This is a genomic window from Paenibacillus sp. PL2-23, from assembly GCF_040834005.1.
Taxonomy (GTDB): Bacteria; Bacillota; Bacilli; order Paenibacillales; family Paenibacillaceae; genus Pristimantibacillus.
On sequence record NZ_CP162129.1, the window covers coordinates 3,596,390 to 3,711,732 of the forward strand.

General features: G+C 52.5%; 94 protein-coding genes (2 of these 94 running past the window's edge). 20 read left to right on the forward strand and 74 right to left on the reverse strand.

Annotated features, from left to right (window positions below):
• Nucleotides 1–139: the 3' portion of a DUF5348 domain-containing protein gene (locus AB1S56_RS15805; RefSeq protein ID WP_367903463.1), read on the forward strand. The gene continues 68 nt to the left of window position 1, outside the view; the window shows 139 of its 207 coding nt (coding positions 69–207); its start codon lies beyond the left edge, outside the window; it ends in the stop codon at nucleotides 137–139.
• Between the two features lie 37 nt (nucleotides 140–176).
• Here the strand turns inward: AB1S56_RS15805 and AB1S56_RS15810 are convergent, their stop codons facing one another.
• From AB1S56_RS15810 to AB1S56_RS15835, 6 genes are all read right to left on the reverse strand, one after another.
• On the reverse strand, nucleotides 177–557 hold the full coding sequence (locus AB1S56_RS15810; protein WP_340872245.1) for a hypothetical protein: 381 nt from the start codon (nucleotides 555–557) through the stop codon (nucleotides 177–179).
• A gap of 56 nt (nucleotides 558–613) precedes the next feature.
• On the reverse strand, nucleotides 614–1,516 hold the full coding sequence (locus AB1S56_RS15815; RefSeq protein WP_340872244.1) for an ABC transporter permease subunit: 903 nt from the start codon (nucleotides 1,514–1,516) through the stop codon (nucleotides 614–616).
• A gap of 83 nt (nucleotides 1,517–1,599) precedes the next feature.
• The gene (locus tag AB1S56_RS15820; protein ID WP_340872243.1) at nucleotides 1,600–3,216 is read right to left on the reverse strand and encodes an extracellular solute-binding protein; all 1,617 of its coding nucleotides are present in this window, start codon (nucleotides 3,214–3,216) and stop codon (nucleotides 1,600–1,602) included.
• A 328-nt stretch (nucleotides 3,217–3,544) separates the two neighbouring features.
• Nucleotides 3,545–5,806 (reverse strand): helix-turn-helix domain-containing protein, encoded by a 2,262-nt coding sequence (locus AB1S56_RS15825; protein WP_340872242.1) that lies wholly within the window; start codon nucleotides 5,804–5,806, stop codon nucleotides 3,545–3,547.
• Nucleotides 5,807–6,031: 225 nt separating this feature from the next.
• Nucleotides 6,032–6,916, reverse strand: a complete 885-nt coding sequence (locus AB1S56_RS15830) for a nicotianamine synthase family protein (protein WP_340872241.1) — start codon at nucleotides 6,914–6,916, stop codon at nucleotides 6,032–6,034.
• 105 nt (nucleotides 6,917–7,021) lie between these two features.
• Nucleotides 7,022–7,627, reverse strand: a complete 606-nt coding sequence (locus tag AB1S56_RS15835) for a hypothetical protein (protein ID WP_340872239.1) — start codon at nucleotides 7,625–7,627, stop codon at nucleotides 7,022–7,024.
• 231 nt (nucleotides 7,628–7,858) lie between these two features.
• Here AB1S56_RS15835 and AB1S56_RS15840 point away from each other — a divergent pair, with 231 nt between their 5' ends.
• From AB1S56_RS15840 to AB1S56_RS15860, 5 genes are all read left to right on the forward strand, one after another.
• Nucleotides 7,859–8,656 carry a hypothetical protein gene (locus AB1S56_RS15840; RefSeq protein WP_340872238.1) on the forward strand — a complete coding sequence of 266 codons (798 nt, stop codon included), beginning with the start codon at nucleotides 7,859–7,861 and terminating at the stop codon, nucleotides 8,654–8,656.
• Nucleotides 8,657–8,660: 4 nt separating this feature from the next.
• Complete coding sequence (locus AB1S56_RS15845; RefSeq protein ID WP_340872237.1) at nucleotides 8,661–10,859, forward strand: ATP-binding protein; 2,199 nt, start codon at nucleotides 8,661–8,663, stop codon at nucleotides 10,857–10,859.
• Nucleotides 10,856–11,491 carry a response regulator transcription factor gene (locus tag AB1S56_RS15850; RefSeq protein ID WP_340872236.1) on the forward strand — a complete coding sequence of 212 codons (636 nt, stop codon included), beginning with the start codon at nucleotides 10,856–10,858 and terminating at the stop codon, nucleotides 11,489–11,491. The genes AB1S56_RS15845 and AB1S56_RS15850 overlap by 4 nt, the downstream gene beginning before the upstream one ends.
• A 90-nt stretch (nucleotides 11,492–11,581) precedes the next feature.
• Entirely contained in the window at nucleotides 11,582–11,938 is a 357-nt protein-coding gene (locus AB1S56_RS15855) for a hypothetical protein (RefSeq protein WP_340872234.1), read from the forward strand.
• 116 nt (nucleotides 11,939–12,054) lie between these two features.
• Nucleotides 12,055–13,197, forward strand: a complete 1,143-nt coding sequence (locus AB1S56_RS15860) for a glycosyl hydrolase family 8 (protein WP_340872233.1) — start codon at nucleotides 12,055–12,057, stop codon at nucleotides 13,195–13,197.
• Between the two features lies 1 nt (nucleotide 13,198).
• On the opposite strand, the gene AB1S56_RS15865 is transcribed toward AB1S56_RS15860, so the two are convergent.
• Nucleotides 13,199–13,873: a hypothetical protein gene (locus AB1S56_RS15865; protein ID WP_340872232.1), complete on the reverse strand. Its 675-nt coding sequence runs from the start codon at nucleotides 13,871–13,873 to the stop codon at nucleotides 13,199–13,201.
• 147 nt (nucleotides 13,874–14,020) lie between these two features.
• On the opposite strand from AB1S56_RS15865, the gene AB1S56_RS15870 reads away from it, so the two are divergent.
• A complete protein-coding gene (locus AB1S56_RS15870) occupies nucleotides 14,021–14,458 on the forward strand; it encodes a hypothetical protein (protein WP_340872231.1) in 438 nt (145 codons plus the stop codon).
• Nucleotides 14,459–14,517: 59 nt separating this feature from the next.
• Here AB1S56_RS15870 and AB1S56_RS15875 read toward each other — a convergent pair whose 3' ends face one another.
• The 7 genes from AB1S56_RS15875 to AB1S56_RS15905 all read right to left on the reverse strand — a co-directional run bounded on the left by AB1S56_RS15875 (nucleotide 14,518) and on the right by AB1S56_RS15905 (nucleotide 22,082).
• Nucleotides 14,518–15,543: a cytochrome d ubiquinol oxidase subunit II gene (locus tag AB1S56_RS15875; protein WP_340872253.1), complete on the reverse strand. Its 1,026-nt coding sequence runs from the start codon at nucleotides 15,541–15,543 to the stop codon at nucleotides 14,518–14,520.
• A gap of 12 nt (nucleotides 15,544–15,555) precedes the next feature.
• The gene (locus tag AB1S56_RS15880; RefSeq protein ID WP_340872230.1) at nucleotides 15,556–16,887 is read right to left on the reverse strand and encodes a cytochrome ubiquinol oxidase subunit I; all 1,332 of its coding nucleotides are present in this window, start codon (nucleotides 16,885–16,887) and stop codon (nucleotides 15,556–15,558) included.
• Between the two features lie 249 nt (nucleotides 16,888–17,136).
• Nucleotides 17,137–17,973, reverse strand: a complete 837-nt coding sequence (locus AB1S56_RS15885; protein ID WP_340872229.1) for a LacI family DNA-binding transcriptional regulator — start codon at nucleotides 17,971–17,973, stop codon at nucleotides 17,137–17,139.
• Between the two features lie 92 nt (nucleotides 17,974–18,065).
• Complete coding sequence (locus AB1S56_RS15890; RefSeq protein WP_340872227.1) at nucleotides 18,066–19,061, reverse strand: carbohydrate ABC transporter permease; 996 nt, start codon at nucleotides 19,059–19,061, stop codon at nucleotides 18,066–18,068.
• Nucleotides 19,048–19,689 (reverse strand): S-layer homology domain-containing protein, encoded by a 642-nt coding sequence (locus AB1S56_RS15895; RefSeq protein WP_340872251.1) that lies wholly within the window; start codon nucleotides 19,687–19,689, stop codon nucleotides 19,048–19,050. Before AB1S56_RS15895 ends, AB1S56_RS15890 begins: the two co-directional genes overlap by 14 nt.
• 203 nt (nucleotides 19,690–19,892) lie before the next feature.
• Entirely contained in the window at nucleotides 19,893–20,885 is a 993-nt protein-coding gene (locus AB1S56_RS15900; protein WP_340872225.1) for a pectinesterase family protein, read from the reverse strand.
• Between the two features lie 69 nt (nucleotides 20,886–20,954).
• The gene (locus AB1S56_RS15905) at nucleotides 20,955–22,082 is read right to left on the reverse strand and encodes a HEAT repeat domain-containing protein (protein ID WP_340872224.1); all 1,128 of its coding nucleotides are present in this window, start codon (nucleotides 22,080–22,082) and stop codon (nucleotides 20,955–20,957) included.
• A 944-nt stretch (nucleotides 22,083–23,026) separates the two neighbouring features.
• On the opposite strand from AB1S56_RS15905, the gene AB1S56_RS15910 reads away from it, so the two are divergent.
• Nucleotides 23,027–26,659 carry a glycoside hydrolase family 9 protein gene (locus AB1S56_RS15910; protein ID WP_340872223.1) on the forward strand — a complete coding sequence of 1,211 codons (3,633 nt, stop codon included), beginning with the start codon at nucleotides 23,027–23,029 and terminating at the stop codon, nucleotides 26,657–26,659.
• A 199-nt stretch (nucleotides 26,660–26,858) separates the two neighbouring features.
• Here AB1S56_RS15910 and AB1S56_RS15915 read toward each other — a convergent pair whose 3' ends face one another.
• From AB1S56_RS15915 to AB1S56_RS15925, 3 genes are all read right to left on the reverse strand, one after another.
• Entirely contained in the window at nucleotides 26,859–28,106 is a 1,248-nt protein-coding gene (locus tag AB1S56_RS15915; RefSeq protein WP_340872221.1) for a sugar phosphate nucleotidyltransferase, read from the reverse strand.
• 153 nt (nucleotides 28,107–28,259) lie between these two features.
• Nucleotides 28,260–30,008 carry an alpha-glycosidase gene (locus AB1S56_RS15920; protein ID WP_340872220.1) on the reverse strand — a complete coding sequence of 583 codons (1,749 nt, stop codon included), beginning with the start codon at nucleotides 30,006–30,008 and terminating at the stop codon, nucleotides 28,260–28,262.
• A 37-nt stretch (nucleotides 30,009–30,045) separates the two neighbouring features.
• A complete protein-coding gene (locus AB1S56_RS15925) occupies nucleotides 30,046–30,849 on the reverse strand; it encodes an SDR family NAD(P)-dependent oxidoreductase (RefSeq protein WP_340872219.1) in 804 nt (267 codons plus the stop codon).
• Between the two features lie 143 nt (nucleotides 30,850–30,992).
• On the opposite strand from AB1S56_RS15925, the gene AB1S56_RS15930 reads away from it, so the two are divergent.
• The gene (locus AB1S56_RS15930; RefSeq protein WP_340872218.1) at nucleotides 30,993–32,177 is read left to right on the forward strand and encodes a patatin-like phospholipase family protein; all 1,185 of its coding nucleotides are present in this window, start codon (nucleotides 30,993–30,995) and stop codon (nucleotides 32,175–32,177) included.
• 60 nt (nucleotides 32,178–32,237) lie between these two features.
• Here the strand turns inward: AB1S56_RS15930 and AB1S56_RS15935 are convergent, their stop codons facing one another.
• Entirely contained in the window at nucleotides 32,238–33,386 is a 1,149-nt protein-coding gene (locus AB1S56_RS15935; RefSeq protein ID WP_340872249.1) for a glycoside hydrolase family 88 protein, read from the reverse strand.
• A 25-nt stretch (nucleotides 33,387–33,411) separates the two neighbouring features.
• Nucleotides 33,412–35,910: a glycoside hydrolase family 2 TIM barrel-domain containing protein gene (locus AB1S56_RS15940; protein ID WP_340872217.1), complete on the reverse strand. Its 2,499-nt coding sequence runs from the start codon at nucleotides 35,908–35,910 to the stop codon at nucleotides 33,412–33,414.
• 171 nt (nucleotides 35,911–36,081) lie between these two features.
• Between AB1S56_RS15940 and AB1S56_RS15945 the strand changes: the two genes are divergently transcribed.
• Nucleotides 36,082–36,978 (forward strand): AraC family transcriptional regulator, encoded by an 897-nt coding sequence (locus AB1S56_RS15945; protein ID WP_340872216.1) that lies wholly within the window; start codon nucleotides 36,082–36,084, stop codon nucleotides 36,976–36,978.
• Nucleotides 36,979–37,005: 27 nt separating this feature from the next.
• Here the strand turns inward: AB1S56_RS15945 and AB1S56_RS15950 are convergent, their stop codons facing one another.
• The 8 genes from AB1S56_RS15950 to AB1S56_RS15985 are packed head-to-tail and all read right to left on the reverse strand — an operon-like array spanning nucleotide 37,006 to nucleotide 44,261.
• A complete protein-coding gene (locus AB1S56_RS15950; RefSeq protein WP_340872215.1) occupies nucleotides 37,006–37,662 on the reverse strand; it encodes an urease accessory protein UreH in 657 nt (218 codons plus the stop codon).
• Entirely contained in the window at nucleotides 37,655–38,146 is a 492-nt protein-coding gene (larC, locus tag AB1S56_RS15955) for a nickel insertion protein (protein WP_340872214.1), read from the reverse strand. Before larC ends, AB1S56_RS15950 begins: the two co-directional genes overlap by 8 nt.
• Nucleotides 38,147–38,150: 4 nt before the next feature.
• Nucleotides 38,151–39,080 carry a LarC family nickel insertion protein gene (locus tag AB1S56_RS15960; protein ID WP_367903369.1) on the reverse strand — a complete coding sequence of 310 codons (930 nt, stop codon included), beginning with the start codon at nucleotides 39,078–39,080 and terminating at the stop codon, nucleotides 38,151–38,153.
• A gap of 1 nt (nucleotide 39,081) precedes the next feature.
• Nucleotides 39,082–39,834: a nickel pincer cofactor biosynthesis protein LarB gene (gene larB, locus AB1S56_RS15965; protein WP_340872212.1), complete on the reverse strand. Its 753-nt coding sequence runs from the start codon at nucleotides 39,832–39,834 to the stop codon at nucleotides 39,082–39,084.
• 36 nt (nucleotides 39,835–39,870) lie between these two features.
• Complete coding sequence (locus AB1S56_RS15970) at nucleotides 39,871–41,340, reverse strand: gluconokinase (protein ID WP_340872211.1); 1,470 nt, start codon at nucleotides 41,338–41,340, stop codon at nucleotides 39,871–39,873.
• A 42-nt stretch (nucleotides 41,341–41,382) separates the two neighbouring features.
• Nucleotides 41,383–42,186: an ATP-dependent sacrificial sulfur transferase LarE gene (gene larE, locus AB1S56_RS15975; RefSeq protein ID WP_340872210.1), complete on the reverse strand. Its 804-nt coding sequence runs from the start codon at nucleotides 42,184–42,186 to the stop codon at nucleotides 41,383–41,385.
• Nucleotides 42,187–42,200: 14 nt separating this feature from the next.
• Nucleotides 42,201–42,971: an SDR family oxidoreductase gene (locus AB1S56_RS15980; protein WP_340872209.1), complete on the reverse strand. Its 771-nt coding sequence runs from the start codon at nucleotides 42,969–42,971 to the stop codon at nucleotides 42,201–42,203.
• 21 nt (nucleotides 42,972–42,992) lie between these two features.
• Complete coding sequence (locus AB1S56_RS15985; protein WP_340872208.1) at nucleotides 42,993–44,261, reverse strand: lactate racemase domain-containing protein; 1,269 nt, start codon at nucleotides 44,259–44,261, stop codon at nucleotides 42,993–42,995.
• A 136-nt stretch (nucleotides 44,262–44,397) separates the two neighbouring features.
• Between AB1S56_RS15985 and AB1S56_RS15990 the strand changes: the two genes are divergently transcribed.
• Nucleotides 44,398–45,558, forward strand: a complete 1,161-nt coding sequence (locus AB1S56_RS15990; RefSeq protein ID WP_340872206.1) for an ROK family transcriptional regulator — start codon at nucleotides 44,398–44,400, stop codon at nucleotides 45,556–45,558.
• A 44-nt stretch (nucleotides 45,559–45,602) separates the two neighbouring features.
• Here the strand turns inward: AB1S56_RS15990 and AB1S56_RS15995 are convergent, their stop codons facing one another.
• The gene (locus tag AB1S56_RS15995; protein ID WP_340872205.1) at nucleotides 45,603–45,929 is read right to left on the reverse strand and encodes a helix-turn-helix domain-containing protein; all 327 of its coding nucleotides are present in this window, start codon (nucleotides 45,927–45,929) and stop codon (nucleotides 45,603–45,605) included.
• A gap of 104 nt (nucleotides 45,930–46,033) precedes the next feature.
• Here AB1S56_RS15995 and AB1S56_RS16000 point away from each other — a divergent pair, with 104 nt between their 5' ends.
• On the forward strand, nucleotides 46,034–47,416 hold the full coding sequence (locus AB1S56_RS16000; protein WP_340872203.1) for an MFS transporter: 1,383 nt from the start codon (nucleotides 46,034–46,036) through the stop codon (nucleotides 47,414–47,416).
• A 52-nt stretch (nucleotides 47,417–47,468) separates the two neighbouring features.
• On the opposite strand, the gene AB1S56_RS16005 is transcribed toward AB1S56_RS16000, so the two are convergent.
• The 3 genes from AB1S56_RS16005 to AB1S56_RS16015 all read right to left on the reverse strand — a co-directional run bounded on the left by AB1S56_RS16005 (nucleotide 47,469) and on the right by AB1S56_RS16015 (nucleotide 49,664).
• Nucleotides 47,469–48,317: a formylglycine-generating enzyme family protein gene (locus AB1S56_RS16005; protein ID WP_340872248.1), complete on the reverse strand. Its 849-nt coding sequence runs from the start codon at nucleotides 48,315–48,317 to the stop codon at nucleotides 47,469–47,471.
• Between the two features lie 171 nt (nucleotides 48,318–48,488).
• A complete protein-coding gene (locus tag AB1S56_RS16010; RefSeq protein WP_340872202.1) occupies nucleotides 48,489–49,037 on the reverse strand; it encodes a chromate transporter in 549 nt (182 codons plus the stop codon).
• A gap of 18 nt (nucleotides 49,038–49,055) precedes the next feature.
• Complete coding sequence (locus AB1S56_RS16015; RefSeq protein WP_340872200.1) at nucleotides 49,056–49,664, reverse strand: chromate transporter; 609 nt, start codon at nucleotides 49,662–49,664, stop codon at nucleotides 49,056–49,058.
• A 285-nt stretch (nucleotides 49,665–49,949) separates the two neighbouring features.
• Here AB1S56_RS16015 and AB1S56_RS16020 point away from each other — a divergent pair, with 285 nt between their 5' ends.
• Nucleotides 49,950–51,149 (forward strand): ROK family protein, encoded by a 1,200-nt coding sequence (locus tag AB1S56_RS16020; RefSeq protein WP_340872198.1) that lies wholly within the window; start codon nucleotides 49,950–49,952, stop codon nucleotides 51,147–51,149.
• A 130-nt stretch (nucleotides 51,150–51,279) separates the two neighbouring features.
• Here AB1S56_RS16020 and AB1S56_RS16025 read toward each other — a convergent pair whose 3' ends face one another.
• The 12 genes from AB1S56_RS16025 to AB1S56_RS16080 all read right to left on the reverse strand — a co-directional run bounded on the left by AB1S56_RS16025 (nucleotide 51,280) and on the right by AB1S56_RS16080 (nucleotide 64,013).
• The gene (locus tag AB1S56_RS16025) at nucleotides 51,280–51,984 is read right to left on the reverse strand and encodes a hypothetical protein (RefSeq protein WP_340872197.1); all 705 of its coding nucleotides are present in this window, start codon (nucleotides 51,982–51,984) and stop codon (nucleotides 51,280–51,282) included.
• Complete coding sequence (locus AB1S56_RS16030; protein WP_340872195.1) at nucleotides 51,981–52,790, reverse strand: ABC transporter ATP-binding protein; 810 nt, start codon at nucleotides 52,788–52,790, stop codon at nucleotides 51,981–51,983. Before AB1S56_RS16030 ends, AB1S56_RS16025 begins: the two co-directional genes overlap by 4 nt.
• Before the next feature lie 43 nt (nucleotides 52,791–52,833).
• A complete protein-coding gene (locus AB1S56_RS16035) occupies nucleotides 52,834–53,184 on the reverse strand; it encodes a hypothetical protein (protein WP_340872194.1) in 351 nt (116 codons plus the stop codon).
• Nucleotides 53,185–53,350: 166 nt separating this feature from the next.
• On the reverse strand, nucleotides 53,351–54,952 hold the full coding sequence (locus tag AB1S56_RS16040; RefSeq protein WP_340872192.1) for an extracellular solute-binding protein: 1,602 nt from the start codon (nucleotides 54,950–54,952) through the stop codon (nucleotides 53,351–53,353).
• Nucleotides 54,953–55,013: 61 nt separating this feature from the next.
• The gene (locus AB1S56_RS16045; RefSeq protein WP_340872247.1) at nucleotides 55,014–55,823 is read right to left on the reverse strand and encodes a carbohydrate ABC transporter permease; all 810 of its coding nucleotides are present in this window, start codon (nucleotides 55,821–55,823) and stop codon (nucleotides 55,014–55,016) included.
• 67 nt (nucleotides 55,824–55,890) lie between these two features.
• Nucleotides 55,891–56,748: an ABC transporter permease subunit gene (locus tag AB1S56_RS16050; RefSeq protein ID WP_340872246.1), complete on the reverse strand. Its 858-nt coding sequence runs from the start codon at nucleotides 56,746–56,748 to the stop codon at nucleotides 55,891–55,893.
• Between the two features lie 366 nt (nucleotides 56,749–57,114).
• Nucleotides 57,115–59,454: an AraC family transcriptional regulator gene (locus AB1S56_RS16055; RefSeq protein ID WP_340872191.1), complete on the reverse strand. Its 2,340-nt coding sequence runs from the start codon at nucleotides 59,452–59,454 to the stop codon at nucleotides 57,115–57,117.
• A 55-nt stretch (nucleotides 59,455–59,509) separates the two neighbouring features.
• A complete protein-coding gene (locus tag AB1S56_RS16060) occupies nucleotides 59,510–60,526 on the reverse strand; it encodes an NAD(P)/FAD-dependent oxidoreductase (RefSeq protein WP_340872190.1) in 1,017 nt (338 codons plus the stop codon).
• Between the two features lie 41 nt (nucleotides 60,527–60,567).
• Nucleotides 60,568–60,930 (reverse strand): Rieske 2Fe-2S domain-containing protein, encoded by a 363-nt coding sequence (locus AB1S56_RS16065; RefSeq protein WP_340872189.1) that lies wholly within the window; start codon nucleotides 60,928–60,930, stop codon nucleotides 60,568–60,570.
• Nucleotides 60,927–62,042 (reverse strand): amidohydrolase family protein, encoded by a 1,116-nt coding sequence (locus tag AB1S56_RS16070; protein WP_340872188.1) that lies wholly within the window; start codon nucleotides 62,040–62,042, stop codon nucleotides 60,927–60,929. Before AB1S56_RS16070 ends, AB1S56_RS16065 begins: the two co-directional genes overlap by 4 nt.
• Nucleotides 62,043–62,151: 109 nt before the next feature.
• Entirely contained in the window at nucleotides 62,152–62,982 is an 831-nt protein-coding gene (locus AB1S56_RS16075; protein WP_340872187.1) for an AraC family transcriptional regulator, read from the reverse strand.
• Nucleotides 62,983–63,239: 257 nt separating this feature from the next.
• Complete coding sequence (locus AB1S56_RS16080) at nucleotides 63,240–64,013, reverse strand: phytanoyl-CoA dioxygenase family protein (protein WP_340872184.1); 774 nt, start codon at nucleotides 64,011–64,013, stop codon at nucleotides 63,240–63,242.
• Nucleotides 64,014–64,139: 126 nt separating this feature from the next.
• Here AB1S56_RS16080 and AB1S56_RS16085 point away from each other — a divergent pair, with 126 nt between their 5' ends.
• Entirely contained in the window at nucleotides 64,140–65,009 is an 870-nt protein-coding gene (locus tag AB1S56_RS16085) for an AraC family transcriptional regulator (protein ID WP_340872181.1), read from the forward strand.
• 88 nt (nucleotides 65,010–65,097) lie between these two features.
• On the opposite strand, the gene AB1S56_RS16090 is transcribed toward AB1S56_RS16085, so the two are convergent.
• The 8 genes from AB1S56_RS16090 to AB1S56_RS16125 form a co-directional block, all read right to left on the reverse strand.
• Nucleotides 65,098–65,688 carry a DM13 domain-containing protein gene (locus AB1S56_RS16090; protein WP_340872178.1) on the reverse strand — a complete coding sequence of 197 codons (591 nt, stop codon included), beginning with the start codon at nucleotides 65,686–65,688 and terminating at the stop codon, nucleotides 65,098–65,100.
• 480 nt (nucleotides 65,689–66,168) lie between these two features.
• Nucleotides 66,169–67,380, reverse strand: a complete 1,212-nt coding sequence (gene spoIIP, locus AB1S56_RS16095) for a stage II sporulation protein P (protein WP_340872176.1) — start codon at nucleotides 67,378–67,380, stop codon at nucleotides 66,169–66,171.
• Nucleotides 67,381–68,043: 663 nt separating this feature from the next.
• Entirely contained in the window at nucleotides 68,044–69,162 is a 1,119-nt protein-coding gene (locus AB1S56_RS16100) for an RNA-guided endonuclease InsQ/TnpB family protein (protein ID WP_367903370.1), read from the reverse strand.
• A gap of 26 nt (nucleotides 69,163–69,188) precedes the next feature.
• Nucleotides 69,189–69,632 (reverse strand): hypothetical protein, encoded by a 444-nt coding sequence (locus AB1S56_RS16105; protein WP_340869582.1) that lies wholly within the window; start codon nucleotides 69,630–69,632, stop codon nucleotides 69,189–69,191.
• Nucleotides 69,633–69,649: 17 nt separating this feature from the next.
• Nucleotides 69,650–70,630, reverse strand: coding sequence for a tRNA-dihydrouridine synthase (locus tag AB1S56_RS16110; RefSeq protein ID WP_340869581.1), 981 nt, complete (start codon nucleotides 70,628–70,630; stop codon nucleotides 69,650–69,652).
• A 640-nt stretch (nucleotides 70,631–71,270) separates the two neighbouring features.
• Nucleotides 71,271–71,969 carry an RNA polymerase sporulation sigma factor SigK gene (sigK, locus tag AB1S56_RS16115; RefSeq protein ID WP_257449546.1) on the reverse strand — a complete coding sequence of 233 codons (699 nt, stop codon included), beginning with the start codon at nucleotides 71,967–71,969 and terminating at the stop codon, nucleotides 71,271–71,273.
• A gap of 178 nt (nucleotides 71,970–72,147) precedes the next feature.
• Nucleotides 72,148–73,053, reverse strand: a complete 906-nt coding sequence (locus AB1S56_RS16120; protein ID WP_340869593.1) for a DUF6155 family protein — start codon at nucleotides 73,051–73,053, stop codon at nucleotides 72,148–72,150.
• Nucleotides 73,054–73,056: 3 nt separating this feature from the next.
• Entirely contained in the window at nucleotides 73,057–73,614 is a 558-nt protein-coding gene (locus AB1S56_RS16125; protein WP_340869578.1) for a hypothetical protein, read from the reverse strand.
• Between the two features lie 355 nt (nucleotides 73,615–73,969).
• On the opposite strand from AB1S56_RS16125, the gene AB1S56_RS16130 reads away from it, so the two are divergent.
• The gene (locus AB1S56_RS16130) at nucleotides 73,970–79,552 is read left to right on the forward strand and encodes a glycerophosphodiester phosphodiesterase family protein (protein ID WP_340869576.1); all 5,583 of its coding nucleotides are present in this window, start codon (nucleotides 73,970–73,972) and stop codon (nucleotides 79,550–79,552) included.
• Between the two features lie 94 nt (nucleotides 79,553–79,646).
• Here the strand turns inward: AB1S56_RS16130 and AB1S56_RS16135 are convergent, their stop codons facing one another.
• The 5 genes from AB1S56_RS16135 to AB1S56_RS16155 form a co-directional block, all read right to left on the reverse strand.
• A complete protein-coding gene (locus tag AB1S56_RS16135; protein WP_340869574.1) occupies nucleotides 79,647–80,579 on the reverse strand; it encodes a VanW family protein in 933 nt (310 codons plus the stop codon).
• Between the two features lie 150 nt (nucleotides 80,580–80,729).
• Nucleotides 80,730–81,083, reverse strand: coding sequence for a hypothetical protein (locus AB1S56_RS16140; RefSeq protein ID WP_340869591.1), 354 nt, complete (start codon nucleotides 81,081–81,083; stop codon nucleotides 80,730–80,732).
• Nucleotides 81,084–81,142: 59 nt separating this feature from the next.
• Nucleotides 81,143–82,477, reverse strand: coding sequence for a DUF445 domain-containing protein (locus AB1S56_RS16145; RefSeq protein WP_340869572.1), 1,335 nt, complete (start codon nucleotides 82,475–82,477; stop codon nucleotides 81,143–81,145).
• Between the two features lie 11 nt (nucleotides 82,478–82,488).
• Entirely contained in the window at nucleotides 82,489–83,778 is a 1,290-nt protein-coding gene (locus tag AB1S56_RS16150; protein ID WP_340869570.1) for a DUF445 domain-containing protein, read from the reverse strand.
• A gap of 147 nt (nucleotides 83,779–83,925) precedes the next feature.
• Entirely contained in the window at nucleotides 83,926–84,765 is an 840-nt protein-coding gene (locus AB1S56_RS16155) for a peptidoglycan-binding domain-containing protein (protein ID WP_340869568.1), read from the reverse strand.
• A 200-nt stretch (nucleotides 84,766–84,965) separates the two neighbouring features.
• Here AB1S56_RS16155 and AB1S56_RS16160 point away from each other — a divergent pair, with 200 nt between their 5' ends.
• The gene (locus AB1S56_RS16160; RefSeq protein ID WP_340869566.1) at nucleotides 84,966–85,652 is read left to right on the forward strand and encodes a response regulator transcription factor; all 687 of its coding nucleotides are present in this window, start codon (nucleotides 84,966–84,968) and stop codon (nucleotides 85,650–85,652) included.
• Nucleotides 85,649–87,148, forward strand: coding sequence for an ATP-binding protein (locus AB1S56_RS16165; protein ID WP_340869564.1), 1,500 nt, complete (start codon nucleotides 85,649–85,651; stop codon nucleotides 87,146–87,148). Before AB1S56_RS16160 ends, AB1S56_RS16165 begins: the two co-directional genes overlap by 4 nt.
• A gap of 61 nt (nucleotides 87,149–87,209) precedes the next feature.
• Here AB1S56_RS16165 and AB1S56_RS16170 read toward each other — a convergent pair whose 3' ends face one another.
• From AB1S56_RS16170 to AB1S56_RS16180, 3 genes are all read right to left on the reverse strand, one after another.
• On the reverse strand, nucleotides 87,210–89,588 hold the full coding sequence (locus AB1S56_RS16170) for a glycoside hydrolase family 95 protein (protein WP_340869563.1): 2,379 nt from the start codon (nucleotides 89,586–89,588) through the stop codon (nucleotides 87,210–87,212).
• 104 nt (nucleotides 89,589–89,692) lie between these two features.
• The gene (locus AB1S56_RS16175; protein WP_340869561.1) at nucleotides 89,693–90,937 is read right to left on the reverse strand and encodes an MFS transporter; all 1,245 of its coding nucleotides are present in this window, start codon (nucleotides 90,935–90,937) and stop codon (nucleotides 89,693–89,695) included.
• 225 nt (nucleotides 90,938–91,162) lie between these two features.
• Nucleotides 91,163–93,337 carry a glycosyl hydrolase family 18 protein gene (locus AB1S56_RS16180; protein ID WP_340869560.1) on the reverse strand — a complete coding sequence of 725 codons (2,175 nt, stop codon included), beginning with the start codon at nucleotides 93,335–93,337 and terminating at the stop codon, nucleotides 91,163–91,165.
• A gap of 450 nt (nucleotides 93,338–93,787) precedes the next feature.
• On the opposite strand from AB1S56_RS16180, the gene AB1S56_RS16185 reads away from it, so the two are divergent.
• Nucleotides 93,788–94,417, forward strand: a complete 630-nt coding sequence (locus AB1S56_RS16185; protein WP_340869559.1) for a 3'-5' exonuclease — start codon at nucleotides 93,788–93,790, stop codon at nucleotides 94,415–94,417.
• On the opposite strand, the gene AB1S56_RS16190 is transcribed toward AB1S56_RS16185, so the two are convergent.
• The 6 genes from AB1S56_RS16190 to AB1S56_RS16215 form a co-directional block, all read right to left on the reverse strand.
• Nucleotides 94,414–95,928 carry an alpha-glucosidase/alpha-galactosidase gene (locus AB1S56_RS16190; protein WP_340869557.1) on the reverse strand — a complete coding sequence of 505 codons (1,515 nt, stop codon included), beginning with the start codon at nucleotides 95,926–95,928 and terminating at the stop codon, nucleotides 94,414–94,416. The genes AB1S56_RS16185 and AB1S56_RS16190 overlap by 4 nt on opposite strands.
• 112 nt (nucleotides 95,929–96,040) lie before the next feature.
• Nucleotides 96,041–96,940 (reverse strand): AraC family transcriptional regulator, encoded by a 900-nt coding sequence (locus AB1S56_RS16195; protein WP_340869555.1) that lies wholly within the window; start codon nucleotides 96,938–96,940, stop codon nucleotides 96,041–96,043.
• Between the two features lie 7 nt (nucleotides 96,941–96,947).
• Nucleotides 96,948–97,400, reverse strand: coding sequence for a MarR family transcriptional regulator (locus AB1S56_RS16200; protein WP_340869553.1), 453 nt, complete (start codon nucleotides 97,398–97,400; stop codon nucleotides 96,948–96,950).
• Nucleotides 97,401–97,540: 140 nt separating this feature from the next.
• Complete coding sequence (gene ureA / locus AB1S56_RS16205; protein WP_340869552.1) at nucleotides 97,541–97,846, reverse strand: urease subunit gamma; 306 nt, start codon at nucleotides 97,844–97,846, stop codon at nucleotides 97,541–97,543.
• A gap of 210 nt (nucleotides 97,847–98,056) precedes the next feature.
• Entirely contained in the window at nucleotides 98,057–99,181 is a 1,125-nt protein-coding gene (locus tag AB1S56_RS16210) for a HAMP domain-containing sensor histidine kinase (protein ID WP_340869549.1), read from the reverse strand.
• Nucleotides 99,159–99,869 carry a response regulator transcription factor gene (locus AB1S56_RS16215; protein WP_340869547.1) on the reverse strand — a complete coding sequence of 237 codons (711 nt, stop codon included), beginning with the start codon at nucleotides 99,867–99,869 and terminating at the stop codon, nucleotides 99,159–99,161. Before AB1S56_RS16215 ends, AB1S56_RS16210 begins: the two co-directional genes overlap by 23 nt.
• A gap of 254 nt (nucleotides 99,870–100,123) precedes the next feature.
• Between AB1S56_RS16215 and ilvD the strand changes: the two genes are divergently transcribed.
• On the forward strand, nucleotides 100,124–101,809 hold the full coding sequence (ilvD, locus tag AB1S56_RS16220) for a dihydroxy-acid dehydratase (RefSeq protein WP_340869546.1): 1,686 nt from the start codon (nucleotides 100,124–100,126) through the stop codon (nucleotides 101,807–101,809).
• A 119-nt stretch (nucleotides 101,810–101,928) separates the two neighbouring features.
• On the opposite strand, the gene AB1S56_RS16225 is transcribed toward ilvD, so the two are convergent.
• The gene (locus tag AB1S56_RS16225) at nucleotides 101,929–103,338 is read right to left on the reverse strand and encodes a polysaccharide deacetylase family protein (protein ID WP_340869545.1); all 1,410 of its coding nucleotides are present in this window, start codon (nucleotides 103,336–103,338) and stop codon (nucleotides 101,929–101,931) included.
• A 182-nt stretch (nucleotides 103,339–103,520) separates the two neighbouring features.
• Here AB1S56_RS16225 and ytvI point away from each other — a divergent pair, with 182 nt between their 5' ends.
• Nucleotides 103,521–104,651, forward strand: coding sequence for a sporulation integral membrane protein YtvI (gene ytvI / locus AB1S56_RS16230; RefSeq protein WP_340869543.1), 1,131 nt, complete (start codon nucleotides 103,521–103,523; stop codon nucleotides 104,649–104,651).
• A 32-nt stretch (nucleotides 104,652–104,683) separates the two neighbouring features.
• On the opposite strand, the gene AB1S56_RS16235 is transcribed toward ytvI, so the two are convergent.
• From AB1S56_RS16235 to AB1S56_RS16270, 8 genes are all read right to left on the reverse strand, one after another.
• On the reverse strand, nucleotides 104,684–106,525 hold the full coding sequence (locus tag AB1S56_RS16235; RefSeq protein ID WP_340869542.1) for a penicillin-binding transpeptidase domain-containing protein: 1,842 nt from the start codon (nucleotides 106,523–106,525) through the stop codon (nucleotides 104,684–104,686).
• A gap of 150 nt (nucleotides 106,526–106,675) precedes the next feature.
• Nucleotides 106,676–108,883 carry a methyl-accepting chemotaxis protein gene (locus AB1S56_RS16240; protein WP_340869541.1) on the reverse strand — a complete coding sequence of 736 codons (2,208 nt, stop codon included), beginning with the start codon at nucleotides 108,881–108,883 and terminating at the stop codon, nucleotides 106,676–106,678.
• Between the two features lie 175 nt (nucleotides 108,884–109,058).
• On the reverse strand, nucleotides 109,059–111,272 hold the full coding sequence (locus AB1S56_RS16245; protein ID WP_340869539.1) for a methyl-accepting chemotaxis protein: 2,214 nt from the start codon (nucleotides 111,270–111,272) through the stop codon (nucleotides 109,059–109,061).
• Nucleotides 111,273–111,489: 217 nt separating this feature from the next.
• The gene (locus tag AB1S56_RS16250) at nucleotides 111,490–112,746 is read right to left on the reverse strand and encodes a U32 family peptidase (RefSeq protein WP_340869538.1); all 1,257 of its coding nucleotides are present in this window, start codon (nucleotides 112,744–112,746) and stop codon (nucleotides 111,490–111,492) included.
• Between the two features lie 44 nt (nucleotides 112,747–112,790).
• Nucleotides 112,791–113,723 carry a peptidase U32 family protein gene (locus tag AB1S56_RS16255; protein WP_340869537.1) on the reverse strand — a complete coding sequence of 311 codons (933 nt, stop codon included), beginning with the start codon at nucleotides 113,721–113,723 and terminating at the stop codon, nucleotides 112,791–112,793.
• Nucleotides 113,724–113,744: 21 nt separating this feature from the next.
• Nucleotides 113,745–114,869: an endolytic transglycosylase MltG gene (gene mltG / locus AB1S56_RS16260; protein WP_340869535.1), complete on the reverse strand. Its 1,125-nt coding sequence runs from the start codon at nucleotides 114,867–114,869 to the stop codon at nucleotides 113,745–113,747.
• A 122-nt stretch (nucleotides 114,870–114,991) separates the two neighbouring features.
• A complete protein-coding gene (locus AB1S56_RS16265) occupies nucleotides 114,992–115,303 on the reverse strand; it encodes a DUF1292 domain-containing protein (RefSeq protein ID WP_340869533.1) in 312 nt (103 codons plus the stop codon).
• Nucleotides 115,303–115,343: the final stretch of a DUF1292 domain-containing protein gene (locus AB1S56_RS16270; protein ID WP_340869531.1), read on the reverse strand. It continues 256 nt past the right edge of the window; 41 of the gene's 297 nt are visible here — the last part of the coding sequence; its start codon lies off the right edge, out of view; it ends in the stop codon at nucleotides 115,303–115,305. The genes AB1S56_RS16265 and AB1S56_RS16270 overlap by 1 nt, the downstream gene beginning before the upstream one ends.

Consider the following 115,343-nt stretch of genomic DNA (forward strand, 5'->3'; position numbering starts at 1 on the left):
CGGTGAATGTTTTGAAATTCGCATTGGAGATCGTGGCATTCCCTGTCGACTCGAGCTTGACCGATATTGGTACGTGATCATGAGAGAAACGCGATTTAACTTGAGGAATAAAGAAGTTTACCATATTCGATTCGTTTAACAGAAATGGGAAAGCCGAAACTTCTTGGCTTTCCCATTCATTGAATCTCTATGGACATGATTACGATCAGACCTTGGATAACTAACGCGATCATTTTCTGGACAGTATGGATCAGCAGTAACACCAAGGGATAACCGATAGCTATAGTCATCAGCATGCACAGCAAGGTGAACAAGCCCGTCAGCAGCACGGTAAAGCCAAGCGAGCGAATCATGGAGACGTCAGTGAATACTTGAACGTAGGCCTCCAGATTCAGCTCTACGGGAAGCAAGCTGACCTTGCCTGACAATATGGGACCTGACGAGCTTAAGGAAATAGCAGCTATATGAAGAAATGGAGCCAGACAGATCAAGGTGCAGAATAACAGGATTACAAAGTTAGCCGTGTCGAACACGCGGTTCGCGGTTTGCTCTTTCATAAGCGTCCGCTCCTTTCAAATGATCGAATTCATGAAGGATATTGGCGCAGCTTCGCCTACATAATCCCTTCATCCGTCAACTTCTTGGAGGCGTAGTTGGCTCCAAGCACAAAGATGAGTCCTACGACAGCCTGGAACAGCCCGACTACCGTAGCAAGTGTATATTGTCCGGATTCGAGACCGATCCGATAGACGAATGTGCTCAGCACATCCGAATATTCGCGTACAGCCAAATTTCCGATTACATATGGACGTTCAAAGCCTATAGAAACCATATGACCTAAATTAATAATGAGCAGCACAACAATTGTCGGTTTGATTCCCGGAAGCGTAATATGCCAAATGCGCTTCAACCTACCCGCGCCGTCAATTCCTGCAGCCTCGAACAGCTCCTTGTTAATTCCCGTCAAGGCAGCCAGGTAAATAATCGTTCCCCAGCCTGCGCTCTGCCAAACGCCAACAAGCAGATAGGTCAACAGCCAATCATTTTTGTCGGTAAGAAACGGTATAGCCTCAAATCCCATAGAAGTCATTATATTGTTAATCATTCCGGATTGCGTGCCGAACACCTGATAGACGATGCCACCGATAATGACCCACGAAATAAAATGAGGAATATACAGAATCGTTTGCGACAGCTTCTTGAACCACACCGCCTTCATCTCATAGAGCATAATGGCGAGAACAAGCGGTGCTGGGAAGGATACAAGCAAATCCAAAAAATTAAGCATCAGCGTATTGCGAAGCGTAAGATAGAAATCCCGCATGCCGAACACTTCTCTAAACGCTTCAAGGCCAATCCATTCGCTTTTCAGCATCCCCTGAAAGAAGTTAAAGTCCTTAAAGGCAATCTGAATGCCGTACATCGGGCCATATTTGAACACGATAAAATAGGTCAGCGGCAGCACAAGCAGCGCATACAGCTGCCAATATCTGCGGAAATAGACATTCCAGCTCACAGCAGTCTCCTCCTTAACAATCGGCAGCGGTTGGAAGGGAGGAGCAGAGTCCTACCTTCCACCATGCTTGCCCGATCGGCGCTTTATTTCGCCTTCATTTCTTTGTATACGGCGGTGCGCTCATCCAGGATGGCTTGACCTCCGCTTGCCATGTAGTCCTTCATCATGGAGTCGAATACGCTTTCGAATTGGTCCGGCCTCGACATGGTTGTCTTGACGATCATTTCGTTAAACTTGTCTAGAAGCGTTGTACCATATTTCGTCTGCGCCTCGATCGGTCTGTCCATCAGGACGGGAGGAATCACATCGCTATTGGCAATCTTTTGAGCAGCTTCTACCTGATCCTTGAATGGCTTTGGCATTTGGAGCGCTCTTGCCTGGAGGTTCTTCTCCATGCTTCCAAGCTGCTTGCCATTGGAGATAATCGCCATATCGCCTTGGTTGTACAGACGATTAGCAGCCTCCTCAGTCAGGTTCTCTACAACAACTGGAATGCCATCCACCAATGTGTAGTTCTCGCCCTCAACTCCATTTTGCATATGGAACAGATTGTCCTCGGATGCCATCCACTCCAAATACTTGACAGCCTCAACTGCTCGCTCGCTTGATTTCGGTATCATGATGTACATACCATTCGGAGCGTACATCGGCTTGGCATGCTTGCCTTCCTCATTCGTATACACGTCTACGGAATGCAGCAAGGCGCCCGGTACGTTTTTCTGAAGCGTGGCATACGTGCCGTTCTCATAGAACGGGTTGATGTCATCCTCGCTGTAGAAGCCTACTTTGCCCGTCGCCACGTCTTCCCCTAGCTTTTTCTTATCCTTATCGAGACCAAAATCTTTGCTCATGAGGCCTTCATTGTACAGCTTGTTCATGAACTGAAGCGCATCCTTGAAGCCTGGCAGCAGAGTCGGATAATCGTTAGAGCCTAACTGCTGGGTTAGCGTGAATCGCTCCTCCTCTGTTGTCGGCTTAACGAAGGACCATAGAAGCGGCTCATATTGGGCAGAGGCAATAGTCATGCCTAATGGTATAACCTGTCCTCCCGTCTGCCCAGGATCCTTTTCTTTAAACGCTTTCAATGTTTCGTAGAGCTCTTCGGTCGTCTGAGGCACGGGCAGCCCCAGCTTATCCAGCCAATCCTGACGGATAAAGGAAGCATATTTGCCTACATTGGAGCGCTTGGCCGGAATAGCGAATTGGGTTCCTTCATATTGGCCATAACCTAGCACCTCTGGACTAAGGAAGGCCGTCAGGTTTGGCGCATGCTCTTCCAGCAGCGGACCAACATCTGTCAAGCCGCCTTGCTTGGCATACCGGTTGAAGGTATTGGGATCATACGTAAATACAATATCCGGTACATTGGTGCCGCTTGCCATAAGCACATTCAGCTTCTCGACCTCCTCGGAGCGAGGTACCGGCACGTATTCCACATCAATGTTATTAGGGTCGCCGAAATTTTTCTGAACGAATTGCGTTAAATAATTGTCTGTAATGGTGGAGCCTGCTGGTGAGTTGCCTCGATCGAACACCTCAACCTTGAGCGTTACGCGTTTCTCGGGAGCCGCAGTGCCGCCGTTGCTTTCCTTTACACCCTCATTCCCCTTGCTGCTGCAGGCACTGAACAACATGGTGCATGCAAGTGTGAGCACAAGCAGCATGACCGCTTTTCTTTTTCCTTTTGCAAACTTTTCCATCGAATTCCAACCCCTCTTTCGTTCGGATAAATGGCTTCCTGGGTACACTTCCGTGTTAAATTGACAGTGCGTGTATCGGGAAGTGGCCTCAGTATGGCACGATATTTGCAGTGGTGGCAATAAACTAGATTCGAGTGAGCAAACCGCTCACCAATCCCTTGCTGCGCCTGGAGTTTCAAGATTGCAATCAATCCTTTTCCCGAAATAAACCGTAAGTCAGCCGCCTGCAATAAAGCGGATTCCCATGATAAACGCTAATCGGCAGAGATAAAGCAGCGGCAGTCCGAATCGCTAAACCGCTTCGGACTGCCGCATTATGTGCTGAATGTTACTGACGATTATTATGATAGCCTAACGACAAAGCTGACGGCCGTATTCGCAGCTTGCGATATTCACCTGGTGTCACACCGGTAGTACGCTTGAACACACGGCCGAAGGTAATAGAATTGGCATAACCTACCCAGAGCGCAATTTGATGCACCGTCTCATCCGTCTCCGCAAGCAGACGCTCCGCCTCGCGCATACGGAGCTGAACCAAATAGTCAACAAATTTCATATCATATTCCAGCTTGAATAGATAGCTTGTGTATTTAGCCGATATTTGAAACCGGTCGCTAAGATGCTTAAGCGATAGGTCGGGGTCGGCAAAATTTTGTTGAATATAAGCTCTAATTTCCGCAATTAACGTTTTGTAGCTTTTGGTTTGACTAAGCTCCACATACTGATCATAAAGCGCGTCCAAGCTGTCCAGAAGTCTCTCTCGCAGCGCCCCGAGGGACGGTGCCTCCTTCAGCTCTTGCAGCAGCCGTGGCATCTGATCGCCGTCAATGCTCTCGTCCAGTGAATCCGTTAGCTGCTTCAGCTCACGGCCCAGCATCTGCAGCAGCAACTGAATTAAGGAGTAGATCTCCTCGTCCCTAAGCTTGTCCTGCTCCAGCTGCGAGAACAGCAGCTCTAAGGTATCGCGCCAGCTGTCGCTTGTCAGCCTGAATTCCTGTACCGAATCGGTGCATTGCTGCATATACAGGAATAAACCGCTTGGCTTATTGGGCGGAATATCGCCGCTGTAAGTGATTGCCTCTTGTCCAATCGTGAGCAGGTAAGCCAGACCGGATTCTGCATCGCGGAACGACTGCCGGATTCCGCCCCAGTCCCTCACAATAGAGCCGATGCCGATGGAAAGCGAAAATCGCAGATGCTTTTCGACCCATGGTCTTGCTATTAAGGCTGTTCTTCGCAGTCTCTCCAGCAGCTCTCCATCGCTTCCATCCGATGAAGCAAATACAAATATAATTTTATCCGGCGCACTCCATTCACCCCAACCGCGCAAGCCCTCGTTAAGACCAAGCTCCTGAAGCACATTGCCAAGCGCAAATTTAAGAACGTTCTGCTCATTCAGCGTATTCCGAGATTGAAAGCTCTCATACTGGTTCAGCCTTACAATCATAACAGCGTAGCTTCCCGCACAAGGGAGCAGGTCTAGCGTACGCATTCGCTCGCTGGTATGCTCTTGCCGCTGTCCGCTCAAAAGATCGTTGAACAGCTGTCTGCGTTGGAGCAGAACGCTTTCCTTCTGTTCCTTCTCGTAATCCATCGACTGCACAATTAGGTTTTCCAGTGCTCGGTCAATCATCGTCATGTCGTCCAGCTTAACCGCTTCTCCATCGCTGCCGCGAAGCTGAAGGGCTTGAATGCGATTCATCATCAGCCGAATTGGCTTATAATTACGACGTGTGACCCACACAATATAAATAATCGCTATGAAGAAGGTTACCATTGCCAATGCAACCCAAACGTAAGATACAACTGATACCCAGCCCAGCAGTTGCCCCGCGTAGATGCCGCTCTCGAATGTCCAGCCAAGCGAACGGGAATGAACCTTTGTCAGCACATCACCTTCTCCTGCAGCGGCAGAGCCTTGGCTGGGGGGATAAATGAGTTGATTAGAAGCATCGAAGATACGCATGAACGACAATGTGTGATTGGTCATACTGGCAATAAACTGATGAGTCGCGTACAAATCAACATTAATGACCAGAAGGCCTTCCTTGCCGAACGGCAGCGGCGTCTGCTTGTACATCGTAATGACCTTCACCGGATCCAATCGGTCATACTCTCTAAAATCCCTGCTCTCTGACCAGCCTTGGTAGGTGCGGTTCTGCTTCGCATGAGCAATGAAGCTGCGATCGCCGAATTCCAGCAGCGGGGTTTGTCCATTGGCTGTCAGCACAGTATCATCGGATTGTCTGTACAGATAGATCGACTCGATTAGATCGCTGTCCTCGACCAAGGCCCTCAAGCTGTGCGCAATATTGTACTTGTCACTTGTAATCGAGGACCCATTCAGATAGGCAGCGTAGCTCGCGTTGGCTGACACCTCATTCAATACCTTAAACTCGACGTCTCTGACAGCTCGTTCCACGCTGTCCACTACGTAACCGGTTGCAATACTGTCGGCCTTGGTCGTCTCGGATTTCGATACCTCGTTAACCGCGATGAACGACAGGAAAATGATCATCGATACGGTGAGCACCAAAATCGGAAAATACGAAACGAACAGCCGCAAATACCAGTTATTCAGCTTAATCATAACCAACCTCCAGCTTTGCTCCGATTCTATAATTTGAAAGCGCTATCATATTTGCTTCAAGCAATAAGTTAAGCGGTTTACCCGCCAATCAATTGTATCACGGCTTCTCCGATAACGGAACCCTGTTCATCAACAAGAAAATAACGGCTTCCCAAGGTCGGTGCTGAGCACAACCTAAGGAAGCCGTCTAACTAATGAAGCGGTATGTCATGGCATTTCATTACATTACATGTATTCAGGCGTCGTCTCCGGTTCAAGAAGCAAGGTCGAATTAATGACCAGGCGGCGGTCTGGCGAGGTTCGATCCAGAATTCGCCACCCCTGCTCTCGAATACGGGATTCATCCAGCGCCTCGTACATGATCTGCCTTAATCCTTCGGCGGTTCGAATCCCGACGAGTGCATACGGCGAAGTGCCCCGGATGCATGAAAGCACCGCCTCCTTATTCGGAACGAGGCTAGCAATAATCATTCCTTCATAAGGGCTGTAATCGAAATCCGCGCCATCACACAACACGATCTTTACCTTAGATTCCATACCCAGGCGCATCATTAACAATTGAGAAGCCTCATAAGCTCTATTGTCGATTTCCAGACAGACAACCGATTCCTCGCCAAGGAGGTTTAAAATAATTGGGCTAAGAGGCATGGGTCCGCTTCCGACAAATACGATCGGCGTTTTACCCGTTCTCTCCCTTCCGCCGGCAAAACGTCGAAGCGCCAGCAGTTCGTCCCTCACCAAAGCCATGTAGGCAGGCCAGCAAGAAAGCCCAGTTAATGTTGTAATGGAGAGTTGATCGCTCCCGCAAACACGAATAGAATCGCTTAACTCGGCCAGAAATTCAGCCTCCGATAATTTGGCCCGGAGCCCTAGTTGATGCAACCGAATATAATTACTGCTTAATACCTCCTGCATGTCCTCCGGAGAAAAGTGGGAACGAAGCTCTAGAGTCAAACGGGCAATGATGCTCACAACCCGCTGGTTGGCAGGGGATAGGTCCCCCTCCTTCTGAAGCAGCTCATTAGCTTCCTTAATTATGGAGAGTATATGTTCCACACGTTCTGGCCTGCTGACTTTAAGGTTAAGAGCTCCCATTGATTCCTCGTGCATTGGTTCAACTCCTCCATCGTCCATATCCGAAACGTTACTATGGAATATATTCAAAGGATTCAGGTTGTAGACGAGCGGAACGCAAGCCGATTATTCAAAGTCTTACTAGCTTCTATAGTTGTGTGCTTCATGCCCGATCCAATCCTCAACCATCGAAAGCTTGTCTGTAGTTAGCTCTCCCGTATTATCAAAATAAAGCACGGACGAATCCGGCAACGGCCATTTCGAGCTGCGTGCAGCAAGAGAACGGCTGAATACGGCCCAATTGTCCAGCTTCCAGGCGTCAAGAGCCGATCCCCGTTGAACAATGCGTTCCCTATAATGGCTGTCTTCCTGCAGGCTGACGAAAATCACCTTCACATCCACGGTGCTTAAATCTGCGCCAATCCGGGCAAGCTCGCCACCCAGCCACTCAGGTTCCTCTGTCTCGCGCGTAAACGGACCGATTACATACGCATCCGTACCCAAGGCGATATTCTCCAATGCGGCATCCATCGTAAGACGATAGCCTAAATCCCTGCACCTTGTCTTGTACAGCGGAGAGTCCCGGTCATTCGGATCCAGTCCAGAAAGTGTCATAATTGCTTCAGCGGCAGGGCGCAGGAGCGTGTCCATATCGAAGAGCGCGGCGTGGCTTCGCTTAGCCAACGCTTTGGCGAGAGTTGTTTTGCCCGCGCCGGCCCCCCCAAGGAAAAATACAAGCCTGCCCATTCCGTTCAGCCTCCATTCCCCAATAGCGATAAAGGATCTATTAGCAAACAATATCACGTCTATTCTATATCGCGGCCTTCAATGCGCGCAATCAGGTCAGCAGGATATTGTTCATCTCAAAGCGAATATAATTCCCGACATCTTTCCCGAACAATCGGGAAATCTCCTCTATTGGTTAGGGAAGCCGTTCCGATAAGCTAAACTCATAACCAATGAGGAGGATGTAACAAGATGGAAATGACTCAAAGCAGCCAGCCTAAGCGCTGGAAGAGAATCGGTTTTGTTGTTGTGGCGGCACTGTTTGCACTGTTTGGATTTTTTTTGCTGCAAGGAGCTACAGAGGCTTTGGAGCCTTGGCTGCCATCTGATTGCGGGGGCTGTGGAGGACCAACGTATTTGCCAGATTCCTATCGCTGGCTCGCAGCTTCACATGGAGCCTTGCTGGCCTTCCTATTTGGCGGAAGCTTGATCGCCTTGCTGCGCCGGCCTTTTGAGAAGCCGATATTATTGCACTTCTATATGGTTGGCCATCTCGTATTTCTGGCGGTATTCGCTATCACTGCCCCTAAGCTTGCCATAATGAAGCTATTTGTATTCGTTATGTTTCTGCTCACGCTGGGAATCCTGCTCGCCTTCTATCACAATCGGTCCTCTGCGGTGCGACTGGAACCGTCTACAGGCTATTCCCGTCCCCTGCTCGTGCTGACGGCAATTGCAGCGCTCATTCTGCTGCCTGTAGCTGTCCACTCGGGTATCCAGCAGTGGTCGGAGACGGCGGAGCAATTCCGCTGGGGCGAGCAAGCAGCGATGCTGATCGTGTTGTTATACGGCGGATGGCTGGCTGCCTCGCAGCGTGTCGGTGCTTACGTGCTGGGGATTATCGTAAGCATCACTTATGTGTACCTGGGAGCATCCGCTCTTGCGGTTCCGAACCATCCAGGAAGTTGGGGCATCGCGGGCGGTATAGCGTCTATTGTTTATGGCATCGTGTATGCCGCCGCCGTCGTATATAGCAAAAGAACGAGGTGATCATGTGATAACGGCTCAACAGAAGCCTGTACGACAAAGCGATATAAGCAAGCTCAGCCACCGCCAAACCCGGTGGCTTCTTGCGTTGTATGTCGGAATGATTTCGATCTGCCTGTTTCTCAGCCTGAGCTATCTGGCGTCGCTGCCTTCTTATTTCGACTATTTGATAAGCTCCTGCTTCAGCTCGGCAAGGGAGTGCTCCGATACGACAATCTCCCCTTTGCCCCCCCATTGGGGCAAGTCGCTTGGTATGACGGCCTCCGGGCTGGCCCTGCTCCATATCGGCATCGACTTGTTTTTTTTCGCGTGTTACGGGCTCGTCAGCGCACTGATCCTTCTGTTGAAGCCGAGGGACGCCATCGGGTCCATCACGGCTTTTGCTCTCCTATCCTTCGCGTTCAGTGATCTCGCTTTCAGACAGTGGGGAGGCACGGAGCTGCTGACACCTCTTGTGCAGAGCGCCGGAATGCCGGGCTACCTGCTGTTCGCCTTATTGTTCCCAAGCGGACGCGTGACTCGCAGATGGATAGGAGCTGTAGCTGTCTTCGCTTTCTTATTCCGGTATTTACCCGACTATCTTCCAATTGCCGACATTCAGACAGAACGATGGCCGTTATGGCTGTCATTATGCTGGGTCATCGTTTTTTTCGGGACGCTGGCTTATAGTCAGTACATGCAATACCGCGAAAATAAATCCGCAGAAGCACGAAATGCGATCCGCAAGGTCGCTTTCGGATTTATCGGTGCCTTCGCCGCACTAATCAGCGTCAATCTGCTGCTCTTAATTTGGCCTCAGCTTTACGGGAACAGCGTGTTCTGGCTGGATCTCCTGGTACGCCTTGCCATGCTGCCCATTCCGTTTGCGCTGGGAGCTGCTTTGCTGATGCACCGTTTGTGGGGCGTCCCGCCTATCGTTCGCAAGAGCGTTGTTTACGCGCTGCTCCTTCTGCTTGTGTTCGGCATCTATATGGCAACCGTATGGTATCTTACTCTTGTATTCCAATCGGAGAGGGGCTTATATTCTCTCATCGCGACAGGACTGGTCGCCGTCTTGTTCAGCCCGCTGAAGGATGTCCTGGATAAGCTGGTTAACAGGATTCTTTATGGCAAAAGGGACAATCCCTTATCCTTTCTGGTGGGACTGGGCGATCAGTTGAAGGCGCCTCATACACCTGAGCAAATCCTCCATTCCGTCGTGACGACCATTCAAGAGATGCTGCGTCTCTCCCACGCTTCCATTACAATTCTCGTAAATGGAACGGAACGAGAGGCAGCGATGGCAGGCTACCCTCGCCAGGAAGGGGCCCATCGATTCCCTCTGGTCATGGGCGGGGAGGAGCTTGGCAGCCTCTTTGTCGCACCTCGAGCGCCTGCCGAGCCGCTGAGTGCAGCGGATCACAAGCTTCTGCAGTTGCTAAGCAGGGAAGCCTCTCGTATCGTTCACGGCTTGAAGCAGTCACTGGATATTAACCGCCTTATGCAGGAGCTGCACACCTCTAGAGAGAAGCTTATCTTCGCACGCGAGGAGGAAAGACGCGCCATCCGAAACAACTTGCATGATGACCTCGCTCCCCGACTGGCCTCTCTTGCGTTATTCGCGTCGGCAGCGCACAAGCTGATTCGCAAGGACCCAAGCAGGGCGGAGGCTATTGCCGATGAGCTGGAGAACGACATTCGGGTTATGGTCAGCGACATTCGCGATTTTGTTCATAACCTGCGTCCTCCGGCACTGGATCAATACGGCCTTGTAGGCGCCATCACCCAGCAGGCGGATCGTCTGATGTATATTCAGCTGGCGGACGAGCGAACGAGCGGCGAAGAGGTTATTTTTGAAGTAGCCTCACCCGATCCTCTCCCTCCCTTGCCTGCTGCCGTTGAAGTCGCTGCCTATCGAATCGTGTCCGAAGCGCTTGCCAACGTCATTAAGCATGCCAAAGCCAGTAGATGCCAAGTCACTCTTGCCATGGGGATGGGTGAGAAGTGCGAGGAGCTCTATGTGGAGATAACGGATGACGGAGTGGGTATCCCCGCTTCAAAAGACCATGAAGCCGGATCCGGCGTTGGCGTCGGATTAACCTCCATACAGGAGCGAGCCGCGGAGCTTGGAGGAAGGAGCCGGATTGGAAATCGAGACGGCCGAGGTACTAAAGTTTCGACTTGGCTGCCTTTGCATATTCATACCGATTGGAGTGTCGATTCATGAAGATATGGAAAATAATGATTGCAGATGATCACCCCATGTACCGCAAAGGGCTAAAAACGATCCTGGAGACCGTAGACGACATGATAGTCACAGGAGAAGCTACGAACGGGGAGGAAGCTATCGCCCTCTGTGAGCGGGAATTGCCTGATGTCATCTTGATGGATATTCGGATGCCCGGCATGAACGGCGTAGATGCAGCGCGGCACATCAAAAAGCAGCATCCGGATGTGCAAATCTTGTTCCTGACGATGCACGAGGATGATACATCGGTTATAGCGGCAATGAAGACGGGGGCTAGAGGCTATTTCCTCAAAGACGCCGATAAGGACGAGATCATTCGCGCCATCCGCGCCATCACTGCCGGTGAAGCGATCTTCAGCGCAGAGGTGGCGGCGCGCATGATCGATTACGCTACCCGCCCCGTCTCTAACCTTGATCAATTCTCCCAGCTGACCGCCCGTGAGAAGGAGGTGCTCCATTACATAGCCGAAGGCTATTCCAACGCGAGAATCAGCGAGGTTATGGGTCTAACGGCCAAAACCGTATCCAATTACGTGACCCTCGTCCTGAACAAGCTCCATGCCGCGGACCGCGCCGAAGCAGCTAGAATGGTAAAAGAGCCATATAATTAAATTGTTTTTTTCTCCATTTTCCGATAAAATATACATACAAACAAACGTTCGCCAACACTGGTATCCATATCATGGGAAGGATGTGCTCTCTTGAAGGATGAATTACTTCAGCTAATCTTCGAGAAACTGAACGCCATCGAGCTTAGACTGGATCACACGGCTACCAAGGACGATATCGTCAACATGGCCACCAAGGACGATATCGCCAACATGGCTACCAAGGACGATATCGCCAACATGGCTACCAAGGACGATATCTCCGAGCTTCATGTGAAGTTTGACGGTATGGCAGCTGAATTGGGACGTATGAACGCCAAGCTTGACTCCACGTTCGAGCAGGTCGTGCGAAATTCAGAGATGATTTCCGCCTTTATGGAGACGGCCGCCACAGTTAATGAGCACACCATTGATATCAAGCTGCTTAAGAAAGCAGTAGCTAACTATTAAGTAATAACCCTTGGGAGACTGCGAACAACTATATTTTCTTATATATATTCTTAAATTTGTGAAATCCCTTGCATGATAAGATACAGATATTGAACCATGCAGCTAGGAGGGATTCTATGACAACGATCGCGCAAGGCGCCTATCATACAGGCGAATATCGCAATCTCTTTAAGGAACTAGGGTACGAAGAGAGCTTGATTCAAACGAAGCTTGAGCAGACATGGGCTGAGTTAATTGAGGGGGATGCGAACACTAGAATCTATTACCCGATGGGTGAAGATATGGGTTATTTCCTGGACACAGGGAATACGGATGTTCGGACAGAGGGTATGTCTTACGGCATGATGATGGCTGTTCAGATGAACGACAAGAACATATTCGACCGCCTGTGGACGTTCTCGAAGCGATTTATGCAGCATACCGAGGGTCGTTACCAGCATTATTTCGCATGGCATTGCACGACAGAGGGCACCCGCCTCTCGCAGGGTCCCGCCCCCGACGGAGAAGAGTTCTACGCGATGGCGCTATTGTTCGCCTCAAGCCGCTGGGGAGACGGTCCTGAGCCGTACAATTACTCCGTTCAGGCCAAGACCATTCTCCGCGCCTGCATTCATAAAGGCGAGGAAGGCGAAGGAGATCCCATGTGGGATCTGCCGACAAGGCTTATCAAGTTTGTTCCGGAATCGCCTTTCAGCGATCCGTCCTATCATCTGCCCCACTTCTACGAGCTGTTCGCGGAGCGAGCGGACGAGGAGGACAGGGTATTCTGGAGGGAAGCAGCGGCAGCCAGCCGAGCATACCTTCACACCGCCTGTCATCCGGAGACGGGCCTCTCTCCGGAATACGCCAACTATGACGGAACCCCTGCCCCGGTGCAGCGCCACGGCGATTTCCGTCATTTTTTCAGTGACGCGTATCGAGTAGCTGCCAATATCGGGCTCGACTGGGAATGGTTCCGCGCCGATCCGTGGCAGGTTGAACAGTCGAACCGCCTTCAACGCTTTTTCCGCGACATTGCTGTATCGGATTATCGCCGCTATACGATCGACGGCAAGCCCTTTGATGAGCCTTCTCTTCACCCCATTGGGCTGCTCGCGACCAACGCGATGGCGTCTCTAGCCGCAGATGGTCCGGATGCGGAGCATTTCGCCCGTCTGTTCTGGAACACGCCGCTTCGAGACGGTGCCCGCCGGTATTACGACAACTGCCTGTATATGTTCAGCCTGCTGGCGCTTTGCGGACGTTATCGCATTTACTAGACTACTCGATATCAGGATACACAAAGACCGTATCCACCGGTTTAAAATACAGATGTCCGTCCGGCCAGGGCTGGAAATGCAGGTCCATCCGCGCATCGCTCCAGTTGTCCGGCGTCCCCCGCGTCCGAAGCTTGCCCGGCAGTGCTGGCTCTTCAACCACGACAGGAAATTCCTGATAGCCGAACAGCATGTTTTCATGCATGCCGATGATCTCGTATTTGGGTCCGTGGAACGCCTGCTCCTCCTGCAGCTGGTAATGGTAATAGATATAGCTGGCCGCCATCTCCGGCTTCAAATGGGCGACTCTGCCGACGCGGCGCTCTACCACTGATTTCCGCTTCCAATGCTCCAAGCTGGCCGGCTCGTTGAAATGGAAGACGTCGATCATCTGAATCCACGCTCGCTTCTCCTCCTGTCCCGGCCACAGCTCCAGATAGGGGGACACGCTGGGCAGGAGCTCCTCCGCGTCCAGCCTCTCCCCCACGCATTCCGCGTACAGGAACAGATTGCGCTCCCATCGGAAACAGCCGAACGTCATCAGTTGTCCCCTTGCTATTCGCTGCTTGGCCGTAAGATCCTCCTTAGCCGCTGCCACAGCCTGCTCCTCGCAGCCCTTCCTCAGCTGAGCTCTCGCGAGCACTCTGTAAATTGGTTGATCAGATTCAGCAGCTACCATTCTTTTCTCCACTCCCTTCCTGTTGTCCGCAGCTCCCCTGAGAAATCGAATCCCTTCAACCGTTTAAGCTGGTCAATAAGAGAGACTGACTATACAATTATAATACTTGTATTTTACACGGAATTCAGCGAAGGAGGAATCACAATTATGCGGCAGAGCAAGCTGCTGACATCAATAATTGCGGGAATGGCATCCGGAATCGTGCTTGGCCTTTTCCTCAAGGCAATAGAGGAGCTGACCATGCTTCGGGTGTACACGCTGCTGTTGAATGTAGATTATATTCCCATTCTAAAGGAGCTGCAGCTCCATGAATCCGTCGAATTCCTGCTGCACCTCGTCATCTCTCTTATTCTGGGAAGCCTCGTTGGCTCATACGCCTCCGCCAAGCACTGGACAAGGCGGCAGATCCTGCTTGCCTCCTGCGCAATCAGCGTCGCAATTGCACTTCTGCTATATCCGACGACGCTCCTGTCCGATAGAACGCCGGAGCTGATGAACGGAGAAGCTTTCTTCTACTGGCTGGTCGGCCATCTCATCTATGGCGGGGCCTTGGGATGGTTTCTGCGGAAGCTGGCTCCAGCTTGAACCTATAATACCGCTTGTATACGAAAGGGGCAGCGATCTGCACGATCCTGCCCTTTCCTTCATTCCCGGATATACCGCTTGTCCTTGAGAAACAGCCTCCAGAACAGATAGAAGCCCGGCGCAAGCACCGCTACCCCGATACTGTATGACACAAGCAGAGAGCGGAAGCTGGCCCAGTTCGTAACGGCGTCCTCAATGCGCAGGTAGGGATAAATAAGATACGGAAGATGTGCGATCCCATACCCGACGCTTGCAAGGAAATATTGGCCGATAATGAAGGTGACCGCAAGCCGCGGCCGTCCCGGAGCCTCTGGCCTGTGCCTCGGCAGCATAAATCCGTACCCGATCGCGAAAAAAATAACGGAAGCCATAAACCAAGGCCACTGGCTTTCGATGCGGCCAACAATCCAGCCCGCTTCCGGCGCCATAGCGTAGGTTGCCAGCACGGCCGTCAGCAGCGTGAACGGACCGATCATCATCGCTGCCCTTCTATATATGCGATAAGTATGGAACTCCTCGGCCTCGTGCGCATAGTCGGCAAGGAATAAAGCTGCCAAAAATAATTCCGACGTAATGCCGAAGGCCAAATGCGCATATTCCGTAGGGGATTGAAGAAGCTTGCCGAATAGCAGCTCAGGCTGCGCGTCCGGAGACACCTTAACAAATCCGCCTAACGAGATTGGCAGTACACTGAGCAGCAGCCCCGGAATCAGCACCCCCGTCAAGCCCGATATCCATTTGAGCAGCCGGCTGAACTTCTCCGTCGAATAGCTGTAGACCATGAAGCTGCTTCGAATCGTCAGCAGAATCAGAACAAGACTGACAGGAACCAGCAGGATCGTGCCGAACCAGTATGCTCCCCTCGGGAAGAAGCCGACAAGCGCGACGGCGATCAGCACCAGGAAGACATTCGTAACCTCCCAGGATGGCGACAAATAACGATTCGCGATCTGTGCGGCCCGCGTTCCCGACCTGCGGTCGAACACAAGCGCCCAGAAGCCCGCCCCGAAATCCACGGAGCCCAGAATGGCATAGGCGAATATAAAAGCCCACAGAATGGCAATCGCAATATTCGCGTGATTCATATCCATGTTACGTCAGCTCCCTTCCACCGGCAGCAGCTCGCGGCCTACTGGTCTTCTGCGGAAATAAAACCGCATGACAAATATCGTGATGGTCATGAGCAGAGCATATAGTCCGAGGAACAAGACGAACAGGATGCCTATATCGTCGGAACGGGTGGCGGCATCCGCGGTAAGCTGCACGCCGCTGATGACCCATGGCTGCCGGCCCGTGCAGCTGAATACCCAGCCGCTCTCTATGCCGATCAGCGCAAGGGGGCCCGCCGACAACAGCACGACGAGCAGCCATCTCGGAAGCATTCGCTTGCGGATGAATAGGATGAACATCGCTAGTGCGGACAGTCCTAGAAGCGCCCCGCCGATCAGGACCATTACATTAAACAAGGTGTGCACATAGAGAGGCGGCCACAGCTCCTGCGGATAATCGTTAAGACCTCTTACGACACCGTCGAAGCGGTCCGTCGCCAGGAAGCTGAGCGCCCACGGAACTTCGATGCCGCCTACGACCCGCTGCTCCTCGATGCTCGTTCGCCCGAATATTTCCAGCGGCGCATAGGCTTGCGTCTCGAACAGCCCTTCCGCGGCAGCGAGTTTCAAGGGCAAGTAGTGGTGCAGCATTTGCGCCGTGTAATGCCCGTTGACGGCCGTCGCTAGCGAGCAGACCAACCCTACGCCCATCGCGAGCTGCAAGCTCTTGCGGTGATAGGCGCGTTCGCGCTCGGGACGGTCTCGCTTCAGCAGCTTGTAGGCGGCCACGGAGCCGATGCAGAACGCGCCCGTCATATAAGCGGAAGCCACGACATGAATGGCCGTCACCGCGAAGCTGGGATTGAAGATAGCAGCCAGCTGATTCACGTCCGTCACGGAGCCGTCTTCTATTCGGAAGCCCCTCGGAGTGTTCATCCAAGCATGCACGTTCGTAATCAGCACAGCCGACGCGGAGGCGCCAAGCGCGACCATGAGAACGCTGACGATTCGCAGATTGCGGGACAAACGGTCCGCCGCGTAGATATATATGGACATGAACAAGGCTTCCAGGAAAAATGCCCACAGCTCAACCTGGAAGGGAACGGCGATCACCTGTCCCACGATCTCCATAAATCCAGGCCATAGCAGCGACAGCATCACGCCGACGATCGTCCCGGAAGGAATAGCTACGCCAAGCAGGATAGCCTGCGCCTTCGTCCAGCGCTTTGCCATAATAGAATAATCCTTGTTTTTGGTTATGCCTGCCATCGCTTCGGCGAATACGATCATAAGCGGAACGCCGACGCCCAGAGTAGCGAATATAATATGGAACGCCATCGACGTTCCGAACAAAGCTCTTGCCAGCACAACATTATCCAACTTCCAGCACCTTCCTCATCTCTACTCGATATAGGTTGAAGCATTCATGTAGTATGAGGCGGAAAGCTGGTAATTATGTGCAATTGACCGTGCGGAAAATATGAAGAAGGCTTTCTCTTACAAAAAACGAAGACAGAATAATTAACTCTCAGAGGTTTTGTGTGATTGAAAAAACAGCATGCTTCCCTTCAGGGGAGGCATGCTGTCTTCTATCGGACGATTCTACGATGCGCCGTTCTATATTTATCGTCATTCTATCTCCGTTGCGGCAGCCGCTTGCCGATCCGCGCTCAGCCGCCGCGCGCTTTCCCTCACGACTAGCTCCGGCTCGATAATCGTCACCTTCTTCACCTTCTCCTTCACGACCAGCTTATGCAGCACTTCCAGTGCGGTCGCCCCGAGCTGATCCATCTGCTGCTTCACCGTCGTCAGCTCCGGGTAGATGGCGGACGCCAGCGGAATATCGTCAAAGCCAATGATGGAGATGTCGTCCGGCACCCGAACTCCGGCTTTCATGGCCGCCTTCACCGCGCCTACCGCCGTGAAGTCGTTCACGCAGAACACAGCCGTCGGTCTGCTCTCTTCGGATAAGAATCGCTTCATTAACCGCTCACCGGACGTCATCGAGAAATCACCGTACAGCACTCTGGTGTCGGGAACGGGTAATCCATTGCTCGCCATTACTTTCTTAAATGCTCTCACCTTCTGGGCCGTCGTCGTCATATTATCGTTGCCCGCGATGAAGGCGATGTCCCGGTGCCCGCAATCGATCAAATATTGCGTCGCGATTTCTGCTCCTTTGCTCTCGTTCGTCATGACGCGGTAGAGAGAGGTTCCCGGGAGATTGCCGTTCACCAGCACGAGCGGTATGCGGTTAGCCGTCTGTATGACCCCGATCGTTCCCGTCTCCTTCTTGGACAAGCCGCGAGCGAGAGCGTTCGGTTGAAATTGGTAATGATCAATCAGCCCCATGATCTTCAATCGCGTGCTATCCTTCACGGGCGCCGTATTGTTAAGCACCCGGGATACGGTCGCCACGGAGACATTGGCCTCTTTCGCTATATCGTAGATCGTTACTTGCTTCACGCGGCACACTCCCAGCCCTAGAGGTCGTTCAAAAAAAGATTAAATAATCACATTAAGTATATCAAACAAATCGACAATTGTAATTGACTCGCTTAGCCGACAATTCCGGACTGCTCCAGATTCTCGACGATCCGCTTCTGCGCGAAGAAATAGAGGATCAGGAGCGGCAGCAGGAAGATGAGGGCCGCCGCCTGCTTGACCGCGTCGAATGCGAACGTAGTGGCGCCCGGCGCGTCATACCAGGTACGTACGGCATACAGGATGTTGTTGACGTTCGCCGGCGCGAACGTCGTCATCAGCTTAAGGCTTAAATACGGACCGTCCGGATGGAAGTACCCGGTATAATACGTATCCCCGTAGTTCCATACGAACGCGAGAATGCCAACCGTCATAATCGCCGGCAGCGCGTTCGGCAGGCCGATCCTGAAGAATGTCTTGTAGAAGCCGCAGCCGTCGATATACGCCGCTTCCTCCAGCTCCTTCGGGAGCCCTTTGAAAAACTGGCGGAAGATGAACACGAACATGCTCTGCTTGACCCCAAACCCAAGTAATGCGATTACGTAAAGCGTATAGGGCTGATTAATCAGATCGATCGTGCCGCCTCCCAGGGCCGAGAACAGCCCGAAGACATCGAAGTGCTTAAAGCTTAAGTATTGCGAGATTAGCAGCGACTGTGGCGGCACCACGAACGTCACGATGACGAGAAACATGACGAGGCTTCTTCCCCAGAAATCGACTCTTCCAAGCGAATAACCCGCGACGGCGCACATGAAAATTTGAATCATCGCGATCACGGCCGCGTAAGCGACGGATTGCAGCATCGGGATGCCGTTGCCGAACACGAGCCTCGAGGCCGCGCGGAAGCTGTCCACGGACAGCTCGAGCGGTATCCAGATGACGTCGGGATTGCCGAGATCCTCGAGATGGTTGAACACGAACGGAACGAGCTTAATCAAGGGATACAAGATGGCGAACCCTAACCCGATGACGAGCGAATAGAAGAAATAGCCGAATACGAGCTTCCTCATCGTTTCTTTGGCGCGATAAGCGGTGATCGGCTTGTTAGGCCGCGCTTTACTTGGCTGCATGGCTGAGCTTCACCACCCGGTTCATGATAAACAGCAATAAGAGCAAATCGAGCAGCACGTTGACAAGGTACACGACCGATAGCGCGGAGCCTGCGCCGATATTGTTCTTATTTACTCTATCGCTTGCAGCAGCTTCAGAATGAGGACTGCCGCTTCTTGTCGCCGTTGCATTCGGCTCAAAACGATTCTTGCCGCGTCCGTCGATCAGACCCGCTTCATGCAGCGCGGCAATCGCCGGTTTGGCGTAAGCCGGAATGTCTGCGTCATCCGCAAAGCCCGTGCTCACTGTCTCGCCTAATACAACACCGCTTGCTCTTGCAATCATGACGGCCAGATCGGCACGCGTAATGTCGGCTTGCGGACGGAAGCTTCCATCCGGATAACCGTTGATGACAGCTGCCGCGACCGCGCGGTCAATCGCTAGGCGCGCCCATTCGCCGATCTGATTCCCGTCGGCGAACTCTGCATGCGCTTCCGCGTCTTCCCATTGCAAAGCGCCAGATAGCATAACGGCGAATTCCGCACGGGATACGCTGCCGTTCGGGTCAAAGGTTCCGTCTGGGTATCCCTGAACGAAGCCTATCTCGATGGCTTCCTTCACTTGACGCTCCGACCAGTGGCCGGCAATGTCCTTCGGCGACTGATACGCCGTGTCTCCGGTTGAGTTCTAAACCGGAATTCCCGTCTTCTTATCCACGACGAACGCCGCGAACTTCGTAAAGTGATCTACGCTTACGCTTGCTTTATTACCCGTTACCGTCGTGTCGCCAGCCTTCACCCAATGCTCCTTTTCTTCGTCATAGTAGACGATCGCGACGGACTCGCCATTCTTCAGTTGCGACGCATCGCATTCGAAGCCTTCTTGAACTGAACGGTATAGGTCCGGACAACACCATCTTGCGCGGTTACTTGAATCTCTGCCGTGCCGGGAACCGCTTCGGCTTGCTCGATCGACACTTCGCTCGTGTCGGAAGCGGCAATGGCGCTTATGGTTGGCAGACCGCTGGAATCACTCCGCTCGACTTCGTAGTCCAGCTTGCCCGGATTGAAGCCTGCCAGCGCATTGCCATCCAAGGTAATGCCGCTTAGCTCGTTACTGCCGTCGGCCAGCGATGCAGCTGAGGTCGGATTCCATCCGTCATTGCCAGCCAGCAGCCCTTCTGGCGCTAGCGCCTCCGCTTCCTCCAGCGTCAGCTGCTTCGTCCACTTATGACGCTGCTGCTGCAATGCGCCGGGACCATAGCTAGCGAACTCGCCGTAACGCGCCGTCTTCTCATTGTCCGGATTGCTCCAGTTATCCCAGCCCTCGGGCTTGATATGGTCATCCATGTAGGTGTTAATATACACGACATTGGAGTAAGGACGCCAAGGCCGCCCAAGCGATACCGCTCCGGTCAGCCCCGGCTCCGCCGTCAGTCGGCTGTTCACGAATATATATCCCGCGCTGCTGTCCGCCGTGGATGCAGCCGTCACGTAGCCGCCGCTCAAGCTGTGAATGATGCTGTTCTCAAATACCGCCGTTGCGCCTCCGAAGATGTAGTCAACGTCGCCTTCGATATAGCTGTCGACGTAATATTGTCTACCGCTATGAGCATACAGCGTATCCTGCCAGCCCTTCAGGCTGACGTCGCGGAACGTTAAGCGGTCTGCCGCAGCGTATACCACAACGGCCTGACCGGCGTCGTCACCGGCATCATTCTGAATGGTTAAATGCTCCGCCGTAAAGTCATTCGCCTGCTCGCGGCAGCTATAGCTGCCGGAGGTGCAACGGTATGTGTTCGCCAGACCCGATTCGGGGACTCTCGCTCTAGAGATGACGCCCATACTGGGATTAAAAAAATAGAAGGAAAGCCGGTGTTAACGAGGCTTTCCTTCTATTTTTTTAATCCTCTATTAGAATCCGGGTACCGCGCTCAGCAACCAATTGCGGTGCAATACCGCGGCGTCATCCTGTTCCAGCTCCCCGTATGACCAGTTCATCCCGTTGCCTTCCACATACTCCTTCATGATGATCAAGAAAGCATTGCTCCAAGAGCGGTACTCCCCGATGAAAGGCACCATAGGATAATACTCGTCGTAAGCGCTTCGGATTACCGTATGTACAACCTCTTGCAAATAGCTGGGCAGGTCGGCCGCCTTCACCTTCTCCGCCAGCGCTTGCGGCAGCTCCTTATCCTCCGTCGAGACAAAGCTCTCGTACGCTTCATTCGTCACAAAGCCTTGCTTTTGAGCAAGCCAGAGATTCATCCGATCCAAGGCCGGCTTGTATGCCGAAGGAACCGAGATCGAAAGCTCCGGATTCGGATTGCTAAGATCCACGACGAATGACTCTCCCAGCTTATGAAGACGCACCTTCTCGCGCACGCCACTCCATCTCAGCGCAAGCAGCGCGTGCGTTCTCATCTTTCCGGGAATCGACTCGTCGCGGCACGTTCGACGCAACAACCGCACGCTCCGCGGCCCGGGCAACAGGCTCAACATTCGTATGGCTGACAGCGCCGTAGCCTCGTCCTTCAGCCCTTCCTCCGCTTTCGTAACTAACGCGTCCGTTTGCCCCTGCATGATTAAATCCAGCTCGATTACACGGGCTGCCAATTGCTCAAGCGTCATCGCTTCGTGTTTCAACGCTTCTTCCCCGCGTTCCGCCGCGAGCTTGCCAAACTGTAAGTCGATATCCTCCGCCATTCCCTCAAAAGCCAGTCGCTCTTCCGCGGTCACATTAGAGCGGCCTGCCATCTTTCGTATCCACGCAGCCATCGCCTTCGGATGGTTCCTGTACATCATGTATGCGCTTGGAAACAGCTGCTTGTCGTAGGGAAGCTGCTCGCTGAGCGCGAATCTCGCTAAAACCGTCTGGGTGTCGGCTTCCCTGCGCATCAATCCTAATGAAAGCACCAGGCCGTTCCACGCGTTTCCGTTAGCAGGCTGCTGCTGGATCGCCCGAAAAAAACAAAAGGCAGCGATTCCATAGGAATCATTCTGCAGATGATATCGTCCCATTCCAGTAAAATCTTGGCTCATGTGCACCCCTCTTTCATAACGAAAAGTAGTTCTATTATAGCATTCTCAATCGTTATTAATCACGCGGGGCCGCCATATTCATCAATCACAAACAAAAAAATCAACCTTCTGGTGACTTACGAAATACCAATGACCTTGCAGGCGAAATGGCTTATCCCCAATTTAGCTTTTCAATCTTGCTCCAAGTATGAATGCTCATATAGAAAATGAACGCCCTTTTCGGTTAACCTTGCCGGTTTCAAAGAAAATTGATTCCCAGCTCTTGGCTGTGACGGACCGACCTACCGCCTCGACTTCTCCTGCGAGCTCGAAGCCTAATACCGTAACCCTCTTCGGTCGCTCACCCCCTGGAAATATAAAGAAAATATAGTGTCTCCATACGTTATTCGTTCGTTAGAGGGTTCATGTCGTCGGAAATTAGAACGGCAGTCTTGAGCTGTAACGGTCAAAATCAGCAGTTAGAGTTGATATTGGGGACGCCGAAAATTGTAACGGTCATTTCTTCCTCTTAGAACGCACAATTTGATCGATCCTCAATATAATCCGCGGCTAAAGATCCATTTTTGACCGTTACAGCCGAGAATGTGCAAAATCCAGCTTCTAAGGATTCATTTTGACCGTTATCGGACCCGGCTAGCTCGAGTCCGTCAGCGAGATTTGCATCTGTGCGTTTGCCGTCGAAAACTCGAGAATGAGTCAGCCGCGCTCGACACGCTCGAAATGATCACATGCATCCTTGTATATGACATGGATGAACGCTCGCCATTCTACTACAATAACTGGTGAAAGCGAATAGATAGTGTCATAAAAGGAGGAATGACCGTAAAATCGGCTAGTTGCGAGATTTGCTAGAGTTTCGTACGCTGCACCGTCAACCATTATGAAATGGAGGTATTATGATGACAATTAAGCCGCGTAGAACAGGAAAGGCCAGGAGGATTCTATTGCTAGGGCTAGGACTTATGGTTGGCATGCAAGCATTGGTGTTTACGCCAACTCCATCCCATGCCGCCGTTACGCCGCTGCCGGATCCCAACAATCCAGCGATCTTCGACGACTTTGACGGTAACGGCCAATTCAAGCAAGCCTGGCAGAACTGGTACAACCAATCGGGAGGGACGGGAGCCTTCTCGAAGGTGACAGTAGACTCGCTCGTCGTCGGCAAATTCGCGCAGACGCCAGCCTCAAGCGCCTCACAGGCCAAGTTCGAGCCTTGGCACCAGACCATCAACCTGACGGGATATCGTTACCTGAATTTCAAGATGAAAAATCCCGGTTATCCAAACGCCCGCATTCGTATTGTCATCAACGATGGAGAGAGAAATTTCGACCTGACCGGCGGCTTCGCAGCCGTGCCCACGACCTGGACCACTACGCAGATCGATCTGAACGCTCTATCGCCAGCCATAAACAAAAAGAAGATCCGCTTCGAGATTTGGTTGAAGCAAACGGCAACCGGCTACGGTGAAATTTTGATGGATGAGATCACGGCGACAACGGACAACACCGGCAATTCGCCTACGCTCGTTGCAGCTCCTCTTACTTCCAACTCGGGCACCATCAACAATCAGAATACGATGTATACCTTCAGAGCGACATACACCGACCAGGATAATAATAAGCCTCTCGCGATGCAGGTCGTCATCGACGACAAAGCATACGATATGCGCGAGGTCGATTACAGCGACACGGCTTACACGGACGGCAAGGAATATTTTTTCCTTCGCAAACTGCCTGTCGGCACCAGCACTTACTACTTCCGCGCCGCTGACGGTTCATCCCCTGCCGCTTCCACAACTCCCGCGACTGCTCCAACCGTTACGCAATCGTCTTCTATTATCGACGTTACCGTAAGCCAAGTCGGCTACAGCTCGACCGCTTACAAAAATGCAATCATTACATCCACTACTTATCTGGGCGACAACAGCTATCAAATCCTGAACGGCACCACTGTGGTGAAGTCGGGTCATATGCCTTACAGAGGAATGGTCTGGGGCAAATATGTGTACATGATTGAATTCCCGGAAATTACGACGCTCGGAGACAACTACACGATAAAGACAAACGGCATCTCATCGTACCCGTTCCCGATTAAAACGAACGTCTGGGACGGCTACAAGGACGAGATGACGGCATTCTATCGGATTCAGCGCGCCAGCGTGGCCACTTCCGATGTTTACCCGCCAGGGTACAGCACCATCCCGCCATCCGAAAAAGTGTTCCATCCCGCGGGACATCTGGACGATGCCATCAGCCTTGACGGCACGACTAGCTATGACCTGACAGGCGGTCATTACGACGCGGGCGACTACGGTAAATACGGCGCCAATCAATGGGTAGGCGCAGAGATCGTCTTGGCTTATCTCCGGAACTTAGACTCCCCTAGCGTCAAGTTCGATAATGACAATAACGATATTCCCGACCTTATCGATGAAGCGATGTTTGCCAGCGATTATTTGGTGAAGTTCGCCAACCTATTCAACGGCGCAATGTACAACATCTCCCATCATGGGGCCTTCGTACACCCTCACAAAGAAACCGATGGCATCCCGGGCAACTCGGACGACCGGAAGCTGCGTACCGATGTGCTCAGCGTAAAAGGCTCGGCCAAAGGCGCGGCAACGCTCGCCTCGACGGCGCGCGCGATTCGCACGGCAATAGCCGAAGGCGACGTTCCGACCTCTCTCTTCACGGATCTAAACGCAGCCGCCGACGAATACGAAGAAGCAGCGACTACGATGTACGACTTTATGGTCGCCAATCTGACCGCTCCTCAGCACGGGGACGTCAACAAATCAAGAATCTTCGCCGATGTCGAGATGTACCTGCTCACAAACGATGTGGCTTACAAAAACGCGGCAACGACTGCCGCCAATGCTCTCACGTTCGACGACCTGAGCTCGACCGCGTATTGGAGCATGCGGCCGATCGCGCTCGCCGAATTCTATCCGGTGGCCGATACGGCGACGCAAGCACACATTCAGGACTTGCTCGAGGAGCAGTTCCATTACGTGTTGACGCTCATGGACGATACGCCGTACGGCGTCATCAACCAGTTCAGCAACTTCGGCGTAAACGAGCCGCTTATGGCGTATATCGGGGATATGATGCGGTATTACGAGCTCTTCGGCGATCCCGATACGCTCCGCATCATTCAAAGAGCAATGTACTGGGTCTACGGGCAGAATCCATGGAATACTAGCTGGGTGTCCGGCATCGGTACCGACTATGTCGACTTCCTCCACACGCGGTTGGACGAAGAAGCGAACTCGTCTGCCAATCAAGGGGTCGTCATCCCTGGCGCGATGGTCAGCGGCGCGAATATCAAAAATCCGAAGGATCAATTCAGCGTCAGTCCATGGTACGAAGACCGGTACGCGGGCGCGGACAATATGAGTCAGTGGCGATACAATGAGTACAGCGTCAATATCCAAGCCGGCATGTTCTACACGGTTATGGGACTCAGCACGATTAATAATGAAGCATCTTCGGGGTCGAATCTGCCCGAGCTTCAAGTGTTTGGCCCGACCCTTGGCGAATATGTACGCGGCGATGTCACGGTATTCACCAGCACGAACGCCGGCACGCCGGCTGTAAGAACCGGCGGAACCTATGTGCCAATGACGCTGAATGGCCCTGCCTATGAGTATACGTTCGACACAAGCACAGTCACACCGCTATCCAATCTGTTCATGCGCGTGAGAGGCAACGACACCTCGGGCAACTACACGTACAGCCACATGCACTATACGGTTGCCCGGCCGCTTCCGGACCCTTCGCATCCGCTTCTCTTCGATGACTTTGACAAAAATGGAGTATGGGGCAAAGCGAACGGACAATGGGTGAACTGGTGGAATCAGAATGGCGGCACCAACGAAGGCACTTTCGCCAGGGTTGAAGATACTCCCGGGAATTTCGTCGGCAAGTTTGGGCAGAACCCGTCCAACGTCAACGCGGAAGCCAAATTCCAGCATTGGAACGAATCCTATAGCGTAGATGGCTATCGTTACGTCAACATGAAGGTGAAAAATCCGAGCCATCCAAACTTGCGCATGCGGGCAACCTTGTCCGATGGCAAAAACAGCATCAACTTGACGAACGGCTGGATCAGCATCCCGACCACTTGGACCGATATGCAGTTCGACACGAGCACAGCGCCGGCTGCCATGGACAGGACGAAAGCCGTGATTACGATTTGGCTGAAGCAGACCGTCAAGGGTTATGGAGAGATGTTTATGGATGATCTCCAATTTACCAACACGGCCAGCGGCAGCGCGCCAACGTTAACAGCCGGCAGCGTGAGTGCAACAACCGGCAATACTCTGTCGAACTTTACGTTTACCGTGACATATACCGATGTCGACAACGAAGCGCCGTATGCTGTAGAGCTTGTCACAGACGGCGTAGTCCGCAAGATGTACGAGGTGAACGTGAATGACACGGATTATACAAACGGCAAGACCTATAGACTCATTACAAGGCTGCCCAAAGGCAATCATAAGTACTACTTCACGACGACGGATAAGACGTCCGATGCGGTCAGCACGACCGTGGCGACCGGTCCATCCGTGAGCTAAAGCAAGCCGAACTGGAAAGGAGAGGACGCGGGTTACCCCCGTCCTCTCCTTTTGTCATATAAGCGGGACCGCACATGGCAAACAGCTCGTCTCCATGCCTGGAACCGCGTGGCGGACCGGCATGCCGCCTCGACTTCTCCTGTCTCCAGGATGCCTTCTATTCCGGCGCTATTGTACGACTACGAGAAGACCTAATGGTCTAATAGCCAAGCGCTTGGCTTTTGTGAAGCTTGCGATTACGGCGTCCCGCAGAGCCGGACAACAGGGCTGCGAGGTTGTCAGAGCTGACAGGCGCGGTTCTGCGCTCCGCCTTGACAGCTTCTCCTGGTGCTACAACCGAGATGTGCGCCGCATCTGGAGCACCAATTACAGCACCATCCTCAATAACGGCATTCTCGCCAATAATAGCTTTGTGGATGCGGACATGACGGCCAATTCGAGCGCCGGGCATAATAATGCTCTCTGAGAGCAGGCTGCCTCTGCCGATTACGGATCCTGTGCTAATAATGGAACGCTTGGCGCTGCCCTCCATCCGGCAATAGCTGTCTACAATACAATCCGGAGACACAATCCCGCTTCGACTATTAGTCATACCTAAGGGTGACACACAGCTGGAGTGGAGCGGCCAATGAGGCTCAGATAAGTTAAGCTTTCCGTCAATCAGCTCCATATGGGCTTCCCATAGGCTGTCGACTGTGCCTACATCGCGCCAGTAGCCTTCATATGGATAAGCGGATATTCGCTCGCCACCCAGGAGAAGCTTTGGAATGATATCCTTGCCGAAGTCATGGCTGGATTCGGGATTCCGGGCATCTTGCTCCAGCACCTCTATGAGCTTGTCCTTGCGGAACAGATAGATGCCCATTGAAGCTAGATTGCTCCTTGGACGGGATGGCTTCTCTTCAAACTCCACGACGCTGTAATCCTCAGTTGTATTCAAAATGCCAAAGCGGCTAGCTTCGTGCCAAGGCACTTCCTTCACTGCAATTGTGGCGGATGCGCCACTGCTAATATGCCTCTCCAGCATGGGACGATAATCCATTTGATAGATATGGTCGCCAGACAGGATCAGAACATGTTGTGGATCATGGTGATCGATGTAGGCTAAATTGCGATAAATGGCATCGGCTGTGCCACTGTAGCATCCGCTAGGAGAGTGCTCAGAAGCCGGCAGCATCACAATTTCACCCGCGTGCTTGGCCCCTATAGCGTTAAGCCACGCGCCGCCGTCGCCAATATGACGGTGTACCGTGTCGGAGCAATAATGAGTTAACACGCCTACATTGCGAATGCCTGAATTCAAGCAATTGCTAAGCGGAAAGTCTATCATACGGTAACGTTCGCCGAAAGGCACAACGGGTTTCGCCAAGGAAGAGGTAAGCGGAGCAAGCCGTTTGCCCTCACCGCCCGCAAGCAGCATAGCTGTACAAACCATTTGATTCACCATATATTCCTCCAAACTCTCTTAGTATGTTGGTACACCTCGAACCTTTATGTCGGTAATATTTGATACACTTAATGACAACATCTGAAACAGCCCGAATGCGCAAAAAAATGGCGCGCCGGTCAGCCGGCACGCCATTCTAATAGTATGGAGCGGCTATTGGATTCTCCGCCATATAATCCTATAACCGTTCGGCTCAAGCTGGATGGTCAGACGCCCCTCATGATTATCAATCTCCTCGTCCGTTAAGGCATCACGCCAGCCGCCCTCCACCATGGGATGAGTCAGCTCGGCGTGTTCGTCCGAACGATTGACCCAGACGGTGAAATGCTCTTCCCCATCCAGCCGTTCATAAATAAGCGAGCCGCCTTCCGCTTCTGCTGATAGAATGCGGAATCGACCGCTGCGCAGCGCCTTGTGCTCCTTCCTCAGTGCGATAAGCAGCTTATAGAAATCGAACAGGTCCTTGTTCTGGCTCTCCTCATCCCAGACCATGCACTTGCGGCAATCCGGATCGTCTCCGCCATCCATGCCGAACTCATCCCCATAATAAATGCAAGGCAAGCCCATCATGGTCATCATGAATACAACAGCTTGCTTGAGCCTTCCAATATCGCCATCACATCGTGTCAGGACTCGTGGTATATCATGACTGGACAGCAGGTTGAAGAGCGCCTCGTTCGTCTGCTGCGGATAACGCATGAGAAGCCCGTTCACGCGCTCTGCGAATTGGGCAGGCGAGATGGTTCGATCGGCAAAAAAGCCAAGACTCTGCTGCGTCAACGGATAATTCATGACGGAATCAAATTGATCGCCAAGCAGCCAATTCAAGGAGTCGCTCCACACTTCCCCTACAATAAAGGCATCCGGATTAGCCGTTTTGACCGCTTGGCGGAACTCCCGCCAAAATTGATGATCCACCTCATTGGCGACATCCAGTCTCCAGCCGTCAATCCCCGTTTCTTCCATCCAGTAGACCGAAGTTTCGATCAAATATTGCTTCACATCAGGATGCGCGGTATTCAGCTTAGGCATATGGCCAAAAAATCCAAACGTATCATAATTCGGCATACCATCGTGAACGCCAACCGGGAATTCCTTCAGGTGGAACCAGTCCTTGTACTTCGACTCCTCTCCCTTCTCCAGCACATCCTGGAACGGCTGGAACTGCTCGCTCGCATGATTGAATACCGCATCAAGAATAACGCGTATCCCGTTGTCATGACAGAGCTGTACAAACTTCTTAAGCAGCTCCTTGTCTCCAAAATGGGGATCAATCTCGCGATAATCCACCGTGTCATACTTGTGGTTCGAGGGCGAGCGGAAGATTGGCGTCAAATAGACGGCGTTCACTCCAAGCTCGTTCAAGTGGCCGATGCGGTTCAGCATTCCCTGGATATCTCCTCCGAAGAAGGAATCACCCTCCGGCTTTTCTCCCCAGGGCAAGGTTCCCTCTGGATCGTTGGAGGTATCGCCATTGTCGAAGCGGTCCGGGAGAATTTGATAGAATACAGCCTCCTTTACCCACTCCGGCGGGGCGAACAGATCCACTTCATGAATATAATGAGCCTCGAAATAACCGCCCGCCGGAGCCGGCTGCTCCGAAGAGAAGCCGTCCTCCGTAAGCCAGATCGTCTCATCGCCGCTGTGCAGACGAAATCCGTAGGTGAACCGTTTGAATTCCGGACGAATGACCGCCTCCCAATAATCATGCAGGCCATCTGCTGCGATGTGGTCCATCTCCACTTCATGGGAGTGATGGTCCCAGTCATATTTGTCTCCTGCAACAGCAACAACCCTCTCCACATCATTACGTTTTGTTTTCAGTCTGAGATGGAACGTCTCCGCATCATAAGCATATGACCATCTACGGCTGGGGGAATGATAGATACTCTCCAATAACATAGGGAACGCTCCTTTTTTTGATTAGATGATGTCCGCATTACCCGCGAAGCAGGGATTCCGCTCCATCGATATAGACGGAAGTTCCGGTAATATGGCTGGCCTCATCCGACGCCAGAAACAGTACGAGATTGGCAACCTGCTCAGGCTTGCCTGGTCCATTCTCAAGCGGCTGATCGCCTTCGGGGAATTCGACAGGAATACGGATCTCCTCCAGCTCCGGCTTAGGCTTGGTTGACTCGTCAATATTGGTTGAAATCGCGCCAGGACATATCGCGTTCACGCGTATGCCGAATTCCGCCAGCTCCAGAGCCGCCATGCGCGCAAAGGCGGACACCCCTGCCTTGGAGCTGCTATAGGCGCTGAAGCCGAAATTGGAGAATACCCGATTGCCATTGATGGAGCTGTTAATTATGACGCTGCCGCCCTTCTCCTTCAGGTGAGGAATGGCTTGCTTGACCGTCAGGAACGTTCCAGTCAGGTTGATGTTAATGGTGGTCTCCCATTCCTCCTTGCTCATATGCTCAATGGGCGAGATCGTACCGTTGATGCCCGCGTTTGCAAATACAATATCAAGCTGTCCGAAGGTGTAGATCGCGCTGCGGTAAGCCTCTTCAAGAGACTGCTCATCCGCAATGTCTGCCTGGACGGCTATGGATTGTACGCCAAAGGCTTCAGCCTCCCGGCAAACTGCCTCAAGCGGCTCCAGCTCCCGACCAAGCAGGACGAGGTTTGCACCTTCCTGGGCGAAGCGAATGGCGGAAGCTCGTCCGATGCCGGAGCCCGCCCCCGTAATAAGCGCTGCCTTGCCTTCTAATCGTCTGGCGTGTGAATAACGGGACATGTACATCTCTCCTTTGTGGACTTTAATCGATTTGAGAATTAGTACACCCTGCTTTGTACATTGAAACAGCAGGAATATGTTTCTCTCGAAGCGAATATAGTTGGCAAACAATAGCAGCGTTATGGGAAAGGGGAAAGGCGTTCGTGACAGCAAACGGCAAGCTGGCGCTTGCGCTTGAAGGAGGCGGCGCCAAAGGCGCTTACCATATGGGGGTCGTCAAAGCGTACCGGGAGGCTGGCTATACCTTCGACGCCATAGCCGGCACCTCAATCGGCGCCTTGAACGGAGCCGTTATCGCGCAGGGAGATTTCGAGATTGGCTTCGGGGTTTGGGAGCAGCTCGACGCCCGGTCGATCTTCGACATCAGCGAAGAGGAATACCGCTTGCTGATGAGGCGGAGACTGGATACAGCAGCCCTGCGCCACATGGCCGCGCGCACCAAGAGGCTTATCGCGGGCAGAGGCATGGATACGCATAAAATGCGACTATTTATGGAGTCCCTGATTGACGAAAGCCGGCTGCGGTCCAGCACTGCGGACTTTGGGCTGGTAACCGTATCCTTGAGTGACCGAGCTCCGCTGGAGCTGTACAAGGAGGACATCCCGGCAGGACGAATATTGGACTATCTGATGGCCAGCGCCTCATTTCCAGGCTTTCAGACGACGTTTATTGACGATAAAGCCTATATCGACGGCGGGCTGTACGATAATTGCCCCATTAATATGCTTGCACGCAAAGGCTATACAAGCATTGTTGCGGTCCGCACCTTCGCGATGGGCGTGACGCAAAAGGTCCGATATCCCGACCTCACGTTGACAACAATCGCCCCCTCCGAGCCGCTCGGCGGTATGATGAGCTTTAACCCCTCAGCCATTCACCGCAGCATGAGCATGGGGTATTACGACGCACTCCGAGGGCTGCAGGGGCTGCAGGGGCGCGTCTATTGCATCGACATTGAGTCTTTAACCGAGGAAGCTTGCAAGGGGATGCTCGCCTCACTCCCCGATGCCAAGCTGCTTGCGCTGGGCCGCATGCTTGGGGCTAGCGGCATTCCTGCGCGCGAGCTGTGGAGCAGAGTCATTGTGCCCAGGCTGTCAGAGAGTATGCGCCTTCCTGGGGACGCCTCCTCGATCACCTTTATCATTCACCTGGCGGAAGCGCTGGCTTCGGCCAAGGGAATCGAGAAGTACGCGGTCTATTCCTTCCAGGATTGGGTGCGCTCCGTTATCCATGGCCCTCTTAAGAACGTTCAGGGACTACACTTCCGACAGGTAGAGCTGTGCATGGCGGCTCAGCGCATCCTGGAAGCCATATTTAAAACCCCCTAATAGACCACATTCGTCCATTAGGGGGCTTCCTGCCCGTCACCTATTCCAATCCAACTCCGCTTAAAAAATTCTCCGTTTCCATCCCATCAGCTTCGCGATCGACTCCACATAATAATAGTCGCCGTAGATGAGCGACACGTCGACATTCTGCCCGGCTGGCTTATGTCCGGTACCGCCTATCAATATCGCCTCATGCTCAGGCTGATCCCAAGTGCCGTAGTGATTCGTCAGCGACAGCAGGATACGTTCCGCCGCTTGACGATAAGGCATCCCCTCTGCGCCAGGCAGCATATCGGCCAGCTCCAGCAATCCCGACGCAGCGCAAGCGCCCGCCGAGGTGTCGCGCGGCTCGTCGCTTAGCGAATCCGCTGCGCGGAAATCCCAATGGGGCACCGAGTCGTCTGGCAGGCAGGCAATGAAGTAGTGCGCCACACGCTGAGCTGCTTCTAGATACCTCGTGTCTCTCGTATAGCGATACACATTCGCCATCCCATGCAGCGCCCAGGACGCGCCGCGGCTCCAAGCAGAGTTCGGGCCCGCTCCTTGGCCGCCGAGAGACTCAATGAGCTCTCCGCTTGCAGGGTCGAAGCTAAGTATATGGTTCACGGATCCATCTGGCCGGATGAAGCGATCTACAACGGTATCCGCATGCATGCGGGCTACCTGCTCGAAGCGAGGGTCCTCCAGCTCAGCAGCCGCCCAGAACAGAAGGGATAGGTTCATCGACGAATCTACGATCGCCCAGCCCCGCTTGTCCTGATTCCAGGCCCGCAGGAACCTGCCCGCATAATTGAATCGGCCAGCCAGGAAGTTGGCAGCGTAGACCGCTCGGCGAAGCGCATCGCTGTCTCCCGTAATCTGGTGCTTGATAACTGCTGTCGGCAGGAACTGGAAACCGACATCGTGATGAAAGTTGTTGTCCTCCGTAAACCTCTGCTCAAGACGAATATCCCATTCCCAGGCTGCCGTCTTGTAGTGCTCCTTGCCCGTCATATCATATAGAATCCACAGCATGCCAGGCCAGAAGCCGGACGTCCACCAGTCCAGGCGCATATCGTCGTAGATGCCATCGGCCTTTGCCACGTGTGGAGACTTGTCTCCGAGTTGACTGATCATTCGGTCGACCTTCACCTGAAGCTGCTCCCACACCTCGGGCAATACTCCCTTAAGCTGAGCGGCCTGCTTCCATTGATCGTGTACTTGTGCCATCATTTATAGCCTCCCTGTGATTTCATCATTCTCCATCCTGCTCCTCCCATGTCACCCAAGCCGTCGGGAGCCCCTCGCATTTCACGCTAATGACAGATACCGACTGACTAGACGCAGCCTCGCTGCTCCGCTTGTCCCTTGCGGAGGAAGGGCCGCCTGCCGAGAAAAACCCGGTCTCTGTAATCGCCGCAGGCAGCGCACCGTCAGGATCCACATAGATGCCAGCCCGCCCGCCAGCAAGCTGCATGAGTCTCGAGCCGCGCACGGTGCCCAGGTTATCCAGCAGCCGTCCGTCGCCGCTGAGGCCAAAGCGGACAAAGTGAATGGCATCCGGACAGAAGCGCCCTTCTGCATCAAATGCTCGCGCTTCGACATAAACACGCCCATCAGCCTGCTTCTCTGCATAAAGCCTCAGCTCCACAGGCTCCCCCCACGATGCCGTCTCGTAATGGAACGTATGCCGATCCTCGACCGTGACGCCGTTCTGGAAGCCGATAACACGCACATCGTTTTTTCCAGCCATAAGAGGCGTCTCCCAGCGAAGTCCCGCGCAGGGGAAATTTTGCGAGTCGCGCTTTCTTCTGCCGAGGCTTACGCCATTTAGGAACAGCTCCGCCTCTTCACAATTGGAGTAGACCTTGATCAGCTTGCTCTCGTTCTCCGCTCCCCAGCGGATCGGCATGGTATGTCCGTAGATGCGAATCATGGGCTTGTCGCTCCAATACGATTGGAACACATAGTAGGCGTCTTTTGGGGTAAAGTCTCGCTCCACGATTCCTTTCATATTTAAATACGGAATGGGAGAGTCCGGCCGGACCGGCGTTGCAAAATCTTTAAACGACCACTGCGCGGCCCCGGTAAGCCAGTCCATCTTCTCCTGTGTCTTCAAATACCAGTCGATCATCTCGCAGAAATATGTCTCCGACCAATCGCCGTCGCGGGATACACGCGCTTCTCCGCCAACCAGTAAGTAATCGCCATCTCGCTCATCGGTCCCTCCATCCTCCCCCTGGATCAGGTCAAAGCCTGTAAATGGCTGCTCTACATGCCGGGTCGCCAGATTATCCGCTCCCCATTCCATATGGAAGAACGAGCGTACATTCTCGAAGGCCTGGCGGCTGCTGCTCTCATAATCCGTGTAGATGCCTCGATACCAGCCTGCCCAGATGGAAGGGGAATACACGTCGACAATATCCTTGCAGAACTCGCAGCGTCGTATCGCTGTAAGCCGGCTCGGATCAAGCGAATGAGACAGCTCATGCAGCTCAAGCATAAAGCTGCGAATTTGCTCCTGATCGAAGTAGTCGAAATCGCATTCCCAATCGTTTTCGTTGCCCAATCCCCATAGAATGACGGATGGATGATTGTAATGCTGCTCGATCATCGCCTTCAACATGTCGCGGCACTGCTGACGGTAGGATTCGCCCCCTAATCCCCCGCGGCACCATGGAATCTCCTCCCATACCAGAATGCCGAGCTCGTCGCAGCAATCCAGTACAATGCGGGATTGCTGGTAATGTCCTAGACGAATGAAGTTGGCGCCCATATCCTTAATGAGCTGCATCTCATAACGAATCATCTCCTCCGTCATCGCCGCTCCGACTCCCGCATGATCCTCATGTCGGTGCGTGCCGCGAAGCAGCAGCCTCTCCCCGTTCAGCTTGAAGGGGCCGTTCGGAACAAATTCGAACGATCTAACGCCGAAGGACGCTTGCTCCGACGTGCTGCCATAGCGACTCTTAAGAATGACCTCGCACTGATATAAGGCAGGCGTAGCTGTCGACCATAGCTGAGGTGATTCCAGCACCGTGTCGAGCAACATTTTGCACGCCTTCCATGAAGCGGTGGATAGGTGTTGTTCCGCCACCAGACAGCCTTTTGCATCTCGAATGTTTACCGTTATCTCTACAGAATCGTCCTTTGCCAGCGGGTTGTAGAGCTCCGCTCGGACTTTGACACGGCAAGTGCCATCCTCCTGAAGCACCGGCTCTACATGCATCTGCTTCCAAGAAATTGCGGGTACATGAACGAGGTTGACATATCGGTACAGCCCGCCATACAGGTTGAAATCACTGGCGTCTGACGGAATCGTCTCCAGCTCACGGCTGTTGTCGCACATAATGGCAAGCGGCACCGCTCCCTCATATCGTTCGAGCGCTTGGATTGCTGTGGACGCCTCTGTAATGTCTACCGTAAATTCATCATAACCTCCGAGGTGCTCGCCGACGAGCTCTGTGTACACATAGACGCTGGTTCGTTGTCCCGCGCCTTCAAAGTGCAGCAGTGTCCGGCCTTCCGGATACGGATTATCCACCTTGAGACGGGTGCGGTACCAGCCCGGACCTTGATAATATTTGGCATCCGGGTCCATCACATCCAGGGCGTTATACGTGTGCGGCAAGGCAACCGGACGCCAAGGCACGTTGTAATGGTTATTCAGCTTGTCGGCTCTCCATACTTCCCACACGCCACCAAGGCTGCCTGTGTAATGCTCCCATGACTGGATTAAGCGCGTTTTCCTCATGTGCAATGCCCCCTTGCTCTTGCTCGTATGTTCGCAGCGGCTTACATGATGTATCGTTCCTGCTAACTCCATCTTAACAAATATCAGTACGAGCATGTTTCACTCATTCATGATAAAATGTTGTTAGATTACGATATTGCTGCAAACTTGTGCGGAGAGAGGCATAACGCCATGAAGCTAATAAACTACATGAACTTGAACAGGCATCCCGTCCAGCTGTCATTCCATAAGGACCGCTCGTATGAGTTTGCCGAAATTTATCATGCCCATCAAGGCATGGAGCTGTTGTATGTGCACGAGGGGCGGGGACATGTCATTGTGGACAAACAAATTTTCGAGCTGCGACCGGGGGCAATGTTCTGCTTCCGTCCGTACCAGCTGCACCGCATCCGAGTAACTGGACTGCCCGATCAGCCTTACGTCCGATCCTTGTTTGTATTCGAGCCCGCTGCTCTTGAAGCGGTGCTGGGATCATTTCCGACACTACAGGCATTTCTGCGGCTGCTGTCCAGGGATCCCTCTCTCCCATCCAAGCTCTGCATGCTAGATTTGCCCGAAATAGAAGGCTTGCTTCATTACTACTCCGGTGCGCTGAAGCATTGCGCCTCGGAGCAGCTGCTGGAGCAGCAGCTGTTCTTCCTGAGTACGCTGCTCCAGCACATTCGTACTGCTTGGATACAAAGTGAGGCTTCGGGAACGGTTGGGGCGCATTCGGGGGGGAAGGTGCTCAGCGCAGCGGAGCACCTTCTGGAATGGCTGGAGGAGCATTACATGGAGCCCTTTGAGCTCGACAAGCTGGCGCAAGCTGTGCATCTCACGCCCAATCATGTCTCAAGTCTTTTTCGCCGTGCTGTAGGCAGTACCATTACCGAATACATTACCGCCCGCCGCATTCGCCAAGCGTGCTGGCTGCTCCGAACAACTGACCTGCCCATGAAGGACATTGGCGAGGCTGTCGGCTATCCCAATTTTCCATACTTCTGTCAAGCCTTTAAACGTCATGTTGGCCAGACGCCGTACCGGTTCAAACGCGAGGAAGGGGCAGTCCACATACAGGGAAATGAATAATGGGATGACGAATGGCCGGAGAAAGGGCTAGCTTGAGCTTCTGCCTAGCCACATATCGAACAAGCCTTCTGTTATGCCCAGATTGTACATGTAGTAAAGGCCAAATACAAAGCTGACCGTTCCGGCTATTCGGGTTAACGAGGCGGACAACGGCTTGTTAGAGCTGCCATACACAAAAGGAATGCCCAGGATGGTTGTAAACACCAGCATCCCTGTAATGGTTCCTATGCCGAAGACGAGTATATACAGGGCACACTCCCAAATGGACGATACCGTCGATAGGGTCAGAATGACCAGGGCTGCGCTGCCGGCAAGACCATGCACGAAGCCGATTATTGTAACTCTCCACATCGAACCGTTTACATCACCCTTTTGACTAGCAAACGAGCCCTTGGAGGGTATCAGATTTTTGGCACCCAAATAGACCAGCATGATTCCTACCAGAAATTCGAGCGACATGGCCAGGCTATCTGACAATTCCCCCTTCAGCAGGACAAGAAGCATACCAACAACAAATAATGTCGCGGTATGGCCAATTCCCCAGAATACGCCCGTTAATGTCGATCGCAGCAGTTTTTTATGTTTGCCCACCATCGTAGACACCGCAATGATGTGGTCTGGCTCAATAGCATGCTTAATGCCTAATATGAATCCGAGGAAAAGAAGGGATAATAAACTAATCATGGGTGCGTTCATCTCCTAGATCTTCCGCTTTGCGGATGGCGTCGTATACCCTCTTAAGGGGTATGCCATACGTTCTCGCGATTTGCTTGCACTCTTCGTACTCTGGAGCCCATTGCACGACCTCGCCTCCATAAATGCCTTTCTTCACCTTGATCGGTCCCCACTCCGTCTGTGCGGTTACAAATACTCGCTCCAGACGATGGACCGATAAAGGATAATAACGGATGCCCAGTGTCGTCGTCTCCCTGAAGAGGATGTTTTTCATCGCATCTATATCGCCAGTGGAGCATAACAGCTGCAGCAGCGTGCCAGGCCTGTTCTTCTTCATGTATATGGGGGTGTAATAAACATCGTTTGCACCTTGCTCAAAGAGCAGATCCATGACGTAGCCAAGCCACTCTCCAGGCATGTCATCCAGGTTGACTTCCATTTTGACCATCTCGTTATCCGTATGCTCGTTCGGCGGCGGCAGTTGCTTTCCCATCCCATTATTCTCCGATCATGACACGAAGCACGTTAGGCTGTTCCTGGAACGTCTTGGTTCCTGCTCCGTAACCGATGGACTCCACCTTAAGCGAAGGCAGTGGACCGAAGCTCTCTCCAAGAACCGCAACGATTGCAGCACCCGTTGGTGTAGTTAGCTCTGCTCGAATATGCGAATGCTCAATGGGTATTCCTTTAAGCATCTCCAGTGTCGCTGGCGCAGGCACGGGATAGATGCCGTGATCAATACGAATCTTGCCCATGCCGACCGGAACCGCAGAGCAGACTACCTTCGAAATTTGCAGCTGATGAATCAGAATGGCCGCTCCTACAATATCCACAATGGAGTCGACGGCGCCCACCTCATGGAAGTGAACATGCTCCAGCGCGATGCCATGAATTTTGCCTTCGGCTTCCCCTATTTTCCGGAAGATTGCCAAGGCTGTTTGCTTGACCTTATCCTCTAAGGCCGAATCCTCTATTAATCGAACGATGTCCTTATACGCGCGATGATCATGGTGATGGTGGTGGCTGTGCGTATGCTCGTGACTGTGCCCATGATCATGGTGATGGCTGTGCGTATGCTCGTGACTGTGCCCATGATCATGGTGATGGCTGTGCGTATGCTCGTGACTGTGCCCATGATCATGGTGGTGGCTGTGCGTATGCTCGTGACTGTGCGCATGATCATGGTGGTGGCTATGCTCATGCTTTTGAGCATCCTTGTTCGCCTGTTGAAGGAGCTCGACATCAAATTTGACTGCCGTAATGCCATTTTTGACGACCGTATCACGCTTAAGCTTGAATTCGTCACTGATCTGAAGCTTATTCAGCTCCTCCTGAAGCAGGCTCAAGCTGCCGCCGGCATCCAGCAGCGCACCAATAAACATATCTCCGCTGATGCCGGAGAAGCAGTCGATATATAAGGTTTTCATGCTAAGCGTTCCCCCTGTGTATAAGCTGATGGATCAGCGCAGCATTGTAGCCGCCTCCAAAACCGTTATCGATATTAACAACGCTAATGCCTGAAGCGCAGGAATTAAGCATGGTCAGCAGCGCCGACAGGCCATTAAAGCTGGCTCCATAGCCTACACTTGTCGGAACGGCAATGACCGGATGCGCCACCAAGCCTCCCACTACGCTGGCAAGCGCGCCTTCCATGCCGGCCACGACAACAGAAACCGTCGCTTGCTGAATATCCTCAGCATGATGCAGCAAACGATGAATACCTGCAACTCCGACGTCATAGAAGCGATGCACCTTGCTGCCCAGCACTTCGGCGGTAACCGCTGCCTCCTCCGCGACGCTTATATCGGATGTCCCTGCTGCGATCACGGCAATATATCCTTTTCGGTCGACGCCTGCTTGTTCGGAGTTCTTCCAATAGAGAAGCCTGGAGGTGTTGTCATATACATAGCTCGGACACACGTTTTGAATGGCTTCCGCTTTATCTGGCGTAATACGAGTTATGAGCACCTCGTTGTTCTGTGCTTGCAGCGCTCTCGCAATGCCAATAATCTGCTCCGCTGTTTTATTCTCCCCGTACACAATCTCAGGGAAGCCTTGCCGTTGCTTCCTATGATGGTCAACCTTCGCGAAGCCAAGGTTTTCGAACGGGGCCAGCTGCTTGGTTGCGTCCTCGACACTCATGCTTCCGTTCTGCACCTGTCTCAAAATATTTTCCAACACGATGTTTCACCTCATAGCGTTACGAGTGGTCTAGCATTAGAATAAAGGGGTTAGGCTAGCCGCCAATTCCTCATATTTACGGTAGATCTCTTTGTATTTCCTGCTGACCTCATCATTTGGAAGAACGGCTTGGCCCATCGGTATATTGTGTTTAATATCCTCGAAGCGCTCTTCTGCCCCAATCCCGACTAAAGCCGTCCAAGCTGCGCCCCATGCTGAGCTGTGATGATTTTCGGATACGTAGATTGCAGCGTCAAATACGTCTGCCATCATCTGAAGCCAGATGGGAGAACGGGCTAAGCCCCCGCTTACGTATATTTGCTTCGGAGGACCTGCCAACTTCTCCAGCACTTGACCGATCTGATACAGATTGAAGGTAATGCCTTCCAGAACGGCTCTTACATAATGCGCTTTTGTATGCGTCATCGTCATACCAAAGAAATTGCCTCGCGCTTTTTGATTCCAAAGCGGGGCCCTTTCGCCGTTAATATACGGCAGGAATAACAGCCCCTCGGCCCCCGGAGGAGTATGCTCCGCCTCAGCAAGAAAGCCTTCGTAGCTGCCGGAATCGTTCAGCAGCTGCTTCAACCACTGCAGTGCGATACCGCCATTGTTCGTCGGCCCGCCAATAATGTAGGAGTCCTCTGAAAAGGAATAACAAAACGTCTCTCCCCTTTGACTCACCTTCGCTTCGCGCGAGAACTGCCTGATCGCTCCGCTTGTTCCCACCGTTACGGCCACTTCACCGGCTAAGAGCGCCCCCGTACCCAGATTGGATAACTGGCCGTCGGCAGCTCCGATGACGAAGGGAACCGAAGGGGCGATACCCATTTCCTCTGCGATATCGACCTTAAGCTCTCCCAGCACAGTTGTCGGAGGCACGATTGCAGAGAGCTGATCCACGGAGATTCCCGCAAGCTCCAGCATTTCCTCATCCCACTCCAGAGTGTATGGATTAAATAGTCCCGTTGCCGATGCCATGGAATAATCGATAATTCGTTGTCCAAACCAGCAGTACAGGATATATTCCTTAATGGACATGAAGAACGCGGCCTGACGGTAGGTCTCGATCATTTCCTCTTGCATCCATAGCAGCTTCATGAATGGCGTCATGGGATGGATTGGCGTGCCTGTCTTCGCGTACAAACGGCATCGCTGCTCCTCGGTCATCCGATCCACTTGCTCCGTCCCTCGCCCGTCTGACCAAATGAATGCGGCAGACAACGGCTGTCCCTGTTCATCCACTGGAACCAGCGAGTGCATAGCGGCGGAGAAGCCAACCGCTATGAGATGCTCTCTATCTATAGCTGCCTTGCTGATTGCTTCGTTTACAGCTTGAACCGTCAATCGCTCAATCTTCACGGCATCCTGCTGCACCCAGCCCTGCTGCGGATATTCGGATTCAATCATTCGTTCCGCTTCAGAGACGAGATGACCGACTTTGTTAAATAGACAGGCCTTCACGCTTGTTGTTCCAATATCAAGTCCCATTACGTAGGTTGACATGCGAGTACCTTCCTTTTTTACAAATCAAATAATGAATCCAGCTTACAGGTTAAGAGCTTTGTTCATACTGCCGCTCCTGTAGCCGAGCAGATCCAACGTCACATATTTGTAGCCATATGCCTGCAAACGTTCAACAATGGCTTCATGATTGGACAGCACAGCAGCCATATCACCCGGCTCTACTTCAATGCGCGCAATATCCTGATGCGTCCTCACACGAACCTGGCGAATCTGAAGAGATTTCAAATAAGCCTCAGCCCGCTCCACCTTTTGCAGCTTCTCGTTGGTAATGGTTTCTCCGTAAGCAATCCGTGACGACAGGCAGGCAAAGGAGGGCTTGTTCCACGTCGGGAGCCCAAACGCGCTCGACAGCTCCCGAATCTCCTCCTTGAATAAGCCAGCTTCCAGCAGAGGCCCTCGAATACCTCTTTCCTTGGCGGCCTGCATGCCCGGGCGGTGCTCATTCATATCATCCGCGATGACGCCATAAACAATATTGGAGAAGCCCCTTTCCTCAAGCAAAGGCAGCAAATGATCGAAGAGACTGCTTTTACAGAAATAGCAGCGGTTTTTGTTATTCTCTGCATACCCGGGAATCGCCAGCTCGGAGGTGGAAATGACCTCATGCCGCACCCCGATCAGCTCCGCAAGCCGCTCCGCTTCCTTTAACTCGCTGGTGGGATAGGTCTCGGAATCAGCCGTTACGGCGAGAACATGCTGGGCTCCCAATGTTTCTACGGCAGCCTTCAGCAGGAACGTGCTGTCTACACCTCCGGAGAAAGCGACCACAACGGATCCCATCTCGCGCAGTATCTCCTGCAGCCCAACATATTTATCCCTAGTCATTTTGCAGCCCCTCTCTAGATCGTCATGCTTCCAAAGCCGCCGTCCACACGCACGAGCGTGCCGGTGACAAAGCCCGACGCTTTATCCGACGCAAGCCAAACTGCGGCTCCTTGGAGCTCCTCCGGTGTTCCGAACCGATTCATCGGCGTATGTCTCATAATGGAGGCGACTCGATCCTCGCTCAATATCTTGCGGTTCTGTTCAGCTGGGAAAAATCCAGGTATAATCGCATTCACACGAACGCCCTGCTCCGCAAATTCGCGGGCAAGAAATTGCGTGACACTGTTCAAGCCTGCTTTGGAAACGGAATAGGTAAACACCCTGGACAATGGCGTTGTCGATGATACAGATGAGATATTAATAATGCTGCCTCTTCGCCCTTGCTCAATCATACGTTTGGCGAAAACCTGGCAAGTAAGGACGACCCCCTTCAGGTTGACGTCCATAATGTCATCCCACTCCTCCATTTCCAGCTCAAAGAACGGAGTTGGGCTGTTTTTGCCTGGTGCGTTCACCAAGATGTCGCAGCCTCCCGCCCAGTCTTCGATTGCCAAGGACAATTGTCCAAGCGACTCCTTGGAGCCGACATCGGCTTGGAAGGCCTGGGCGCTTCCTCCCGCAGCAGCTATTTCCTCTGCCACCGCTACCGCCTTTTCGTAATTCCGTCCTACGATTGCGACCTGCGCTCCGTGAGCAGCCAAGCCTGCCGCCATGGAAGAGCCCAGCACCCCGTTACCGCCCACTACAACAGCCGTTTTACCTGTCAAATCAAACAAATTCACCATTTCGCATTTCCCCCGCTATCTTTAGAATAAGTTGCCTTCTTGATTGAATTCCAATTCATAACAATCCTGAATAACTTCCATTTTCGGATGCCGCCGCACCTCGTCCAGCAGCGCTTCAGACACTTCAATCACGCCAAGCTCCAGCGTATTTTTGATCCGTACCATTCTGACTTGCTCGAAATGCAAAATATTACAAGTTTTAATGGAGGCCTGAATCGTCTCCCTGTCATTAGGCAAAGTCGTGGCAATTTTGGTTGGCGCAACGACAGTGGATGTCAAGCCGTTCGCATACGTTTTCTCGCGGTCCATTTTATCGACCAGCCGTTGCGTCGTGAAATCCGCTGTCCCAACGCCGTTAGCGTTGCCTTCGCTTTGCGGGGTCACATCCAGCACGGCCATTTTGTTCACATCGGGACCACCATGCGCATACGGAGTGGGATAACGTCCCGTAATGTTAGGATCCATACCGTCGCCGCTAATGTTTTTGCCAATCTCATCGATAATGAGAACATCAAGCTGGTCAAAATACAGCTTTGGAAGCAATACCTTGGCCTTAACGAGCAGGGCCGGCTCGTATTCTACAATTTCCTCCGGCGTCATCGTTTCGATGATGGCTACTTTGTCGAAAGCGTTCTCCACTGAGGCGACTCCGAACAGGAGCGGCTTATGCGCCATAATCATCTTGGCCATCGCCGGAACATTCTCAGCCATGTATTTAAAGCCGAGCTGATGACAAGCCTCCGCGCCTTTCTGCTTGCCAAGTCCAATGCTAATCATCTTCATCATGCCGCTTTCAACCGTGCCTCGAAACGCGGTATGAGGCTTGATTCGATTGATAACAACCATACCGTCCGCAGCCGCGGCGAATTGATCCACATACACAGGCAATCCATTAGGCAGCTCCCCGATCTGTACGACCTCCATCGAGGATCTGATCTCGCAGCCAACCGTCTCTCTTGTAATCCCTAGATGCGCCAGCACCTCTCGCTGACCCTCAGCTGTCGCTCCGCCATGGCTTCCCATGCTTGGCACGATAAAGGGCTTTGCACCAGCGTCTTGCAGGAACTTCACTGTAACAGCCGTAATCTCTACAAGCCGGTCAAGTCCTCTGCTGCCCACGGCAATGGCGATTTCCATACCAGGCCATATTTTTTCTGAAATGGCATTGCGTTGCAGCTTGGGCAGCAGCTCGGCTGCCAGATCCTCGATCTTGGTCTCGTCGAAATTCACTTTAACCTTGGCCATCCTTGGAATTGGAATATCCTTCACAAGCTCCTGCAGAATCCCCATTATACGCTCTCGCTCCCTTTCATGTCCGCATCTCATAATTAATTCGTTTACTAAACTAATTAAATATAGTATAAATGTATCAACACTCAATTTTTTTGTCAATTCTATCTTTAGGCCAATGGAGGATTATACATTGATGGCTACAGGCGATGCTTCCTATATCAAAAAAATGAATCGCTCCCTGATCATAAAACATATTTTGCAAGAGGGGATGATCTCCCGCGCTGAACTGGCCAAAGCCACCAACTTAACGCGAGCAACCATCTCAGCTCAGGTCTCCGATCTGCTTGATGAAGGGTTGGTCATTGAAAAAAATACGGAATACAACCTTGTGGGCCGCAAGCCGATTATGCTCTCCATCCATGCAGAGGCGGGTTATGCCCTGGGCATCGATCTGGAGCGAAATCGGATCTCGTTCGCCTTGGCCAATCTGCAAGGCTCCATCGTTGCAACGGAGACGATTCCATTAGAATCCACCATGTATGAGCATATTCTGAAGCAGCTCCTCGCTTCAATTCGAGCCTACCAAGAACGGTACGCCTCCTGCAGGTACGGTATTATTGGCATTGTGATTGGCATACACGGTCTCGTAACCACAGATGAGGTCATACACTATGTTCCTTCCTTTCATTGGCATGACGTCGCGTTAAAATCGGATCTCGAGAAGGAACTGAGAGTCGTTGTTCACTTGGAGAACAACGCTAATCTCAGCGCGTTCGCGGAGCGTACATTTTTCCATCACGAAACGGATAATTTGCTTTGCGTGACCTTTTATTCAGGCATTGGACTAGGCATGATGATTAACCAAGCTTTTTTCCGAGGGCAAGATGGATTTGCCGGCGAGATCGGCCATATGATTCTCGTGCCTGGCGGTCACAGCTGCAATTGCGGCAATAAAGGCTGCTGGGAGAAATACGCTTCCGAGGCAAGTGTTTTTCAGCAATTGAGCTCAGATAAGAATGGCGCTCCCGTCACCTATGAGCAGATTCGCCAATGGCTGAAGGAAGGGGATCCCGCTGTACAGGAAGCTATGAAAGCCTATATGTATTACCTGTCCATCGGGTTAAACAACATTATTAATATTTATAATCCAGAGGTCATCGTGCTCGATAGCGAGTTATTGCGTCTGTATGAGAACCCCTTGGACGAGATCCGTCAGCATATGCATTCTCGAATCTGCCATTACCGTGAGATGAAATTATCCTCATCCGGCAAACAGTCTTGTGTTCTTGGCGCATGCGCTCTGGCCATTCAGAAATTTCTCCAAGTGCCCACCTTGAATTTACACAGGGAATAGCAACAAGCAACCCAAAAAACTCTCCCTGAACGGCTTAGGTCTGTTCAGGGAGAGTTTTTGCTTGCAGACGATTCATAAGCATGAAGGATGGACGCCAGCAAGCCGGGAAATCGTCCCTCCAGATCCGCGCTGCGAAGCGATATGAGCCTTAGCGTTCCGCAGCTTCGCACATTGACCACTCCCGCTTCCCGAAGCGTTCGAATATGATGCGACAGCGTCGACTTCGCAATGGGCAAGTCAAAGTCGCCGCAGCTGCATTCCTCAGCTGCCTTCAGCTTGGCAATGATCATCAGCCGCAGCGGATCGCTTAAAGCATATAAAACAGCCGACAGATGTATATCCTCTGGCGCCGGATGAAGCAGCACTTTCATCGAAAGCACCCCATTTCAGGTTAGATAATTGCATTATAGCATAACACATGCTATGATTCTAAAGTTCGATAACTATCGAACTTTAAACCACGGAGGTGCACCACATGAAAAGCATACCGGCTTCCAGCAGCGCCATTGCCACGGAGCAGTCCTTTGCCCTGAAAGAAAATCTCGTCACAGCGATGCTTGGCTTGACTATTGTTCTCGTCATCATGAACACCATGATGTTTAATCTGGCATTGCCAGCCATTTCGCAGCAATTCCAGCTGACCGCATCCTCAACCTCGTGGATTGTGACAGGCTATTCCATCGTATTCGCCATTTCTTCTATTACTTACAGCCGTCTGGCTGATTTTATCCCGATCCGAAGACTGTTCATCATCGGCCTGTTGTCGCTCGGCATAGCGGCGATTATCGGCTTATTCAGCAACGGCTTCATGATGCTGATTATGGTGAGGCTCCTGCAAGCCTCAGGCGCGGGCTCTATTCCTTCACTGTCCCTCGTGCTGATCTCCAGGTATATCCCATTGGAGCGTCGAGGCAAAGCCATGGCTCTTATCATGTCATCCGTCTCGCTGGGACTTGGCTTCGGCCCCGTTGCCGGCGGAGCTATTGTACAATACTTGGGCTGGCAGCTCCTATTCGCTGTAACGGCGATTACCGTATTGCTTGTTCCGCTCTTCTTCAAGCTTATTCCCAAGGAATCCGCGAAGGAGGGCACCTTCGACGCATTAGGCGCTTTGCTTATAGGCATAGGCACAACAGGACTACTTCTCTTCCTGACCAACCAATCGTGGCTTGCGCTTGCTGTCGGGCTGCTCACGCTCATCCTGTTCATCCTGCGCATCCGTACGGCCAGCCATCCATTCGTGCTGCCTGCCCTCTTCCACAATCGATCCTATCTGATTCTGGGCGCGGTCGGCATTGCCGCTTATTTATGCAGCTTCGCCACGTTATATCTCATGCCCCAAATACTCGTCAAACAGTATGGGCTTAGCGCCATAGGTGCGGGATTGGTCGTATTCCCAGGCTCTATTCTGGCGATCCTCTTCTCCAGACGTGTGGGGCAATATATCGATGCTCGCGGGAACAGCTCCATCATCCGTTATATGCCATATGTCTTGCTGGGCTCCGTTGTGCTGTTTGCTCTGTTCCAGGGCGTATCCTACTGGGCTATATTATTGATCTACATGCTGCTTAGCACCAGCTTCACCATCTTGACGAGCGGCGTATCCAACGAGATGTCGCGACTCTTGAAGCCATCGCAGCTTGGCTCGGGTCTCGGGCTGTTCCAGCTGCTTCAGTTTTTCAGCGGCGCGTTCGGCGTCGCCCTGTCGGCCAGCGCCCTGATCTGGCAGAGCAAGCTTACTCTTGCTCAGGCCTACAGCAACATTTATTGGGGATTATCGCTTGTCGTAGCCGTTGCTATCGTATGCTCCATTGTCTATTCCCGCTTACGAGCAGCGTCGCCTATTACCGGGAAATAAACATCGAAAAGAACCTTGCATACGTTAAGCAAGGTTCTTTCCTGTCCGCGCTTTAGCCAAGCGATCGCGCTACACGGAAGCCGCAATTCCCTGTTGAGCTGTCTGGCGTATTGGAGCTTCGCGCCGCCACCCTGTAACGGTTGCAGTAGGAGCGATGGCATAAATACGAGCCTCCGCGCATGGAGCGCTTTTCTGTTTTTTTGGTGTAATGAGGATTTTTGGCAGGCGTCACTTGATGATAGGCGGGAGTGAAGCCATCAGAGCACCATTCCCACACGTTCCCGGATACATTATACAATCCATAGCCGTTCGGCTCGTACGCATCTACCGGCGCAGTACCGACGTAGCCGTCGCTTGCATTATTTTTGACCGGGAACTTACCTTGCCAAATATTGCATTGATGCTTCCCATCCTGCTTGAGCAGATCTCCCCAGGGGTACGTTTTTCTCTCCAGCCCCCCGCGCGCGGCATATTCCCATTCCGCTTCCGTCGGAAGCCGAACCCCGGCCCACTCGCAATAAGCTTGGGCATCATTCCACGAAATATGAATAACGGGATGATTCATTCGCTCCGAGATGCTGGAATCAGAGCCCTCAGGGGCCGCCCAGTATGCACCGTGAACAACAAGCCACCATGGAACAGCTTGAGGCACATTCGCCACCATCGCCTTCGTCTCCTCAGACACTAACAGATGGAACACATAGGACCAGCCGAAGCGTTCCGCTTCCGTTATATATCCCGTTGCGTCGACAAAAGCTTTGAAGTCTGCATTCGTTACTGCATATGGGCTGATCTGGAAGGCATCCATGGCCACCATTCGAGCAGGGCCCTCACCGTCTGCGGGAAAGCCTTCCGGGGAATCCGTCCCCATCATAAATTCGCCTGCGGGAATCGTCACCATGGAATCCCAGATCAATTGATCATGGCTGGTCAACGTTTGCTTTTGTTTGATCCGTGTAAGCGTAATTGGCTGAGAGGCGGCTGCATCGCCCCTGGATGCTGAGCAGCACGCCGGTTTGTTGTGGTTGTCCAATGTATGATCTCCTCCTGATTGTTTGACGAGAAACGCCATCTAGCCATAGAGAGCAATACCGATTAGCCCTGATGCCATAATAACGTAAACGGGATGCTTGCGGAAGATTAATAAAGCGGCAAGTGATCCAAGGAAGATCAGAATTTGCGAAGCCGTGAACCATGACAGATTGCCAACCAGGCCATTATTAACCGCAAATATGATAGCAGCGTAAATAATAAGACCCGTTATAATCGACCGTAAGCCATAGAAGGACGATTGCAGCCATTTGCTCTGATATATTTTGAAAAAAACGACGCCCACACATACGATAATGATTAAGGATGGCAGCACCATGCCTGCGGCAGCGACAATGGCTCCAAGCAGACCCGCCTCCTGGACGCCGATGAAGATGGCGATGTTCGTTGCAATGGGTCCCGGAGACATGCCCGCAATAGCTATAATATCCGTAAATTGCTGAGGGTCCAGCCAGCCATGGCGATTAACGGCCTCCTCCTGAATAAGCGGAATCATCGCGTAGCCGCCTCCGAAGGAGACCATCCCGATTAGAAAAAAAGTAACAAATAGTTCCAGAAGCACCTGCAGCATAGAGTAGCCCTCCGCCCTTTAAATCATATAATCAAATACCGGCTCTTGCTTCGCCAGCGGCGATTTGCGGCCCAGTCTCTGCTTTACAAATATAATGCCAATGCCAGCGGCCGCCCCGCCCACAATCAGCAATACCGGATGGATAAAGGAATGGCCGAAGTACATAATAATGACAGTAAGCACAATTAAGACGGCCGAGGTCTTATCCACTAATGCCGTTTTGCCGATCTTGATCGCGGCATAAGCGATCAGCGCCACAATAGTCGCTCTAATGGAGACAAACGCGGCCTCCATCTTGGGGTGTCCCTTCATTTGCAGGAAAAACAGCGACAGCAGCAAAATAATGCAAAAGGTAGGGAGCAGTATGCCGATCATAGCCGCCAGCGCGCCTCTAATTCCCGCTACCCGGTATCCGATAAAAGTCGCAGAATTAATGCCGATCGCGCCGGGAATCGACTCAGCTACGGCAAATATGTCCGCCACGTCCCGGGTTTCCAGCCACTTGCGCTTCTCTACAACCTCTCGCTCTATAACAGGAATCATAGCGTACCCGCCGCCAAACGTAACCGGCCCAATCTTCAAAAACGTAAAAAAGATCCTCCAAAGCAAGCCTTTTTCGTTTTTCATACCTGACATCCCCTATCTTTATTGCCTTATAGACCTAGTATACCATCTTTTTTTCATTTTGGAATCAAGTTTTTAAAAATCAGGCTATAAGAGTTGATGATAAGCATTATAAGGGATTCATATGATCGGTTTATACCGCTTAATGAGCATCGGAATAGTGGGGAATAACAAAGTTTTTTTAATTTTAGGAAAAAGAACGCACCCGCCTTGAACGACATAGCCTGCACCCGCCTTATCGGTTATCATTAGGGAAGCAATACAATATTCGCGATAAGCAGGGATCGAATGATGGATATAGCAGCAAACCGATTCACAACCAAAAAAGCGCTTTATGAGCGCATCGCCAAGCAAGGGACTGTCTCGAAAGCAGATCTCATGCCCTTATTTGACATCAAAACAAGTACCATGAACCGCTTATTGGATGAGCTCCTGTCCGAGAAGCTTATTATAGAGGCCGGATTCGGTCCCTCCAACGGGGGGAGAAAGCCGATTCTGTTCCAGATCAATCCTTCGTGGGGGTATTTCTTCGGGCTTGAAATTTCACGCTTCTACTCCACCTTGGGGCTGTTCGATATGGCGATGAATCCGATGTCCATCACGAGATGGAGAATGGATGAGGATATGACTCCCCAGAAATTCGTCAAGCAAGTCGCGACAACAGTCCGCGCGCTTCTGCTCGACCATCGCATAACGCTTGACCAGATCAAGGGAATGGGGATTGGCGCGGTCGGCCCTCTGGATCGCGATGCAGGCATCATTCTGAATCCGCTCTACTTCGAGGCGAAGGGCTGGACGAACGTGCCTATCTGTGAGCTGATTCGAGAGCAGACAGGAATCGAAGCGAAGCTGGACAACGGCGCCAACACGGCGCTGCTCGGCGAGCACTGGGCGATGCGGGAATCCCAGCTGCAGCATATGCTCTATGTGCATGTCGGCGTTAGCTTGCGTTCTTCGATGATGTCATACGGAGGTATTGTGCACGGCTCCGTTGACCGCGAAGGCTCCATTGGCCAGATGATTATTCAAGCGGATGGGCCTAGACTGCATGCCCACGGCAATTATGGCGCGCTTGAAGCTTATGTATCCATACAAGCCATTGAGCGGCTGGCGCAATCCGAGGCCAAGCTGGGGAGATCCGGCCTGATCAGCCGAGCTTCGGTTAAGCCAGAGGATATCAAATATGATCTGCTGTTAAATGAATTGAATATGGAAAATCCCAACACGCTGGAACTCTTCCTCAAGACAGCCAGACATTTGGGTATTGGGCTGGCCAATCTGATTAATATTTTTCATCCGGAATGCATCATTCTTGGTGGGACTTTAATCAACTCGCATGAATCGTTTTATCGAACGGCTATTGAGGTTGCGATCGGCAATACCTATTATTATCCAGAATATACCCCCCTCTTCTCCAAAGGCCTGCTGAGAGAGGATGCCGTTGCCGCAGGAGCGGCGCTTATGATGTGGAAAGGCTTGAATGTGTAGACAGCTTAGTAATTTGAGCAAGGGCATTCTGTTATCGTACGATTTGATCCAATTGGTAATATCATGAAGTTTGTTCAGCATCATGAATATGTTTATCAACAATATCTATACGGCAGCCATTTCGTTCACATTACATTCGCCTTTTCCATAGGAACATGTACAAATAGTACAGCATGCAAAAATAAACCAGCGGATAGCTCAGTGTGATGAGTATTAGACCTGATGGATAGGAGGGATAATGATTCAATAGCTCCATCCCTTGATAAGCTGGCGGCAGCAGCCAGAAAACAACGGCAAAGCTCTCTCCGATCTCTTCAATTATACCTTCTCTTGCAAGCGTCACTATTAGAACCAATAATATCGACGCAATCGTAAAGCTCGCACTTTTAAAAAAGTGATAGTTAAAGAACAAAGCAAGGAGTAAGCCTAACAGTGACAATTCGATGTGGACAATAAGCGCCAGCAGCAATTGCTGAGCACTGACGGTTTCTTCGAACATATGAGTAGCAACCGGATACAAAAGCGCAAATAAATCAATTATTAAGCAGCAAAAGCAGATAGCAGCCGTCTTACCCCATAAATAAGTCCGTACGCTTCCTGCATGAATCGAAAGAATTTGCCCGTGCGTCACTTCAATGGAGCTTAAAAAGCTGTAGCAAACCCAGGCAGAAGCAAAATATACAATGATGGAGGAAACGGAGTAGCTGGCCATAACAGGATTGGGTCGATAGGAATAAAGCATCATGATACTGATTACGCTGAATAACAATGGAGGGAAATAGCGATACGATCGTATGTAGCCCTTCAATAAGAAGGTTATGAGATGTAAGATCATTCTGACCCTCCCTTTCGGGTATGAAGCCTGTCCATACAATGAACGGACAAAATAGAACATTTCTGCTTCAGTAATTCCAATAGAATGATATCTCGAAACTCTTCCTTCACGAATATCTCGTTCCCGTCCTCATATTTCACAATAGATCCTGAAGACATCAAACTCATGACAAAGGAAGGAACACCGCCGATGCCAGCCGGTAATGCATATACGATGTGATAGACTGCCTCTTCTATATGTACATAATTAGAATGATCAGATTGGATACGACCATTACGAATGGTCACTATTCTATCCGCCAATTGATCCAATAGATTGGATTCATGACACGTCATGATAATCGTTATACCTTCATTCTTAAAGGTTTGAAGCATTCGGGCCAGCTCCTCTTGAGATGCAGCATCCAGACCAGACAATGGTTCATCCAATATTAATACGTTTGGTTTTCCCAAGACAGCCTGCATCAGATTCACCTTCTGAGCCATACCCTTTGAGAAATTTGTTATAGGATAGGTTTCTTGCAGTGAAAACCGTCCAAGCAATTCCTTTATCCGATTATTCAGAATCGGCTTCGGCATGTGCTGAATTCGCCCCATTGCATACAAATATTCTTCCGCACTGAAACGCAGCTTTGGAAAATGTTCTGGAGCATACCCGATCTTGGTATAGGGCTTCAATATGATTTGACCGCTAGAAGCCTTCACAAGGCCGGCTATCAGCTTAAGCAACGTAGACTTGCCCGATCCATTATGGCCAACAATAGCAAGGCATTGCTTGCTTTCAATTGCCAAGCTGATACGATCCAATACGGGATTGCCTCTCGTAAACGACTTGCCCACCTGCTTGAGTTCAATTATTGGGTCTATCACGCAAATCATCCTCGTCAAAGTTATCGTCTTCATCAGCGCCATTGAAATACAATAACTTTTCTTTTTGAAGCCAAGCCTTCAGATCCTTTTTATCCATCGGATATTCCAGCTCTAGATAGGAATGCTTTTTCAAAAAAGCAACACCTTTTTCGGTTAGCTTTGCCGGCCTTAAAGACAGTTTATCACCGACTCTTAGCACACGCTCCACGAAGCCTTTGTCCTCAAGAAGCCTAATCATTCTATCAAATTGGTAGTCCCTTAATCCATATGTAGAAAAAGTTTCAAACGTTTTATGATTGATATCTCGCAAAATACTATATCCTACTCTCAACCACACACCCCCATGACATCAATTGTAATTTATTACAATTGACTACTCAATCATATATCATCCTAATTTCAGATGCACGAGAATACACGATTGTCATGGGACACATAAAATCCTGGGCACGAGTACCCAGGATTTTATGTGTTTTATCTCTTATTCAATTTATCTTTTATTTGCCGCCATATGTGCGCTGGTAAGATGTGTTGTACATATCGCGCAGGTCATGAGCACCAAGCTTCAAGCATTGATCGATAAACGACTTGATCGTCTCATCATTAATTGGTGTCCTTCCGGCGATAAATTCAGAGATTTTTTGATCGATATACGTATCCAGATTGGTTTTCTTCGCCTTCATCAGCTCCGTTTCCTCGGCCGTCATGACCAGAGCTTTCGGAGCTTCCACCAGCTTAGGCAAGTATAGATCCTCGATGCGTTGAGCGTCTTCGTTCAGAATCTCCGCGTCACGGGATTTGCCGAAGTCCATTGCTACCCCAGGATACCAGATGCCATAATCGCCGCGAAGGATGGTGTAGGGCCCAGGACCAAGCGATTCCAGAAACTTTCCTTTACCGTCAACAAACTCGTAGGTTTCTCCTTCAATACCCAAGGACAAATAATTAGACCCCTCCTCGCCAAGGAGATAATCCAGGAACCGAACAGCAACCTCGGGATTTTTTACTTTACCTGAAATAGTGATACCGGAGCCTCCAACCATGTTGCGGGCAAATAAATAAGGTTCCTTGCCGTCAGCTGCAAAAAGCGGGATTGTATCCATCTTGTAACCGTCTATGAGACCTGCCTTTTCCGCGTTATTGTTGAATAGCTGCACACGCGCCTTCCAGAACCAGCTAACCAGCCCTTTGCCGGACAACATGCGTTCCTCCCACTGGGCGGGCTTCATGATCAGAAACTCAGGATCCAGCAGCTTCTCGTTGTACAGCTTGTTCATGTACTCAAGTGTTTCCTGAAAACCGGGCTGCTCAGGCGCAAACTTGTATACCTCCTCCTTCGAGTCGAACGATACGAATCCGCTTAGTCCTGTAAATGCCGACAGGAACGGCGTGAACAAGCTGTCTGCGTTCATATGGGAGGCCTTCTCCGGCACCAGCGGGTACGTATCGGGATGATGCTCCTTAAGTGTCTTCAGCATGTGGTAAAACTCATCGGGATTGGTCGGATCCTCAATGCCGTATTTATCCATCAAATCTCTTCGAACGATCCATGAGAAGTTAAACCCCTTGCCCTCAATGATTGGCACGCTGTAGATTCCGCCGTCCGAGCCCGTTACAACCGCCTCAGCTTCCGGATACTGCTCGTAGAACCGCTTCAAATTCGGCGCCTGATCCATATATTTGCTAAGATCAAGGAAGACCCCGTCTGGTCCATATGTCCGCGCATCGGTATGACTAACCAACATATAGTCGGGAACAGAATTGGTCGCGATCAGAATTTGCTGTTTCTCAGCCCAGCCATCGGCAACGGGCTCGAATTCGACCCCCACATTCGTAGCCTCGCGAATCCTCTCGAATATCGGCCAATCGTTACGAACCGGCGCCTCCTTGCGATCCGCCACCAGCCACTTGAACGTAATAGGCTTCTCTGAAAGCCAAGTGGATCCGGACGAGTCCGACGGAGCGGCTGAAGCGGCCTCATGTGGCGATGCCGATGGCGTTCCGCTGCCGGCATTATTGCCGCTGCAAGCGCTGGCCAGCATGACCGCCGCGGTCATTGCTGCAGTTGTTAGGATCCCCTTCTTCCATACCTTCTTCATGTTCTTTGCCTCCCCTTCTATTTCCCATTGTATAGGATAGCCCGAGATGCCGACATCGGAATTACCCCTTGATGCCGCCGATCATGGCGCCTTGCACGAAGTACTTCTGAATAAACGGATACACACATAGAATAGGCAGCGTCGAGATGACAATAAGGGAATATTTGACCGTCTCGACAAAGGTTCCGTCCTCCTCTGCATAAGCGTCAGAGGAATTGCCAATGATGATGATTGTTCTTAGCAGTATTTGTAGCGGATACATATCCCGCTCGCTTAAATACAGCATGGCGTCAAAAAATGAATTCCACTGCCCCACCGCGGTAAACAAGCCGATCGTTACCAGAACCGGAATGGACAGAGGCATTACGATACGAAACAATACACCAAGCGGCCCACAGCCGTCGATTGTGGCGGCATCCTCCAGCTCAGGGGGAAGCGCCTCAAAAAAAGTGCGCATGATGAACAAATACCAGGTGCTCACAAGCGTGGGAATGACCATAGCCCATATCGTATTCAGCATGCCCAGCTTCTGAACAATTAAGAAGGTGGGAATAAGTCCGCCGCTGAACAGCATCGTAAATGCGATCATTAACAGCAAAAACCGTTTGCCGGGCAAGACCCGCCTCGCCAGCGGATAGGCCAGCATGCTGGTTACCAGGAGGGTAAGAATGGTTTGGACTATCGTATATCGAATCGTGTTCCAATAACTGATCCAAAGATCGGATCGGGACAAGATGCGTTCATAAGCAATCCACGTCCACTCCTGAGGAAACAGCTTCACCGCCCCGCTCTGGACCAGCGCCGGATTGCTGACCGACGCCGAGAAAACATACAGCACGGGATACACCGTAACGGCCACAAGTAATAGCATCAAAAAAATATTAATTCCATCAAAAATACGGGACGACACGGAAACTCTCAATTGGTTTCGTCCTCCTTTACCACAAGCTGGTTTCCGAATATTTGCGCGCTAACCGATTAGCTACGATGACAAGCACGAAGCCAACCGCTGACTGGAACAACCCTACCGCTGTAGCAAAGCTGAAATCCGCGCCGAGCACGCCTCTTCGGTAGACAAACGTATTAATGACGTCCGCCGTCTCGTACACCATCGGGTTGTAGAGCAGGATGATTTTCTGATAGCCGATCTCCAGCATATTGCCCAGATTCAGCACGAACAATATGACGATGACGGGTACCATGCCAACAAACGTGACATGCTTGATTTGCTGAAATCGATTGGCACCATCCATTTTAGCCGCCTCGTATAAGGTTGGATCGATACCGGATATAGCCGCCAGGTAAAGAATGGTCCCCCAGCCAAGATGCTGCCACACGGCTGAGCCAACGTATACCGTTCGGAACCACTCCGGCAGGCCGAGAAACATAATCCTCTCGAAGCCCAGCCACTCAAGCAAATGATTGACGATGCCCGTTTGCGGCGACAGAAAGGTTACCACCATACCCACAATCACAACCGTCGATAAAAAATGCGGCATGTAGCTGATGGTCTGGACAATGCGCCGGAACAGCGCGTTCCTCAGCTCGTGCAGTAGAATGGCCAATAGAATGGGCGCCGGGAAGTGGAATAGCAGGTCATACACGTTAAGCAGCAGCGTGTTCCGCACAAGCTTCCAGGCATCCGGAGTTTCATAGAAAAAGGAAATGAAATGCTTCAGTCCAACCCACTCGCTGCCAAACACCCCCCTGGCTACTGAATAATCCTGAAAGCCAATCAAAATGCCGTACATGGGAATGTACTTAAAAATGATGTAATACAGCAGCCCTGGCAGCATTAACAAATAAAACACTTTCAACTTGCGAACAAGACGCCAGGTGTAACTCGCCCTTAGCCGAAAGCCCGATGCCGACTCCGCCGCCTTGACCGTCTCTGAATGTGATGAGGCAGCTATCGTGATCCCCTCCTTGACATGTCGATAGGATGATTTGTACGGCTCTATCGTAGCAAGCTGGCCGGAACGTCGTATAGGGATCATTTTTGTAGACGACACCATATATGATATAGCCTCTGGTTGAGCGGCCTGGCAAACATAAGGGGCGTAATTTGCGTAGTTCGATATGGGGGAAAATGGACCCTTGCGGCGAGAAGCCTCAGATGAAAAACACCGCATGTCTCTGTAGAGGCAAGCGGTGTTTCCCGGTTATAGTTCGTTCCTGCATGCATCTCGAAACTTGCCGGGCGTAATGCCCACTAGCTTGCGGAATGTCTTGATAAAGGAATTGCGACCCAAATAACCAACGTCGGTTGCGATATCGTCGATCTTCATATCGGTCTCGCGAAGCAGCTTCTGAGCGGCGTCGATCCGGCAGCGGGTCAAATAATCGATATACCTGTCGCCAATCGCTTCTTTAAAGCTTCGGCTGAAATGGCCCACGGACATCTTCATGCCTCCAGCTAACTGCTCAATGGTCAGGTCCTCAGCATAATGCGAACGAATATATTCTGCCACCTCCTGGAATTGCTCTGAACGGCTTCTGGGTTCACTCTCAACGAACAGCTCCGAGGCGGTATCGTAAAAAAATTGCCGGAGCTCCTCCCAGGTGAAGCATTCCTCTAACCGCTTGTAAAGGGAAGCATATTGCTCCAGGCTGAAGTCGTGGCGGTTGTCCGAGGCAACCGCCCGTATCCACGCATTAAGCATATCTGCGCTTAGTTGCTTGACAGAATGCGCTGGTGCTTTAAGCTTCTCCGCTTGGTCAATCCTCTCCAGAGCCAGCACCAGTATATTGTCATATTGATTCGCCCGATACCAAGCCAGAAGCTGTCCAATCTGCTCGGCGGGCAGAAAGCTGTCAAATGCAGTCCGTTCCTCAGAATCAGTTAGGCCGCTATAGACCATTACGCTGTCATCCAGACTTTTGAGCCGCAGCATCCGCTTGCCCCGTGTGTAAGATTGATGCAGCTCCGCCATCGTCGACACTGGATATCCAACACCAATCGCGGCACGGTACCTGTCGCTTTGACTCCTTAGCAGCACAGCGATTTCGTCTGCCTTCGCCAAGAGCTCCCGAGTCGTATTTTCGCCGTCCCTTAGCTGTGGAATGCAGACCAGTAAATTCTTATGCAGTGAACATAACCAGACTGCTTCCTTCAGCAGCCGCTCCAATCGACTCTTCAGATCAATCATCATATAGGATTTAGCTGTCTCTGTAATATCCGGTGCGTACACAAGCTCGATGCAGAGCGCCGCAAGCTCACATTGCTTATGGGCCCGAAAGCCAATTTCCTTCGCGTAATATGCGATTGAGAGCTCATCTCGAAATTCGCCAAGAAGGATCTTGCCCAAAAATATCTCATGCATGATCGGAGACATTCCATCGATCTGAACAGACATATCCCGATGCTCCGACATAAGATGCTTGGCCCATGTTCTAATCTTCTCAAGCTCGTTCCCAGTCGCGTCATACGGCAGGTTCGCCTTGCGGCGTCCGATCTCCAGCTCCTCCTTAATTTCCCGGATCGGTATATACATCTTCTTGCTGGCGAGGTAGGAAAGCAACACGCCCGCGAGCCCGAGCAGCAACAGCAGCAGCACGCTGCCTCGTTTTATGTGATCCCCCGTCCGATTGAGCTCTTTGATGTCCGTCAATCCGATGTAGAACCAATCATGGCGACCAAGCTGCAGGCCCAACGCCCTCCATTCCCTGTCCCCCGCCCGAATTTGCACCTCCGAGCCGTTCGCCGAGGTGATCGCCCTCATCAGATCGTCGCTGTTCGGCATCCCCTGGCCCGTGTAGCTCAGCACCTCTCCGCTTCGACTAAAAATTGCCGTCTCGAACAGCTTGCTGCTGCGGATTTGGATCTGGTCTCGGAGACGCTCTACATCAATATTTACAACCAGATAAGCCGTTGGATGGGGTGAATTATAGGGATAGCTCATCATCGCCGAGGTGTACCTGCGGGAGTTAAGTGGCACATCTCCGTAAAGGGCAAACTCCTCGATCGTTTGCACATTGGTGAAATCCATCATTTTTTTACCGCTGAACAAGGCCTTTACTTGCTCGTCGTCCATCCCGTCAATATGATTGATATACGAGAAAAAAACTTCCCTGTCGAAGCTCCCAGTAGGATGCACGACCAAATCATGTCCAGTCAGCACGAAATAAGCATCTTCCGCGAGAGGATGTCCCGCCACCATCGCGGACATCTGCGACATAAACGCTCCGAGCAGCTCATTGCGATCCATGGAATCGGAATACTGGTCCTGCATTCGCAAATAATGGTCCAGACCGGAGTAACCGAGCAGCTTGATCATGTCGTTCTGCAGCGCATTAATCATCTCGTCAGTCCTATCCGCAAAATGGGCGATGACGGTCTGACTCGACTTCTCCATCTCGCGCTCCAGCAGATCCGTCACATAGGTATAGATAAACAGGCTGGCTAATATGGAAGGAACAAGGATGAATACGAGAAATGTTAAAAAAAATCGCCAGAACATATTCATTCTGCGGATTCCCGAAAAAGTGAGTTTACCTAACATATGCCGTCCCTCCAATACCTATTGACTTTAGTTAAACACGATTAAGACATAAGTGTTAAACTGTCTCACGCTTGCGGTGGCTGCTATGACCTGGAGACAGCTTCGCCCCGGGATCGATGTACACCTTCGCGTTGTTGACGGCAGTAGGCGCTTCCCCGAAGCCGACCGCAATAAGCTTGAGCTTGCCCGGATACGTCGTTATATCACCTGCTGCGAAGATGCCGGGAATACTGGTCTGCATACGTGTATCAACAACGATAGAGCCCCCTTCAATTGACAGCCCCCATTCGGCGATTGGCCCCAACGAGGAAACAAATCCGTAATTTACGATAACGGCATCAACCTCATATCTGCTCTCCTCGCCTGACTTGGTATCCTTCAACGTTACAGCCTCTATACTTTCAGCCCCGTGCAGCCCAGTCAGCTCCACCGGCGTCACAATTCGAACGGTGGATCGCTGCAAGGTCTCCACACTATGCTCGTGCGCGCGGAACTTGTCCCTGCGATGAATCAGCGTGACGGAAGCCGCAACAGGCTCCAGCATAAGCGCCCAATCCACTGCCGAATCGCCGCCGCCGCTGATCAGCACACGTTTTCCCTTGAATTGTGCGTGGTCGCCTACAAAATAATGTAAATTTATCCCCTCATATCTGGCAGCTTCAGGGAGCTCCAGACGTCTTGGCTCAAATGCGCCTACGCCGCCCGTAATAATAACGGCCTTGGCATAATGGACCGCCTTGTCCGTCTTGACACGGAACAGCCGCTCTTCGAGCTTGGACACGGACAATACCTTCTCCTCTAATGCAATTCCCGTCTCGAATTCATCGAGCTGCTCGATGAGCCGGTCCACTAGCTCCCCGGCTGTTACTTTAGGAAATCCGGCTACATCATATATATATTTCTCAGGGTAGAGCGCCGCTAATTGGCCGCCAAGCTGCGGCATGCTTTCAATCAGCTTCACAGAGGCCTGACGCATGCCGCCGTAGAACGCTGCGAACAGGCCGGCAGGCCCTCCTCCGATAATGATAAGATCCACTGTTTCAATTGTCGATTCAGACGTGCTGGACACCATGAATTGCCTCCGATTTCACAAAATTGGGTTTTCGCATATCCTTACATCACAAGATAAAGCTGGCCTTCGGCAACTTCTACCGGGTAGCCTCTCAGCTTCACATCTTGGTCTACCAGATGCCTGCCCGTCGTGAGATCAAACTCCCAGCCGTGCCATGGGCATCTCAATATCTCTTGCTCCCTCCCGTATTTATACTCATAGACAAGAGATGGAAGCCTCGTACCGCACACGACACCTTCGCATACCGGCGCCGCACCGTGCGGACACATATTGCGCCATGCATAATACCGGTCTCCTACAGAGAATATGCCTACCTCCACGCCCTTAACCGTCGTTATAATGCGGCCCTCGCTCTTCAAGTCTTCAACTTTGCAGACGGGGTAGCGGGCTGTCGGACTACTCATGGACGAACTCCCCCTTCGGAGGACTCAGTCGCCAAGGGGCTGGAGTCGGGGACGTCTTGCAGGCCGTACAGCTCCATGGCATTGTCCGCCAGTATTCGAGATCGCAGGTCCTTGCGGATTGGCGCTAGCGCCATACGCGGATTATCGAAGTCCCAGTGCGGATAATCGGACGAAAACATGACAGTTCGGCCGGCATCGACCATATCCAGAATTTGATTCAGATGCTCGCTGTTTCGCGGCTCCTCGATCGGCTGAGTCGTCAGCCGAATATGCTCCAGAATATATTCCGAAGGAAGACGCTTCAGCCATGGCACCTGATCGCGCAGCCCCTTGTAGTTTTTGTCCATTCGCCACATCAGATGAGGCAGCCAGGCAATTCCGCCTTCAATTGCAACCACCTTCAGCTTGGGGAACTTCTCAAACACGCCTTCGCACACAAGCGAGTTGACGTGAGCCATATAGTTGATCGGCAGTATATTGTGCCACTCGAAATACGATGTAGGGTAACCGGAAGGGGTCGGCGGGCCCGAGATGCCACGACCTTCCGTCCCCGGATGGAAGGCAACCGGCAAGCCGTTGCGTTCAGCAGCTTCATAGATGGGATGGAAGAACCGCTGCCCGTACAGCATTCTTGAAGCGCTGCACATAATGACCTGCACCATATCCTTATGCTTCGCCATTCGATCAATTTCCTTCGCTGCCGCTTGCGGATCGGAATGATTGATAAGGATGGAGCCCTTGTACACTGGACTTGCCTTCATCCAGGTTTCAATCAACCAATCATTGTAAGCGCTTGCTAGAACGTTGGCATAATCCGGATTCGGATTAACAGATATCCCAAGAATACCCGACCCCGTTAATATTCCGTAGTCAATGCCGTATTTCTCGAAGTGATGCTTGAGCATGTAATGGGGATCACTGCCCGGCATACCGCCGTCATCGGTCTTCGCATCCTTTCGCAGAACGCTGATCGGCGACACCCAGCCTCCGCCGTAAGCCGGACCGGCTGACAGCCAGTATGAATGCCAGGCTCGGGGCAGATAGGGGAGCAGGTCCTTAGGTTGGGCTATAGCATTATGCACATCCGCATCGATAATACGTGGTTTGGCCATTGTTCTCGTCTCCTCTTCTTCCTTTAGGGTTAGGGTTTGCTTAGCTCTACTCTACAACGCGGCCACCCAACAGGTACATGAAGAAAAGGGATAAGAATCTGGACAATTGTCAGATCGAATTTCTATAATCTCTAGGGGACATTCCTGTCTCTCTATGAAATAGTCTGGAGAAATAGAAGGAATCCTCAAAGCCGCATTGCTCTGAAACTTCCTTGACGGGCACAGTCGTGTCCCGAAGCAGCTGCTTGGCATGGTCAAGTCGAATCTTATTCAAATACTGAATGGGACTAAGACCGGTATGAGTCTTGAACAAGGAGGAGAAATAGCCGGGTGATACGGCCGCGGCCTCAGCTAATTCCGTGCGTGACAACGGCTGCGCGAAATCCGCCTTCATACGCTCAATGGATCGCCGTACCGCCTGCTTGCCGCTTGAGTCTAACTCGCGATTGCAGCGGAGCGACTGCAACAGACGAAGTGTCTGCAGAAATTGCAGCTTCACGTGCCAATCATAACCGCTGTCCTTGGCCGACCACAGCTCGTATGCCTTGCGAAATTCCGCTTCAACCTCCAGCATCATGGATCCCGCGTGCACGAGCTCTAGCGGCAAGGGGCCACTGCTCTCTGCGTCCGACAACGAGCCTTGCTCCCAATTAACCATTCGATAGCGGAACAGATAGGAATAAAAGGCTAGCGGCGCTTCGCGGCTCGAATACACCTTCATAGCATAACCTGGACATATCTGGAACAGCACGCCCGGAGCTAGATGTATGCTCGCTCCCGCGTATTCCAACCGCCCCTCCCCGCCGTATACATATCCCAACGAATGAAGAGCCGTCCTGTCTCTTACAATCTGATAATCCGTGGACTCCCAAAGCGGCAGGCTTCGATTCGTCACTTCGCTAATACGCGGTATAAATTTATTAAAAAACGCATAATCCATGGCGCTCCCACCGTTTCGTCGCTTTTCAAATAATCGTAACATAGCGCCCATACTGAGCGCACACAAACAAATAATTCTGCCATTCAACAACGCTGCCTTCGAACGTTCTGGTCAATATTTTAAGACCGATCTCGTTCCGATCAGCCTATATCCCGATTTCACGCTTGATTTAAACCACATATTCCTGAGCGAATGAGCAATATACAACAGCAAACAGGCATTCCATGAAAACACGGAATGCCTGGTTTGTCTGTTCATTATTCCTCTATTCGATAGTTAGGCTTTGCACGATTGAAGTCAGGATTTACTCCGCTGATCATTAACCCCATGCCCCAATCAAAGTGAACATTCTTCGTCGGCGTGTCTGCAGCGTCACGGTACTGGAACAGGACATTCCTTCTCGTTCTTGAACTGCGGTTCACATCGGAGCCGTGGATGGTCAAATAATTAAAGAACAAGACGTCTCCCGCTTGGGCAGGGCATGGCTTACCTGACGAAATGGGATGCTCCTTATGATTCAGATAATGCTGACCCACATGAGGAATCGGTCCTTGCTTCTGAGAGCCTGGCACCACACACAGGCAGCCGTTCTCCGTATCCGCATCATCCAGATGGACGCTTGCGGCCAGCATGGAATGATTCAAGTGCGGGAAATAAGGATAATCCTGGTGCATGGGGAACGCTGCCCCGTTGGATGGCGGCTTCACGAGCATCTTGGAATGATGGAGCTGCACATTCGGCCCGATGATGCTGTTTAATACCTTCACCATGTTAGGATGCGTGGCCGCTTTTGTGAACGACGCATCATGATAGTGAACATCGTGGAAGCCCTTAAGCACAAGCTTCTTCAGCTGTTCTGGTTCCAGAAATTCGCCTTGCCAGGCATGATTGGCGTCAGCCTTCGCACGCGCTGCCCGCTGGATGATTCCTTCGACCGCTGCCCTCATCTCTTCCACTTCCTGCAGGGAGAATACACCCTTCACTAACAAGTATCCATTTTCTTTGTAAAATTGTACATCGGTCTGATTCATTTGGATGACAGCTCCTTCTATAATTCTAGGATGAAATCTCCTTTCATTATAGATATACTATCCATAAAACGTATTTGCATTGGAAAGACGTCTTTTTGCAAAATTACGCCAAAGAGGGTTAAAATAATGATTCAATGGCAAAAAAGCGAAGTACGGCTCAATCGACAAGCGATAAGCCTTCGAGGTAATCTTCTCGGATTTATCGTCCATTATTGGGGCGCGGTCCATCATCTGGCTGCTAACCCTATTCACAAGCATTCCTTCTTCGAAATCTGTTATGTAAAGGGCGGAACAGGCATCTATACAGAAGGAGAAAGAATATATCAGCTGAGTGAAGGCGTGTTGTTCTGCTCTAAACCTGGCGTCATGCATCAAATCAAGGATGTGAACGAGCTCGAGCTGCTATACGTAGCATTCGAGCCTGACGAGAAGGCATCGGATGCTATTGCGCTAGCTTCCTATGTGGAATCCCTGACCTTTGGAGCCGTCTGTCTGGAGCAGCTGTCAGAATCACCCCTCGCCCGTTTGTGGGAATCCCTTCTGATATCGAACCCAGCTGTCGGCATGCTATCTGACGAAGTGCTTCCTTCAATCGCGCATGCGCTTATCGCTTCATTTCCAGCAACCCTAGGTACAGAACGCGAACCGATGCGCGAAACTAATTGGTCAGGCGAATCGTTGCTTGTTCAGCGCGCCAAGCGCTATATCCGCGATAATCTTTCTGGCAACCTCTCTCTGCCGGATATTGCTCGCTACTTGAACGTGTCAGAGCGTCATCTATCTCGATTATTTAACGAGAACATCAAGGAGTCCTATACGGCTATCGTTCGGAACGAACGTATTCGCGCTGCGGAGGAGCTTTTAATTCGGACCCATACGCCGATTAAGGAAATCGCCCAGCTGGTGGGGTTCGCATCCGTGCATTATTTCACACGAAGCTTCGCGCAAGTGAAAGGCATGCCGCCGGCTACCTATCGGGATGCTGCTCGGATTTAAGTTGGAACAGAAACCCTATTTTGGCTACATTCTTGCGTTTCAAATCTACTATTTCATTAACTCCATGTTTCTCTAACTCGAACAACAGTCAAGCTCCACCCTTCTTTAACAGGGCTGTGCCAAAATCGACATCGAAGGCCTTGCACCAGATGACGACCACGGAATGGCTGCCCAAGTCCAGGTCTGCCGGCAGCTCATAGTTTTGATTGCCCAAGTTGCCCTTCAGCTTGTCAAGCTTGATGCCATCCGATGTTTCCATGCCTTCTTGCTTCAGATATACATATAAGTCTGGACCGTTGGTCACATGCAGCCCCTCGAACCGCAAGTAACGCTTTCCGTCATTGCCCAAAACAACGAAAACTTGGCCGGATGCTTGATGCCGCTCATCTCCATCCACGAAAGCTCCTGACCACTCCTCGCTAGCAGACTCCGATGTGCTGCTCTCATCCTGATTAGCAGCGGTCTTATCGGGTTTGTCCGGCAATTGGGTGGCCGACGCATCAGGCTTAAGCTCTCCCTCCACTTGTCGTTCCACAACCGTTGGACTGGGGGCAGGCGGCAATGCCTCATCCACTTGCTGACTCAGGAACAGCGGGGACGCAAGCCACCAACCGCCCGCGAGAACCGCGCCAGCAACCGCCAGCCCACCTAATGCGGCAACCATTTTTTTGTTCATCATCGGCCTCCGTGTTTCGTATTTCTATCCCCTTTACCTTACTTCAAAACAGTTACCAGTCGCTAACGAATCTATTACGAAAGTATAAACTGAGATGCGACCAGCAATCGGAGCGAACGCTCAGCGCTCACCGCCTTCTCCACTTCGTACGTTACTTTTGTAGCTGGTCAAACGCGGATCTCCATTCATGACCTTTCCTTCCTTGCGCAATATTTTGGCACGAGCCTGCCGCTTGGAACGCGCACATATCATTCGTGAGCACGAGACGTAACGTATCAGAAGAGGTTAGTTTGAACGGCGATGGCAATTGAGGGCAATATCAGTGTGCAGCAAGTGGATTATGATCTGATGCGCTTCGAAGCCGCCTGATTGCGGATGGGCAAGTGTTGTAAACCAACGGGGAACTCCTTTTAATGAGCAAAAACCTCTCCTGATGGTGAGTGGTCGAATATACCACATATCTACCGGGAGAGGTTTCTTTTTTTACTTTTCTAATTCATCCGCTCGTTTCAAATAATCGGCGAAGACGTCTGCAAACGCTTCGGCCGTATTCAAATTCTCCTGAAGCGTATTGTTGACGCCTCCGAACTCCAGCAGCAGACTGCCGCCGGAAATCGACTGGTTGTATTCGCCGTTTCCTTGGCTCGAAGCTTTGAGGAGAACACCTCTCGATATACCGGGATACTTTTTATTCAGCTCCGCGCTCAAAGCGTCCGCGAATTTCTTGTTTTCCTTGTAGTTCGGATTTGCCATGCCGATCACGAACATGACGCGGGCATAAGTTTTTTTGCCGATCGTTACCGCCGTTGTGCTTCGAGGCAAATCAGCATCCCGATGGATATCCAGAAAATAAGACAAGGAAGCATGCGAATTGATTGCGTTCGTTATCGCTTTGCGGGATTCCGCATAGGAGTGCGAATAGTTTAGCTTTTGCTCTGTCAGTCTTGCAGCGATGTCGGCATTCTCTGCGATGGACGGAATGCCCTTCTGCTTCAGAACTCCCGCCATATGTTCGCCGACCAAAGAAATATTGATTTCTTTGTCGTCATAAGCGCCGTTCGCAGTATTTCTCGCCACGTTTTTCCACGACTCGCGATTGTGGGTATGGTAAATATAGACCTTGCTATCGCTATCCGGCACCTCATCCGTTTGCACCACCCACTTGGCGACATACGCTTGCTTGCCATTCGTTAGAACGACGCGATACCATTCCCCTTCCGTTCCATCGATTGAGAAGGTATCTCCGCTTTTTGCTTTAGCGACGACATCGAATTCCATGCCGGGCCCGCTCCGCAAGTTAGTGACGCCTAGTATGTGAACCGCCTTTGCTTTCGGAGCGACATCGGTCGGCTGTTCGCCTCCGCCAGCCTGATTTTCGGCGTCCGTTTCCACGACCCAGTTGGCAACGTATGCCTGCCCGCCCGCCGGAAGCGCGACCCGATACCAGTCGCCGTCGGTGCCGTTGATCGCAAAGCTGTCTCCGGCTTGCGCTTTAGCCACAACCTTGTAATCCATCCCAGGCCCGCTGCGCAGATTGGTTACGGCAACGATATGTACAATCTTCGCTTGATTTATGCTTTGACCTTCGGCGAGCGAAGGACTAGCTTTGCCCGATGAAGCAAATGCGGCATCTCCCGCTCCTGACAATAGTAGAATGGCGGCCGTACCGCCCAATAAGGCACTTCGCAGCTTCAAAGAACAATCTCCCCCATTTTTCGCAAAAGATACTCTGCAAAATTCGACGGAAAACGAGGGAAATCCTGCTAATCTAGCTTTTCCATTCATACCTTTTTCGGATTAAATTTAAAATAGAAAGCCCCACGTATTTGATGAATGAACTCACGGCAAATAAAGTTGAATTTGGTTCGCAGGGGTTAAGATCGATAAAGCGGATATACAAAAAATAAAGAACCTTGCTACCTACACAAGGTTCTTTATTTTCTGTATCACATTGTCGTCTTCGCCCCTCACCGCCATGCACTCCATCCCGAGGATGTCGATCCCGTGATTTCATTTCCCTCTTGGTCCGTGCCGATGGGTCAAATTTTAGATTCATAAAGCGTCCGTTCTTACAATAAACGAATACTCTATCGATTGATTTTCCCAATTACATATAAATGTAAATCCCCGTAACCCAGTTCATAATTCCGACTGTTTGAACTTAGATGTGCCGCCTCATTCGGAGCTAAGGTCAATGACCCCCACTTAACTAACGTTTGAAGTGGGGGCTTGTAACGACCCGATCGTACGAACGTCTTGCGACTCCGATCTTTTGGCGTTCCGAAGAACGTGGTGTTACATCCTCTAGTAAGCCTTCGCCTACCGATGGGCAGACTGACAGCTGCCCTGCAAGCCTAGTCATGCTAAGCCTGCACCTTCAAGAAGGTACTCTCTTCCCTTCAGACAGAGATTCATGGCGCCGATCCGGTCGTCATTGCTTGTATATCTGCATGCCTGGCAACGAAAGCGATGCCTGCGTTTATCCCGGTTTTCTTTCACCGTGTGGCGGCATAGGGGACACGCCTGCGAGGTGTGCTTCGGATCCACGGCTATCGCCATCGATCCTGCAAGCTTCGCCTTATACGTCACCATCTGACGCAGCTGATAGAAAGCCCACGATACCGTCACATACCGATACTTCAGCTTTGCCTTTTCCGCCCTGCGGCGGATCCCTGTCAAATCCTCCAGCACAAACAGCGTATTCGCCCCATAACGGGTAACGAGTGCCTTACTGACCTGATGGTTCACATCGGTCATCCAGCGGTTTTCTCGTTCTCCGATTTGCTTCAGCCTGCGGCGGGACGAAGCCGTTTGTTTGCGTTGCAGCTCGGAACGCAATCGTTGGTAGTTTGCTCGTTTGTGTTTCAGTCCCCTTCCCCGAAAAAACAGCGTTCTCCCCTCGGTGTCATACACCGTAGCTACAAAGTTGATGCCCAGATCAATCCCTGCAACGTGTTCAATCTCCTTAAGCTCAGGAGAGGCCATTTCCTTAGACACTGGAATATGCAAAAACCACTTCTGTTTTTTGCATACCAGCTTGGCTGTACCGAATGTCCATGTGCCGTCGTAATAAGTCTCCATTCCTTTGGCTTCGAAGGGGATCTTCATGCGGCCTTGCAGCGTATTGACGGAGAATAGCTTTGCGCTTAGCGAGTAATCCCGTCTCCAGACGAGATCGTATTCCGGCTTCTTAAATTGTACGCGTGTCCAAGCATGTCCGCTGCTCAAGATGGTCTTGTATTTAGCCCGTACCGTTTTCAATACCGACTGCGCCATTTGAGAGCGCAGGCCCATCGTGCTGCGCAGGGTTCGATACGTCATTCGGTGCAGGGCAGACTGCCGGCGCTCGCTCGTCTCAAACACAAGGGCAGAGACAAAATTACAGCCTTGACGATAAGCGATCATCGTTTGTTGCAGGGCCATCATTTGACTGTCTGACGGTTTGATTTTGATTTTCGCCGTCACGGTAACGATCATATGTTCGCCTCCTCGCTATGCTAATTTTAGCATAGTAGGGAGAACAAGAACACACCAAATATCATTCCGGCTAATGCCGGACGCCCATTCCTCCCCCGCTTATAGAAGACGGGAGTATCCTGGGCGATATTGATGAATATTCCTAATTTATCATCAAATTGAAAGAAAACCTCTCGAGCAGACAACTCATTGTACTTCCGAGTTCCGTCTTCATTTAATATTTCATCAACTAAAGTCTGTGACACTGGGGCAGCTTTGTTCAATATCAGTTGTATCTCTTCGCCAAGCTGTAGGTAAGGAATTTCACTTTGATTGTTCGTCAGACTATCGAAAGTATCGGGCCTATGATCAGGATTATCAATGGCATTTACCAATCTTGAAACATAGGGAATTTCAATATCTCCCGAGTGAATGGTGATGATTTCAACACCAGTTGACTCTTTGGTATTAACGGAGCGGTAATGTTCCACCTTCGGAGGGACCTAAATTACTTCTTAAAGCTTTGCAGCACTTGACGTACTTCATCTGTTGACTTCGTTTGCATGAGCTCATTTTTCAACTCATCTGCCTTGTCAAATCCATTTATATATATCTTGAAAAAACGAAGTAAATGAACAAATGGTCTCGGTTCCAGTTCTGTTGCAAATGTATCATACAAATCAATATGGTAGTTTAATAACTCTATTTTTTCGTCTCTGCTATGCTCTCTAGGTGTTTTCTCAAATGCAAATGGATTTTTAAATACACCCCTACCGATCATAATTCCATCAATTCCATATTGTTCTGCCAGCATTAAGCCTGTTTTTCGATCCGCTATATCTCCATTAATCGTTAATAAGGTATGGGGTGCAATCTGATCACGAAGCTGTTTAATTTCAGGAATAAGCTCCCAATGCGCAGCCACCTTACTCATTTCTTTTTTGGTTCGCAGATGAATAGACAGATTGGCAATATCTTGTCGCAATAGATGTGATAACCACTCACGCCACTCCTCGACATGTGTATAGCCAAGTCTAGTTTTTACGCTTACCGGCAATCCACCTGCTTTAGTAGCTTGTATAATATCTGCTGCCAGATTAGGTTGTAGGATGAGTCCGCTACCCTTAGCTTTAGCTGCGACGTTATGAGCAGGACAGCCCATATTAATATCAATGCCTTTAAAGGCAAGCTTAGCTAATCCAATGCTCATTTCCCTAAAATAATCAGGGTTGTTTCCCCAAATATGCGCAACCATAGGCTGTTCATCTTCTGTAAAATATAATCTCCCGCGTTCACTATATATAGCATCTGGATTACAGTAACCTTCAGTACTTGTAAACTCAGTGAAAAAAACATCAGGTCTACCCGCTTTACTCACAACATGACGAAACACAACATTCGTTACATCTTCCATAGGAGCAAGCACAAAAAACGGTTTAGGTAATTCCTTCCAAAAATTATCGATCAACTTAAATTCCATTCCTCTCATCCGCATACGATAACCGCTAAATTGAACACCATTATATCATATTTTCATCATGCTACAGCTTTCGTCAGATCAAGGATGATACAATAACATCAACGTATATTTTTTCAGTTATCGTCTAAGCTTGAACTAAATGAGGACGGTCGAAATGCAAATGATTGAACAACGCTTCGATTTAAGCACTACGAAAAAATGATGGACAAAGTTAATGAGCAATCGTTTTTACAGGCTGAATGCACTGGGATTGTTCTTATGCCTGAGCAGTATTATTTGAAAGGCAGTCTAACAAACATCCAGTTATACTTTGGTTTAAGAAGGGTTGGTGATTAATGTGGCAACTCCTCAATAAAACGAAGGATTAACTTACGCTGACTATCTCGCAATGGGTGACGATGTTCGTTACGAAGTCATTGATGGTCCAAGGGATCATTCATGTTGAAAATCCTGATCGTTCATTCGAACAATATCGCCATTGCTGTATTCTTTTACAATTGCACCTTCCCTGTTTTTATAAACGATGTAGGTGTCATATGCTTTGGTGTCTAATTTTACACGGTCATATATTCGAATTATACCATGGTAGCAAACAGGCATGCAGACTGAAAAAGCCGGCATCGCCGGCTTCCCATCAGTAGCTATATTCTCACTTCTTCGCCTTATAAAACTCATGATACAACTTCATAAGAGCCCTTTTCTCTATCCTTGAAACATAGCTCCGGCTAATACCCAGCTCCTTCGCAATCTCCCGCTGCGTACGCTCATCCCCGCCATGTACCAGCCCGAAGCGCCCAATCACAACTTCCTTCTCGCGGTCATCCAATATGTCCAAATTCTTATAAATCTTGCTCTTCTCGATCTTGAGCTGCACTTTATCCGCTACGTCGTCGGACTCCGTTCCGAGGATATCAATGAGCGTGATCTCGTTCCCCTCTTTGTCCGTGCCGATGGGATCGTGCAGGGATACGTCCTTGCGCGTCTTCTTCAAGCTGCGAAGATGCATAAGTATTTCGTTTTCAATACAACGGGCAGCGAAGGTGGCGAGCTTCGTTCCTTTGCCCGTCTGGAAGCTTTCAATCGCTTTGATCAAGCCGATGGTGCCGATCGAGATCAAATCCTCAAGATCCTCACCCGTGTTATCGAATTTTTTCACTATGTGGGCGACCAAGCGAAGATTATGTTCGATAAGCAGATTTCGCGAGTGTGCGTTACCCTCCGCCATCAGTGCAAGATGCTTGGCCTCCTCGTCTTCCTTCAGCGGCTGAGGAAAAGCGTTATTTTTCACATACGACACGAGCAGCGTCAACTGCTTAATGAACAAAGCGACAGCCGTAAAAAATCCCATGCTCCGTACCCCCCATGCTGTATTGGCAGGACAACCGGCTCATGCCGAGCCTTCGTCCTTGCCCGCAAGAACGTCAGTTGTACATTGTATGTGGGCACGGGCCTATCTGTGCATGGCCCATTGATGAATTAAGCTCATGGGCAAAAATCATATGAATCAACTCTTCTATGTTCTCACATTAATCCCAAGCTATTTCGGCATGAAGATACGCCAATTCATCATGGAATCCCCAGCCGATCCCACTCGTATCCGAGACGATCTTCGCCAATCGATCCTTATACTCCTCATACAGCACGCCTTCCTCATCGTCATTCACGTGGTCGATAATATCGGAATATACAGACACCATGCTGTTATAGAACCGCTCATCGATATCACCGTAATCCACGGTGAAGGATACGCCCAGCTCCACGTAGATGAGCTTCAGCTGGAACACATGCTTCATGCTGCCGGTCAGCTTTTCGAACTCCGAGATGGCTTTTTTCGCCTCTTGAAGACGAAGCTTCGGTTCGCCGCGATCGGGATAAAATTGGTTCTCTATCTTTTTCCGATATTCCTGGAAAAGCGCCTCTGCGGCCGGTTCGCCAAGAATGCGTACGGACAAATATTTTTCCATTTCTTTACTGACTTCAAAGCAGTCCTTGACAAGCATGATAAGCTGCTCGTGGCTTAGCTGCTTCAGATGCTTGTTCAATGTGGTTTTGGTCAGCTTCACGGTCTTGGGGGCAGTTCCTTCCGTCGACTTCTTGCCTCGCGATACGGCGCTCAGCTTCTTGGGGATAAGCTTGTCCTTCATTTGCTGCAGCAGGATATTGGAATCCACCACGGCGTATTTCTCCGGATCGAATGCTTCCCCAACCAACTCCAGCATTTGCTCGCGTTCCGGATGATCGGGTGTACCGAGCACCTCCAACAACTCCTCGTAGCCCCAGATGCCGCCTACATCCTCCGGAGGACAAGCCCGCTCGCCGCCAAGACAGACTGGCGTGTAGTCAGCGGCTTCGTTCTCGATGCTTAGCAGTGTTACCGTATGCTCCCAGCTGTCTCCAAAGTCATATAGGTAAGTGCTCTGTGATTGTTGAATCGTCTACGGTGTCTGATTTGCATACAACGCGGCAGCCGTCTCGCGATACCAGCCAAGCTCCGCTTTTCGACTCAGAAAGTAGCGGCTGTCCATGAGAATCGGTATAACCTCCGCCCCCTTGTACATCGCTTTTGGTCCGATCTTCTCCACTCGGAAATGATATTGGAATCGAATGAGCCGATACAATAAGGGATCCAGCAAGGCTACAGCGTAAAGCTGGTCTCGCGATTCCGCATATTCGAATAGGCTGAACATGAGCAAATCCAGGAGATTGGAGGAACGAAAGCCCCGCGAGATGGCAAATTTATCAATGATAAATACTTGCCCCGGATAACGCCCAAGCCTCTCAATAGCATCTTGATGCAGAAAGTCGCTCCACTCGGCTAATGCCTGGTCATGGAAAGGTACAAATTGGACCGTACCCGCAGCCTTGCCCTCTGTATAAAAGAGAAAGCAATCCCCATCAACATGCTCGTGCTCAAAGCCTTTTTCATCCCAAACCTGCATCCAGATATGGTCGAACACTATTTTTTGTTTGTCATTGGCAACTTGAATAATCAAAAGATCACTCCCGAATTGTTCTTATTTTCGCACATTTCATCATAATTTGTTCTTAATAAAGAATTATAGCGCTTACTCTCGGAAATTGTCAAAATATAAAATGGAGCAAATGTGAAGCTGGCGTTTCGCTTTACAGTACATTTAACCCCGCCGAATCTGCCGCTTACAATTGAGGTTTACTCTTGTAGGGAGCGAACACGCTCAACATATGGCGAGGGTACGAGAACAAGAGAAAACCCTTTTATGAATCGGAAGCTGCGATTGCCTCACTAGCGCAGAGGCTTGCCGATGCATAAAAGGGTTATTTGGCGTTTATCCGCGGCCCTGCCGAATCCAAATCGAGAGGATGGAGTACATGATGTATCGAGCTTCAAAGCTGCTGCCCGTCTTGCTGTGCGCCGCGCTGTTATGGGGTTTGATTCCGGTCCATGCGGCTGCAGAGGAGAGCTTGTCCATTGAAGGCCAAGGCACCCGTGAAACCCAGGAAGCCATATCGGAATCTGCGGATGAGGATGAGCCTGGTACACCGGAGCAGGGAACGGAAGAATCCCCGGATTTGCCGAACGAGGAGTTGGAGTCAGGAGACCTGCCGCACGAAGAGCCTCTAGCCGAGGGGACGAATGCGGCTGTGCTGGAGCGTCCTTCCCTTGTTGTACCCAAGACGGCAGGCGCGCCTGTGATTGACGGCAAGCTCGATGATACGAATTGGAGCATCAATGAGCAGGTGGCACGAGCCCTAACTCCCACCCAAGGCGAGCCCCTCCCGGCTCAGGCGGCATTCGGCGTGTTGTGGGATCATCAATATTTGTACATAGGCATTCGCGCTTACGACTCCACCCCGCTGCAGGATATGCCCGGCTATTGGTTCCAGCAGGACTCCATAAGCCTGTTTATCGACCCAACCCTGCATCGCTCCGCGCCGTTCGCAAGCGCAGACCTGCAGGCTGGCTTTGTGTATCGCGACGGGTCTGCGACACCGGCATTCAGCTTTGGCGCGGCGCTGTCCAGCCATGCGGGCAAGGACGACAAAGGCATCATGCGGGCAATTCGCAAAACCGATGACGGATGGGAGCTGGAGACTGCTATCTCCTGGGAGCTGCTCCAATTCGACCCGCAGCTGTCCAGAGAGCTGGGGCTCGAGGTCAGCGTTACCGACCGTTACGGCAGCGATCCCTCCGAGCTTCGCAGCTCCTATTGGAGCGCTTATCAATCCCAGTCCTTCTGGAATGACACAAGCGGCTACGGCACCTTGATGCTGAGCGAGGAGGACATTGTACAAGGTCCCAGCGATCCCGTGCTGCTCGAAGAAAGCTTTGACAATATCCCGGATGGCGCTCTTCCCGAAGGCTGGATATCCGATACAAACGCGGGCAGCCCTCCCTTTGCCGTCAGCGGCGGCCGATTGGCGTTCAACGGCAGCGCCTCCGGCAAGCAGTCGCGCGTAACAGCTCCCGTGTTATGGGACAATTATGTCGTAGAGGCGGATATCCAATTCCATAGTGTACTGAATGCCGCAAGATGGGCGTCGATCATCTTCAGAGGAGCCGCTGAGGGCAAGCAGCCCTATAACCAGATGGCGATCCGGCAGAACGGCACCTATGAGGTCGCTTACCGCAAGCCGGACAACAGCTGGTCCGTCATGGCTTCGGGTCCGTGGCAGGCTCTTGCGCTGAACGAGGGCTATTCCATGAAGGTTCGCGTGTTCGACAACAATGTGAAGGAATATATCAAGCCAGACAACGAAACGGATTTTACGCTGCTGATGGACAGAAGCTTCGACAGCGGCTTGCTGCAGCGCGGCAAGATCGGCTTCCAGGGTGATCAAAGCCATGTATCCTTCGACAATCTGAAGGTAACCCGGCTGACTGTGGACAGCATGACGCTGAACCTGCCAGAGAAGCTGGAGGCGCTCAGCGGCCCGCTCACGCTCCAAGCTTCTGCCACCTTCTCCGACGGCTTAACCGAGAATGTGCCAGCCTCGCGGATGAAGCTGTATTCCTCCGACGAGAATATCCTCCGAATCGTGAACGGCCAGCTGTATCCCGTTCAAGCGGGCAGCGCCGTGCTGACAGCTATCTATGGTAACGCCGAAGTGCGTGAGACCATTATCGTCCATGCATCCGAGACTGGCGCAAAGGTAGTATCCCTCTCTCACGACCAAGGGTACACCCTGGCAACTGTAGGCTCGCCCATTCAGCTAAGAGACCTGACATTCGCAGCTTCGTTCAGCGATTTCTCAAGCGGTACGGTGCAGGGCGATGAGATAGCCTGGAGTCCGTCGGGCGACGCGGTGGCCCTTCAAGGGGACAGCCTGATTGCGCTTGAGCGGGGCGTCCATGGGATCAGCGGCCAAATCGACGGCGTGACCCTCACCCTCTTGGTGGCAGCCAAGTCAGCAGGCGAAACCGACTATGTTCTCTATGAGAACAGCTTCGACGAGCTGGCGGATGGCGCCATGCCAGCGGGTTGGACACGCCTGGAAGGCACGACGCCTTCCAGAGCCGCCGTGCGGGACGGCGCTTTCGAGCTGCAAGCCTCCGCTGCGCCGGACAATCCATCCCGGGTTATGCTCCCTGACTATTTGAGCCTGTTCGGCGATTATAGAATTGAAGCGGATGTTACGCACTTGGCTGCCAACGAGCCAACGCGCTGGCATTCCATTATGTACCGGATACAGAACAGCAATTATCCCTATTATCAAATGGCTGTGCGACAGGACGCCAAGGCGGCTAACGGCGTGGAGTTTGCTGAGCGCAATCCATCGAACGGCTGGTCGATTATAGACAAAGGTCCCTTCCAGGAGAGGATCGACGCCGGCAAGATGTACCGCTACACCGTCATTGCAAGAGGCAATCGCGTGCAGCAGCGAGTGAACGATACCGTTATTATTGATACCGATTCAGCAGGAGGCTACTTAAAGGGAGGAATTGGCTTGCAAGCGAACGGAAGCCGCATGAAGGTCGACAACATTCGGGTGACGCTCCAGCAGGAGGCACTGCCGCCTCTGCCGTCGGACCGGTTCGCGGATGTATATGAGCCCGATACCAAAATTGCAATGGGGCCTACTGTCGTCATGGAAATTAGCGACGTGGAGGGACTGGAGTCGCTCCATGCACCTGAGACGCCGGCTACCGTCATCATGCACATCAATGATCAGCTTGGGATTACGACGCCTTCGGGAACGCCTATAGCAGAAGCGGCCGAAGTGCTGGAGCAGCTGGAGGGACGTATCATGCCCGCCTTCTACGTGAAATCCGAGGAAGCGGCCGATGAAGCTGCCATCTATGCGAAGCAGAAGGGGCTGGAGGACGCGTTTATCGTATCCGCTGACGGAGCGCTTATCCAGCGCGCCAGAGCCATTATGCCGATGCTGCGAGGCATTCTGGATTTCAGCCAAAGGTCCCTTACCCATGACGATCTGCTCGATATTCGCCGGGAAACGACGATCAGCGGGTCCAAAATCGCTATTTTACCGGAAGCCAGCGCCTCCAGGGATCAAGTTGCTTATTTGCAGCAGCGCACCATTGTGGTATGGACCAAAGAGGAGATCAGCCGAGCGGAATCCGCCCTGTCGAAGCATCGCTTAATCGCCACAGGCACGAATGGGCTTGTAACGGGCTCGCCGGAGACGGCGTTCGAGGCGCTTGGCGTCTACAATAATGAAGTGACGTTAATAAGGAAGCCTTATATTATCGGCCATCGGGGCATGCCTTCGAAATCTCCCGAGAATACGATCGAGAGCAACCTGCTTGCTTACGAGAATGGTGCCGATTTTATCGAAAATGATATGTTCCTCACGGTCGACGACCATCTCGTTATCATTCACGATTCCGTCCTGCAGAATACGACCAACGGCAGCGGTAGCGTCGAGAGCTTCACACTGGAGCAAATTAAGGAGCTGAACGCCAACAAGCCTTACCCGAACGGCTTCCCTCTTGTCCGTGTTCCGACGCTGGAGGAGCAGATCGAGCTTGCCCGCGAGAAGGGCATCATGCTGTACGCGGAGATCAAGACGGGTAACCCGAAGGCCGTTGACGCGCTTGTCCGCATCATTCGCGAGCAGAACGCCGAGGACCTCATCAATGTGATGAGCTTCAGCTCCTCCCAGCTCAGCCTGTTCGCCCAGCAGATGCCGGGCATGCCTGTAGGTCTGTTAGTGGGCAGCGGCTCGGAGACGGACGTGAATGTAGGCAAGGCGCTGCGCAGCACCCTGCGTACCACGCAGACGCTGAATGCGACTTACAACGCCGGCTTCATTGGCATGGGACAGCAATATATGGAAGCCTCCAAGCATAGAGGCATCGTTATTTCGCCTTGGACGATTAATGGCCTTGCGGATTATACGTCATTTTTCCTGCGGGGCGTGTTCGGCATTACAACGGATTACGCGTATTATTCCGCCGACTGGCATGTGGCGCTGGAAGCGGAGCAGGAGAGCTACACTATGAAGCCGGGCGACAAGCTGACGCTGAAAGCGATCGCCGAAGCCTATAACCGGACGACCAACGAAGTTACGCCCCAGCTCGTCTGGCTGAGCGGCGCAGAGCTGTTCACAGCGGAAGGCCAGGAGCTGACAGCCATGACGCCGGGAACAGCGCATGTGATGCTTCGCCATACGACTCGGCTTGGAGACAATCAAGCTTACGATCTTTACACAGCCCCAATCGCGATTGAAATCAAAGCGGCCGATGTGCCCCTTCCTCCAGGCGGCATTGGCTCCTATGAGCCCGAAGCGGACAATGGCTGCTCTGAGCCGCAAGCAGGCAGCGCTGTTATCCATGCTGCTGCCGACTCCGATTGCTCCCGCCTGCTTCGTGAAGCTTTTTCGACAAAGGAGCAGGTTGAGGTAGCTTTCCAAGGCGAGCTGCTGGAATTGGAGGCTGATGCATGGCCAGAGCATGCGCGCACCGAAGCTGGTTTGCTTATCCTCTCTAATGAGCTGGCGACATACCGCTTCCCTGCTGCTCTGTGGAATCCGGACGAATGGGAGAGGCTTACGGGACGCCAGGTTGATGAGCTGGCGATCCGGTTCATCATCAGGGAGCCGAATGAGGAGCTCCATCGCAGCGCCATGGAAGCCCTGTCCCAATCGGGAGGGTCGCTGGCCAGCGGCATTGTGGAGTTTGAGGTGGAATTGACGGATGGGGAAGGCGGGATCTGGCCGATCCCATTCGGCCGTCATTACGCCGAGCGGGATATGAAGGTTCATTCCACGAACACAGAAGCGTCTCGCTTAACGGTGCTTCAGTATATGCCGGACACGGGAAGCCTGCACTTTGTGCCCGCTGCATTCACGATGGATCCCTCCGGCTCTGGCATGAACGCCAGGCTTAAACGCAACGGCAACAGCATGTACTTAGTAGCGGCCTATGATCGCTCCTTTCAGGACATGGCCCACCATTGGGCGCGCGAGCATGTTCATCTCGCCGCAAGCAAAGGACTTCTGCAGGGCAAATCCGACTCCGCATTTGCGCCGCAGGACGCCGTTACTCGCGCCGAGTTCGCCGCGATGCTTGTACGAGCACTGGGACTAACGCCAATTGGGACAAGCGAGAGCTTTAACGACGTGCCGGGCGACGCCTGGTATGCGATGGAGGTGACAACGGCGAAGCTGGCCGGCCTTATTGTCGGCTATGAGGATCACAGCTTCAGGCCGGATGCCTACATTCGCCGGGAAGAGGCCGTCGCGATGCTGATGCGCGCACTTGCCTATGCGGGCACCGAGCTGGATAAGGCCGCGCTTCAGCCCAATGAGCTGGAGAAGCGCTTCCTGGACGCCAAGGACTTCGTATGGGCGCACGAGGAAGCCTCGGCTGCACTGGCAATTGGCCTACTGGACGGAACCGACGACGGTTATCTGCTGCCGCAACGAGACATGACCCGGGCGGAGGCGGCAACGCTGCTGCTTCGTTTCCTCAAGCTCGCCAAATTTATATAAGCAGAAAATAGTTAATAGGTATTAGCCTTGCAAGCCAACAAGGGCTGTCCTGCGTCCTCGCGACGTGCTGGACAGCCCTTGCTCGCTTTCCCGCTCATTCTGCGCTGGCGTTACGATCATGCATGTGCTGCTCCGGCAGCTCCTTGGAAGCGCCAGGCACTTGGCGCGGCTTCAGCTCCAGATGCTCGGAGGAGCAGATCACAACCTGCACGGAGCCAGGGCTTACGAACGTCCGAATGAGAATCGGCTGGTCGTAAGGATTTTCGAATACAAAGTCCGGCCCATACCAGCTAACCGTCGCGTCCCGTCCCGGTGGAACATATCTGACGCTTCGGCTATGGGAATATCGCTCGACAATCGTCAGACCCGCGCGATCAACCGCATTGAACAGGGTGGACGACACCTGGCAGATCCCCCCTCCAATATCCTCGTACAGTTCGCCGCGCACGATGACCGGAGCGCGCAGGTATCCCTTCTCCTTCGTCCGCTTCCCAACGGTCTGGTTGAAGGATAGCCGCTCGCCCGGAAATACTACATGATTGTTCAGTGCCGCCGCAGCCAACGCGATATTGGCGGACCGATTCCTGTTGCGTCGGTTGAAATACGTCGCATAGTGGCCGATGGGCTTCACCTTGATCGCTGCCAATATTTCGCTGTCGACACGCGCGTACACAGGAAGCAGCGGCGCCTCTAACCGGGTCGGGCTGCCCTCAAGCATGTAGCTGTAAAACATTTTTTTGAATGCCAGGCGATCCAGCCTCGTCCCGCTTCGCTCGGGAACAATGGCTCCTGAAGCGTTAAGCGATGCGTTGATGGGACTCGTCTCCACCTTGGCAGCCACCTGATCCATCAGCTTGTCCAGCCTATCATCGTCCACAAGCGGAAAACCCGGAATCGGGGCCCAGTAATGCTCGCTCGCCACCTCCTGTACGACCCCGTCCCCATTAGACGTTATCGCAGCGTGCGGCCAAGAGGCCATCATGTGCACTCCCGCAAGAGATAAGCCAAGCCATCTTGTCCAACCCATGCCAGTCCCACTCTCAATAAGATTTTTAAAATTCGGCAAAATGTGCTGCATCCGAGTTCTCAGATACGCCCTAGTATGTGAACTCCTCCCTCCAATCATGCCTCCACAGAAAAAATGCCTTTCCTGGACTGGAAAGGCACCGACTACCGTTTATTTTTTGTCAATCTGAAGCAACGTCACTTCCTTGACCGCATACGTGTCCTTTAATTGCTCCTCGGACAGCACCTTCAGCTTCACCAGACTTGTGATGCGGGAGGAGTCCGGCTTGGAGAGCAGGCGCCATACCTGTGGATCCGGCAGCGCCTCGTACAGCTTCGCATCGTCATATTCCTTGCGCTCCTGCTTGACCAGCTTCACTTGATACGAGCCGATTGTCGCTTCACTGACACCCTGCTCCTCGCAATACGCCAATATGTCCCTCCGCAGCTCGGTCAATTCATTTTCAATTTCCTTCTGCTTGCTTTTCAGGTCAAAATATCTTTTCACTTCGCGGTTCACCGCCATCACGCTCCTCTACTCTCCATATATATGCAGGCAGAAGAACGCTTAAGCTATTGAACAGCTTATACCAATAGCTCCAGCAGCGGCGCATAAACGCCATGCAGAAACCCATACAGCAACGCGCCCACACCCGCGCCGATGAACGCCCCGTTGATCCGAATGCGCTGTAAATCGGGATCGACCTTATCCTCGACAAAAGAGACCAGCCGTTCCTCGGTAAATCCATCGAGCGTTTTTCTCGCGATTTTCCCGATCAAGGCATGCTCGCTTTCCAGCAGACCCCTGATGAAGGCTTTCAAATAAGCATCCAGCTCCGACTTCGTCCCCTCATCTCCCTTGAACGCTTCCCAATAAGAGGCTATAAGTCCGCTTGCCCAGCGCTTCACATCCTCCACGCCTAGCGCCCGCTCCTGCAAAGCCACATATTTGAGCTTCTCTCCATCCAGCAGCATGTCCTTCACGCTGTCCAGAAGGGCCAGGATGGACGGCTGGAGAGACAGCTCCTCCAGCATATCGGACTTCCAGGCCTCAAGCGTCGCACGAATGTCCTCGCTTGCCTCCAGCTGGCCCGCCAGCTCCAGCACCTTGGTCTCCAGCATAACCCGAAGCTCATGCTCCGGATGCCGCAGCTCAGCCATAAAGCTCTGCAGATCACGATGCATCGTCTCAGCCGCCTCATCCAAATTAATGGCGTCAGACGCCTCGGCGAAATCCACCAGCTTCTGCTTGAACCATCTGGCAATGGACCCGCCTTCATTCACAAATCGATCCTTCTCTTTGGCCATCATGGCACGAATCGCAAGTTTTGTCTCCGGCGCTGCCGCCTTGACGGCCGCATAATCAATGAGAGCGCCCAGCCATTTCTGGAAATCGCTGTTCGACAGCAGCCAGCGCAGCCCCCTGCCTGCATGCCTGGACAGCTCAACGCCTCTCAGCAGCGAACGGCCATGCTGGTCAAGCTTGTCGGCGAGCGCAGGCAAGTCGACTCCCCTCAGCCAGGTCATAAGCAGGGTCCATAACCGATCCGCAAGCGCAGGCTCCTTGCGATCCCGATCCATCCAACTGATTATGCCATCCACAAGGCTATAGCCCATTAACTTATCCATAATGGCGTTTTTGCTCAGCAGCTGCTTCTCCACCATGGCAGCCACCCCTTCAATCAGCTTGTCGCGATTGCGTGGAATAATGGCCGTATGCGGCACCCATTTCTGGCCAAACGGATGACGGAACAGCACGGTTACCGCAAACAAGTCCGCAAGCGCGCCGACAAGCCCCGCTTCCGCTGTATATAGCAGCAGATGGGTCCACCATACGTCAGAATCGATATACAGCAGAGTCGCTGCCACAACAAACAATAAACCAAGCGCGATTAAGCTGGCGTTTGCTCTCCTCCTCATATTCACCGTCATCACCCCCGAATCCAAAATGTGAGCAGATACAAAATGACCCCAACCAGTCCGCCCACCAGCATGCCGTTGAGACGAATATATTGAAGGTCCCTGCCGGCCTTCTCTTTCACCAACGCGATGAGCTCAGCCTCGGAATACGATTCCAGCTTCTCGCGGACTAAACGGCCAATCCAGGCATGCTTCTCCTCGATCCATGACAGCAGGACGGATTGAATGCCATCGTCCAGCCTACGCTGAAGCCCCTCATTATGCCGCAGCGCTCCAAGCGCTTCATCCAGCTCCCGGGCAAGCCATCTGAACGGAGGGCTGTCTTGACGCTCCGCCTCATCCCCGGCGTTCGGCAGTATAGCAGTCTGCAGCCGTTCCAGCCCTTGCCTTACCCATTCCTCCAGATTCACTCGCTGCTCCAGCTCCTGAAGCACCTTCCCCTTCATACTCTCTATCCGGTCTCGCAAGCCCTCATCCTCTCGAAGCCTGCGTACGAAATCCGCGAGCATTGCCTTGACCTTCTCACGCTGCGGATGCCCCTCCTCCGCCAGACTGGAGAGGAACTCGGCCAGCCAGTTTTGAACCTTGGCGCTGATGAGTCCCGCACTGAGCCCTGCTGTATAATCAACAAGCCTTCTGCGAAACTTCTCCCCTTCATAAGCGCGGATCGCCGAACCGATAATCCCCTCCATTACGAGACGGAAGGACGTCGATTGGACCAGCTGGACAAAGGGCTGCAGAACAAAAGAAAGAGCTTTGCCGTCGTAGCCGTTGCGAATGCTCCAATCCCCGATGTCAGCGAGCAGGTCAGATAGCCGCAAGGTATGACCGTGATCCCCGATAAAACGCTTCAAGCCTGCGCCAAGCTGCTCCGGATCCGCCTTCGCCAGCAACATGGCGGCCAGCTTCTGGGTCATGGCATGCGCTTCGCTTTTTCCCTTTTCACTATTCAAATATAAGGCCAGCACCTTGCCCAAATGATGCTCTCGAAGCGTGGACTGAATCGACGCCACCGTAAGCAAGTCTCGCTCCACCATATCTACCAGCTCGCTAATCAATCTTTGTCTGTTGCGGGCGATAATATGCGTCCCCATCCACCTGGGCCATTTGATACGCAGCGGATCGCCATAAAGCGCTCCAATCGCGAACGAATCCGCGAGTCCCCCAATCGTTCCCGCGCTGAACAGCCCAAATGCAAGTCCTCCCCAGAACGTATGCTGGAAAGGAAACGCGGCCAGAATGCCTGCCGCCGAAAGCCCTAGCAACACGTTAGCCTGTTTTCTCACACTCCATTTTCCCATGATGTCTCTCCATTTCAATGCAAGAATTGGTAATGCTAGTGTAACCTTTTTTGCCGCTGGCATCCACTTGACCAAGAGCGCATGCCAAATAGCCGCTTCAATCGACTTCCCGCTGGAATCGAATGAAGCGGCTTGCTGAACCACTACTTATTGCTGGCTGCCCGACTTGCTGTCGATACCGCCTTTGCCCGTGCCGGCTCCGCCCATATTGCCTGGCGATGTCTTGTCTGCGCCGGCTCCGCCCATGTTGCCTGGCGGCGTTTTGCCTGTGTCGCCACCAACTCCGCCGCCTTCGCCTTTACCGCCACCGGCTCCGCCACCAACTCCGCCGCCTTCGCCTTTGCCGCCTCCGGCTCCGCCGCCAATACCGCCGCCTTCGCCTTTGCCGCCTCCGGCTCCGCCGCCAATACCGTCGCCTTCGCCTTTACCTCCTCCGGCTCCGCCGCCAATGCCGCCTTCGCCTTTGCCACCACCGGCTCCGCCGCCAATGCCGCCACCTTCGCCTTTATCTCCTCCGGCTCCGCCGCCAATGCCACCTTCGCCTTTACCTCCTCCGGCTCCGCCGCCGGTCCCGCCGCCAGCTCCTCCACCGGCTCCAGCTCCACCGCCAGCTCCGCCGCCTTGTGACTGCGCTTTTGTCTGACCTCCGCCCTTCAACGCGATGTAGGAGTAGCTGATCGATTGCAAGGTCTTGAGATCAACGGCTCCCGTTACCGCCAGGCCGTGCTTCTTTTGGTAATACTTTACGCCCTTCACAAGCGATGGACCATAATAGCCATCGATTGGCCCTTCATAGCTGCCCAGTGATTTGAGCATGCCTTGAATGACGTAGACGTCAGGTCCCTTGGCTTGCTTCCCTACCGCATGCGTCGTATGCGGGATGCTGAACACGAGCGCGAATGCAAGAAATGCGACGCTTAAGTATTTGGCGACATTCATGCCGCCGGTGAAACGTTGGACTGCTGACTTCGACTTTCCAAACTTCATTTGATCCACCTGCCCTTTATCATGTCATTGTGTTACCCCGTTACTATCCCCAAAACTCACAATTCGTTACACCCCGTCCATTTATTAATTGCGCGAGCTGAAAAAATGCTGAACATTCGGTGTTTTGGGCTTCGCCTGGTTGGCTTGCGGCTCTAATGCGAGCATAATAGACTTATCTGGAAAGAATGGGGGAACAACCTGTGGCGTCACTTCATGGAATCAAGCTATTGCTTGTAGACGACGAGCCTCACATATTAGAATTTCTGGAGCTGGGCTTATCGAACGAAGGGGCCCTTGTGCAGACGGCTGAGGATGGTGATACTGCCCTGCGGCTGGCGGAGAGCTTCCAGCCTCACATTGTTATACTGGACGTCATGATGCCTCGCAGGGATGGCTTTGAGGTCTGTCAGACGCTCAAACGCGAGGGCAACCACATCGCAGTCATCATGCTGACTGCAAAGGACGAGGTGGAGGACCGCGTATATGGCCTGACGCTTGGTGCAGACGATTATTTGGTCAAGCCGTTCAGCTTCAGCGAGCTGCTCGCCCGCATACACGCCCGAATCCGCAATCAATTCCCGCATCTGCTGGGAGAGGCAATCTATGGACCCTTCCGAATAAATAATAAGCGGAAGGAGCTTTTCTATCAGGACCAACTGCTGGAGCTCTCGCCTACAGAATACGAGCTTCTCACCTTTATCGTCATGAACCATGGGGTCGTTCTGAGCAAATCGCTTATGCTGGAGAAGGTGTGGGGCTATGATTTTGGCGGTGAACAAAATATTGTGGAAGTCTACATCCGCTCGCTTCGCGACAAGCTTGGCGACAGGGAGCACCGACTGATCCGGACGCTCCGGGGCTCCGGCTATCGGATGGACCTGCCATGAGCGACGGGCGGCTTCATAGGACGCTGACCCGGCTGCTGCCAATGCCCGGCTCGCTTCGCTATCAGCTGCTGATCCGCTCCTTATTGGTGCTGGCTGCCTTATTTGTCCTTGTTGGCGCGCTCCAATATTTGTTTATACAGGACTTTCTGTATCGGAACAAAGCGGAGTCACTGCGCGCTCAGCTATTCGCTCTGCCGCCCGATCTGATGATGGGGAGGGGGGACGATACCGGACGCAGGCCGGGCCGCATTCGCTCGGAATCGCCCTTATTGTTCCAGCCCGGGTTCTCGTTAGTATTCATCGATGAGCTAGGACAAGCCACAGCGGTTGGGGAGGATAGCGATCACCAATGGAATAACGGGAGCCCTCCCTTATTCTCCAAGGAGGAATATGACGATATTAGGCAGCAGCTGCGGAGCAGGAATCGTGCCGAGTACAGGCTCATCGATACAGAACAGGGCGAACAGCTGGCCGTATTCCGGCTTGCTGGCATAGGGGGAAGCCGTGATCCGGAGCTCATTCAAGCAGCGGTAGAAACAGAATCGCTCCGCAGCCAATTATTGGCTCAGGTCGGCATTTTTGCGGGACTTGCGTTATGCGCGGGGGTTGCGGGTCTTGCCTTGTACCTGGCTCTGCTTCGCCGAACACTGGCTCCCTTATCCAGAATCGCCCAGGCAGCCGAGCTTACCGATTCCGGCAATCTGCATGCTCGACTTCCAGGCCCGCAAGGACAAGCGGAGATCGACTCCTTGTCCGAAGCGTTTAACGGGATGCTGGAGAGGCTGAACGACTCCTTTGTGCTGGAGCGCGCCATGAATGAGCGGATGAGAAGATTTATTGCGGACGCGTCACATGAGCTGAGAACGCCGCTCACCTCCATCCAAGGCTTCATTGATGTGCTTCAGCGCGGCGCGGCGACGAAGCCGGAGCAGCTGCAGCGGGCCCTTGCCAGCATGAAGTCGGAATCGGAACGTGTCAACAAGCTTGTCGAAGATCTGCTGCAGCTGGCGAAGCTCGACCAGACGCCCTCCCTAACGCTGGAAGCCACTAATTTGTCCGCCTTGCTGACCGCCATGGAGCCTCAGCTGCTCGTATTGGCCGGCAGCCGGAAGCTGTACTGCAGCTATGAGGAGGGGGCAATGGCAAGGGTTAATCCGGATAAGCTGAAGCAGGTCATTCTCAATTTGTTCCACAATGCGGTTCAGCATACCGATCCTGTTACCGGCTGTATACAGCTGCGACTTCGTACGGTGGATGAACAGATTCTGATGTTATGCAAGGACAACGGGAGCGGTATATCTCCTGAGCATCTGCCACATATATTCGAACGGTTTTTCCGAAGCGACCATTCACGTACACGCTCCACGGGAGGAACCGGTCTCGGCCTTGCCATAACCCGTTCCATTATTGAAGCACATCATGGCCGAATAGAGGTCGCAAGCAAGCCTGGTGAAGGCTCTTGCTTTACGGTCATATTGCCGGCAGCGAGGGGTTAACCGCTCCTATTCTTGTCCCGCAACAACAAGGAGCAGACGCGACAGTCTGCTCCCATTGTTCTTATATTCGTTTGCCCTTCACCACATAATATCGGCCCGCTTCTGATCGGAACCGGATGCCGTCCACATCCAGCCACTCCCACTCCTCCACTGGCTGACCATTCTCTCTGGTAACAGAATCAACCGTCTTCAGCCGGATGGCGCACATACCGTCGCGATCCGCTCTCACTGTCGCTTCGATGGAGCCATCCGCCGACCATGCCACATCCACCTCGAAGCCGCCGCGAGCGCGAAGGCCCGTTACGCGGCCCTCCATCCAGCTTGCCGGCAATGCGGGCAGGAGCACCAGCTCGCCGAGATGGCTCTGCAGCAGCATCTCCGTTACACCTGCCGTAAAGCCGAAATTGCTGTCGATTTGGAAGGGCGGATGCGCCCCGAACAGATTGGCGTACACGCCGCCTCCTGTCACGCTTGTGCCTTCAGCCTCGACAAGCCTGAGCATATTGCCGATTAAGGCAAGCGCTCGCTCTCCTTCCCCAAGACGAGCATACAGGCATAGCTTCCAAGCCAGCGACCATCCTGTGCCCTCATCCCCTCTGCGCTCCAGCGAACGCCGCACAGCCTGCACGAGCTCTGGGGTTTGCTCCTGATTGATTTCACAGCCGGGATACAGTCCATACAAGTGGGACACATGCCGATGATGAATATCCTCATCGTCGAAATCAATCGCCCATTCCTGCAGCTGCCCATGCTTACCTATCTGGTAAGGCAGTAAGCCAGCCCTCACCTGCCGCATACGCTGTCGCAGCTCAAGATCAACGCCGAGAAGTGCTGCCGCCGCCTCGCAATTCGTCAACAGCTCCCTAATAAGCGCGATGTCCATTGTAGCTGCTTCGGCCACTCCGGCCAATTCACCGGCTGCGGTACGGAAGCGATGCTCAGGCGAGGTCGAAGGTGAGGTAATCCATCGTCCTGCTTCATCTTGTATCATCCACTCCATACAAAATAAAGCCGCTTCCTTCATAATCGGGTAGGCAAACTCACCCAAAAAACACATATCGCCGTTATATTGGAAATGCTCCCACAGATGGGCGCATAGCCAAGGAGCGGCCATATACCAATTCGCCCATATGGGATCACCCTCTCCGAACGCGCCTACCGGAGCAGCATGGCGCCACAAATCGCTGTTATGGTGAGCCACCCACCCGGAAAGCCCGTAATTTTCACGCGCCACAATGGCTCCCGTCTGTCGAAGCTCTCCAATAAAGCGTAGAAGAGGCTCATGGCACTCCGCCAAATTTGTATTTTCCGCAAGCCAATAATTCATTTCGGCATTAATATTAAGCGTATAGTTGCTGCTCCAGGGAGGCTGAACCTCCCTGTTCCAGATGCCTTGCAGATTGGCGGGCTGCGTGCCTGGTCTTGAGCTGGCAAGGAGCAAATATCTGCCGTACTGGTAGAGGAGCTCGATCAGACCGGCATCCTGGGCGCCCTGGGATGCAATCCGCTTCCGTGTCGGAACGGCAGACCTTGCAGGATCGCCACCCAGCTGAATGGAGACGCGCCCGAACAACGCTTTATAATCCTGTTGATGCGCTTCCAGCAGGCTGTCGTACGCAACGCGTCCTGCCTCCGACAGCAGACGCTCCGCGATTGCCGAAGCGTCTCGCCCCTCCAGGCCTGGATGCTTGTCGAAGCCATTGAAGCTTGTGGCTGCGCTGAACAGCAGTGTAACGCTATCCGCTCCTTCAATCACAATGCCGTCATGCCCCTCCCGCATGGAGCCCCCGTTCCATATCGCTCTCAGTCTGCCCTCGAAGCCCATGCCATGTTCGGCATACCGAATCGGTTGACTGCTTTTGGCATAATTAGGACTGACATGGACAGGTGCCATCCCGGACAGCTTGAGCATACCCTCTGCAATAGCCGTTGTATGGCGAAGCGGACTGGAGAGTGACGCCTTCAGACTGACGGCCCCAGGCCGGCTGGCCTCTATTCGCATCACAAGCACCTGATGGGGATGAGAAACAAAGCATACCCTGCTGTAATTCACGCCTTCTATTGTATAGCTGACGGTCGTGACCGCCCGTTCCAGATCCAGCTCGCGCCAATAATCAACAGGCTCATGCTCATGGCCGAATTCAACAGCCAAATCGCCCAAGGGCAGATACGATTGTGAATACGGGCCCATTGCCTCTTTCATCTTGTTATTGGCTTGCACATATTCCCCTTCGCGAAGCAGGCTTCGAACCTCCGTGATGGCAGCCTTTGCGCCAGGATTTGTACCCGAGCTTGGCATGCCCGACCACAGCGTATCCTCATTCAACTGCAGAAGCTCCCTGCGGCAGCCTCCGAACACAATGGCCCCGAGCCGGCCATTGCCGATCGGATAAGCCTCCGTCCATTCCGCAGCGGGCTTGTTATCCCCGAGCCTTAACATCTTTTTATCCACCTCTTATCTTCGTCATGCGGCTTGCTCGGTGCCATTATACCTCTCCGATCAGGGAAGGACGATGCAAGATTTGAAGATGTTAAGGTAATTTCTTAACCTTCATTATCCGAAATCAGGAAAACGAGCAAATATTGCAGCGTCGCCGCCGCAAACAAAGTGACAGGCATCCAGATGGATCCCAGATCGGAGCCGAACAGCACAAGCGCCGCAATCGAGACAACCCTGCCGATATTTACGAATACCTCGCGCATGACAACAGACTCAACACGCAGCTGGCCCTTGAGAGGCAGCGTCCCCATCATTCGGAAGTAGTAGGATGTCAGCGTATTAATAGCGAGAGGGTTGCAGATGGAGAAGATGATCATGAACAACACCACCGACCAGAGCTCGACCTCAATGAGCAGAAGCGCTGCTCCGATCACGGTGCCCGTAGTGGACAGTGCTACATATTGACGAACATTCTCCTTCTTCGCCTTACGGGAGATGACATAGCCTGTCGCTACCGTCAGCGCGGAGAAGCACACGCCCAAATAGCCCACCCAGTCCTCGCGGTTTACAGCCTGGAACAGCAGAATATTGGGCAGAAACAGCATAATTCCTTGGAACAGCCCCAGCACGAAGAAGCTGTACAGACTTCGCACCCACCGCACGTTCCGTTTCATGACCTCGCCCATCAGCTTCAGATAATAGATCTTATGATGCGACTCCACCGTTGGAATGCGAAGGCTGATCACGGCGGCAATTACGAACATCACAAAGGCGAACGTAAATATAATGAGATAACCCGATAAGCCGTCATTGCGTTGTATAATGAAGCCGGCAAGTGCCGGTCCAAGCAGGCCCGCTGTGTTGAAGGTCACCATGTTGATCGCCAGAAAGCGAATCCGATTCGCCTCCGTCGAAACATCGTATTGAAGCACCAGATATCCTGTCCAATAAAAGCCGGAAGCAATGCCGTTGAACACCGCAAACAAAATATAATATTGGGGCACATTCTCACCCGTAATAATGACGAACAAATAAAAAATCGCGATCAACACGATACCCCACCTGTAAGTGAGCATCCGATCGCGTTTTTTGGAAATCCAGCCACCTGCAGCAAACCCAATAGGCGTTACCGCAAATGTAATAATGTTGTACAGGGCGTTGACAACCAAGTCCTCTGTCAGCCGCCATAAATATAGGTTGAGAAATAACCCGGACATCGATGCGCCGAGCTGAAAGCAGCTATGGATGATTAACGCGGTGACTGCCTCTCTGCTTAATCTTCGCTCCGGCGGCAGCGCCGGCCCTCTCATCCCTTGCCATGCGTAATGCAGGCTCGACTTCAAGCTCATCTGACCATCCCCCCGTTGCCTTCATTCCTTTTTTCCGTGCTCTCGTCCCTAAGTTTAACACATGAAGCCCCCTTAGACAGCGCGCAAAAAGGAAAGAATTCCGATAGGATTCATCTCATCCCTCGATCTATCAAGCCAGCCTGCTCTCGTCGGCCCACGCCAAAGCAGCCCCTTCCAGCCTGTGCTTTGGCCGGAAGAGGCTTACTTTATACTTTTAGTTGGATCCTATGCCTTCAGCTTCCACAATGCCGGCGTCGTGTTCGGCTCCCAGCCCGCAAGCGATGTATGGGACTGCAGGCAGATATAGCTCTTGCCGCTGTAGCTTACTTCGTTGCCGGCTTGATAGCTGACGCCGGGAGCCCATACTCCTGCAGCAGCGCCTCCCGAGTTGTCCCCATTGCTGCCGCCAGTATTGCCTCCCGTATTACCGCCGGTGCTGCCGCCAGTACTTCCGCCTGTGTCGCCACCCGTGTTGCCACCTGTGTCGCCACCTGTGCTGCCACCCGTGTTGCCACCGGTATTGCTGCCTGTTCCGGTGCTGCATGGTCCAATCGTCTTCCACACACCCCACTGGCCGGATTGATCTGGCCGATCACCCTGCGTCCACCATTTGGCCTCATAGATCGTCCCATTATAGACGGCTTGCTGACCGCCTGTATAAGCCACCGCAGCTGACCACGCCGCCACTGTGCAGGAGGAGCCGCTAACTTGCTCCGTTGTTACGTTCAGCGCTGCACTGGACGCCGATAGATTTCCTGCCATATCCCTTGCTTTTACAGTAAACGTGTACGTCGTATTGCCCGACAAATCGCTGATTGTTGCGGTGGTGCTCGTCACGCTAGCTACCAGCGCCCCGTTCTTGAATACCTGATACCCTGTGACACCGACATTATCGGTTGACGCGCTCCAGGATAGCGTAACAGAGGTCGATGTTTTGCCGCTTGCCGTTAGTCCGGCAGGAGCAGACGGAGCCGTCGTATCCGGAGTTGTACCCGGACCGCCGCCGCCAGGCGTACCGCCATTGTTCAGCTCATCTGCAAGCACATCCATCAGCTTCGTTCCACTGCAGCTGTATTTGCTGCTTACTCGGCAGTCTGAGGAGAGCTCCCATACCATGCCGCCTCCAAGCCCTGTCGACTTGATGTAATTAATTTTGTGAAGGAATGATTCCGCGTCATCGTAGCTTATAAATACTTTGGAGGATGGATTGTATAGATAAGGTACCTTGGCCGCATCGTTCCAATACCGGACATAGCCATTTTTGTTCACATAGTTTGCAGCGATATCGCCGTAATCCAGCACGCCGCCCTCCCATGTGCCTGGCGCTGTGCCGGAGCATTGCTGATATTGCCCGTTGGCGTTCGGTCCCGCAGCGCAGCCACCCCAGCTGCGTCCATAGATAGGCAGTCCCAGCACGATTTTGTTCGCGGGAACTCCAGCGTCGAGATGGCCCTGCACCCCAGCGGCCGTATAGAAGGTCGAGGCATTCGGGATGCCTGCGGACGCCGCCGCGGAATCCAGGTAGAGAGGCGCGTTATGCGCGCTTTGTGTACTCCAGCCGCCATTGAAATCATAGGTCATAATATTGATCCAATCGACGATCTGTCCAATTTGGCCCAGCTCGTTATTAGCCGCGTACGTCGGCGATGCGCCAGAGGCGATCGTCAGCGAATATTCCTTCCCGTCCGTGATCTCCGCAGCGTCCAGCTCCTTGCGCACCTCCTGAAGCAGCAAGGTATGATTCTGCTTATCCGCAGGTCGGTAGCTGTTGCCTGCAAGTCCCCCGCTTACAGGGTATTCCCAATCCAGATCAACGCCGTCCATCTGGTATTTGCGAATGAAGTCTACCGCCGACTTCGCGAACACCTTGCGAGTCGCATCCGTTGCAGCAACGTCGGAGAATCGGTTCGACCAGGTCCAGCCGCCTACGGATATAATCGTTTTCAAATGTGGATATTGCTGCTTCAGCTTAATAAGCTGATTCAAATTCCCTTTGATGGGTTGATCCCAGGTATCGCCGGGGAACGATTTGCCCGTGTCGATCCACGGGTCTCCCAGCACGATAGTGCCGTTCGGAACGTTGATTGCCTGTCCCGCCTCATTCTGACAGGACCAGGTCTGCGGATTAGGCCCCGTAGGATCGGGATTGCCATGAATGCCATTCCAGCATATGTCAGCGAAAGCGTAATTAATATGTGTCAGGTTGGAGCCGTCTATGTCCGCTACGTTGTAGCTTCGTCCATAAGCCGCCCATCCTGGATAGTAGCCAACAATCTTGTAGCTGCTGTTTTGTGCGGATGCCTCCTCGGTGAATGCCGGGGGAGCAAACGCGCCAACCACAGCAATCAACATGGCGGTCAACATCATTCGTATGGACCATCTTCTCGTGAATGAAACCATCTACAACATCTCTCCTCTCAATTTGGCAAATCGGATTCACATCTGACTTTGCTGCAAGCTGTTCGGACATTGGATGCTTGGCATCACCTCGATTAGCAATGGAATTGGAATGAAGTGGGTTACGCCTTTATTGTGAGGGATGAGATTCAGAGTTGAGAAGGGGGATAATTCCACTCTGCGGGGGAAATTTATTGAATATGAGATAGAGAGGAGGGATCAACGTGGCGAAGCAGCAAGGACATGGCAACCAAAACACAAAAACCAAATCATCGGACAAAAAAAGCAATGGCTCTGGCAACAATCACTAGCGCCGCTCTCCATCGGTCCGCATACTGAAGAACGGAGCGCGGCTTTTCGCGCTCCGTTCTATTATTTTGAATACAGCAGGGGATTGGGGAGCGTCCGTAGAATAATAGACGGAGAAACAAGACTTCCAAAAGTGGTGATCCCATGCATTTTCTGCGTAATCAATCCTTTACAGTATTCGACTTTGAGACCAGCGGCCTCGATCCCAAGAAGGACCGCGTCATCGAGATGGCCGCCATCCGCGTCGTGAACGGCGAAATCGCGAGTGAGTTCAGCACACTCGTCCGTTACGATGGGAAGCTTGCGCCCAAAATCACGGAGCTGACCGGCATCACAGACGACATGACCGCCTGCGGCATGGATGAAGACACCGCGTTCCGCATATTGAACCGAATGCTCGGCGACCATGTGCTTATTGCACACAATGCCTTATTCGACCTAAGCTTCCTGCATCATTCCCTCATGCGAATCGCAGGACGCTCGTTCCGCAACAGCTTTATCGACACGCTGACGATCAGCCGCGAGCGGCATGTCTATCCACATACGCTGAAGGATATGTGCGACCGCTATGGCATCCCGCTCATCGGCGGACATCGCGCGCTTAACGATGTCATCGCTTGCTGGGAGCTTTGCAGAACGTTGGATGAAGAAAGCGATATCGGCGGCTTCCTCAACAAACTGGGATATATGAAAAAATACGGGCCCCCAGCCTGGAGCCCGCCTCATGCCCTGTTGGAGCCAGTCGAATTGAAATACGCCCCGCGCCAGGCTTAATCCGTCTGGACTGCCTTAGCTCGTTCCTTGCCCTTGTCGGACTCGCCGGCGTTGCGGTTCGCGGCGTCGCGATCCCGCTGCATCTCCTCCACCGACTTGACCGCCAGACGGGCTGCTCCCTTGTAGTCGCGGGTAGGGAGCAGCGGCCCGTCGTTCAGGCGCTGCTTCGCCGCAGCGATTGCCTCCCCGTATTGAGGCAGCCACTTCTCACCCGCGACAAGCATTTCGTCGACCATTTGCCAAATTTCCTTCGGGTTGCAGACGGCGCCTACAAGCGGATCCATCATCAACGCTTGCCGCAATAGCTGATCATCGCCGCGAACGGCAGCCTCTACCGCGAGACGCTGTACCGAAATGCTGACGCTGCATACCGCAGCCGGTCCAAGCGGAAGCTCCCCGACGATGGGCATGGAGATGCCGTTCCGGTCCACGTAGCCGGGCGCCTCAATAATCGCGTCCGCCGGCAGGTTGGAGATAACCCCTGCATTCACCACGTTGAAATGCCCCCGATAGAGGCGTCCCGTTTCCAGTCCCTCGATAATATACGAGCCATGCTCATGGCTCCGATTGGCCTCTTCGTACGTCATTGCCGGGTCCTTCATCCAGTTGGGGAAATCCGTCTCGAACCAATTTCTCCCCTCCGTGCATACCCGCAAATACCCGCCTGTCTCGCCGTTAATCCAAGACCCCAGATCGATCCAATCGCCAATCTCCTGGGGTCTCTTCCTGTACCAAGGCACATATTCGCTCAGATGCCCGTTGGATTCTGTGCTGTAATAGCCGAAGCGACGCAGCATGTCGATCCGAACCTTCTCGGTTCGGCTGAAATCGGGATGGTTCTCGAACGCCTCAAGCAGCTTGCCTGTCAGATCCTCGCCTTCATGCTTGATGGACACATACCAGGTCTGATGGTTGATGCCCGCACAAATGATGTCCACAGCCTCCTGCTTCAGGCCGAACGCTTCCGCGATTTGCCAGTGACCGCCCTGCACGCCATGGCATAATCCAATCGTGCGGACGCCGCCATACTTGTTGCAAGCCCATGTCAGCATCGCCATCGGGTTCGCGTAATTAAGAAGCAGCGCGTCTTGCGCAGCATGCGCCCGAATATCCTTGCAAATATTCAGCATCTCAGCGATACCGCGCTGTCCATACATGATGCCCCCTGCGCATAGCGTATCGCCTACACATTGGTCAACGCCGTATTTGAGCGGGATATCAATATCCGAAGCGAACGCCTCCAGCCCTCCTACCCGAATCGTGCAAATCACATATTTGGCGCCCTTCAGCGCTTCCCTTCGATCGGTTGTGGATTGAATACGGATGGCAAGGCCATTCTCTTCGATATCCCGTTGGCAGAGGCTGGTGACCATCTTCAGATTCTGTTCGTTAATGTCTGTGAAAGCTACCTCGATGGCGTCGAATTCGGGCACAGAGAGCAAATCTCTCAGCAGCCCGCGGGTGAAGCCAATGGATCCCGCGCCGATAAACGTTATTTTGAATGTAGACATATGCTTATCCCTCCGATTGCTCCTAAGTTATGAGTGCAATATCTTCACCCTTATTGTAGCAACCCTATCGAGTAAGCGTTATCAATATCCTGACCAGCTTGCATGCGAGGTGTCAGAAATCGTCACCATGAATATGCGCTTGGCAGGAGCTTCGATATTCGTTTGGCGTTTGTCCGGTGCTTTTTTTGAACAAGGCATGGAAATACGCGCGGCTGCCAACCCCGACATATTCACATATATCCGCTGCTGGAATGTCCGTCTGCCTCAGAAGCATCTTCGCTTTCTCCACGCGCAGCTCCGTCAGATATACCGTAATCGTCCTGCCGGTACCCGCCCTGAAGACGCGATGCAGATAACCAGGGTGCAGATTGACAGCGGAGGCGATATCCTTAACCTGAATATCCCTGTCATAATTATGATGTATGAACTGGATGGCCTGCTTCACATACCGTTCGGACGGTCTGTCTTCCATACGCAGCGCCTCGCTGCGAATATATCCAATCGTCACAAGCAGCTGAGCGAACAGCAGCTCAATTCTCGTTTCCCTGCGGTTATCCTTCACGTCGAGCTCCAGAACCAGACTTTTCAGCAGCGGATACAGCTCGTCTGTGTCACGCAGCACGAGATAAGGAGCAGTCTCCTTCGCCAGCTCACAGACAAGCGGATCTTCTCCCGCAAGCGCGCGCAGCGAAGGAAACGCCGTTCGACGCTCCTCCATGCCAAATTCGACATTCAGCATACGGCAGGGACCGAATTCACCAACCAGCAGCCGATGCGGAACAGTGGCATCCAGAATAATAAACTCCCCGCGCCTTAGCGTCATATCGGCATGGGATCCATCAAGAGCAAGCTCAACTCTGCATTCGCCTGATATGACGTACATAATCTCAACGGATTCATGCGTGTGGAAGCCCATCGCAAATTCAACCCATTGCTTGTAATAATACGCTGCGAAGCAAGGATGCTTGTCGCCCTCCAGCCATAAACGATTGAACAGTCCTGTGCGTCCCATATTCCCGCTACTCCTCGTCGCACTCCATATTGCGGCTCATCTGTCCGAACAGCTCGATCGCCTTGCACATATCCTCTGAGCTCATGCCGCGAAACAGCTTCAGCATAACCTTCTCTCTTAAATCCAGCATCGTATGCACCATCGCTCGTCCATCGTCGGTCAGTGCAAGAAGAACGGACCTGCGATCCTGTTCGCTGCGCTTTCTCGTCACATAACCCAGCTCAATCAATCGGTCCGCGATTCCCGTCACGCCTCCGCCCGTAATGAACAGGGCTTCGGCGAGCTGGGTCGCCTTGAGCGGGCCATTCTCCGACAGCACAATTAGCATCCTGCCGTGTGTCATACCCAGCCCATGTGCATTCACCCTGTTCCACTCCGCCAATATGAGCCTGCGAACCTCGCGAAACGATTCATCGAGCGACTTCATTAATTCCAATCTGTCTTCGTTCATGGACACCATGGCCTTCCTCCCGCGCTTGCCTGAGACCGCTTATATGAACACAGTATAGACCTGTGAATTTCTTCCGTCAATGTAACGCAAGCAAGGCCGATGGATGCGTATTGCACCCAGCGGCCTTGCTTCTTTTGGCCTGAAGGCCCTTAACCTGTAATGGGATACGGAATTGTGACAAGCCTAATCCCTTCCGGGAATGCCACTTCAACCTTCACCTCACGCAGGCTTTCGGCTGTCCCGCCAAGCACTTGATCCCTGTGCAGAAGCCCTCTTCCAAGCTCGATCAATTCGGAGGGCTTCATACCGACGCTTGCTCCTTCTCGGATTGCCGCTGTAATCAGCGCAATACATTCTTGATCATTGAGCTTCACTCCGCGCCTCAGCCTTCGTTTGGCCAAATCCGCCGCAATGATGAGGAGCAGCGCCTCCTTCTCGGTTTCAGTTAAAGCCACACGAGCATCCTCCCTTCAGCCTTAAATCCCTGCCCGCTCATACATCCCATACACCAAACACTATATGTAAGATTATATTACATAAATTAAATTGTAAATAGACCTTTTTCCTATGAAAAAGATCTATGCGTGTCAATTGAATGACATTTATGCGATTATCTAAAGTTGAAAGCCAGCTGCAGCCCTTAAGCCCTTTGCTTGAGGCTTCAACTAGCGTTGTTCAAAAAGCGGCAGAGCCACCCGGAACACCGTTCGCTCCGAGCTGCTGTCCGCTTCGATGGAACCGCCGTGCTTCTCCACAATGCTCTTGCATATGGCAAGGCCAAGACCCGACCCACCCGACCATCTCGTCCTCGACTTATCGGCACGATAGAATCGATCGAAGATATGAGGCAGGTCGATCGCCGAGATCGGCTCCCCATAGTTAACCACCTCGACGACCGCTTTTTTCTGCACAATGGACACACTTACTTCGATTCGCTTGCCATCCTTGCCATACGCCATGGCATTCGATATCAGGTTTTCGAACACTCGCGCCAGCTTAGGGGCATCCGCTCGAACCGTCACGTGCTTCTCTTCGGCATGAAGCTCGCCGTTCATCCCCGCCTGCTGGAGCGGCATATGGTATTGCACGAGCAGCTGTCCCAGCATTTCGACCAGATTAATGGGGGCCAAATGCAAGGCGACGGTATCGTGGCGCATTCTCGTATATTCGAACAAATCATCGATTAGCGTATGCAGATGCTGAGACTTCTCATAAGCGATAGCTATATAATGACGCAGCTCTACCTCGTCCCGGTATCGATCCTGCTCGATGAGTCCCAGATAGCCGACGACGGAGGTCAGCGGCGTTCTCAGATCATGGGACACATTCGTAATCAATTCATTTTTGGCCTGCTCCGCTCTTCGTTCCTCTTCAAGCGCTCGATGCAGACGCTCCGTGAAGCGGTTGACATTGCCCGCAAGCATAGCGAATGAGCTGCCGCTCCTGACAACAACTCGATGATTCAGCTCTAGCCGCCCCTCGGCCATTTGCTTTACGGTGCCATTTATTTTGCCCAGCGAGCTGAACAGGAGCCACTGAAGCAGCATGAAGCAGCCCAAGAACAGCACCAGACCGATGAACCACAGTCCAAGTCCGCCCGGCAGCACTTCCACAACAAAATTGCCGATATCTATTAAGAAATAAAAAAAACTAACATTGGTGGCCAGGAATAGCGTCACCACGAATAAGATCGCCAGGAGAATCAATGCAGCAACAACGCTGATCACAAGATTCAGAAGTGACCGGAATACGAGTCTGGATACCAGATTATCCTTCAATTTTGTAGCCAACCCCCCAGACGGTAACAATCAGCTTCTCGCCAAGCTCCTTCTCCAGCTTGTCCCGGAGCTTGCTGATATGCACCATCACCGTATTGTTGGATTCGAAGTACTTCTCCTTCCATACCTGCTGGAAGATATCCTCCGCGCTGAATACCCTACCCGGCTGGCCCGCCAGCAGATACAGAATGCCGAACTCCGTAGAGGTCAGATGCAGCGGACGGCCATCGACGTCTGCGGAATGGCTAAGCTTGTCGATCCTCAGCGGACCGAGCCGCAGCTCCCTGCCTTCTCCCGAAGCGGCTCCGCCATTGTGGTCCGAAGGCTTGCTGTATTGGTAGGAACGTCGCAGCAGGGAGCGAACGCGGGCGAGCAGCTCCAGCGGATTGAACGGCTTCGCCATATAATCATCCGCGCCAGTCATCAGCCCCATGATCTTGTCCATATCGCCTGTCTTCGCGCTAAGCATCAAAATCGGCACATGATGCTCCTTCCTCAGCCTCCGGCATACCTCCAGACCATCCAGCTTGGGCATCATAATATCGAGAATGACCAGATCGGCTTGCTGGCACTCGAAAGCGGCAATGGCCGCTTCACCGTCCAGAACCACCTCTGTCTGAAAGCCTTCGTTTCTCAAATAAATTTCAATCAGCTCCGCAATTTCCCGCTCATCGTCCACGATTAACACTCGTCGTTCCACACATGATCCTCTCCTTCAGTCCATTGCTACTACTATACATGATTGATGCGCCGCACGTAATGCGCCAAGGGAGGATTTCACAAAGCTTAAGCCATTCTTAAGATTTTTTTTAAAATAGGGCCATAACTTGGAGATCATCGCTCCGTATAGCCAACGCCTGTCCATTATGATAATATTATGAGTATTCATGCGTTCAGGTGATAAGCGCCGAAGCGTCCAGCGCTTACGGCTATTTTTAAGGAGGTACTACAACTATGGCTGCCCAAAGAATGCGTTCAGACATGATCAAAAAAGGCTTCGACCGCGCGCCGCACCGCAGCTTGCTTCGCGCAGCTGGCGTTAAGGACGAGGATTTCGGCAAACCGTTTATCGCGGTCTGCAACTCTTATATTGATATCGTTCCAGGCCACGTGCATTTGCAGGAATTCGGCAAGCTCGTGAAGGAAGCGATCCGCGAAGCCGGCGGCGTTCCATTCGAATTCAACACAATCGGCGTCGACGACGGCATCGCGATGGGACATATCGGCATGCGTTACTCGCTCGCGAGCCGTGAGATTATCGCGGATTCCGTCGAAACGGTCGTGAATGCTCACTGGTTCGACGGCATGGTCTGCATCCCGAACTGCGACAAGATTACGCCAGGCATGATGCTCGGCGCTCTTCGCGTCAATATCCCGACCGTTATGGTCAGCGGCGGCCCGATGAAGGCCGGCAAAACCTCCGATGGCCGCTCCATCTCCCTCTCCAGTGTATTCGAGGGCGTAGGCGCGCACCAAGCGGGCAAAATCAATGACGAGCAGCTGCTTGAACTTGAGCAATACGGCTGTCCGACTTGCGGCTCCTGCTCCGGCATGTTCACGGCTAACTCCATGAACTGCCTTGCGGAAGCGATGGGTCTTGCGATGCCGGGCAACGGCACCATTCTGGCTGTATCGCCGGAGCGTAAAGAATTTGTTAAGCAATCCGCTCGCCAGCTGATGAAGCTGATTGAGCTTAACCTGAAGCCGCGCGACATTGTCACAAAGGAAGCGATCGACAACATGTTTGCGGTCGACATGGCAATGGGCGGCTCCACGAATACCGTTCTTCATACGCTGGCAATCGCGCACGAGGCTGGCATCGAATACCCGATCGAGCGCATCAACGAAGTTGCCGAGCGTGTACCGCATTTGGCTAAGATCGCTCCTGCTTCCGACTGGCACATCGAGGACGTTCATAATGCCGGCGGCGTAAGCGCCGTGCTGAACGAGCTGCTGAAGAAGGAAGGCGCACTACACGGCGATTGTATAACCGTAACCGGCAAGACCCTCCGCGAGAACGTGGAAGGCTGCGAAATCCAGAATTACGACGTTATTCGCCCTATCGACAATCCGCATACGGAACGCGGCGGCCTAGCTGTCCTCTTCGGCAATCTGGCACCTAACGGCGCGATTATCAAGACGGGCGCTGTCGACAAATCCGTTGGCGGCTATCACAAGGGTCCAGCGATTTGCTTCGACTCCCAGGACGAGGCGCTTGCAGGCATCGCCGGCGGCAAAATCAAGGAAGGCCATGTCGTCATTATCCGTTATGAGGGACCAAAGGGCGGACCGGGCATGCCGGAGATGCTGGCTCCAACATCCCAGATCGTGGGTATGGGCCTTGGCGCCAAGGTTGCACTCATCACAGACGGACGCTTCTCCGGCGCTTCTCGCGGCATCAGCATCGGCCACGCTTCGCCAGAAGCGGCTGAAGGCGGGCCAATTGCCTTCGTACAGGACGGAGATATCGTCGAGATCGATATGAACAACCGCACGATGAACCTGCTGATCAGCGACGAAGAGTTCGAGCAGCGCCGCGCCGCATGGCCGGGCTTCGAGCTGAAGATCAAGCGCGGTTATCTTGCGCGTTATGCTCATCTGGTTACCTCCGCCAGCACCGGCGGCGTTATGAAGATGTAGGATCAAAACAGGGAACGGGACAGCACTTTTGGCTGTCCCGTTTTTTCTCTGCATATAAATAATGTACAAAAAGCCATTCTGCCAGTCATAACATCCGGCAAAATGGCTTTGTTGACAGGTCAAAACGCAGTCGTCTTCGATCCCATCGTAGTTTCGTCCGCAGCTCCGCCGAGTACACGATCAACATTCTCGGCCACTCGCTCAACCTCATCCTTCACCATCCGAGTTTGAACAGTCGCATAGGTGAGCAGCTTCTGAACCGGCATAAGCAGCATCCGCGGCGATATAGCGTCGCTCCGGTCTTTGTTGCTGCGGCCCTTACTATATTGCTTCGTATTCGTCAGCACCTTCAGCAGCAGCTTCAGGTAGACGCGTGTCGTCTTGGCGAATATCCCCTCACGCATGTGGAAGATTTCGAAGCCCAGCCGGTCTGCGCCGCGATGCACCATTGTTACGCCATACACCGCCTTAATATGCTGTGCCTCGGGATCGCTGACGAGCTGGTCCGCAAGATGGGGCAGTGCCCTCTCCACCTCTCGCAGCATCCGGATACCCGTTGCGATCGGCGACTTCGATTCTGCAGCAATACCGGACAGCATCCGGTTGTCGAAGTGGAGCTCCGCAATCTTGTCGCCCTTCTCCACGCTTCCACCTGTCGACAGCTGCACATTTTCACCCGTATAGGTCGTCACGCGATAATGAAACGCCGGCACGTCATCGTCACCCACCTTCTTCAAGCGGAACAAGACATGGAAGGCAGCTTCCCACATGAGCCATAAGGAAATCATACCACGCTTGAATAAGGAGCGATGAGTCGCCTTGTAGGCGTCTGTCAGCTTCATCATCTCGTCGATGCCGACGAACCTGAAGCCCTTGCTGGCCGCTTGAGCCATGTACGTCTCCAGCGCGATCAGCATATTGCGAGGGGCGTCCCGATCGGCACCCAGCGTATTGCCGCAATCATGCAGCAGCACAACCTCGCCTGGCCTCATCTTCTTCAGCATGCGGCGAGTAAGCCGCTCCACGCCCACCTTCTCGCGCCAGTCGCCGAACATGGCGGACCACAGGATGATATGCAAGTAACCAAGATTGGAATAATCGAACAGATTAATGATGCCCCATGGCGGTCTGTAGTACACGGCCTTCTCGCCCGTCGCCTGCTCAATAATGGCGTTGGTCCGCTCGATCTGGCGTCTGACCGTTCGGGGACGCATAAGCCAATTCGATTTGTGGACATAATTATGAATGCCGATGGTATGTCCTTCCCTCTTCATGCGGCGAAGCAGCTCCTCCTGACCCTCCGCATGCGAACCCACAACAAAAAACGTAGCCTTGGCTCCATGGCGTGCCAGCAAATCAAGCAACTGCGGCGTGTAGACCGGATCGGGTCCATCGTCAAACGTTAAGGCAATTTCCTTAAGAACGCGTCCTTTCTTGAACACTCGAAAGCCGAATGTTCGGCTAATGACGCCTGGGAGAAACGCGTAGAACGTCATTACATAAAATCCCCATAATAGCAAGTTTTCCATTTTGTTTTCCCCACCGTTTGATGAAATAGTCGATGAATGATTAGCGGTTCGGAACAATAACAATACCTCTAATTGTAGCATATCCGTCGAAAAAAAAGGCACAATTCGCAAAAACTATAGTACAATCTTAATGGAAAGACAACCAATTCTAACAACCCAATACATAGAAAGAAGGGAATCGTTTGCTGCCATTTTACAAAAAATATTGGAGAACCGCGTTCGACATCGCCCTCATCGTATTAACCGTGTATCTCATCATGTTTGCGTTCAGCTATGTGTACCGAATCGCAACACCCATCTTCTTCGCCTTTGTCATATTTATATGCATCGAGCCGTTAGCAAAGCTTCTGAATAAATGGGGCATCAAAAAATCAATCGCCTCCGGCATATCCGTCATTACATTCACCTTGGTTATTCTAGGCGCCTTCTCAGGCGCGGCCGTGCTGATCAAAAATCAAGGCGAAGCGCTGATCGATAAATTCCCTACCTACCAGAGGGTGTTCGCCGAGCAGGTCGGGAACCTGACCGCCGAATTAGAGACGCAGCTGGATCGTCTGCCCAGCGACATGAATCTGTCCGAGGAAGCGGAGAACCTGATTGCTGGCGCCACGGCCAATGTGCAAAGCTGGGCCAAAGGCTTCCTAACCTGGCTGATCGGATCGGTCTCCTCGTTCTCCAGCTTCCTGTTCAACTTTGTGCTCGGCATCATATTAGCTTATTTTCTCAGCATCGAAATCAAAACCTGGAAGCAGACGGCCTCAGAGAAGACGCCGCGCACATTCAAAACGGCTTTTTTCTTCCTTCGCGATAATGTATTCCGTGGCATCGGCTCCTACTTAAAGGCGCAGCTCAAAATGATCACGATCACCTTTGTTGTCATTCTGATTGCGTTAATCCTGCTTAGAGTCGAAAATGCCTTCGTTATCGCCGTTGTTGCCGCCATATTCGATGTGCTGCCGCTTCTAGGCGTCAGCACCTTGTTTATCCCCTGGATTATTTATTTATTTATTGTGGGCAAGGTGTCACTCGCCATATGGCTCTCCGCCCTGCTGCTTGTTGTTATTGTGACGAGGCAAATTCTGGAGCCCAAAATTACCGGAGACTCGCTTGGGGTATCCGCCTTTACCATGCTTGCCTTTATGATTATATCGCTTTCGCTGTTCGGCGTAGCAGGCGTCATTCTTTCGCCGATTCTGGTCATTCTTCTCAAGTCGCTGTATGACCAAGGCTACTTCCATCGCTGGATCAGGCCCCCTGCAGGGGAATATGACGCGCCTGCCAAGGAGCAGGACAACGAGCTGTCACATCCATAGCCAAACGGCCAGAAGGCTCCTGTGCTCTTCGCTTACGAAGATGCTCCAGGAGCCTTCTGTGTGCCTGCGCCTCTTTCCTGTTCCAGGGCTGCTGCTATATCCATTGCTCCCCTGAACAGCTTGGTCGCCTGATGGCCGCTGCCGATGGCGCGATTGGCGGCTAGCACAGAAACCGCGTACCGTGGCGACTTCACCGGCCCGTACCCGGCAAACCATTGATGATTAAGCGACTTACCGCCTTTGGAGGTTTCAGCGGTTCCGGATTTGCCCGCGACAGTCCATATACCCTCGCGAATGGAGGTCCCCGTCCCATGCTCCACTGCCGCCCTCATGCCCCGAAGCAGGAAAGCTGCGGTGTCTCCACCTATTGGGGCGCCATGGCCTGGGGCATGTGCCGTCTTCAGTCCCACCATTCGCTCGCCTGACGCATACCGAATTTCACTGACGAGTCTGGGCTCCAGCACCTTGCCGCTGTGAAGCAGCGTGACGATAACATTGGCCGCCTGCAGAGGCGTCATGCGCACATCCCGCTGCCCAATGCCGCTTTGCGCCATTACGCCGCCATTACGCGGCAAGGGATGGGCGACGAACAGCCTTCCGCCCTCCTCTTCCTCCAGCAGCCGCAGCGGTCTCGTGAAAGGACCAAACGGCCGATCCTTGTGCCAGCCGACGCGGCCAATTACGCCTAACGCTTCAGCTGTGCTTTGCAGCTGCTCAGCGCTCAGTCTTTCGCCAAGAGAGGCGAACACAACATTACAGGATTGAGCCAGACCTTCCTGGAGAGACAAATCCCCATGCCCGCCATCCTTCCAGCAGGATAACCCGTATTTGCCGTATTCGCCGTCGCAATGGAAGGTTTCTCGGACGTCTGTCACCCTGTATTCCAGCGCAGCTGCTGCCGTAACAAGCTTATAGATCGAACCCGGCTCCACGGCTTGAAGCGCATGATTGACCCACTCGCTCCCGTCAGAAGTAAGGAATTGCCCCGGATGAAGCTTCGGACGGGACACCATCGCCGCAATATCGGCGTTATGCGCATCCAATACAACGATGGCGCCTTCTGTCAGCCCTGCTTGATCGGCGTAAGCTTCCAGCCTGTTCTGCAGCTCAAGATCGACGGTAGTGACCACTCGGAGTGGATAATAAGAATTGTGCGGGCCCGACACTCGCATATCGAGGCCATGCAGTGGCGCATTCTGCGCATCCATATAATAAGAGACCCATGTCCCGCCAATGCCATGGAGCAGGCTGTCCAATGACTTCTCAAGGCCAGAGCCGCCCACTTGCTCGGCAAGGCTGCGCTTGCCCGACTCCAGCTCATCCTTATGCTCCGCTTCCAGCCATTCCGGATGCTCGCTAGTAAATCCAATCCAATGCTTGGCGTCAAAGCTGTCTATATAGCGATTCCGATAAGGCAGCACGCGAGCGCCTTCCACCTGAAGCCGCTTAATTGCCTCCGCCTGCTCCTTGCTTAATCGCAGCGGAGCCCGCCCTCTAATATGCCCCCAAAATTGGGGCACTAGCATCTCATCCCAGCTCGCTTCCAGTTGCTCCAGCGGAACCCCAAGTATAGAAGCCAGCTTGGCCAGCTGATCCCTGCTGCCTCTGCCCTCTTTCCTGATAGGGAACAACGCGAGCGCCGGATAGGTCTCCCCTGTAATGGGCTTGCCATACCGGTCGATGAAATCTCCCCTCCCTGTATCCAGCACCAAGCTGCGCTGACGCTGCACCACCGCCATTCGCTTCCAGCCTCCAGCAGGCTTTGCATGGACAGGCGCCTGCCCAGGCAGCAGCTGGAGCCAAGCCAGCCTGCCCAGGCATACAAGCAGAACGAGGGTAATCATCATACCGGCGGCGAATATTCTTTTTACCATTTTCGCTAAGCTGACTCCTTTCCCGGCCTTTCACTTGAGACAGTATCCCTAACAGTGTTGCCGAGACGAGAGCCCCTCCAAACGTATAGCGCCCATGGGACAAAAAAAGACTATGCGGCGGCATCAGCCAGCGCACAGCCTCTATTCCTGTTATTCCACTTTGAATCTTGACAACGACTCCTGAAGTCCCTTCGACACCGAATCCAGCTTCTCAGACAGGACAACGAGGCCCTCGCTGATGCCGAGCTGTTCGCTGCTAAGCGACGCAACCTCCTCTGAGGTGGCCGACGCTTCCTCCGCAACCGCGCTTACGCTGGTCATCGCATCCGACAATACGATCTGCGATTGGTTCAGCTCATTGATGGATTGGGTCGCCAGCTCCAGCTTCTCGACGAACTGGCCCATCTGGCCGCGTACGCTCAAGAAGATGTGGTTGGCTTCCCTGACGGACGAAATCTGCTCCTGGAACAGCGGATACGCCTCTGACAGAACTTGTACCGTTTCTTCGATTTCGCCTTGAATTTTCGCCGTTATCTGGCCTACTACATCAATCGACTGTCTGGACTGATCGGCTAGCTTCCGGATTTCGTCCGCAACAACCATAAAGCCTTTGCCCGCAGCGCCTGCGCGCGCGGCCTCAATAGTGGCGTTGAGCGACAGAATGTTGGTCTGCTTCGTCAGATTGTTCAGCACGTCCAAAATTTTGACAATGGAGCCCGTGCTGTCCTTCAGCGCGTCTACCTTCTCTACCATCGATCTTGTCATCTCTTCTGTCATGCCCGTCTTCTGAATGAGCTGGCTCATATAAGTGGTTCCTTGCTCGCTCGCCTTCTCCACCTCTACAGCGGACTCAGCCATCTGCCCATTTGCGCCGATGACGCTTTTCATCTGATCATTCATATGTGTCGTAATATCGCTGCCTCGTTCTGCCTCTACCGCCAGACTTGTTGCGCCGTTCGCAATCTCCTCCGTCGCGACTGCAATTTCCTTGGCGGCAATCGCAGTTCTCTTGGAGGCGTCGGTCAAGTCATGTGCGGTCAGCAGCACCTCAGCCGCTGATTTGGTCGTTTGTTTGGCCAGCGCTGTAATTTGGCCCATCATTTCGTTGAAGCTGTCAGACAGCTCGCCAATCTCATCAGAACGCTCCTGCAGTGTTGAGCGCACTGTCAAGTTGCCCTTGGAGCCCTCCACCATCAGATTGCGAAGCTGCCTGAGCGGCTGGGCAATCGTACGCACGACGAGGTAGCCAATTCCCGTCGCGATAACAGCTGCGATCAGAACCATAAGAACTGTAAGGTTGCGAATAATATCGGCATCCTTTACAAGCTGCTTGACCGGAATCGTGGCTACAAACCGCCATCCGGACAGTTCCGATGTCTGATAAGCGGCCAGCACGGCTTCTCCGTCTGCCGTCTCCATCTTGTCACTGCCCTGCGCCGCTTCCTTACCCTCCGTCGGGAGCTGAACCAGATGAGGCTCGCCAAGAACACTAAAGTCTTCATTGACGACATAGCTGCCACTTCCGTTGACGATGGACACCGTGCTGCCTTCCCCGAACTGCACATCCTTGAACTGGTTCACGATGGAATTGCTGTTAATTTCCATAACAAGCACAAACACTTCATTTTCGTATGAAGTTTTGATAGCGCGACTAATGGCAATGGATTCCCTGTTATTGGATACGATGATGCCGCCTTCCTGCGGCTCGATCCAGAACGCCTTGCCTCCCTGCTCCAACGTCGCTTTGAACCATGGGCTCTCTACGAGATCAGAGATTCTTTTGCCGCTGTTGCCCCCGATTGATATAACCGGGCTACCCGGATTGCTAGGGATGAGCGCTGCGCCCTGTATATCTCGATTGCCCATCACATAGTTGTTCAGTCGATCCGAAATGAGGCGATTGGCCGTTAAAGCGTCAAAGTCGTTTTCCGCTTTGACAATAATGTTCAGATTGCTCATGATGTCTTTGTCAATGAGCACCTGCAGCGTTAAGTCCTCGTACGCCTTAAACACATTGTCCAGGTTGGTTGTCACTTGGGTTACAGTTTGGAAGCTCGCTTCCGATACATTTTTTTCGACGAGGTTTTTCGACTGCGTGTATGCAATGATGCCCACCGTCAACACGCATACAATAATACTCAAGAAATTAATAATGAACAGCTTTGTCCCTACGGACTTCACCAGTACGGAGAATGGAGTGGTTTTTAACGTTTCTCCCGCCTGCTTGGTCGCGCTTGAGGCGCCCTTGCCGATCTTCCGCGCTGCAGGAGCAAGATGACCCCAGTATTGAACCGCTTTCTTGGATGCAGTCGACATACCGGATCGTAATTTGCTACTCCACTTCTTCATGTCTGACATGTTGGAATACACCGCCTTAACGATAATATGCTTCGCTTCGACTGCTCAAACGAAACGTGTTACAGCCAAATATATTGATTACTAGTTAATTTATCGACAGCGTGCACATCATTCGTAATAGCTGGCAACAAAAAAAACTGAACCGATAACCATCGGCTCAGCTCTCTTCCTAGAGTCATGAATGGATTTTAAAACGGGAAAGCGATTCAGACAATCCGCGAGAGACGGCATCCAGCTTCTCCGACAGATCCACCAGGTTCTCGCTGACACTAAGCTGCTCGCTGCTGAGGGATGCAACCTCCTGGGACGTCGCGGACGCTTCTTCGGCGACTGCGCTGACATTCGTCATCGCCTCTGCCATAACAGCCTGCGACTCGTCCAAACGGCCAACTGAGCTTGTCACCCCATCCAGCCGCTGTGCGAATTGGCTCATTTGCTCCTGTACAGTGAGGAATATTTCGTTGGCTTCCTTCACCGAAACAATCTGCTCCTGGAACAGCGGATAGGCATCCGACAAGACGTTGACCGTCTCATCAATTTCCGAGCGGATTCTTTCGGTAATTTGAGCAACGACGTCAATTGATTGTCTGGATTGATCGGCCAGCTTCCGAATTTCGTCCGCTACAACCATAAAGCCTTTGCCTGCGGCGCCTGCTCGCGCCGCTTCGATCGTTGCATTCAAGGATAGAATGTTGGTTTGCTTCGTTAGATTGTTAAGCACGTCCAATATTTTGACGATAGAGCCTGTGCTTTCCTTGAGCGCGTCGACCTTCTCCACCATGGAACGGGTCATCCCCTCGGTTGCAGCCGTTTTGTTCATAAGTCCGCTCATATAAGCCGTGCCTTGCTTACTTGCGTTCTCCACCTTGGAAGCGGACTCTACCATCTCGCTGTTCGCTTCAATCACCTGCTGCATTTGATCATTAATATGGCTTGTCAGCTCATTGCCTCTCTCTGCTTCTACCGCCAGGCTGGTGGCTCCGTTCGCGATCTCCTCGGTAGCGACGGCAATTTCTTTGGCGGAGGCCGACGTTTTGCGAGATGCCTCTGTCAGATTGGATGCTGTCTGCAGCACCTGCTCTGCCGAACGCGTCGTCTGAAGGGCAAGCTCCGTAATTTGCTCCATCATCTGGTTAAAGCTGGTGCTGAGCGTACCAATCTCATCCTGGCGTTTCTTGATTGTAGAGCGGACGGACAAGTTGCCGCGAGCGCCTTCCATCATCAGCGCGCATATCTGGACAAGTGGCTTCGCGATGGTCAGAATGATGACCATGCCAATACCGATCGCAAGCACTGCCGCGGCCGCAACTGTAATCCATGTCAACGTTCGGATCGAGCTCGCGTCCTTCACGAGCTCATTGACCGGAATGGTGCCCACCAGACGCCAATCCATAGATTCGAAGCCCTTGAACACGGCCAGCGCTTCGCCTTGATCGGCCGTATGTATTTTTTTCTGGCCGTGCATGGCTTCGTCGCCTTCCATAGGCAGCTCTAGCTGGCTTGGCTGTCCAATCATTGCAGGATCCGTATGAGCGACGAAATGGCCCGTACTGTCGATGATGTGGATCTGGCTGTCATCTCCAAGCACTACACTCTCATATTGATCCATCAGCGAGGCAACTTCCATCTCGAACAGCAGCATGTAGCTGGCTTGGCTTGATACAGAATCCTTAAGCATACGGCTTAGTCCGAACGTCGGCTTCGACGACTGGATAGACAGTCCGCCGGGCTGCGGCACGATCCAATTCACTTTTCCGTTCAGCTCAATCGTCTTTTTGTACCATTCCGATTCCATCAATACCTGAGCTCGCGACATTTGGGCCGAACCCGACGTCAGAGTCGGCAGCTTATCGTTCACCGGAAGCAGCATTATGCCCTTAATTGCGCTGTTGCCAAGCGTAAATGCTTGCATCTTGTCATTCAGCTTTCGCGAAGCTTCGAATCTAGAGTAATCATCCACATTGCTCGCCATCACCCCAACGAGTGAATGAAACTCCTTGTCAATCAGAATCTGAAGACTGGTATCCTCATATGTGTTATAGATAATATCCAGGTTATGTGCGACTTGCGTAATGGTCTGAAGGCTGGCGTCGGACACCTTTCGCTCCACGAGCGTCTTGGCTTCGGAATAAGCCAATAGGCCTACGGTCAACACGCATGCCAGAATGCTTACGAAGATCGCGATAAACAGCTTCACGCCGACGGACTTGAGCGGATTAACCCAGTTCATGCCCTCGAAAGCATTGACAGCCATCTTCGGTTTAGACGCCGCCCCCTTGCTTCCCTTCAAGGGCCCCTTCGCTTTTTTGTTACCGTTTTCATTTTTTTGCTTCCCGTCAGCGTTTCTGTTCAACAGCTGCTTCCACGTTTTTTTCTCCTTCTCAGCCATCTGGGATAGCACCGCCCTTATCAAATTGGTCATACTTTAGTAGGATTCCGAAATGCGCGAAATCTGGCGTTTTCTGTCTGACTAATAGTTCTATTATTTGATATAGAGACAGGCTTGTCAATTCCATTTGCACAAAAAAATCCCTGCAGCGAAGCAGGAATTTGCATTCCTCCATGCTACAAGGATTTCATGAAAACGGGAAGCACGCGCCTGCAGGCTAGCGAATCCGCTTCCTCATCATGTCCATCGCCTTCACAGGCTTAAGCGTGCGAATCCGGACATGCTGCAGCGGATGCCTGGCCGCATCCAGCGCGTTGCCTTCCAGATCGGTAAGCTCCGTAACGGTCTGCTTGAAGAATGTGCCGCCGGGTCCTACGAACTCCACCTCTTGGCCTGGCTTGAAGTGATTGCGCTGCTGCAGCGTTGCGAAGCCCGTACACTCATCGTAATCCAGCACAATGCCGGCGAAATCATACGGCGCCGCTTTCTCCTCAGGCTCATAGATATGATCCTCAGCCCCAGGCGCGTCCAGGAAGAAGCCGGTATTAAGCGGCCGGTTTGCGGCCTTGTTCATCTCATCAATCCACTCCTGCTTGACCTCGTAGCCCTCCGGATTGGCGAAATACGAGTCGATGGCCTGACGGTATACATTCACGACCGTCGCCACGTAATGAATGCTCTTCATCCGGCCTTCGATCTTGAAGCTGTCGACGCCCACCTCGATTAGCTCCGGCAAATAATCAATCATACACAGATCCTTAGAGCCCATGGTGAATTGATCCTCGCCCTGCTCATTCATCGGCGCGTCGTCCTGGAACAGATCATATTTCCATCTGCAGGACTGGCAGCAGCCGCCGCGATTGGAGTCGCGGTCGGTGAAGTGGTTCGATAATACGCATCGTCCCGAATACGACGAGCACATCGCACCATGAATAAACGCTTCGATCTCAATATCGACGTGTTTTTTTATTTCCGCAATTTCCTCGAAGCTGGTTTCCCGTGCCAGCACGACGCGAGGAAGGCCTTCATCCTTCCAGAACTTCACCGCCTGCCAGTTCATCGTGGATTGCTGGGTGCTGAGATGCACCTCCAGCTTCGGCGCCACACGCTGAGCGGTCTCAATAATGATAGGATCCGCCGCGATAATTGCGGCTATTCCGGCTTCCTCCAGGCTGCGAAGATAGTCCTCCAGCCCTTCAATATCCTCGTTATGCGCATAAATATTGGTGGCGACGAACACTTTGGCGCCGTACCGATTGGCGAATTCAACGCCTTCCTTCATTTCCGCGAAGCTGAAATTATCCGCATTGGAACGAAGGCCGTATTTCTGCCCGCCGATATATACAGCGTCCGCTCCGTAATGAATCGCGAACTTCAGCTTCTCGAGATTGCCTGCCGGCGCCAGAAGCTCCGGCCTGTCCAGGCGATGCCTCTTGCCCTGGTAACGCGGCGCTGTTCTTGTTCCTGCTGTCATCTTGCTCCACACCTCCCGCTTTCCTTGCTTTTTGAACAACCTCTTTAATACACCTGTTCCTTATAGAAAAATCCATACGTCAGCTCACGCTTCGGATCTTGTACGTCGCGAATGGCGTCCAGCCACTCCTCCTGGAACTCATACCCCTCCGGGTCTGCTAGATAGGCGTCGATGGCCTGTCGATAGGCTTTGACGACTACTTCATTATACTCGATTGATTTCAATATGCCTTCTATTTTTAGGCTGTCGACACAAATTACCAGCAGCTCATGCAGGTTTTCCAGCATACAGATATCGTCTGAGCTCATAATATGGGTGCCGTTGGCGTCCTCATAGATCGGATAGCGCTCATCCGGCCGCTCCGCCTCCATCAGATAGAGTCCCCGCTCCCTGTCGACCTCGCGGCCCCCCTGCTCCTGCCCCTTATGATCCAGATAGCTGTTCACCAGCGTGCGTTTGGAATGATAAATATTAGTCATGCCATGCACCTGCACCTGAAGCGCCAGCTTCGACTTCGCCTTCATCTCCTCGATTTGCTCCATATTGATTTCGCGTGCCACAACAAAGCGCGAAGCGCCGCGGCGAGCCCAATATTCCGCGGTCGCGTAGTTCGTCGACGTCATCTCGGCGTTCCAATGCAGCGCGATGCCTGGCGCATGGGCCTTGGCTGCCATCAGCACGGCGGGATCGCCGAATACGATCCCGTCTACCTTCGCCTCGTGCAAGCCCTCCATATATTGGGGAAGAGTCTCAAGCGTCTTGTTGTCGATAAGGTTGTTAATGGCTACATAGATACGCTTATCCCGCGCATGGAGGATAGAAGCCGCTTCGCGAATCATGTCCAGCGTGAATTCGCCGGCTAGTCTGGAGCCGTAACGCGCTTCTCCGATGACGAAGGCGTCCGCTCCAGCCTCCATAAGACGCTGCAGCTCCTCCATACCGGATGCGGTAACCAGCAGCTCAGGTTTGTATGCCATGATGAATCTCCCCTTTGGGCCTTATTTGGCGGATTGCTCGCTTCTCGCAATATTGCGCTGATGCTCACTGAAGGTCTCAGCGAATAGATGGGTTTGGGTGCCATCCTTTTTCGTTACATAGAACAAATAGGTCGTATCCGCCGGATACAGCGCGGCTTGGATGGAGGCCAGACTTGGGCTTGCGATCGGGCCAGGCGGCAATCCGTCTATTTTGTACGTATTATATGGACTGTCGATCTCCAGATCCGCAAGCGACAGCACCTGCTTCGGCGTATCCAGCGCATACTGTACGGTAGCGTCGATCTGCAGCCTCATTGGCAGGCTTAGCCGGTTGTAGATCACACCAGCGACAAGCGCCCGCTCCTCGTCCACAACGACCTCGCGCTCCACAAGCGAAGCGATCGTCAATATTTCATGCAGCGTACGTCCGGACGCTTCCATCGTATCCTGCCAATCATCCGGCAAGGTGGCCAGCTTGCGGTCCGTTTCGGTCAGCAGCCGAATCAATATTTCTTCCTCGGTGCTTCCTTTTTTCATTTCATAGGTATCTGGGAACAAGTAACCTTCCAGACGCTTATGAAGAGCGGCCGAATCAGGAATGCCCCGCGCCGCTTCGGCATCGCCCCATGAGCGCTTCGTCTCCGCCAGCTCCAGGAAGGCCGTTCGATCGACAATACCTTCCGCCGCCAGCTTATCGGCAATTTGCAGGACGGTCAGGCCTTCCGGTATCGTAAATTTGACCGTTTCCTCCTGGATAATGTCACCCGCGTTAAGCTTAGCGATAATACTGTCGATTGGCATGCCCGGCGTCAGCTCGTAAGTCCCAGCCTGGAAGCGTGAGCCCTCATCCTTGAATTGCAAAAAATAACTAAAAACAAAGCCGTTTTTGATGATGCCATTCTCTTCAAGCACGTCGGCTACCGAATTGGCGGACATGCCCCGCGCAATCGTCACCTGCTTGGCTTCGCCATCGGCTGTCGGCTGAAGGCTATTCCATACATAGAATGCCGCGCTGCCCACTATGATAAGCATAATGCCAAGCAGGCTGAGCGCTACCCATAAGTTGATCAGCCAGCGGCGCGGTCCCCTGTTTTTTTTGCGTTTTTTACCCTTATGCTGCTTCTGCGTCTCTTCCGTCGTATCCAACCTGATCGCACCCTCTTTAACAAGTTTCACAAGGCGCACACGCTAGCGCCCCTACATGCTTATGCTCGAAAAAAAGAGCGGTTATAAGCCGCCCTTTTCGTTCAACTATAGGAATGTCGCTATTATGGACGCTCGTCGCCCGCGAACATCATGTCGTCATACGCTTCGGAGACGTTCTCCCATTCTTCATCGTCTTCGATGGACTCCAGATGCGGTTCCCCGTCCTCCAATCGAATACGAAGCAGCTCCACTTCATCCTCGGCGCGCATTGCATCATTCTGCAGGGCCGCATATGCCTGATCGCCGAATTGAAATTCCGCCTTGATAAGATACACTTCCGTCGCGCCGTCCTCGGACACGAGCTCGATCTCGCCGCCGAACAGCTCCTGCAGCCGGTTCAACCTAACGGGAGACTGACCCTCTCTCTCCGGCATTAGTCCTGCTCCTCCAGCTCGCCGAGAAGCGTGTTGAACG

Coding starts and splice junctions, on each gene's coding strand:
- AB1S56_RS15850 (WP_340872236.1), top strand. CDS start 10,856: ATGAAGATATGGAAAATAATGATTGCAGATGATCACCCCATGTACCGC.
- AB1S56_RS15900 (WP_340872225.1), bottom strand. CDS start 20,885: ATGGGCGTCATCTCTAGAGCGAGAGTCCCCGAATCGGGTCTGGCGAAC.
- larC (WP_340872214.1), bottom strand. CDS start 38,146: ATGGGAAAGCAACTGCCGCCGCCGAACGAGCATACGGATAACGAGATG.
- AB1S56_RS16055 (WP_340872191.1), bottom strand. CDS start 59,454: ATGTTAGGTAAACTCACTTTTTCGGGAATCCGCAGAATGAATATGTTC.
- AB1S56_RS16135 (WP_340869574.1), bottom strand. CDS start 80,579: ATGGGTTGGACAAGATGGCTTGGCTTATCTCTTGCGGGAGTGCACATG.
- AB1S56_RS15950 (WP_340872215.1), bottom strand. CDS start 37,662: ATGATTAGTTTATTATCCCTTCTTTTCCTCGGATTCATATTAGGCATT.
- AB1S56_RS16110 (WP_340869581.1), bottom strand. CDS start 70,630: ATGAGAGGAATGGAATTTAAGTTGATCGATAATTTTTGGAAGGAATTA.
- AB1S56_RS15905 (WP_340872224.1), bottom strand. CDS start 22,082: ATGAGCCAAGATTTTACTGGAATGGGACGATATCATCTGCAGAATGAT.
- AB1S56_RS16190 (WP_340869557.1), bottom strand. CDS start 95,928: ATGTCTACATTCAAAATAACGTTTATCGGCGCGGGATCCATTGGCTTC.
- AB1S56_RS16165 (WP_340869564.1), top strand. CDS start 85,649: ATGAGCGACGGGCGGCTTCATAGGACGCTGACCCGGCTGCTGCCAATG.
- AB1S56_RS16010 (WP_340872202.1), bottom strand. CDS start 49,037: ATGCTGCAGGTGCTTCTGGAACTATTTGTTACTTTTTTTCTAATCGGG.
- AB1S56_RS16195 (WP_340869555.1), bottom strand. CDS start 96,940: ATGGGACGCACAGGACTGTTCAATCGTTTATGGCTGGAGGGCGACAAG.
- AB1S56_RS16000 (WP_340872203.1), top strand. CDS start 46,034: ATGAAAAGCATACCGGCTTCCAGCAGCGCCATTGCCACGGAGCAGTCC.
- AB1S56_RS16255 (WP_340869537.1), bottom strand. CDS start 113,723: ATGGCATACAAACCTGAGCTGCTGGTTACCGCATCCGGTATGGAGGAG.
- AB1S56_RS16090 (WP_340872178.1), bottom strand. CDS start 65,688: ATGATGAACAAAAAAATGGTTGCCGCATTAGGTGGGCTGGCGGTTGCT.
- AB1S56_RS16020 (WP_340872198.1), top strand. CDS start 49,950: ATGATGGATATAGCAGCAAACCGATTCACAACCAAAAAAGCGCTTTAT.
- AB1S56_RS15945 (WP_340872216.1), top strand. CDS start 36,082: ATGAAGCTAATAAACTACATGAACTTGAACAGGCATCCCGTCCAGCTG.
- AB1S56_RS16050 (WP_340872246.1), bottom strand. CDS start 56,748: ATGCTGCCAGGGCTGCTGTATTACATCATTTTTAAGTACATTCCCATG.
- AB1S56_RS16080 (WP_340872184.1), bottom strand. CDS start 64,013: ATGAATCAGACCGATGTACAATTTTACAAAGAAAATGGATACTTGTTA.
- ilvD (WP_340869546.1), top strand. CDS start 100,124: ATGGCTGCCCAAAGAATGCGTTCAGACATGATCAAAAAAGGCTTCGAC.
- AB1S56_RS15920 (WP_340872220.1), bottom strand. CDS start 30,008: ATGTTATTGGAGAGTATCTATCATTCCCCCAGCCGTAGATGGTCATAT.
- AB1S56_RS16145 (WP_340869572.1), bottom strand. CDS start 82,477: ATGAGGAGGAGAGCAAACGCCAGCTTAATCGCGCTTGGTTTATTGTTT.
- AB1S56_RS15970 (WP_340872211.1), bottom strand. CDS start 41,340: ATGTCAACCTACGTAATGGGACTTGATATTGGAACAACAAGCGTGAAG.
- AB1S56_RS16180 (WP_340869560.1), bottom strand. CDS start 93,337: ATGGTTTCATTCACGAGAAGATGGTCCATACGAATGATGTTGACCGCC.
- AB1S56_RS15980 (WP_340872209.1), bottom strand. CDS start 42,971: ATGGTGAATTTGTTTGATTTGACAGGTAAAACGGCTGTTGTAGTGGGC.
- AB1S56_RS15830 (WP_340872241.1), bottom strand. CDS start 6,916: ATGCACGAGGAATCAATGGGAGCTCTTAACCTTAAAGTCAGCAGGCCA.
- AB1S56_RS15860 (WP_340872233.1), top strand. CDS start 12,055: ATGACAACGATCGCGCAAGGCGCCTATCATACAGGCGAATATCGCAAT.
- AB1S56_RS16185 (WP_340869559.1), top strand. CDS start 93,788: ATGCATTTTCTGCGTAATCAATCCTTTACAGTATTCGACTTTGAGACC.
- AB1S56_RS16150 (WP_340869570.1), bottom strand. CDS start 83,778: ATGGGAAAATGGAGTGTGAGAAAACAGGCTAACGTGTTGCTAGGGCTT.
- AB1S56_RS15840 (WP_340872238.1), top strand. CDS start 7,859: ATGGAAATGACTCAAAGCAGCCAGCCTAAGCGCTGGAAGAGAATCGGT.
- AB1S56_RS16250 (WP_340869538.1), bottom strand. CDS start 112,746: ATGACAGCAGGAACAAGAACAGCGCCGCGTTACCAGGGCAAGAGGCAT.
- AB1S56_RS16085 (WP_340872181.1), top strand. CDS start 64,140: ATGATTCAATGGCAAAAAAGCGAAGTACGGCTCAATCGACAAGCGATA.
- AB1S56_RS15990 (WP_340872206.1), top strand. CDS start 44,398: ATGGCTACAGGCGATGCTTCCTATATCAAAAAAATGAATCGCTCCCTG.
- AB1S56_RS15835 (WP_340872239.1), bottom strand. CDS start 7,627: ATGGGCAGGCTTGTATTTTTCCTTGGGGGGGCCGGCGCGGGCAAAACA.
- AB1S56_RS16175 (WP_340869561.1), bottom strand. CDS start 90,937: ATGAGCTTGAAGTCGAGCCTGCATTACGCATGGCAAGGGATGAGAGGG.
- AB1S56_RS15875 (WP_340872253.1), bottom strand. CDS start 15,543: ATGAATCACGCGAATATTGCGATTGCCATTCTGTGGGCTTTTATATTC.
- AB1S56_RS15960 (WP_367903369.1), bottom strand. CDS start 39,080: ATGAAAACCTTATATATCGACTGCTTCTCCGGCATCAGCGGAGATATG.
- AB1S56_RS16045 (WP_340872247.1), bottom strand. CDS start 55,823: ATGCTATTACTTGTGGCCGTTACGGTGTATCCCGTGCTGTATGTTTTC.
- AB1S56_RS16155 (WP_340869568.1), bottom strand. CDS start 84,765: ATGAAGTTTGGAAAGTCGAAGTCAGCAGTCCAACGTTTCACCGGCGGC.
- AB1S56_RS16065 (WP_340872189.1), bottom strand. CDS start 60,930: ATGAGTAGTCCGACAGCCCGCTACCCCGTCTGCAAAGTTGAAGACTTG.
- AB1S56_RS15810 (WP_340872245.1), bottom strand. CDS start 557: ATGAAAGAGCAAACCGCGAACCGCGTGTTCGACACGGCTAACTTTGTA.
- AB1S56_RS15995 (WP_340872205.1), bottom strand. CDS start 45,929: ATGAAAGTGCTGCTTCATCCGGCGCCAGAGGATATACATCTGTCGGCT.
- AB1S56_RS15870 (WP_340872231.1), top strand. CDS start 14,021: ATGCGGCAGAGCAAGCTGCTGACATCAATAATTGCGGGAATGGCATCC.
- AB1S56_RS16240 (WP_340869541.1), bottom strand. CDS start 108,883: ATGTCAGACATGAAGAAGTGGAGTAGCAAATTACGATCCGGTATGTCG.
- AB1S56_RS16265 (WP_340869533.1), bottom strand. CDS start 115,303: ATGCCGGAGAGAGAGGGTCAGTCTCCCGTTAGGTTGAACCGGCTGCAG.
- AB1S56_RS15915 (WP_340872221.1), bottom strand. CDS start 28,106: ATGGTGAATCAAATGGTTTGTACAGCTATGCTGCTTGCGGGCGGTGAG.
- AB1S56_RS16100 (WP_367903370.1), bottom strand. CDS start 69,162: ATGATCGTTACCGTGACGGCGAAAATCAAAATCAAACCGTCAGACAGT.
- AB1S56_RS16005 (WP_340872248.1), bottom strand. CDS start 48,317: ATGGTGACGATTCCCGCAGGCGAATTTATGATGGGGACGGATTCCCCG.
- larE (WP_340872210.1), bottom strand. CDS start 42,186: ATGACTAGGGATAAATATGTTGGGCTGCAGGAGATACTGCGCGAGATG.
- AB1S56_RS15820 (WP_340872243.1), bottom strand. CDS start 3,216: ATGGAAAAGTTTGCAAAAGGAAAAAGAAAAGCGGTCATGCTGCTTGTG.
- AB1S56_RS15940 (WP_340872217.1), bottom strand. CDS start 35,910: ATGAGGAAAACGCGCTTAATCCAGTCATGGGAGCATTACACAGGCAGC.
- AB1S56_RS16170 (WP_340869563.1), bottom strand. CDS start 89,588: ATGTTAAGGCTCGGGGATAACAAGCCCGCTGCGGAATGGACGGAGGCT.
- AB1S56_RS16015 (WP_340872200.1), bottom strand. CDS start 49,664: ATGAAAAACGAAAAAGGCTTGCTTTGGAGGATCTTTTTTACGTTTTTG.
- AB1S56_RS16130 (WP_340869576.1), top strand. CDS start 73,970: ATGATGTATCGAGCTTCAAAGCTGCTGCCCGTCTTGCTGTGCGCCGCG.
- AB1S56_RS16225 (WP_340869545.1), bottom strand. CDS start 103,338: ATGGAAAACTTGCTATTATGGGGATTTTATGTAATGACGTTCTACGCG.
- AB1S56_RS16060 (WP_340872190.1), bottom strand. CDS start 60,526: ATGGTGTCCAGCACGTCTGAATCGACAATTGAAACAGTGGATCTTATC.
- AB1S56_RS15825 (WP_340872242.1), bottom strand. CDS start 5,806: ATGATTAAGCTGAATAACTGGTATTTGCGGCTGTTCGTTTCGTATTTT.
- AB1S56_RS15890 (WP_340872227.1), bottom strand. CDS start 19,061: ATGCAGCCAAGTAAAGCGCGGCCTAACAAGCCGATCACCGCTTATCGC.
- AB1S56_RS16040 (WP_340872192.1), bottom strand. CDS start 54,952: ATGAAGAAGGTATGGAAGAAGGGGATCCTAACAACTGCAGCAATGACC.
- sigK (WP_257449546.1), bottom strand. CDS start 71,969: ATGGGATTTTTTACGGCTGTCGCTTTGTTCATTAAGCAGTTGACGCTG.
- AB1S56_RS16235 (WP_340869542.1), bottom strand. CDS start 106,525: ATGGTAAAAAGAATATTCGCCGCCGGTATGATGATTACCCTCGTTCTG.
- AB1S56_RS15925 (WP_340872219.1), bottom strand. CDS start 30,849: ATGTCCCGTTATTCACACGCCAGACGATTAGAAGGCAAGGCAGCGCTT.
- AB1S56_RS16200 (WP_340869553.1), bottom strand. CDS start 97,400: ATGGTGTCCATGAACGAAGACAGATTGGAATTAATGAAGTCGCTCGAT.
- AB1S56_RS15865 (WP_340872232.1), bottom strand. CDS start 13,873: ATGGTAGCTGCTGAATCTGATCAACCAATTTACAGAGTGCTCGCGAGA.
- AB1S56_RS16140 (WP_340869591.1), bottom strand. CDS start 81,083: ATGGCGGTGAACCGCGAAGTGAAAAGATATTTTGACCTGAAAAGCAAG.
- AB1S56_RS15935 (WP_340872249.1), bottom strand. CDS start 33,386: ATGGCACAAGTACACGATCAATGGAAGCAGGCCGCTCAGCTTAAGGGA.
- AB1S56_RS16075 (WP_340872187.1), bottom strand. CDS start 62,982: ATGGATTATGCGTTTTTTAATAAATTTATACCGCGTATTAGCGAAGTG.
- AB1S56_RS16025 (WP_340872197.1), bottom strand. CDS start 51,984: ATGATCTTACATCTCATAACCTTCTTATTGAAGGGCTACATACGATCG.
- AB1S56_RS15985 (WP_340872208.1), bottom strand. CDS start 44,261: ATGGGGATTCTGCAGGAGCTTGTGAAGGATATTCCAATTCCAAGGATG.
- AB1S56_RS16245 (WP_340869539.1), bottom strand. CDS start 111,272: ATGGCTGAGAAGGAGAAAAAAACGTGGAAGCAGCTGTTGAACAGAAAC.
- AB1S56_RS16070 (WP_340872188.1), bottom strand. CDS start 62,042: ATGGCCAAACCACGTATTATCGATGCGGATGTGCATAATGCTATAGCC.